The organism is Candidatus Accumulibacter necessarius, from assembly GCF_036625085.1.
The window spans coordinates 1-115,343 of the sequence record NZ_JAZKUM010000012.1 but is presented as its reverse complement, the minus strand read 5'-3'; the positions used below and the strand labels follow the sequence as shown (position 1 = coordinate 115,343).

At 62.6% G+C, this 115,343-nt stretch carries 97 protein-coding genes and 11 pseudogenes (1 of these 108 running past the window's edge); 54 read left to right on the top strand and 54 right to left on the bottom strand.

The annotated features are described in order from the left end of the window. A protein-coding gene (locus V5B44_RS23950; protein WP_291911272.1) for a mannose-1-phosphate guanylyltransferase/mannose-6-phosphate isomerase crosses the window boundary here: on the bottom strand, positions 1 to 972 show its 5' portion. The gene continues 450 nt to the left of window position 1, outside the view; only the first 972 of its 1,422 coding nucleotides appear in the window; the start codon lies at positions 970 to 972; its stop codon lies off the left edge, out of view. Between the two features lie 118 nt (positions 973 to 1,090). Here V5B44_RS23950 and waaC point away from each other — a divergent pair, with 118 nt between their 5' ends. Both waaC and waaA read left to right on the top strand, forming a co-directional pair. Continuing rightward, positions 1,091 to 2,044: a lipopolysaccharide heptosyltransferase I gene (gene waaC / locus V5B44_RS23945; protein WP_332361560.1), complete on the top strand. Its 954-nt coding sequence runs from the start codon at positions 1,091 to 1,093 to the stop codon at positions 2,042 to 2,044. Further along, positions 2,044 to 3,318 carry a lipid IV(A) 3-deoxy-D-manno-octulosonic acid transferase gene (gene waaA / locus V5B44_RS23940; RefSeq protein WP_332361558.1) on the top strand — a complete coding sequence of 425 codons (1,275 nt, stop codon included), beginning with the start codon at positions 2,044 to 2,046 and terminating at the stop codon, positions 3,316 to 3,318. Before waaC ends, waaA begins: the two co-directional genes overlap by 1 nt. On the opposite strand, the gene V5B44_RS23935 is transcribed toward waaA, so the two are convergent. The 15 genes and pseudogenes from V5B44_RS23935 to V5B44_RS23865 form a co-directional block, all read right to left on the bottom strand. Then, entirely contained in the window at positions 3,293 to 4,642 is a 1,350-nt protein-coding gene (locus V5B44_RS23935) for a TolC family outer membrane protein (protein WP_332361555.1), read from the bottom strand. The two genes, waaA and V5B44_RS23935, sit on opposite strands and share 26 nt — an antisense overlap. A 36-nt stretch (positions 4,643 to 4,678) precedes the next feature. Further along, positions 4,679 to 5,329 carry a protein-L-isoaspartate O-methyltransferase family protein gene (locus tag V5B44_RS23930; RefSeq protein ID WP_332361600.1) on the bottom strand — a complete coding sequence of 217 codons (651 nt, stop codon included), beginning with the start codon at positions 5,327 to 5,329 and terminating at the stop codon, positions 4,679 to 4,681. A gap of 262 nt (positions 5,330 to 5,591) precedes the next feature. Beyond that, positions 5,592 to 5,861, bottom strand: coding sequence for a 30S ribosomal protein S20 (gene rpsT / locus V5B44_RS23925; protein WP_332361553.1), 270 nt, complete (start codon positions 5,859 to 5,861; stop codon positions 5,592 to 5,594). 178 nt (positions 5,862 to 6,039) lie between these two features. After that, a complete protein-coding gene (locus V5B44_RS23920) occupies positions 6,040 to 8,475 on the bottom strand; it encodes a tetratricopeptide repeat protein (RefSeq protein WP_332361551.1) in 2,436 nt (811 codons plus the stop codon). Between the two features lie 324 nt (positions 8,476 to 8,799). Further along, positions 8,800 to 9,798: a porin gene (locus tag V5B44_RS23915; RefSeq protein ID WP_332361549.1), complete on the bottom strand. Its 999-nt coding sequence runs from the start codon at positions 9,796 to 9,798 to the stop codon at positions 8,800 to 8,802. A 30-nt stretch (positions 9,799 to 9,828) separates the two neighbouring features. Next, positions 9,829 to 9,969: a hypothetical protein gene (locus V5B44_RS23910; protein ID WP_332361547.1), complete on the bottom strand. Its 141-nt coding sequence runs from the start codon at positions 9,967 to 9,969 to the stop codon at positions 9,829 to 9,831. 432 nt (positions 9,970 to 10,401) lie between these two features. After that, on the bottom strand, positions 10,402 to 10,878 hold the full coding sequence (locus tag V5B44_RS26915) for a porin (RefSeq protein ID WP_434735525.1): 477 nt from the start codon (positions 10,876 to 10,878) through the stop codon (positions 10,402 to 10,404). 248 nt (positions 10,879 to 11,126) lie between these two features. Then, a complete protein-coding gene (locus tag V5B44_RS23900; protein ID WP_332361543.1) occupies positions 11,127 to 11,258 on the bottom strand; it encodes a hypothetical protein in 132 nt (43 codons plus the stop codon). A 135-nt stretch (positions 11,259 to 11,393) separates the two neighbouring features. Then, positions 11,394 to 11,717 carry a porin gene (locus V5B44_RS23895; RefSeq protein ID WP_332361541.1) on the bottom strand — a complete coding sequence of 108 codons (324 nt, stop codon included), beginning with the start codon at positions 11,715 to 11,717 and terminating at the stop codon, positions 11,394 to 11,396. A 366-nt stretch (positions 11,718 to 12,083) separates the two neighbouring features. After that, positions 12,084 to 12,410 carry a type II toxin-antitoxin system PemK/MazF family toxin gene (locus V5B44_RS23890; protein ID WP_332361539.1) on the bottom strand — a complete coding sequence of 109 codons (327 nt, stop codon included), beginning with the start codon at positions 12,408 to 12,410 and terminating at the stop codon, positions 12,084 to 12,086. Then, positions 12,397 to 12,627: an addiction module antitoxin gene (locus tag V5B44_RS23885; protein WP_332361537.1), complete on the bottom strand. Its 231-nt coding sequence runs from the start codon at positions 12,625 to 12,627 to the stop codon at positions 12,397 to 12,399. Before V5B44_RS23885 ends, V5B44_RS23890 begins: the two co-directional genes overlap by 14 nt. A 97-nt stretch (positions 12,628 to 12,724) precedes the next feature. Continuing rightward, positions 12,725 to 13,512: pseudogene (gene trpC, locus V5B44_RS23880) on the bottom strand (indole-3-glycerol phosphate synthase TrpC). Between the two features lie 78 nt (positions 13,513 to 13,590). Further along, positions 13,591 to 14,193, bottom strand: a pseudogene (locus V5B44_RS23875) (Uma2 family endonuclease); the annotation flags it as partial. Then, a pseudogene (trpD, locus tag V5B44_RS23870) lies at positions 14,144 to 15,172 on the bottom strand (anthranilate phosphoribosyltransferase). The pseudogenes trpD and V5B44_RS23875, both read right to left, overlap by 50 nt. Then, positions 15,169 to 15,742: pseudogene (locus V5B44_RS23865) on the bottom strand (aminodeoxychorismate/anthranilate synthase component II). The pseudogenes trpD and V5B44_RS23865 overlap by 4 nt, the downstream one beginning before the upstream one ends. A gap of 471 nt (positions 15,743 to 16,213) precedes the next feature. Between V5B44_RS23865 and V5B44_RS23860 the strand changes: the two are divergent. The 5 genes from V5B44_RS23860 (at position 16,214) to V5B44_RS23840 (ending at position 21,395) form a co-directional block, all read left to right on the top strand. Beyond that, positions 16,214 to 16,618, top strand: coding sequence for an Hsp20/alpha crystallin family protein (locus V5B44_RS23860; RefSeq protein WP_332361535.1), 405 nt, complete (start codon positions 16,214 to 16,216; stop codon positions 16,616 to 16,618). An 11-nt stretch (positions 16,619 to 16,629) separates the two neighbouring features. Further along, positions 16,630 to 18,975, top strand: a complete 2,346-nt coding sequence (lon, locus tag V5B44_RS23855) for an endopeptidase La (protein ID WP_332361533.1) — start codon at positions 16,630 to 16,632, stop codon at positions 18,973 to 18,975. Positions 18,976 to 19,071: 96 nt separating this feature from the next. Beyond that, positions 19,072 to 20,493, top strand: a complete 1,422-nt coding sequence (locus tag V5B44_RS23850; protein ID WP_332361531.1) for a homospermidine synthase — start codon at positions 19,072 to 19,074, stop codon at positions 20,491 to 20,493. Positions 20,494 to 20,657: 164 nt separating this feature from the next. After that, a complete protein-coding gene (locus V5B44_RS23845; RefSeq protein WP_332361529.1) occupies positions 20,658 to 21,161 on the top strand; it encodes a BCAM0308 family protein in 504 nt (167 codons plus the stop codon). Between the two features lie 69 nt (positions 21,162 to 21,230). Further along, the gene (locus tag V5B44_RS23840) at positions 21,231 to 21,395 is read left to right on the top strand and encodes a hypothetical protein (protein ID WP_332361598.1); all 165 of its coding nucleotides are present in this window, start codon (positions 21,231 to 21,233) and stop codon (positions 21,393 to 21,395) included. Positions 21,396 to 21,407: 12 nt separating this feature from the next. On the opposite strand, the gene trpE is transcribed toward V5B44_RS23840, so the two are convergent. From trpE to glk, 7 genes are all read right to left on the bottom strand, one after another. After that, positions 21,408 to 22,880: an anthranilate synthase component I gene (gene trpE, locus V5B44_RS23835; protein ID WP_332361527.1), complete on the bottom strand. Its 1,473-nt coding sequence runs from the start codon at positions 22,878 to 22,880 to the stop codon at positions 21,408 to 21,410. Positions 22,881 to 23,039: 159 nt separating this feature from the next. After that, a complete protein-coding gene (locus tag V5B44_RS23830; protein WP_332361525.1) occupies positions 23,040 to 23,723 on the bottom strand; it encodes a phosphoglycolate phosphatase in 684 nt (227 codons plus the stop codon). Continuing rightward, positions 23,723 to 24,412: a ribulose-phosphate 3-epimerase gene (gene rpe / locus V5B44_RS23825; RefSeq protein ID WP_332361523.1), complete on the bottom strand. Its 690-nt coding sequence runs from the start codon at positions 24,410 to 24,412 to the stop codon at positions 23,723 to 23,725. The genes V5B44_RS23830 and rpe overlap by 1 nt, the downstream gene beginning before the upstream one ends. 112 nt (positions 24,413 to 24,524) lie before the next feature. Beyond that, positions 24,525 to 26,540, bottom strand: a complete 2,016-nt coding sequence (glgX, locus tag V5B44_RS23820) for a glycogen debranching protein GlgX (protein WP_332361521.1) — start codon at positions 26,538 to 26,540, stop codon at positions 24,525 to 24,527. Then, on the bottom strand, positions 26,528 to 28,711 hold the full coding sequence (glgB, locus tag V5B44_RS23815; protein WP_332361519.1) for a 1,4-alpha-glucan branching protein GlgB: 2,184 nt from the start codon (positions 28,709 to 28,711) through the stop codon (positions 26,528 to 26,530). Before glgB ends, glgX begins: the two co-directional genes overlap by 13 nt. An 11-nt stretch (positions 28,712 to 28,722) precedes the next feature. After that, positions 28,723 to 31,176 carry a glycogen/starch/alpha-glucan phosphorylase gene (locus V5B44_RS23810; RefSeq protein ID WP_332361517.1) on the bottom strand — a complete coding sequence of 818 codons (2,454 nt, stop codon included), beginning with the start codon at positions 31,174 to 31,176 and terminating at the stop codon, positions 28,723 to 28,725. A 22-nt stretch (positions 31,177 to 31,198) separates the two neighbouring features. Further along, entirely contained in the window at positions 31,199 to 32,164 is a 966-nt protein-coding gene (gene glk, locus V5B44_RS23805) for a glucokinase (RefSeq protein ID WP_332361515.1), read from the bottom strand. 357 nt (positions 32,165 to 32,521) lie between these two features. On the opposite strand from glk, the gene V5B44_RS23800 reads away from it, so the two are divergent. Further along, entirely contained in the window at positions 32,522 to 33,931 is a 1,410-nt protein-coding gene (locus tag V5B44_RS23800; RefSeq protein ID WP_332361513.1) for an FAD-binding oxidoreductase, read from the top strand. Between the two features lie 37 nt (positions 33,932 to 33,968). On the opposite strand, the gene V5B44_RS23795 is transcribed toward V5B44_RS23800, so the two are convergent. From V5B44_RS23795 to V5B44_RS23785, 3 genes are read right to left on the bottom strand one after another with little or no spacing between them, the layout of a single operon-like run. Continuing rightward, complete coding sequence (locus V5B44_RS23795) at positions 33,969 to 34,838, bottom strand: Hsp33 family molecular chaperone HslO (RefSeq protein ID WP_332361511.1); 870 nt, start codon at positions 34,836 to 34,838, stop codon at positions 33,969 to 33,971. After that, positions 34,835 to 35,932: a quinolinate synthase NadA gene (nadA, locus tag V5B44_RS23790; RefSeq protein WP_332361509.1), complete on the bottom strand. Its 1,098-nt coding sequence runs from the start codon at positions 35,930 to 35,932 to the stop codon at positions 34,835 to 34,837. Before nadA ends, V5B44_RS23795 begins: the two co-directional genes overlap by 4 nt. Positions 35,933 to 35,984: 52 nt before the next feature. Continuing rightward, positions 35,985 to 36,434, bottom strand: a complete 450-nt coding sequence (locus V5B44_RS23785) for a rhodanese-like domain-containing protein (RefSeq protein WP_332361507.1) — start codon at positions 36,432 to 36,434, stop codon at positions 35,985 to 35,987. Positions 36,435 to 36,727: 293 nt separating this feature from the next. Here V5B44_RS23785 and glnA point away from each other — a divergent pair, with 293 nt between their 5' ends. From glnA to V5B44_RS23730, 11 genes are all read left to right on the top strand, one after another. Beyond that, the gene (gene glnA, locus V5B44_RS23780) at positions 36,728 to 38,143 is read left to right on the top strand and encodes a type I glutamate--ammonia ligase (protein ID WP_291911339.1); all 1,416 of its coding nucleotides are present in this window, start codon (positions 36,728 to 36,730) and stop codon (positions 38,141 to 38,143) included. A 175-nt stretch (positions 38,144 to 38,318) separates the two neighbouring features. Beyond that, on the top strand, positions 38,319 to 38,804 hold the full coding sequence (locus tag V5B44_RS23775) for a DUF4124 domain-containing protein (RefSeq protein ID WP_332361504.1): 486 nt from the start codon (positions 38,319 to 38,321) through the stop codon (positions 38,802 to 38,804). A gap of 32 nt (positions 38,805 to 38,836) precedes the next feature. Continuing rightward, positions 38,837 to 39,910, top strand: a complete 1,074-nt coding sequence (gene glnL, locus V5B44_RS23770) for a nitrogen regulation protein NR(II) (protein WP_332361502.1) — start codon at positions 38,837 to 38,839, stop codon at positions 39,908 to 39,910. A 70-nt stretch (positions 39,911 to 39,980) separates the two neighbouring features. After that, complete coding sequence (gene ntrC / locus V5B44_RS23765) at positions 39,981 to 41,411, top strand: nitrogen regulation protein NR(I) (RefSeq protein WP_332361500.1); 1,431 nt, start codon at positions 39,981 to 39,983, stop codon at positions 41,409 to 41,411. Positions 41,412 to 41,449: 38 nt separating this feature from the next. Further along, positions 41,450 to 42,256 (top strand): biotin--[acetyl-CoA-carboxylase] ligase, encoded by an 807-nt coding sequence (locus V5B44_RS23760; RefSeq protein ID WP_332361498.1) that lies wholly within the window; start codon positions 41,450 to 41,452, stop codon positions 42,254 to 42,256. Continuing rightward, complete coding sequence (locus V5B44_RS23755; RefSeq protein WP_291911350.1) at positions 42,253 to 42,972, top strand: type III pantothenate kinase; 720 nt, start codon at positions 42,253 to 42,255, stop codon at positions 42,970 to 42,972. The genes V5B44_RS23760 and V5B44_RS23755 overlap by 4 nt, the downstream gene beginning before the upstream one ends. Positions 42,973 to 43,008: 36 nt before the next feature. Further along, positions 43,009 to 43,413 carry a DUF350 domain-containing protein gene (locus V5B44_RS23750; RefSeq protein ID WP_332361495.1) on the top strand — a complete coding sequence of 135 codons (405 nt, stop codon included), beginning with the start codon at positions 43,009 to 43,011 and terminating at the stop codon, positions 43,411 to 43,413. A 66-nt stretch (positions 43,414 to 43,479) separates the two neighbouring features. Continuing rightward, positions 43,480 to 44,490: an SPFH domain-containing protein gene (locus tag V5B44_RS23745; protein ID WP_291911356.1), complete on the top strand. Its 1,011-nt coding sequence runs from the start codon at positions 43,480 to 43,482 to the stop codon at positions 44,488 to 44,490. Positions 44,491 to 44,528: 38 nt separating this feature from the next. Further along, on the top strand, positions 44,529 to 46,448 hold the full coding sequence (locus V5B44_RS23740) for a DUF4178 domain-containing protein (protein WP_332361492.1): 1,920 nt from the start codon (positions 44,529 to 44,531) through the stop codon (positions 46,446 to 46,448). A gap of 1 nt (position 46,449) precedes the next feature. Then, a complete protein-coding gene (locus V5B44_RS23735; protein ID WP_291911362.1) occupies positions 46,450 to 46,596 on the top strand; it encodes a hypothetical protein in 147 nt (48 codons plus the stop codon). Positions 46,597 to 46,723: 127 nt separating this feature from the next. Continuing rightward, positions 46,724 to 47,152, top strand: a complete 429-nt coding sequence (locus tag V5B44_RS23730; RefSeq protein ID WP_332361490.1) for a hypothetical protein — start codon at positions 46,724 to 46,726, stop codon at positions 47,150 to 47,152. Positions 47,153 to 47,168: 16 nt separating this feature from the next. Here the strand turns inward: V5B44_RS23730 and V5B44_RS23725 are convergent, their stop codons facing one another. Beyond that, a complete protein-coding gene (locus V5B44_RS23725; protein WP_291911366.1) occupies positions 47,169 to 48,296 on the bottom strand; it encodes a beta-ketoacyl-ACP synthase III in 1,128 nt (375 codons plus the stop codon). 19 nt (positions 48,297 to 48,315) lie between these two features. Next, entirely contained in the window at positions 48,316 to 49,848 is a 1,533-nt protein-coding gene (gene ubiB / locus V5B44_RS23720; protein ID WP_291911367.1) for a ubiquinone biosynthesis regulatory protein kinase UbiB, read from the bottom strand. Positions 49,849 to 49,987: 139 nt separating this feature from the next. Between ubiB and argS the strand changes: the two genes are divergently transcribed. From argS to V5B44_RS23700, 4 genes are all read left to right on the top strand, one after another. After that, a complete protein-coding gene (gene argS / locus V5B44_RS23715; protein ID WP_291911370.1) occupies positions 49,988 to 51,760 on the top strand; it encodes an arginine--tRNA ligase in 1,773 nt (590 codons plus the stop codon). 32 nt (positions 51,761 to 51,792) lie between these two features. Then, complete coding sequence (locus tag V5B44_RS23710) at positions 51,793 to 52,515, top strand: SPOR domain-containing protein (RefSeq protein WP_291911373.1); 723 nt, start codon at positions 51,793 to 51,795, stop codon at positions 52,513 to 52,515. 15 nt (positions 52,516 to 52,530) lie between these two features. Then, the gene (locus V5B44_RS23705; RefSeq protein WP_291911376.1) at positions 52,531 to 53,178 is read left to right on the top strand and encodes a thiol:disulfide interchange protein DsbA/DsbL; all 648 of its coding nucleotides are present in this window, start codon (positions 52,531 to 52,533) and stop codon (positions 53,176 to 53,178) included. A gap of 101 nt (positions 53,179 to 53,279) precedes the next feature. Continuing rightward, positions 53,280 to 54,047, top strand: coding sequence for an SDR family oxidoreductase (locus V5B44_RS23700; RefSeq protein WP_332361489.1), 768 nt, complete (start codon positions 53,280 to 53,282; stop codon positions 54,045 to 54,047). 89 nt (positions 54,048 to 54,136) lie between these two features. On the opposite strand, the gene V5B44_RS23695 is transcribed toward V5B44_RS23700, so the two are convergent. Then, positions 54,137 to 54,862 (bottom strand): SDR family NAD(P)-dependent oxidoreductase, encoded by a 726-nt coding sequence (locus V5B44_RS23695; RefSeq protein WP_291911381.1) that lies wholly within the window; start codon positions 54,860 to 54,862, stop codon positions 54,137 to 54,139. Between the two features lie 37 nt (positions 54,863 to 54,899). On the opposite strand from V5B44_RS23695, the gene V5B44_RS23690 reads away from it, so the two are divergent. Beyond that, positions 54,900 to 55,703, top strand: coding sequence for a helical backbone metal receptor (locus tag V5B44_RS23690; protein WP_332361488.1), 804 nt, complete (start codon positions 54,900 to 54,902; stop codon positions 55,701 to 55,703). Positions 55,704 to 55,790: 87 nt separating this feature from the next. On the opposite strand, the gene V5B44_RS23685 is transcribed toward V5B44_RS23690, so the two are convergent. From V5B44_RS23685 to V5B44_RS23675, 3 genes are all read right to left on the bottom strand, one after another. After that, positions 55,791 to 56,441: a LysE family translocator gene (locus V5B44_RS23685; RefSeq protein WP_332361487.1), complete on the bottom strand. Its 651-nt coding sequence runs from the start codon at positions 56,439 to 56,441 to the stop codon at positions 55,791 to 55,793. An 82-nt stretch (positions 56,442 to 56,523) separates the two neighbouring features. After that, positions 56,524 to 57,450: a restriction endonuclease gene (locus V5B44_RS23680; protein WP_291911389.1), complete on the bottom strand. Its 927-nt coding sequence runs from the start codon at positions 57,448 to 57,450 to the stop codon at positions 56,524 to 56,526. 790 nt (positions 57,451 to 58,240) lie between these two features. Beyond that, a complete protein-coding gene (locus V5B44_RS23675; RefSeq protein WP_291911391.1) occupies positions 58,241 to 59,293 on the bottom strand; it encodes an AraC family transcriptional regulator in 1,053 nt (350 codons plus the stop codon). Positions 59,294 to 59,524: 231 nt separating this feature from the next. Between V5B44_RS23675 and V5B44_RS23670 the strand changes: the two genes are divergently transcribed. Further along, entirely contained in the window at positions 59,525 to 61,024 is a 1,500-nt protein-coding gene (locus V5B44_RS23670) for a DUF1254 domain-containing protein (protein ID WP_332361486.1), read from the top strand. A 633-nt stretch (positions 61,025 to 61,657) separates the two neighbouring features. Next, positions 61,658 to 62,551 (top strand): ATP-binding protein, encoded by an 894-nt coding sequence (locus tag V5B44_RS23665; RefSeq protein WP_332361485.1) that lies wholly within the window; start codon positions 61,658 to 61,660, stop codon positions 62,549 to 62,551. Between the two features lie 73 nt (positions 62,552 to 62,624). Here V5B44_RS23665 and V5B44_RS23660 read toward each other — a convergent pair whose 3' ends face one another. The 10 genes from V5B44_RS23660 to V5B44_RS23615 form a co-directional block, all read right to left on the bottom strand. Then, positions 62,625 to 62,852: a hypothetical protein gene (locus V5B44_RS23660; protein WP_332361484.1), complete on the bottom strand. Its 228-nt coding sequence runs from the start codon at positions 62,850 to 62,852 to the stop codon at positions 62,625 to 62,627. 18 nt (positions 62,853 to 62,870) lie between these two features. Then, positions 62,871 to 64,046, bottom strand: a complete 1,176-nt coding sequence (locus V5B44_RS23655; RefSeq protein ID WP_332361483.1) for a hypothetical protein — start codon at positions 64,044 to 64,046, stop codon at positions 62,871 to 62,873. A 39-nt stretch (positions 64,047 to 64,085) separates the two neighbouring features. Then, positions 64,086 to 66,464 carry an arylsulfatase gene (locus tag V5B44_RS23650; protein WP_332361482.1) on the bottom strand — a complete coding sequence of 793 codons (2,379 nt, stop codon included), beginning with the start codon at positions 66,462 to 66,464 and terminating at the stop codon, positions 64,086 to 64,088. 36 nt (positions 66,465 to 66,500) lie between these two features. Next, a complete protein-coding gene (locus tag V5B44_RS23645) occupies positions 66,501 to 66,791 on the bottom strand; it encodes a hypothetical protein (protein ID WP_332361481.1) in 291 nt (96 codons plus the stop codon). 11 nt (positions 66,792 to 66,802) lie between these two features. After that, on the bottom strand, positions 66,803 to 69,121 hold the full coding sequence (locus V5B44_RS23640; RefSeq protein ID WP_332361596.1) for an arylsulfatase: 2,319 nt from the start codon (positions 69,119 to 69,121) through the stop codon (positions 66,803 to 66,805). Positions 69,122 to 69,387: 266 nt separating this feature from the next. Then, positions 69,388 to 70,377, bottom strand: a complete 990-nt coding sequence (locus tag V5B44_RS23635; RefSeq protein WP_332361480.1) for a SphA family protein — start codon at positions 70,375 to 70,377, stop codon at positions 69,388 to 69,390. Between the two features lie 31 nt (positions 70,378 to 70,408). Further along, a complete protein-coding gene (locus V5B44_RS23630; RefSeq protein ID WP_332361479.1) occupies positions 70,409 to 71,920 on the bottom strand; it encodes an arylsulfatase in 1,512 nt (503 codons plus the stop codon). Positions 71,921 to 71,999: 79 nt separating this feature from the next. Next, complete coding sequence (locus tag V5B44_RS23625; RefSeq protein ID WP_332361478.1) at positions 72,000 to 72,827, bottom strand: hypothetical protein; 828 nt, start codon at positions 72,825 to 72,827, stop codon at positions 72,000 to 72,002. 327 nt (positions 72,828 to 73,154) lie between these two features. After that, positions 73,155 to 73,685, bottom strand: a complete 531-nt coding sequence (locus V5B44_RS23620) for a hypothetical protein (RefSeq protein WP_332361477.1) — start codon at positions 73,683 to 73,685, stop codon at positions 73,155 to 73,157. Between the two features lie 12 nt (positions 73,686 to 73,697). Next, on the bottom strand, positions 73,698 to 74,468 hold the full coding sequence (locus V5B44_RS23615) for a DUF2092 domain-containing protein (RefSeq protein WP_332361476.1): 771 nt from the start codon (positions 74,466 to 74,468) through the stop codon (positions 73,698 to 73,700). A 155-nt stretch (positions 74,469 to 74,623) separates the two neighbouring features. On the opposite strand from V5B44_RS23615, the gene V5B44_RS23610 reads away from it, so the two are divergent. Together V5B44_RS23610 and V5B44_RS23605 are read left to right on the top strand one after the other, a co-directional pair. After that, positions 74,624 to 75,619, top strand: a complete 996-nt coding sequence (locus tag V5B44_RS23610; protein WP_332361475.1) for a LysR family transcriptional regulator — start codon at positions 74,624 to 74,626, stop codon at positions 75,617 to 75,619. A 13-nt stretch (positions 75,620 to 75,632) separates the two neighbouring features. Continuing rightward, positions 75,633 to 76,853, top strand: a complete 1,221-nt coding sequence (locus V5B44_RS23605) for an MFS transporter (RefSeq protein ID WP_332361474.1) — start codon at positions 75,633 to 75,635, stop codon at positions 76,851 to 76,853. A gap of 182 nt (positions 76,854 to 77,035) precedes the next feature. On the opposite strand, the gene nifM is transcribed toward V5B44_RS23605, so the two are convergent. From nifM to V5B44_RS23575, 6 genes are all read right to left on the bottom strand, one after another. Further along, positions 77,036 to 77,884, bottom strand: a complete 849-nt coding sequence (gene nifM / locus V5B44_RS23600; protein WP_332361473.1) for a nitrogen fixation protein NifM — start codon at positions 77,882 to 77,884, stop codon at positions 77,036 to 77,038. Continuing rightward, the gene (locus tag V5B44_RS23595; protein ID WP_332361472.1) at positions 77,877 to 78,338 is read right to left on the bottom strand and encodes a nitrogen fixation protein NifZ; all 462 of its coding nucleotides are present in this window, start codon (positions 78,336 to 78,338) and stop codon (positions 77,877 to 77,879) included. Before V5B44_RS23595 ends, nifM begins: the two co-directional genes overlap by 8 nt. A 4-nt stretch (positions 78,339 to 78,342) precedes the next feature. Further along, positions 78,343 to 78,657 carry a nitrogenase-stabilizing/protective protein NifW gene (gene nifW / locus V5B44_RS23590; RefSeq protein ID WP_332361471.1) on the bottom strand — a complete coding sequence of 105 codons (315 nt, stop codon included), beginning with the start codon at positions 78,655 to 78,657 and terminating at the stop codon, positions 78,343 to 78,345. Between the two features lie 14 nt (positions 78,658 to 78,671). Further along, positions 78,672 to 79,199, bottom strand: coding sequence for a hypothetical protein (locus V5B44_RS23585; protein WP_332361470.1), 528 nt, complete (start codon positions 79,197 to 79,199; stop codon positions 78,672 to 78,674). A 23-nt stretch (positions 79,200 to 79,222) separates the two neighbouring features. After that, complete coding sequence (gene nifV / locus V5B44_RS23580) at positions 79,223 to 80,350, bottom strand: homocitrate synthase (RefSeq protein WP_332361469.1); 1,128 nt, start codon at positions 80,348 to 80,350, stop codon at positions 79,223 to 79,225. 189 nt (positions 80,351 to 80,539) lie between these two features. Beyond that, complete coding sequence (locus tag V5B44_RS23575; protein ID WP_332361468.1) at positions 80,540 to 81,082, bottom strand: nitrogen fixation protein NifQ; 543 nt, start codon at positions 81,080 to 81,082, stop codon at positions 80,540 to 80,542. Between the two features lie 253 nt (positions 81,083 to 81,335). Between V5B44_RS23575 and nifE the strand changes: the two are divergent. From nifE to V5B44_RS26910, 4 genes and pseudogenes are all read left to right on the top strand, one after another. Continuing rightward, a pseudogene (nifE, locus tag V5B44_RS23570) lies at positions 81,336 to 82,761 on the top strand (nitrogenase iron-molybdenum cofactor biosynthesis protein NifE). Continuing rightward, on the top strand, positions 82,754 to 84,160 hold the full coding sequence (nifN, locus tag V5B44_RS23565) for a nitrogenase iron-molybdenum cofactor biosynthesis protein NifN (protein WP_332361467.1): 1,407 nt from the start codon (positions 82,754 to 82,756) through the stop codon (positions 84,158 to 84,160). The pseudogene nifE and the gene nifN overlap by 8 nt, the downstream one beginning before the upstream one ends. A 13-nt stretch (positions 84,161 to 84,173) precedes the next feature. Beyond that, positions 84,174 to 84,593 carry a NifB/NifX family molybdenum-iron cluster-binding protein gene (locus V5B44_RS23560; RefSeq protein ID WP_332361466.1) on the top strand — a complete coding sequence of 140 codons (420 nt, stop codon included), beginning with the start codon at positions 84,174 to 84,176 and terminating at the stop codon, positions 84,591 to 84,593. Continuing rightward, positions 84,590 to 84,817, top strand: a pseudogene (locus V5B44_RS26910) (SoxR reducing system RseC family protein); the annotation flags it as partial. The gene V5B44_RS23560 and the pseudogene V5B44_RS26910, both read left to right, overlap by 4 nt. A 47-nt stretch (positions 84,818 to 84,864) precedes the next feature. Here the strand turns inward: V5B44_RS26910 and V5B44_RS23555 are convergent. After that, positions 84,865 to 85,002 carry a hypothetical protein gene (locus tag V5B44_RS23555; RefSeq protein ID WP_332361465.1) on the bottom strand — a complete coding sequence of 46 codons (138 nt, stop codon included), beginning with the start codon at positions 85,000 to 85,002 and terminating at the stop codon, positions 84,865 to 84,867. Positions 85,003 to 85,022: 20 nt separating this feature from the next. Between V5B44_RS23555 and V5B44_RS23550 the strand changes: the two genes are divergently transcribed. The 6 genes from V5B44_RS23550 to nifS all read left to right on the top strand — a co-directional run bounded on the left by V5B44_RS23550 (position 85,023) and on the right by nifS (position 88,681). Next, positions 85,023 to 85,508, top strand: coding sequence for a NifX-associated nitrogen fixation protein (locus V5B44_RS23550; RefSeq protein WP_332361464.1), 486 nt, complete (start codon positions 85,023 to 85,025; stop codon positions 85,506 to 85,508). Positions 85,509 to 85,519: 11 nt separating this feature from the next. Continuing rightward, positions 85,520 to 85,729 carry a CCE_0567 family metalloprotein gene (locus tag V5B44_RS23545; RefSeq protein WP_332361463.1) on the top strand — a complete coding sequence of 70 codons (210 nt, stop codon included), beginning with the start codon at positions 85,520 to 85,522 and terminating at the stop codon, positions 85,727 to 85,729. A gap of 4 nt (positions 85,730 to 85,733) precedes the next feature. After that, complete coding sequence (fdxB, locus tag V5B44_RS23540; protein WP_332361462.1) at positions 85,734 to 86,033, top strand: ferredoxin III, nif-specific; 300 nt, start codon at positions 85,734 to 85,736, stop codon at positions 86,031 to 86,033. Between the two features lie 195 nt (positions 86,034 to 86,228). Then, positions 86,229 to 86,555, top strand: a complete 327-nt coding sequence (locus V5B44_RS23535; protein WP_332361461.1) for a HesB/IscA family protein — start codon at positions 86,229 to 86,231, stop codon at positions 86,553 to 86,555. Between the two features lie 10 nt (positions 86,556 to 86,565). After that, positions 86,566 to 87,450 carry a Fe-S cluster assembly protein NifU gene (nifU, locus tag V5B44_RS23530; protein ID WP_332361460.1) on the top strand — a complete coding sequence of 295 codons (885 nt, stop codon included), beginning with the start codon at positions 86,566 to 86,568 and terminating at the stop codon, positions 87,448 to 87,450. Between the two features lie 22 nt (positions 87,451 to 87,472). After that, positions 87,473 to 88,681 (top strand): cysteine desulfurase NifS, encoded by a 1,209-nt coding sequence (gene nifS / locus V5B44_RS23525; RefSeq protein ID WP_332361459.1) that lies wholly within the window; start codon positions 87,473 to 87,475, stop codon positions 88,679 to 88,681. Between the two features lie 126 nt (positions 88,682 to 88,807). Here the strand turns inward: nifS and V5B44_RS23520 are convergent. The 3 genes and pseudogenes from V5B44_RS23520 to V5B44_RS23510 all read right to left on the bottom strand — a co-directional run. After that, positions 88,808 to 89,302: pseudogene (locus tag V5B44_RS23520) on the bottom strand (ATP-binding protein); the annotation flags it as partial. Between the two features lie 235 nt (positions 89,303 to 89,537). Continuing rightward, complete coding sequence (locus tag V5B44_RS23515) at positions 89,538 to 89,831, bottom strand: HEPN domain-containing protein (protein ID WP_332361458.1); 294 nt, start codon at positions 89,829 to 89,831, stop codon at positions 89,538 to 89,540. Positions 89,832 to 89,847: 16 nt separating this feature from the next. Beyond that, positions 89,848 to 90,195 carry a nucleotidyltransferase domain-containing protein gene (locus V5B44_RS23510; RefSeq protein ID WP_332361457.1) on the bottom strand — a complete coding sequence of 116 codons (348 nt, stop codon included), beginning with the start codon at positions 90,193 to 90,195 and terminating at the stop codon, positions 89,848 to 89,850. A 275-nt stretch (positions 90,196 to 90,470) separates the two neighbouring features. On the opposite strand from V5B44_RS23510, the gene V5B44_RS23505 reads away from it, so the two are divergent. The 6 genes and pseudogenes from V5B44_RS23505 to cphA (V5B44_RS23480) all read left to right on the top strand — a co-directional run bounded on the left by V5B44_RS23505 (position 90,471) and on the right by cphA (V5B44_RS23480) (position 99,749). Next, positions 90,471 to 90,617: a hypothetical protein gene (locus V5B44_RS23505; RefSeq protein ID WP_332361456.1), complete on the top strand. Its 147-nt coding sequence runs from the start codon at positions 90,471 to 90,473 to the stop codon at positions 90,615 to 90,617. A 490-nt stretch (positions 90,618 to 91,107) separates the two neighbouring features. Beyond that, positions 91,108 to 91,863, top strand: a complete 756-nt coding sequence (locus V5B44_RS23500) for a fused MFS/spermidine synthase (protein ID WP_332361593.1) — start codon at positions 91,108 to 91,110, stop codon at positions 91,861 to 91,863. Between the two features lie 109 nt (positions 91,864 to 91,972). After that, positions 91,973 to 94,297, top strand: a complete 2,325-nt coding sequence (locus V5B44_RS23495) for an ABC transporter ATP-binding protein (RefSeq protein ID WP_434735524.1) — start codon at positions 91,973 to 91,975, stop codon at positions 94,295 to 94,297. After that, positions 94,294 to 94,768, top strand: a pseudogene (locus V5B44_RS23490) (DUF1854 domain-containing protein). Before V5B44_RS23495 ends, V5B44_RS23490 begins: the two are co-directional and overlap by 4 nt. A 158-nt stretch (positions 94,769 to 94,926) precedes the next feature. Next, positions 94,927 to 97,097, top strand: a pseudogene (gene cphA, locus V5B44_RS23485) (cyanophycin synthetase). A gap of 71 nt (positions 97,098 to 97,168) precedes the next feature. After that, a pseudogene (cphA, locus tag V5B44_RS23480) lies at positions 97,169 to 99,749 on the top strand (cyanophycin synthetase). 43 nt (positions 99,750 to 99,792) lie between these two features. Here the strand turns inward: cphA (V5B44_RS23480) and V5B44_RS23475 are convergent. Beyond that, positions 99,793 to 101,844 (bottom strand): flagellar assembly protein A, encoded by a 2,052-nt coding sequence (locus tag V5B44_RS23475; protein WP_332361455.1) that lies wholly within the window; start codon positions 101,842 to 101,844, stop codon positions 99,793 to 99,795. Between the two features lie 369 nt (positions 101,845 to 102,213). On the opposite strand from V5B44_RS23475, the gene V5B44_RS23470 reads away from it, so the two are divergent. The 7 genes from V5B44_RS23470 (at position 102,214) to V5B44_RS23440 (ending at position 111,528) form a co-directional block, all read left to right on the top strand. Beyond that, positions 102,214 to 102,777, top strand: a complete 564-nt coding sequence (locus V5B44_RS23470; RefSeq protein WP_332361589.1) for a glycine zipper family protein — start codon at positions 102,214 to 102,216, stop codon at positions 102,775 to 102,777. 306 nt (positions 102,778 to 103,083) lie between these two features. Further along, a complete protein-coding gene (locus V5B44_RS23465; RefSeq protein ID WP_332361454.1) occupies positions 103,084 to 104,061 on the top strand; it encodes a pseudouridine synthase in 978 nt (325 codons plus the stop codon). 140 nt (positions 104,062 to 104,201) lie between these two features. Further along, positions 104,202 to 105,065, top strand: coding sequence for an HDOD domain-containing protein (locus V5B44_RS23460; protein ID WP_332361453.1), 864 nt, complete (start codon positions 104,202 to 104,204; stop codon positions 105,063 to 105,065). A gap of 33 nt (positions 105,066 to 105,098) precedes the next feature. Continuing rightward, positions 105,099 to 106,442, top strand: coding sequence for a fused MFS/spermidine synthase (locus tag V5B44_RS23455; protein ID WP_332361452.1), 1,344 nt, complete (start codon positions 105,099 to 105,101; stop codon positions 106,440 to 106,442). 101 nt (positions 106,443 to 106,543) lie between these two features. After that, positions 106,544 to 107,992 (top strand): tyrosine-type recombinase/integrase, encoded by a 1,449-nt coding sequence (locus tag V5B44_RS23450; RefSeq protein WP_332361451.1) that lies wholly within the window; start codon positions 106,544 to 106,546, stop codon positions 107,990 to 107,992. Between the two features lie 461 nt (positions 107,993 to 108,453). After that, on the top strand, positions 108,454 to 108,762 hold the full coding sequence (locus V5B44_RS23445; protein WP_332361450.1) for an AlpA family phage regulatory protein: 309 nt from the start codon (positions 108,454 to 108,456) through the stop codon (positions 108,760 to 108,762). Positions 108,763 to 109,305: 543 nt separating this feature from the next. Next, entirely contained in the window at positions 109,306 to 111,528 is a 2,223-nt protein-coding gene (locus tag V5B44_RS23440; RefSeq protein ID WP_332361587.1) for a hypothetical protein, read from the top strand. A 109-nt stretch (positions 111,529 to 111,637) separates the two neighbouring features. Here V5B44_RS23440 and V5B44_RS23435 read toward each other — a convergent pair. Continuing rightward, positions 111,638 to 112,459: pseudogene (locus V5B44_RS23435) on the bottom strand (IS1595 family transposase); the annotation flags it as partial. Positions 112,460 to 113,401: 942 nt separating this feature from the next. Between V5B44_RS23435 and V5B44_RS23430 the strand changes: the two are divergent. The 3 genes from V5B44_RS23430 to V5B44_RS23420 form a co-directional block, all read left to right on the top strand. Next, a complete protein-coding gene (locus V5B44_RS23430) occupies positions 113,402 to 114,448 on the top strand; it encodes a DUF475 domain-containing protein (RefSeq protein ID WP_299157555.1) in 1,047 nt (348 codons plus the stop codon). A 15-nt stretch (positions 114,449 to 114,463) separates the two neighbouring features. Beyond that, positions 114,464 to 115,042 carry a TerD family protein gene (locus tag V5B44_RS23425; protein ID WP_287666940.1) on the top strand — a complete coding sequence of 193 codons (579 nt, stop codon included), beginning with the start codon at positions 114,464 to 114,466 and terminating at the stop codon, positions 115,040 to 115,042. Between the two features lie 45 nt (positions 115,043 to 115,087). Beyond that, positions 115,088 to 115,343 (top strand): VWA domain-containing protein (locus V5B44_RS23420; protein ID WP_332361449.1); only part of this gene is annotated, 256 nt, incomplete at its 3' end.

The window sequence follows — 115,343 nt, the reverse complement described above, 5'->3', positions numbered from 1 at the left end:
CAGCTCGCTAATCCCCACCGTGGCGAGCAGTCTACCTTCCGAGACCAGCACGGAATTGCGGCTGTCCACGCTGAGCACATCGCCGCGCTGCGTATTGCCGTTGCCATCGGCCTGCCCGATGCTTGCCAGTGCATCCCAGGCACCGATGTCGTTCCAGCCGGCTGCGAGCGGAATCACGACCCCGCTCTCGGTTTTCTCCATCACCGCGTAGTCGATCGAGTTCGACGGACTCGCAGCAAACGCTACCGGATCGAGGCGTAGGAAATCGAGATCGCGCCGCGCCGTCGCCACGGCCTTGGCAACGCAATCGCGAATGCCTGGCGCGAAACGTTCCAGCGCTTCGAGATAGGTGTCGGCGCGGAACAGGAACATGCCGCTATTCCAGAAGTACTCGCCTGAATCGACGTAGGCGCGCGCGGTCTCCGGATCGGGCTTCTCGACAAAACGGTCGAGCGCATAGCCGCCAGCCAGCGGATCGCCGCGGCGAATATAGCCGTAGCCGGTCTCCGGGCGATCAGGCAGGACGCCGAAGGTGACCAGAGCCCCTGCCAGCGCGTGCGGAACGGCCGCCCTGACCGCGTCCTGGAAAGCCGCCACGTCGGCGATCACGTGATCGGAGGGAAGCACCAGAAGCAGGGGAACGGCTTGCTCACGCTGATCGCCAATCGCCTGCAGCGCTGCCGCGGCCACTGCCGGCGCCGTGTTGCGCGCCGCCGGCTCGAGCAGGATATCGGCCTGCAGGCCGATCTCGAGGAACTGTTCGGCAACCAGGAAGCGGTGGTTTTCGTTCGCCACGGCGATGGTCTTGCCGAGTCCGACCAGCCCATCGAGCCTTTTCAGCGTATTCTGGAGCAGCGAGAAATCATCGACCAGGCGGAGAAACTGCTTCGGGTAATGCGTTCTCGACAGCGGCCACAAACGGGTCCCGGACCCTCCACAGAGGATGACCGGACGAATCACAGGGGAGTCCATTTTGCGCATCTCCAGACAGGGCCCAGGGTCAACTCGCCGCGAGGGGATTTGGGAGGCGGCATTATAATGCGCACTTCCCGGGCGACGACCGCCCGTCTTTCTCGCCCCTGACCCACCGATGCGCATCCTACTGGTAAAAACCTCGTCGCTCGGTGACGTAATTCACAACCTGCCGGTGGTCAGCGATCTGCACCTGAGCCTTCCCGAAGCGCAGATCGACTGGTGTGTCGAAGAAGCGTTTGCCGATATCCCGCGTCTCCATCCGGCCGTTGATCAGGTGCTTCCGGTCGCCATCCGGCGTTGGCGCAAGCAGCTCGGCAGCCCTGCCACCTGGCGCGAACTGGGCGAATTCCGCCGCCGGTTGGGCGCCACAACCTATGACTTCGTTCTCGACACGCAGGGCCTGCTGAAGAGTGCCCTGATCGCCCGCCTGGCGACGGGCAAGCGCCTCGGTTACGCGGCCGAGGCGGCGCGCGAACCGCTTGCGGCTCGTTTCTACGACGCCACCTTTGTCATACCGCACAATGTACACGCGGTTGAGCGCAACCGCTGGCTGGCGGCAGCCGCTTTCGATTACCCGGTGGATTTGCCGCTCGATTACGGGATATCGGCGCCGGCGATCGACAGCCCCTGGCTCTCGGGCGAACGTCTGATCATCCTGCTGACGGCGACCAGTCGCGACGACAAGCTTTGGGATGAAAGGCACTGGTGCACGCTTGCCCAGGCGCTGCGCGAGCGTGGACTGACACCGGTTCTCCCGGCGGGCAATGCGCTCGAACGCGGACGAGTGGAACGGATCGCTGCCGCCGTCGAGGGAGTCATTGTCGCGCCGCCGCTGACTTTGCTCCAGGTGGCTGCCCTGCTTGCCCGGGCCAGCCTGGCGATCGGGGTCGACACGGGGCTGGCGCACCTCGCCGCCGCCCTGCGCGTGCCGGTCATCGCCCTGTACATCGCGACCAATCCGGCGTTGACCGGCGTCTACGGGACCGGCTTCATTCGCAACCTCGGCGCCGCCGGTGCACCGCCGTCGGTGGCGGAGGTCCTGAGAGTCGCCGAACAGGCACTGCGCTGATGGCGCGCCTGATCTACTCGCTGCTCTTCTACCTTGCCATGCCGCTGGTCTGGCTGCGGCTGTTGTGGCGGGCACGCCGACAGCCCGAGTACCTGCAGCAACTGGGCGAGCGGCATGGCTTCTACGCACCGCATCCGGCAATGCCGCTGATCTGGCTGCACGCGGTTTCCGTTGGCGAAACGCGTGCCGCAGAGCCGCTGATCGAATCGCTGCTGCGACAATACCCGACGCACGGCCTGCTGTTGACGCACATGACGCCGACCGGCCGGTCGACCGGTCGCGAGTTGGTGGCCCGGCATCCCGGCCGGCTGACTCAGGCATACCTGCCCTACGACCTGCCCGATGCCACCGGGCGTTTTCTCGATCACTTCCAGCCACAGATCGGGCTGCTGATGGAAACCGAGCTGTGGCCAAACCTGATCGAAGCGGCCCGACGACGTCGTCTGCCCATGGCACTGATCAACGCCCGCCTGTCCGCCCGCTCGCAGCGGGGCTATCGCCGGCTGCAGCCTCTGATCGGGCCAGCGCTGGCGGCGCTGGGCGCCGTTGGAGCGCAGACGGCGGCCGACGGCGAGCGTTTACAGCAGATCGGCGCCCGCCAGGTCAGTGTCTGCGGCAACCTCAAGTTCGACGTCACGCCGCCACCAGAAAAGCTGCAGCTGGGGGCGTCGTGGCGACAACTGCTCGGTAGCCGTCCGGTCTGGCTCGCCGCCAGCACTCGCGAAGGCGAGGAAGCACTGATCCTGGACGCTTTCGCCGGGATGGACATTCCCGGCTTGCTGCTGCTTCTGGTGCCGCGCCACCCACAACGTTTCGGCGAGGTCGCCGAACTGATTGCCGAGCACCGGCTGACGGCCTGCCGAAGAAGCGAAGGGGGCCTGCCAACGAGGGACACACAGGTCTGGCTGGGCGACAGCATGGGCGAAATGGCTGCCTACTATGCGCTGGCCGACCTCTCGCTGATGGGCGGTACCCTGTTGCCGTTTGGTGGCCAGAATCTGATCGAGGCCGCCGCCTGCGGCTGCCCGGTCCTGCTCGGTCCGCACAGCTTCAACTTCGCCCTCGCAAGCGAAGATGCCATCGCCTGCGGTGCCGCGCGCCGCGTTGCCGACGCCCGCGCAGCGGCGGCCGTTGCAGGAACACTCTTCAGGCAGCCGCAGGAGCTGTCGGCCATGCGCGTTGCCGCGAGCGATTTCAGTCTGGCGCACCGCGGCGCGACGGCACGCACCGTGGCGCTGATCGCGTGCCTTATGGCGCCTCGAAAAGCGTATTGATCTGTTCGAGGTCGGGCTCGGCAAGCGAGCCGACCGACGCCTTCAGCTTCAGCTGGGCGAGCAGGGTATTGAAACGCGCCCGGGCCAGATCGCGCCGGGTGACGTAGACCTGGTTCTCGGCGTTGAGCACGTCGATGTTGATCCGCACCCCGACCTCGTAACCCAGCCGGTTTGATTCCAGCGAGCTGAGACTCGATACCAGCCCCGCCTCGAGCGCCCGGATCTCGGCGAGACCATTGACCACGCCAAGGTAGGACTGACGAGCGCCGAGCGCCGAGTTGCGCTTCTCCTTGTCGAGCGTCGCCAGCTCGGCGTCACGCCGGGCAATGGCTTCACGGGTTCTCGAGTTGACCGCGCCGCCCTGAAAGATCGGAATATTGAGCTGCAGGCCGACCTGGCGCGTCGTCGTGTCGATTTCACCGAGTCCGGACTGGCCGGGGCCATTGTTCTGGCCGTAGTTGGCCACCACATCCAGCGTTGGGTAGTGTCCGGCGCGGTTGATCTCGACCGCTTTGCCGGCCGCCTCGGCCGCCGCCTGTTGCGCCTGAACGACGAAACTGTCTCGTTCGGCGGCCTCAACCCATGGCTCCATGCTGGCCGGTTGCGGTGGCTCCATGACCGCTTTCAGCTTGAGGCGACTGAGTTCGCCAGGATCCCTGCCGATCAGTACACGTAGCGCATAACGCCTCACTTCAAGCTCGTTATCGGCAGCAATCTCCTGCGCCGTCGCCAAGTCAAAGCGGGACTGGGACTCGTAAGTATCGGTGATGGTCGCTGTGCCGACCTCGAAGTTCTTCTTCGCCTGCTCCAGCTGCTGCGCGATCGCGGTCTTGTTGGCCTGCACGGCGCGCAGGTTCTCGATCGCGACGAGTACGTCGAAGTAGGCCTGCGCGACACGCAGGATCAGGTCCTGCCCCGCCTGGGCAAAAGTCGCCTCGGTCTGCATCACCAACAGTTTCGACTGGCCGTATTGGGCGAAATTCTGCCAGCGGAACAGTGGTTGGGTCAGGTTGACGTTGTAGGCGTTGCTGTTGAACCGGTTTCGCGTGCTGCTGCTGATGCTCAGCTTATTGATTTGGGTGTCGAAGCTGGAGTCATTGGCAAAGGTGTTACCGGTAGCAGCAATTGTCGGCAGCAAACCGGCAAGCGCCTGCGGCAGCTTTTCGCGGCCGGCTTCTGCGGCCGCACGCGCCGCCGCGTACTGAGCGTCGTAGGACAGCGCCTCGCGATAGACCTGCACCAGGTCGACGGCAAACGAGGGCCCAGCAGAAAGGACTGCCGCCAGCACAAAGCTGAACCGGCCGGCGCTGAATCTCAGAGACATGAGGCTAACTCACTTGCATCGAGAGCGGATCCGGCGTCAGAAGACGAAGCTCTGACGCTTCCTGGTCGTCAGCGCCGCGACCACGGTTTCAAAGAGGTTGATCGTGTTGAACGCCTGCTCATCGGTGCGGATGATAAGCCGTGCGTCCATCACCGGTGGCTCGCCGATGAATGCTGCGAGGCGGCCGCCGATCTTCAACTGCTGCAGAAAGGCTTCGGGTAGTTCGGGCAGAGAGCCTGAGATGACGATCACGTCGTACGGTGAGTGAACAGGCCAGCCCTGTGACGCATCCCCCGTTTCCACGCTGACATTGGCGACGCCGGTCCGCTGCAGAGTGTGTCGGGCATTCTCGGCCAATTGCGGATCGATCTCGACGCTATACACATACTCGGCCTTCGAGGCCAGGAGAGCGGCCATGTAGCCGCTGCCGGTACCGACCTGAAGCACGATATCGGTGTTTCTGATTGCCACTTCCTGGAGAATCCGGGCCTCTATTTTCGGCTGCAGCATCGTCTGGCCGTTGCCGATCGGCAACTCAAGGTCAGCAAACGCCAGCGCCTTCAACGCGTCCGGAACGAAGTCTTCGCGCTTGACCACCGCCAGGATTCCCAGCACTTCGGAATCCAGCACTTCCCAGGGGCGTATCTGTTGCTCGATCATGTTGAAACGGGCCTGTTCCATATCCATCTTCACCGCAGCCATAGCATTCCTCGTCACAATGGTAATATTAGCACAATCTAATATTATTTCTCGATCGCGAGATTATACCTTGTAACGGCAGACGCTCGCTCACCGCAAACCCGATCACGGCGTGCGCTGTCGGCGCGCCAGAACCGCCAGTCGCGGGGGATACGGGGTATGGGCTGGCGGGATGGCGCGAGCGCGCAGGCACCGGCAACTGAAAGCGGCGCCCGCAGGCGCCGCTTTCAGTTGCCGGGCGGAACATGAACTAGGACACAGCCAAGCCCTTGATCTGGGCTGAAAGGCGGCTCTTATGCCGCGCGGCCTTGTTCTTGTGGATGATCTTCTTGTCGGCAATACGGTCGATCACCGACACCGACTGCAGGTAAATACTCTGGGCCGCAGCCTGATCGCCAGCCACAATGGCCTTCTGTACACGCTTGACCGCCGTGCGCAGGCTGGAGCGCAGACTGGCGTTGTGGGCGCGCTGCTTGACGGCTTGGCGGGCCCGCTTGCGGGCTTGTGCGCTATTGGCCATGGATGTGTGTCCCTATGAAAAACAGTTGATTACCTCGGAAGGCGCGGAGTATACCGACTGCTGCTCGCTGACGCAATACTTTCGGACAGTCGTGAGCGGGTCATCGAGCCACCGATCCCACATGGCGGAATCGACGCAGAAGCGGCGGAAACGGATTGCGGCCGCGGTATCCGAGCCCTCAGCGACGCGGTGCGCAAGCTTCAAGCGCCGTCGTCAGGCACTGCTCGAACGACCTGACCACATGGACATCGCCATCGACCGAGGGCGCGGCCGCCAAGACGGCGGCTCGTAGGGCTTCTTTGCGGTCCGGGTAGCGACATTCGGCGGCCAGACGGGCCGCAATCGCCACGTAGTCCTCCACCGACAAAGCGATGGTGTCTGCCAACCCTGCCTTTCGCAACAGGCCGGCAGCAAGCCGCTGCCGCATGTAGCGCCCTTCAAGGGCCACGATCGGCAGACCGCGATGCAGGGCCAGCCAGGCGGTGGTGTATCCGGAAAATCCGGTGCAGTCGAGATAGACGTCGCAGATATCGAGCAAGGCCAGAAATTTTCCCGGCGACAGCCAGGGGATTTCCACCAGATGCCGACCTGGGTCAAGACCGTGACTGCGAAATGTGGATTCAAGGCGAGCCTTGATCAGGTCAGTTGCCCACGGACAGACCGGATCCCGCAGCAGAATGAAGACGCTCGCCCCTGTGGCAACGGCAATCTTCGCGTAGCTGTCATCAGCCACGGGATCAAACTTGATTGCACGCTGCGCGATCACGAAGCGGGTGCCGTCCATCCCGGCCAAGCTTTTCTCGACTTCCGGGATCGGCTCGCCAATCAGTGGTAACGCTGAGGTGCAGCAACCCGTACCCGGCAAGCGAATCAGCCGCTCCCGATAGTGAGCGTCGGCATCCGGAGCTTCCAGCAATTCGCCGGAAAGAAACAGATCGATCGTCGCCAGACCAGTGGTGATCGGGTGTCCCCAGCTCGCCACCTGCAAGGGAGCAAGCCGCTGCGCCGCAAGAAAGTAGGCCATCGACGACATCCCGATCTCCGGGTAGAAAATGACGTCAGGGCAGTCGTTTTCGGCGGCGGCCAGCCAGCCGGCGGCATCGGTAATGGTGTGCCGATCACGCCAGCCGTCCACCTGCGAGCGAGCGAAGGCGGTTTCTCCATCCTCGGCGTTGCCAAGGTGATAAAGCAAGACCTCGAAACGGCTCCGATCCAGATGAAGCAGCAAGCCTCGCAGCACGATATTCCATACGGAATGCCAGCGTACCTGCTGCGAGACAATCACGAGCCGTATTCTCGCTCGATGCGGACGAGACGTGCAGGCCCGCGAATGCAGGCATTCACCCACGAGATCAGCGTAGCGCGAGAGCAGACCGACATGATTTCCGTCCCGGTACGCTAGGAAGAACGGCTGCTGCGCAACCGCCAGGTCGCCAGCGGCAACCTGGCGCTCAGGATCAGAATGCAGCCAACCGGCAAGCTCTTCGAGTGCGCTGGCAAAAAGCCCTGGCACGGCCGCCGCTTCTTCCACGGTCTGCGTGATGACTGGCAGATCCACCGTGGCAAGCGCCAGCCGCGCGCTGACGCGTTCGGGCTGCACTCGAAGCGCTTGCAGATAACAGTTCTTCGCCTCCCCCGAGCGGCCGAGTTCCAGCAGAACGCTGCCGAGTCGCTCATGAATCCCGGCGTTGTCCGGTTCCGTCTTCAGCGCATCGCGGTAGCACGCCTCGGCTTCGCCAAAGCGGTTTTGCTCAACAAAGAGCCGGCCCAGATTGGCGCACGCATTCGCAAGACCGGGGCTCAGCTCCAGGCAGCGACGATAGGACGCCTCGGCCTGGGCGAGGCTTCCCAGCTCCTGCAGCACATTGCCCAGGCTTTCGAGGGCCGGCACCCAGGTTGGATCGGCCTGCAAGGCGGCAAGGAAGCAGTTTTTCGCTTCATCGAGGCGCGCCGACCTGACCATAATATTGCCCAGGCAGAACTGCGCGGCAGCACCTCCCGGCGCGAGCTGCAGGGCCCGACGACAGAGGGCTTCGGCCTCACCGAGCGTACCGAGCTCGCCCAGCGTGAGTGCCAGCGAGACCAGTCCGTCAAGGGAATCGGGGACGCCTGCCAGAAAGCGACGCAGATATGCTTCCGCCTCAGCAAACCGCCCCAACATTCGTAGCGCGTCGCCAAGATTGAACTGCGCACCTGGATCCTGAGGCTGAAGTGCAAGCGCCCGGAGGAAGCTGTCTGCTGCCTCCGCCAGACGCCCACGCTGGCGGAACGCTACCCCAAGGCCGGTCTGGGCGTCGAAGTCCCGAGGTGACAGGAAGGTCGCTCGCTGCAGCGCGAGGAGACCGTCCCGCCCTTGCGCCTGCAGGGTAGCACCGAGCAGCCCCCACAAAAACCCGGACTGCGGCGAGTGCTCAAGCAGAACACGCAAGCACGATTCCAGCTCACCGAAACGCGCTGCCCTGTACATGGCCACCAGTTGCCTCGGGTGGCCCGAGACCGACGAGATCGCCGCAGCACCGCTCGGCAGCAACCTGGCGTTATTGCTGCCCAGACAGCAGTTCTTGTATTTCCTGCCACTACCACACGGACAGGGATCGTTTCTCCCACGCCCCATCGGCCGCATCTCCACGGACAGAACATCCAACGCAATGGTCTGGTGTTGCTGCTCCCCGTCGATCAGGGACAATGCAGGCGGCCGCCTCGACCGCTTGTATCATCTCAACGATAGAGCGTTCGTGGCGGGCAGCGGCCTCTGCTTCACCGAAAGATTACTGCGGCTTCTTGACCGTCATCGATCGCCAACGCGGGACAGCCCTCGCTCTGCACAGCATGTTCCGCGCCCGCCGTCCACGGATCCCGGCAACTACCAGCCAATGACCGGGCGCCAAAGAAACGGGCGCCGAAGCGCCCGTTGATTCTGCCACCGGCCGGGTTAAGGCTAGAAGCTGTGGGTTATGCCAGCGCCGACGGCGTAGTTGCTTTCGCCCCTCGCCCCGACGTCACCCGGTACAGCGATAACCTGACCAGGAACGAGGACGTGCCTGTTGTTGTTGAAATAGCTGTAGGCGCCGTATAGCGATGTGCGCTTCGACAGCGGATAGGTGTACTGGACCCCTGCGCCCCAGCTCTCACCATCCTGGACAAGGTCGCGGTCAGTCACCAGCCTGCCGTAGCTCACGCCCAAGGTGCCCGGGCCGATCGGTGCGCTCACGCCGACGGTCCATAGATCGCTGTCGTCGACACCTATAGCAACGGCGTCGTTCTTGTTGTCGAGAGCCTGGTAGCTGCCGTAGAGCTTGACCACCTTGAAATCCCAGCTACCGCCCAAATACCACTCGTTAATGTCTTTGCCCGTACCAGGTACTAGCGGAACCTCTGTACGGAAGTTCTGACGGCTTTGATACACTGCATCCAGGTTGATCGGACCATTGGCGTAATTCAAACCAAAGCCCAGTTGACCGTTGTCAGAGGTGGATATCTCTTTGTCGTTGTAGGTAACGATGGGGTCACCATTCCTGTCCTGCAGCGGTTGACCATTCGTTCTCCTCGACTCGCCGAAGCCATAAATCGCGCTGACCGTGAAGCCCGACAGGTTGTTGCTGGTATAGGTGATTGAATTATTGAAACGGGCCGGGCTGTTGGGAGTGATCGAGTAGCCGTTGAGCGCGCTCAGGCTCGACTGAATGGCCATGTCACTTGCGTCGAGTGCGTCATTCCTCGCCGTTGCGTTGAAACCCGGCGCGTACTGACGGCCAAGCGCGACGGTACCAAAGTTGCCGGCCAGCCCGACGAACTGCTGACGTGCGTTCAGCCCGCCGGTTCCGATACCCTGGTTGATGTCGGGATCAAGGCCGTACTCAAGCGTGAAAACAGCCTTCAGGCCATTGCCGAGCGCTTCTTCGCCCTTGAAACCGAGGCGATTTCCCTGCACCGACACCGGTAAGCCCGCTGAACGTGTTCCTACCGCCTAACCAGTCAAGCCGTCGGCGTTGCCTGAACTGTAAACGTAGGCCAGGTCAAGCACCCCGTACATGGTCACATTGGTCTGGGCGAGGGTAGCACCCGAAGCAAGGCCGGCAACGGCGATTGCGATCAGTTTCTTTTTCATACAGGTCAACTCCTGAAAGTTTAAGAACGCCAAAAAGGTTCTCTCCCCCAAGCTCATCCGCTAATCTAGCGAAACCGTCGGGATGATTTGAGGCAAGTTTGGCAGCTAGCGAAAGCTTAAGCAAGCCTGCTCCGCTTTGCCGGAGATGGGAGGGCGGTTTTTGTTGCACTTGTGCCACAGCGACGGCACAGCCCCTGCATACACCCGATGCGGACATTCGCTCTGTAGCTGGCAGCCGCTGAGTAGTTCCACGCCGCGGGTCTCTGGGTGGAGGAGGTCGCCAATCCCGCTTTGGAAGGAAAAATCGGCATTGCCGGCAGCCACTCTGGCGGGACCCCTTCCGTACCACCCGGCATGCCGGAGCCGCAGCGGCGGTTCGCAAAGTTGAGCATAGCCCGATGTTCGCCCACATATGGCTTTCCACCTCCTGGGTCATGCCCATACTCGTACAAAAAAACGGGCGCCGAAGCGCCCGTTTGAGGAATAGAACCGCGGAGTCGTCGCGCTAGTCGTATTAGAACGAGTGACGCACGCCAGCCGTGAAGGTGTTGTTGGTCTCGCCCGGAGCGCCAACCGTTGCTTCCAAGACGCGCCCCCAATCGGGCTGAGGGCCGCGCTGTCGTTGTCGTTCTTGGTCCAGACGTAACCGGCGTAGGCCGTCGTGCGCTTCGACAAGGCGTAGGTGCCAGCAACCATGGCGCCGTTGCTCTTGCCGTCGGTCACACCCGAATCAAAGTCAGTCTGTGCATACGCAAGATGGATACCGAAGTTGCCGACCGGCACGACCGCACCAAGCGACCAAGTGCTGTTGTCGTTGTTGAGTACGTTCTTGTCATTCTGGTCCTGATAGCTGGCCATCAGCTTGACAAACTTGAGATCGAAGCTGCCGCCGACGTACCATTCGTTGATGTCGTCACCGGTAGCACCAGCAGCATTGGCAAAGCTGTGCTAAGCGCTGTCGGATTCGGCAGTGAGGGTTACGTTCTGACGAACTTGGTAAACGGCGTCGAGGTTGAAGGCACCGGCGGCGAAATTGGCACCGACGGCGTATCTACCGTTATCAGCTGGTTGATACGGAGCGTTGTCGTTAAGGTGGTGACGAGCGGTCGCCTGTAGCGCCGGCTGGCGCGATCCTGGGCACGATGGTGACGTCACTGTTATTCTCGCCGAACGAGTAGATCGCCTTGCCTGAAGCCACCCCAGTTCGGGGTGGTGTAGGTGATCGCGTTATCCCAGCGAGCGGCGCTGTTCGGGGTGATGGTGTTGCCGTGCCTGATTGCTAAGGTCATGTAGGACTGCGATTCGAAGGCGCACCGGCCATCGGGTCATTGTTGGCGGTAGCCTGGTAGCCGGGGGAATACTGGCGACCGAGAGCGACGGTACCCCAGCGTGGCGCCAGAGACCGACGAACTGCTGACGGGCGTTCAGAGACCGCCGGAGGCTGCCGACGCCGAGTTGTTGTCGATGTTGAGCGAGTACTCCAGGGTGAAGATCGCCTTCAGGCCATTGCCCAGCGCTTCTTCACCGCGGAAACCGAGGCGCGAACCGCTCAGCAGACCCGACTGGATGCCGCTGAAGGTCGTTGCTGCCCGGGATCCGCAGGTTGCCGTTCGGCCCCCGTTGTAAGCGTCACCCGAGCTATAGACATAGCCGACATCGGCGACGCCGTACATGGTGACGTTGGTCTGGGCAAAAGCAGCGCCCGAGGCCAGGCTGGCAACTGCCAGTGCGATGAGTTTCTTTTGCATTGTGAATCTCCTCTAGGTTTGAGATCGATGAAGCCAATTGCTGCTTCACCAAACTGGACCTCTCGAAAAAGAAACGAGAAGTTGGAGCGATTCTGGCAAACGGCGATGGCCGGAGCAAGTTCCCTGTGCGCTTTCGTGATGGCGCGACGGGCATTTGTTGGTTTTTCGCAACATGCGTCGGAATTTTCACTCAGAGCCAGCGCGGCAGGGGGAGGGGCTGAAGAACGAGCAAGCCAAGCCGTTCAAGTCCCCACCTCTTGAGGGTATCCCGCCTGTCGTTGCCTTGGGAGGCAGCCTTTCTATCCGGCAATAAGTGTCGGCCTGCGGGCTCCCAGAACATCCTGAGGCCACCGCCCGCCTCTGGAATCACTTGGGCATTCCCAGGTGAACCAGAATGGCGCCCTCCAAGGCCAGCATGTCGGGCCTAGACAAAGTGCCCAACTGGCTTTTCAGGCGGGCCTTGTCGGCCGCCATGATCTGGTCGGCCATTGCTTTGCTTGGCTGTCCTCCGACGTGTACCAGCGCCTCCCCGGGATACTGGCGGCTGGCGTTGCTGGTCAACGGCACCACGACGACTCGTGCCAGGTTGCGATTCGCTGCGTCATTGCTGACGATCACGGCCGGACGCGTCTTGCGGATTTCACTGCCGACCGCTGGGTCGAACTCCACCCACCAGACCTCACCGCGCTTCATCTGCCACGTCTCCAGCAAGCGCGTTGCTCCATTCCAGAGCTTCGGCTTCGCGCTTCTTGTCGGCCGCCATTGCCCGGTAGCCTTCATCAAGGGCCGAATCCAGCAAGCATGGCCGCACCAGGTCTTCAATGAAGTGGCTGATATTGCCCCGGCCGACAACCCGGTGCAGCCCCTCATAGACGGCCTCATCAATGGAAAGGGTCAATTTTCTTTGCATTCCTGCCTCCGAACGTATTACGTGCTACGTATATTAGCTCGCATATCGCAATTTTGGCAAGCGTTGAGGCGCCAGACTTTCGTTCGTCTTGGGAAGGTCAGGAAAACAGCTCGGCCAGCGCCTCGCCCGGTTCCGCGGCGCGCATGAAGGCTTCGCCGACGAGGAAGGCATTGACGCCGTGGTCGCGCATCAACTGCACATCAGCGCTGGCGAGAATGCCGCTCTCGGTGACGACGAAGCGCTCGGCCGGGATGTAAGGCAAGAGATCAATGGTCGTCTGCAGGCTGACCTCGAAGCTGCGCAGGTTGCGGTTGTTGATGCCGATCAGCGGGGTGGCGAGCTGCAGGGCAAGATCGAGTTCCTGGCGATTGTGCACTTCGACCAGCACGGCCATGCCATGACTGGCGGCGATCGCCTCGAAATCGCGCATCGCCGGCAGGTCGAGCGCGGCGACGATCAGCAGGATGGCGTCGGCGCCCATCGCCCGGGTTTCATGGACCTGATACGCGTCCACCAGGAAATCCTTGCGCAACGCTGGCAGGCTGCAGGCGGCGCGCGCCGCCTGCAGATACGCCGGCGCGCCCTGGAAAAACTGATGGTCGGTGAGTACCGACAGACAGGCGGCGCCGTGTTGTTCATAGCTGGCGGCAACCGCCGCCGGACGGAAGTCGGAGCGCAGCACACCGCGCGACGGGCTGGCTTTCTTGATTTCGGCGATCACCGCCGGTTGTCCGGCGGCGATGCGCTCACGGATGGCGCCGAGGAAATCGCGCGGCGCCGGCTGACCTTCGGCCTGACGCGCACTTCGGCCAGCGGTCTGATCGACTTGGCGCTGGCGACTTCATCGCGCTTGACGGCGAGAATCCGGTTGAGGATGTCGCTCATGGCTGAGCGGTCGCCGTCGGGGTCTCCGCGGCAAAGTCCCTCGCGGGTGTCTTCGAGCAACGCTTCCACCGGCAGGTGCAGACCGAGCGACGCCAGCTCGACCCGATCTTCCGGGCCGTAGTCGTAAAGGACCCAGCGATTCTCGACGTCGCGGCGAAAGACCTCAATCCGCTGCGCCGCCAGGTCGACCAGAACGTAGTCCTGCAGACTTTCCAGCTTGCGATAGGCGGCGAACTTGCGGCCGCGATCGAAGGCTGCGGTCGACTCGGAGAGGACTTCGGCGACCAGCAGCGGATGGCTGACGTAATCCGGCGTCAGACGGTCACGTGGATCGCAGGTGACGACGACATCGGGATAGAAGAAGCAATCGGCGGCTTCAACGCGCGTCTTGACGGCTTCGACGAAGACGCGGCACGGACTGCCCTTGAGTTCACTGACGCAGCAGCTGGCGAGGTTGAGCGTCGCGAGATTGTGTGACTGTCGTACACGCCAACCATGGCGAAAACCTCGCCGGCGATGATATTCGTGACGTTCTTCCTGCGCCTCCTCCCACGCAAGGTAAGCGGCAGCGTCGAAGGGTCTCTTCAAGCATTGGCAGGGCCATGCCGTATCTCCCAGGCGAGGCAGTAGATCAAGCCGAAATGCGCTGCGTGAAAGCAACGAACTGATCGAGCCTGGCACGTGCCGCGCCCGAGGCGATGACCCTCGAAGGCCTGGTCGACGCCGTCGGCCAGCGTCGCCGCCAGACCGCTGACATAGATGCTGGCGCCGGCGTTGAGTGCGACGATGTCACGCGCCGCGCCACCCCGGTCGGCGAGCGCAGCCAGCAACATCGCTTTTCGACTCCTCGACGTTGGCCACACGCAGAACTCGCGGGTCGTGTACCGGCAGATTGAAGTGCTCCGGGTGGATCGTGTACTCCTCGACGCGGCCGTCCTTCAGCTCGCCGACCAGGGTTTCGCCGGAGATCGAGATCTCGTCGAGACCTTCACGGCCAAAAACCGAGAGCGCATGCGAACTGCCGAGCCGCTGCAGAACACGCACCTGGATGCCGACCAGGTCGGGGTGGAAGACGCCGAGCACCTGATTGGCGGCGTTGGCCGGGTTGGTCAACGGACCGAGGATGTTGAACAGGGTGCGCACACCGAGTTCGCGGCGCACCGGACCGGCGTGCTTCATGGCGCTGTGGTGGTTGGGGGCGAACATGAAACCGACGCCGACTTCGCCGATGCTCTCGGCGACCTGTTCCGGCGTCAGGTTGATGGTTGACGCCGAGCGCCTCGAGAACGTCGGCACTACCCGACTGCGACGAAACCGAGCGTCCACCATGTTTGGCAACGCGTGCGCCGGCAGCGGCGGCCACGAACATCGCGGCGGTCGAGATGTTGAAGGTCTGCGCGCCGTCACCGCCGGTGCCGCAGGTATCGACGAGGTGGGCGCCGTCCTTGACCAGCACCTTGATCGACAGCTCGCGCATGACCTGCGCCGCCGCGGCAATCTCACCGATGGTCTCCTTTTTCACACGCAGGCCGACGATGATCGCCGCAATCATCACCGGCGTGACTTCGCCGCCCATGATCTGACGCATCAGCGACACCATCTCGTCGTGAAAGATTTCGCGGTGCTCGATCACCCGCGCCAGGGCGTCCTGGGGTGTCATTGGCGGTGCTCCTCAAGGAAATTCTTCAGCAGATCGTGACCACGCTCGGTGAGGATCGATTCCGGGTGGAACTGCACGCCCTCGACCGTCAGTGTTTTGTGGCGCAGGCCCATGATCTCGCCATCGTCGGTCCACGCGGTAACCTCCAGGCAGTCCGGCAAGGACGCGCGTTCGACGGCCAGCGAGTGATAGCGGGTGCAGGTCAATGGACTGGGCAGACCGCGGAAGACGCCCTGCTCGGTGTGGTGTACCGGCGATACCTTGCCGTGCATCAGGCGCTGCGCATGGACAACCTGGCCTCCGAAAGCCTCACCGATCGCCTGATGGCCCAGACATACCCCGAGCAACGGAATCCTGCCGGCAAACTCGCGAATCGCCGCCAGAGAGATGCCGGCCTGCGCCGGCGCGCAGGGACCCGGAGAGATCACCAGCAAGTCCGGCTGCAGGCGAGCGATCTCGTGCAATCGAGATGGCATCGTTGCGGAACACCCTGACGTCCTGCCCCAGCTCGCCGAAGTACTGCACGAGGTTGTAAGTGAAGGAGTCATAGTTGTCGATCATCAGCAGCATATGGCGGCTATCCTGTCTTTCTTGTCACACGCTGCCGGCAAACTCGCGGATTCTGTGCGCTTCCTGGTCCTGATTGCCGGCTGGCCGGAGAAGCGCTCAATACCGGGCACCGGCACAATTGGCCATTATCGCGCGTGATACAAGCCGGCTCAAGTTTGGCGATGGTTTTCGCGCTGATATCGACGTCGAGCGGCCCGACGCAAGAGCACAGATCCTGCCGCAGTCTCCACTCCACCGTGCTGCAGGTCGAACTCCCTGCCCCGATGCTGATGGACCAGCTTGTGTGGTCGGACGCCCCTGCCGCCCTACTCTGCCTGCCGAGTGCCCCTGGGATGACCCCGTCCGGATCACCAGCCGAAGTCCAGGATGATCGGTATGTGCAAGTGCTTCGCCTATGGAATCCGCCGCGCAGCGCTATACTGTTGGGGTGACGCCGAAGCCGGCGCCGTTTGGTGGCAAAGGATGCAGCCAATGAGACCTCGTGACCGGAGCTTCTGGATGTGGGCTGAGGCGCTTGAGCTTCTGCAGGGCGCAGAGCAAGTACAGCGTCGTTTTTTTTCCCTCGAAAGCGTGCACTCGGTGCCCTGCTGGGAGCCGGCGGTCGATCTGTATGAGAGTGGCGAGGAACTCAGGCTGCTGGTCGCGCTACCGGGCGTCAGCTCGCGGCAATGCGAAGTCGTTCTCGATGATGCCGGTCTGGTGGTGCGTGGCCAGCGGCCGATGCCGTCGGTACTCCATCGGGCAGCCATCCACCGCCTCGAGATTCCTTACGGGCGGTTCGAGCGCCGGATTCCGCTACCGCCGGGCAACTACCGCTTGCACGAGCAGTTTCTTGAGGACGGCTGCCTGGTGCTCGTCCTGCGCCGCTTCCAGTGAAGGACCGGAGCATGCGCCCTGACAGGACTGACGGTGGCGTCTTCGTGATCCCGGACGACGCAATGATCATCGTGCCGATGCGCAACGTCGTTCTCTTTCCGGGCATGATCCTGCCGCTGACCATCGGCCGCGAGCAATCGATCCTGGCAGCCCAACAGGCCGTGAAGACGGAGCGTCCGGTGGGCATCCTCCTGCAGCGTGATGCCGCGATAGAAGTGCCGACTCCGGATGAACTTTGTCTGGTCGGGACGGTGGCCAACATTCTCCGCTACGTGACCCTGCCGGACAACACGCACGTCATTGTCTGCCAGGGGCTGCAGCGATTCCGGATCGCCGAGTACCTGCCCGGGTATCCTTTTCCAGTGGCACGCGTCGGGCGGATCGAGGAGCCGGAGGTGACTGACAGCCAGATTGAAGCCAGGATGATCCAGCTCCGCGAGCGTGCGCTCGAAGTCCTGCAGTATCTGCCGCAGGTCTCACAGGAGCTGCTCGGCGCCGTGAAGAGCATCGGCCAGCCAGCGGCACTGGCCGACCTGGTGGCCAGTGTCACCGAACTGAAGTTGACCGATCGACAGAGGGTCCTCGAAACAGTGGATCTGACGCGACGGCTCGATGTCGTGCTCGATTGCCTGCTCGGTCGCCTGGAGGTGCTGCGGCTTTCACGCGAGCTCGACGAGCGCACCAAGGCCAGCATCGACCAGCGCCAGCGCGAATACCTCTTGCGCGAACAGTTGAAGTCTATCCAGAAGGAACTGGGCGAGGGCGAAACCGGCAACAGTATAGAGATCGAGGCGCTGCGCAAGTGCGTCGCCGACGCCGGAATGCCCGAGGAGGTGGCGGCACAGGCCAACAAGGAACTGAAGCGCCTGGAGCGCATGTCGGACGGTTCCGGGGAGTACTCGATGGTACGCGCGTATCTCGACTGGCTGGTCGAGTTGCCATGGAGAGCGCCGGAACCGGATCGCATCGAAATCGCTGAAGCGCGACGCATCCTCCAGGCAGATCACTTTGGCCTCGACCAGGTCAAGAAGCGCATCATCGAGTTCCTTGCCGTGCGCAAGCTCAACCCGACCGGTCACGGACCCATTCTGTGCTTTGTCGGACCGCCTGGGGTCGGCAAGACGTCGCTTGGCCAGTCGATCGCCCGGGCGCTCGGGCGCAAGTTCGTTCGCGCCTCGCTGGGCGGCGTGCACGATGAAGCCGAGATTCGCGGCCATCGACGGACCTATATCGGTGCCTTGCCCGGCAACATCATTCAGGCCATTCGCAAGGCTGGATCGAGGGGCTGCGTGATGATGCTTGACGAGATCGACAAGCTGGGCGCAAGCATGCAGGGCGACCCCTCGGCGGCGCTGCTCGAAGTGCTTGATCCGGAGCAGAACGATACCTTCCGCGACAACTATCTCGCCTTGCCTTACGACCTGTCCCGCATGCTGTTCATCACCACGGCCAATGTGCTGGATAACATCCCGGGGCCCCTGCGTGACCGCATGGAGATCATCCAGCTACCCGGCTACACCCAGGAGGAGAAACTGGAGATTGCTCGGCGCTATCTGGTCGGACGCCAGATGACCCAGAACGGCCTCAAGGAAGGGCAGATCGAGTTTTCGCAGGTAGCGCTGCAGGCGATCATTCGCGATTACACGCGCGAAGCCGGTGTGCGCTCGCTCGAGCGGGAGATTGGCGCGGTGTGCCGGCGCGTCGCAGTGGACATTGCCGAGGGCGCGATACAGTCGATGACAGTCGACGAGGGCGATCTGGCCCGGATACTTGGACCGGGCAAGTACGATAACGAAGTCGCGCTGCGCACCGGCCTCGCCGGCGTGGCCACGGGACTGGCGTGGACGCCGGTTGGTGGTGACATCCTGTTCATCGAAGCCAGCCGCACGGCGGGCGACGGCAAGCTGATCCTGACCGGGCAACTCGGCGAGGTGATGAAGGAGTCGGCACAGGCTGCGCTCACGCTGGTGAAAACGCGTGCGGCCCGCCTCGGCATCGATGCCGGCAGCTTCGACAGGAGCAATGTCCATGTGCACGTGCCGGCGGGGGCGATCCCGAAGGATGGTCCGAGTGCCGGGGTGGCGATGTTCATTGCGCTGGCATCGCTTTTCGTCGACCGCCCGGTCCGCAACGACACCGCGATGACCGGCGAGATCAGCCTGCGCGGACTCGTCCTGCCGGTGGGCGGAATCAAGGACAAGGTGCTCGCCGCGATGCGTGCCGGGATTCAGCGGGTGCTGTTGCCGGCGAGAAACCGCCGGGACCTCGAGGAAGTGCCGGCGGAGGCAAAGGAGCGACTCGAGTTCGTTTTCCTGGAGAACGTGGATGACGCGGTGCACAATGCCATGCCGAAATGATGCAGCGGGCTGCGCTGGACTCGGCGCCGCCGCGTGTCTGCAGATCAGGGAAAGCGCAGCTGACAGGCACGCGCCTGGTTTCTCGGGGGATTGAGGATGGCGGCGCATACAACGTATGTCAACTTGCCCGCTCGCCTGATCGTCATTGGCTTCGGCTGCGTCGGGCAGGGACTCCTGCCCCTGCTGCTGCGACATATTGGCATGGCGCCGGCGGCAATCACGATCGTCTCCGCCGACGATGCTGGCCGGCAGGTGGCGGCCGGGTATGGCATCCGCTTCATCAGCAAGGCGTTGCTGCCAGACAACTACCGGCAGGTGCTCGATCCGCTGGTGGGGCGCGGCGACTTCGTGCTGAATGTCTCGGTCGACGTTGGCTCGGTGGCGTTGATCCGCTACGCCCGCGAAAAGGGTGCGCTCTACCTGGATACCAGCATCGAGCCGTGGCCTGGTGGCTACAGCAATCCGGCCGTACCGGCGGCGGCGCGGACCAACTACGCGTTGCGCGAGGAGGCACTGGCGCTGCGCAAGGGCCAGTCCGCTTCGCCAACGGCAGTGCTGACGCATGGCGCCAATCCGGGCCTGGTGTCGCACTTCGTCAAGCGGGCCTTGTTGAATGTTGCCGCCGCTACAGGGCTGGCCGCCAGCCCGCGCGAGACGCGCGAGGGCTGGGCGGCTCTGAGCGGCTCCCTGGGCGTGCGGACGATCCACATTGCGGAGCGCGACACGCAGGTGTCCACGCTCCGCAAGCAGACGAACGAGTTCGTCAATACCTGGTCGGTCGCGGGCTTCATCAGTGAGGCGCAGCAACCCTGCGAACTGGGCTGGGGTTCGCACGAGCGGCATTTCCCGAATGACGGGAAGCGACATCAGACCGGCTCGCAGGCGGCGATCTATCTGACCCGGCCAGGCTGTGCCACGCGCGTGCGTACCTGGACACCGCGTGCCGGGCCTTTCCACGGCTTTGCCATCACGCATGGCGAGTCGATTTCGATTGCCGACTACCTGACTCTTCGCCAGGGTGGTCAGGTAGTCTATCGACCGACGGTGCACTATGCCTATCACCCCTGCGACGACGCGCTGCTGTCGGCGCATGAGTTCTGTGGCCGGAACTACGTCGAGCAGGAAAAGAAACGCATCCTGATGGACGAGATCTCGTCTGGCGGCATCGATGAGCTTGGGGTACTGCTGGCGGGCCACCGCAAGAACGCGTACTGGTATGGCTCGCAACTGAGCGTCGATGACGCCAGGCGGCTGGCGCCGCACAACAGCGCGACCACCCTGCAGGTGACCTCGGCGGCGTTGGCCGGAATGATCTGGGCGATCGAGAATCCCGAGCGCGGGGTGATCGAGCCGGACGAGATGGATTTCGAACGGGTCCTCGAGATCTGCATGCCCTATCTCGGGCCCCTGGTGGGCGTCTACACCGACTGGACGCCACTGGCCGGCCGCGCGCGCCTTTTCCCGGAAGAGACCGACGAATCCGATCCCTGGCAGTTCAGGAACGTCAGAGTTTCTTGATTTTCCCTGCACAAGTGCTTTCGACGACCTATGATGGATCTGTAGTCCGCTCGTTGCCGGCCTCAGCTGGCGCTGCGCCCAGTCCGGGGAAGACAGGCAGCGGGAGGGGATTGCTCGACAGGGCTTGCGTGTCGCCGATGCGACTTCTTTCAAGGGAGTTTGTCATGAGTAGCAGATCAATTCCTCCCGGTTTTCATCCGGCTCGCCGTGATCGCCTGCTGCAGGAAGCAGAGCACGATAGCTACAAGACCCGGGGGAAGCTTCCCGACCCGACCATCTGTACGCATTGCGGGGCCGTCTTTCGCGGTGGGCGTTGGCAATGGGGCGTCATGGCCCCAGCCGACGCGCATCGGGCCAGCTGCCCAGCCTGCTGGCGTGTGCAGGATCATTACCCGGCAGGGTTTGTTTTCCTTGAGGGAGATTTCCTGTTGGCTCACCGCGAGGAGATCGGACATCTGGTCCGCAACGAGGCCGAGCGTCAGCGAGCCGAGCACCCTTTGAAGCGGGTGATGGCGATCGACGAATCGGAGACCGGGCTGCGGGTGAGCACCACCGACATCCACCTCGCACGGGCGATTGGCGAAGCCGTCCACCATGCCTATCAGGGCGAACTTGAATTCCACTACAACCCGGAAGAGGCCTTGTTGCGCGTTCATTGGTCACGGTAGTGCGCAGGCAGCGACGGGGAGCAGACTGGCCACAACCGCAATGCCCGCTGCGACCGCGCGCAGACAGTACTGATCGAGCAACTCAAGCCGGGGGGAACACTTGTGATACCGCTTGGCAGGCAGCACTTCGGACAGGATCTGTTGACGATCCGCAAGGACGCTCAAGGCCGGACTGAAGAACGGCGGATTCTGCCGGCCGCTTTCGTGCCTTCCACCGGATCCGCGGAGGAGTGATCGGCTACAGGCTCAAAAGCGTGTGTCGAGACCGTGTTCGGCCAGTTCGGCCGCACGCAGCACGGCGAGGGCCTTGTTCTGCGTTTCCTGCCACTCGGCAGCCGGGTCGGAATCGGCGACGACACCGGCACCAGCCTGCACATGCAGCTGGCCGTCCTTGACGATGGCCGTACGGATCGCGATCGCCAGATCCATATCCCCATTGAAGCCGAGGTAACCGACCGCACCGGCGTAGATGCCGCGCTTGACCGGTTCAAGTTCGTCGATGATCTCCATCGCCCGCACCTTTGGCGCGCCGGAGACGGTTCCGGCGGGAAAAGTGGCCTTGAGCACATCAAGCGCGTCAAACTCGGGCCGCAGCCTGGCCTCGACATTCGAAACGATGTGCATCACGTGCGAGTAACGCTCGACGATCATGTTTTCGGTCAGTTTGATGGTACCAACGCGGGCGACGCGGCCAGCATCGTTGCGACCAAGGTCGAGAAGCTGGACGTGCTCTGCACGCTCCTTTTCGTCGGCCAGCAACTCGGCGGCGAGTGCCTGGTCTTCGTCGAAAGAGACACCCCGCCGACGGGTGCCGGCGATCGGCCGCACGGTCACGGTGTCGCCTTCAAGGCGGACAAGGATTTCCGGTGAGGCGCCAACGACGTGGAAGTCCTCGAAGTCGAAATAGAACATGTACGGCGACGGATTCAGCGAGCGCAACGAGCGGTACAGCGCCATCGGGCTGGCCACCAGCGGCTTGCTCATGCGCTGTGACAGGACGACCTGCATGATGTCGCCCTCGGTGATGTAGCGCTTGGCCTTGATCACCGCCTGTCGGAACTGTGCCTCGCCAAACATCGAAGTCGCCGGTTGCGAAGAGCGCGGAGTCTCGGGCGGAATGGCGACCGACTCGCGCAGCCTGACCAGCAGTTCCCTCAGCCGGGTCTGAGCCTTCTGGTAGGCGCCGGGAACCCCGGGCTCAGCATAGACCACCAGCGTCAGTTTGCCCGAAAGGTTGTCGACCACCGCAATTTCCTCGGAAAGCAGCAGGACGATGTCGGGAACTCCGAGATCATCCGCTTTCTGCGAGCGCGTCAGCCTGGTTTCGATATAGCGGACGGTGTCATACCCGAAACAGCCGACCAGCCCACCGCAGAACCGCGGTAAGCCGGTGGTTGGAGCGGCGCGAAAGCGCTTCATGTACTTGCCGATGAAGTCGAGCGGGTTGGTATCGTCTTCACGTTCGGCAATGCGATTGCCGTTCAGCACCAGCACCTGATGCGCATTGATGACGATCCGGGTCGGACTGGCAAGACCGATAATCGAGTAACGACCAAAGCGCTCGCCGCCCTGCACTGATTCCAGGAGATAGCTGTAGGGGTTGTTGGCCAGCTTCAGATAGATCGACAGCGGCGTGTCGAGATCAGCGAAGGTTTCGAGTGTCACCGGGATACGATTGTAGCCTTCGGCGGCCAAACGATTGAAATAGGCTTCGGTCATCGGAACTCCACAAGAAAGCACTGCGAGAACGGATGTGCGCCCTGCCAATGACACACCCGGGGCGGGACTGCGACGAGGCAGCCTACGGGCGCAAGCGTCGCCAGTACCAGGCCTCCGCCCGGCAAGCGGGCGTCGAGGGCAGCGCGTAGTGGAGCAGGGTCATGCGTGAATCAGGCGTTGCGCCGCTTCGGCAAGGGTCGGGACTATACCATCACACGCAAGATCACGAACATCACGGCCCTCGTTGTAGCCGTATGGCACCAGAAACACATGGCAGCCGGCAGCACGCCCGGCGTCAAAGTCGTGCACCGAATCACCAATCATCAGCACGTCGACCGGCGAGACGCCAAGGCGGCCACTGGCCCAGAGCAGGGGCATCGGGTCGGGCTTCGGACGCGGCAGCAGGTCGCCGCTGACGATCACGTCGAAATAGGGAAAGAGACCAGTACGTTGCAGCAGCGGGAGGGTGAAAGCCTCCGCTTTGTTGGTGATGACACCGAGGGGCAGATCCAGTGTCTTGAGTGCTTCAAGACCCTCGAGGACACCCGGGAAAAGAGCGGCATTGCGACCGTTCTCCGTGCTGTAATGCCGTTTGAAGCTGGCCAGAGCCTCTGGCGGTGGCGGCGCCGCATCGTCGGCAGCGTCCATCGACCCGGCCAAAACTCGCTTGACCAGATTGGGGATGCCGCGCCCGACATAGCTGCGAATCGATTCGACCGCGACTTCCGCGCGCCCGAGGTCGCGCAGCATGGCGCTCGCGGCGGCGTGCAGATCGAGCACTGTATCCAGCAGCGTGCCGTCGAGATCAATCAGCACGGCGCGGACGGCGAGCGGTGTAGGCATCACGGCACCGCCAGCTGCGCGCGCAGCGCAGCAATGATGCTGTCGTAGCGGTTGGCGTCGGTGTCCCTGCCGGCGCCGTAGACCGCCGAACCGGCGACAAAAGCATCGGCACCGGCGCGGGCGATCTCGGCAATGTTATCGACCTTGACTCCGCCATCAACTTCCAGCCGGATTCGTCGCCCGCTGGCACGCTCGTAGGCGTCTATTCTGGCCCGTGCTGCCTTGAGCTTGGTCAGCGTTGACGGAATGAATTTCTGCCCGCCAAAACCGGGATTGACACTCATCAGCAGGATGATATCCAGCTTGTCCATCACGTAATCAAGGTACTCGAGCGGCGTCGCCGGGTTGAACACGAGACCGGCCTGACAGCCGTTTTCCCGGATCAGCGCGAGCGTGCGGTCGACGTGATCGGACGCTTCCGGGTGAAAGGTGATGATATTTGCGCCGGCCTTCGCGAAATCCGGAACGATGCGATCGACGGGCCGGACCATCAGATGCACGTCAATCGGCGCCCGCGTCAGCGGGCGGATTGCCTCACAGATCAGGGGGCCGATCGTCAGATTGGGCACGTAATGGTTGTCCATCACGTCGAAATGGATCCAGTCGGCACCGGCGGCAATGACATTCACCACCTCTTCGCCAAGCCGGGCAAAGTTGGCAGAAAGGATACTCGGTGCGATCACGTGCATAAGAGAAACCACTTTGACTGAACAAGATTCATTCTAATGTGAAAGCGCCGGCCTGCCGCAGCTCATCGACCGGTCAGGGTCGCGATTGCTATCGGCGGCGCGCTTCGGCAGGTCATTCCCGACTGAGGATTTGCACGCTACGCGCCGCGACCGGAGTCGTCTTCTCGCGTCGACAGCTGGCGAAAGCGGTGTCCGCGCTGCTGTCGCAAACTTGCTCCCAGATACCGGCCGGAAGCAGGAAGGGCACCGGGATTTCGTCGCGGTTGATCAGGCAAAGCAAGGTTCCGCTGTCCCCTGCCTGGCCTGCGGCTGGCGTGTCCGGGGCGAGCTGCATGGCAAATGCACCCAGCTTTTTCGACTGCCAGTCGGCAACGCGCATCGGCCTGCCCGCGGGATGCCACCAGACGACATCAGGCTGCCTGTCGGCAGTCGCCGCGCCGGTCAGCCAATGGCGTCGCCGCAGTTGCGGGAAGCGTCGACGCACGCCAATCAAGCCGGCGACAAAATTGATCAGGCCGGCATTGGTATGGCGCCAGTCGAGCCAGGTCATTGCATTATCCTGGCAATAGGCGTTGTTGTTGCCGGCCTGGGTGCGCCCGAGTTCATCACCACCCTGCAGCATGGGCACGCCCTGGGCGATCATCAAGGTCGCCAGCAACGCGCGCTGCAGGCGACGACGTCTTTCGAGAACGGCTGGATCCGCGCTCTCGCCCTCCTCGCCACAATTCCAGGAGCAGTTGTGAGCGTGCCCGTCACGGTTGTCTTCGCCATTGAGCTCGTTGTGCTTCGTTTGATAGCTGACGAGATCGCGCAAGGTAAAACCGTCATGCGCCGTGACGAAGTTGACACCTGCCTGGGGCGCGCGCCCCGCCGCCTGGAAGATCTCACTCGATCCGGCGAGGCGCTGTGCCAGTTGCCCGACACCGGCCTCGCCGCTCAGCCAGAAGGCACGGACATCGTCGCGGAACCGGTCGTTCCATTCGCTCCAGCCAGGCAGAAAGCCCCCGAGGCGGTAGCCATCGGGTCCGATGTCCCAAGGTTCGGCGATCAGCTTGACGCGCTGCAGCAGCGGATCCTGCCTCAGTGCGGCCAGAAAAGCGCTGTCGCGCGTCAGTGCGGCGGCGAGATCGAAACGGAAACCGTCGACGTGCATCACCTCGACCCAGTAGCGCAGCGCATCCATGACCAGCTGCAGAACGCGCGGGTGGGCGAGATTCAGGGTGTTGCCGCAACCGCTGAAATTCTCATAGCCCGCTAGGTAACCGGCTGGCAGGCGATAGTAACTGCGGTTGTCGATACCCCGAAACGAGACGGTCGGGCCCCATTCGTCTGTTTCGGCGGTGTGGTTGAAGACGACGTCGAGAATGACTTCAAGGCCGGCGGCATGGAGCGAGCGGACCATGGTCTTGAATTCGGAAATCACCGACTGCCCGCCGATCTGCGCTGCATAACGTGGTGCGGGAGCGAAGAAGGCCAGCGAGTTGTAGCCCCAGTAATTCACACGCCCTTCGTTGACCAGACGCTGCTCATCGAGAAAGTAGTGCACCGGCAGCAGGCTGACTGCGGTGACGCCAAGCTGCCGGAAATGCTCGATCATCGCTGGTGCGGCGAGACCGGCATACGTGCCACGCAGAACTTCGGGAACACCGGGATGTTGACGGCTCACACCCTTGACGTGCGCCTCGTAGAGTACCGTATCGGCCCAGTGTATTTCCGGCGGTGCATCGCCACCCCAGTCGAACGCTTCGTCAACGACAGCGGCCGTCAGACAGTGTACCGGGTTATCCGGTGCTGCCCAGGAAAAACGACCTGCCACCTCGCGCGCGTAGGGGTCGAGCAGCAGGCGCTGGCCATCGAAGCGGTGGCCCAATTCCGGCGCATTCGGACCATGCACGCGGTAGGCGTAGCAAAGGCCGGGCACTGCACCGCCGAGGTAGCCGTGCCAGACCTGATCGCTGCACTCGCGCAGGGGCAACACGCGCATCTGCCTGCCTTCGAGAATGCACAAATCGACGGCCTCGGCATGCGCCGAAAAAAGCGCGAAGTTCACTCCCCGGCCATCCCAGTGGGCACCGAGCGGCCAGGGCCGCCCAGCTTCGAGACTAATGGAGTCGATCACGGCATCCATTCGAGGTACAGCGCTGCGAGCGGCGGTAGCGTCAGATCCAGGGACCATTCCCGCCCGTGCGCGGAAACCTGCTCCGCATGGATCGGCTCAAACCCGTTGCCGACGTTGCTGCCCCCGTAATGCTGCGAATCGGTATTGAGCCGCTCTTGGTAGATACCGGGCATTGGTACGCCGATCCGGTAGCCATGGCGAACCACGGGCGTAAAGTTGCCGACGTAGAGGATGGCGCGCGAGCGATCACGCGCCCAGCGTACGAAGGCGACGACCGAACATTCCGCATCATCGGCGGCGATCCACTCGAAGCCGGCCGGCTCGAAATCGACCTGATGCAGCGCCGGATTGCTCCGGTACATACGGTTGAGATCGCGGATCAGGTCGCGCACGCCAGCGTGCAGCGGGAAGTCGAGCAGCCCCCAGTCCAGCGAAGCATCGTGGTTCCACTCGTTCCATTGGCCGATTTCGCCGCCCATGAACAGCAGCTTCTTGCCTGGATGGGCCCACATGTAGCCATACAGCGCACGCAGGTTGGCGAACTTCTGCCAGTAGTCGCCGGCCATCTTGCTGATCAACGAGCCCTTGCCGTGAACCACCTCATCGTGCGACAGCGGCAGAATGAAGTTTTCTGTGTAGGCGTACATCATGCCGAAGCTGAGCTGGTTGTGGTGATACCTGCGATGCACCGGATCCTTGGCCATATAGTCGAGAACGTCGTGCATCCACCCCATGTTCCACTTGTAGTGGAAACCAAGGCCACCCATTTCCGGCGGACGACTGACCATCGGCCAGGCGGTCGACTCCTCGGCATAGGTGGCGGCGCTTGGATGCTCCTGGCCAAGGACCTCGTTCGTCCGGCGCAGGAAAGCGACGGCCTCCAGGTTCTCGCGACCGCCATGCACGTTCGGTAGCCATTGCCCTTCCTCGCGGCTGTAGTCGCGGTAGAGCATCGAGGCAACGGCATCGACCCGCAGGCCGTCGATGCCGTAACGTTCGATCCAGAAGAGGGCATTGCCGATCAGGTAGTTGCTGACTTCGCGACGGCCAAAGTTGTAGATGAGCGTACCCCAGTCCTGGTGCATGCCCTCCCGCGGATCGGCGTGCTCATAGAGCGCTGTGCCGTCGAAGCGGCCGAGGCCGTGTTCGTCCGTCGGGAAATGCGCTGGCACCCAGTCGACCAGCACGCGCAGGCCAGCCGCGTGGCAGGCGGCGACGAATTCGCGAAAACCGGTCGGGTTGCCATGACGCGCGGTGGGCGAGTAAAGGCCGAGCGGCTGATAGCCCCAGGATCCGTCGAAGGGGTGCTCCGAGATCGGCAACAGCTCCAGATGCGTGAAGCCCAGATCGACCACGTAAGGGATCAGCGTGTCGGCGATCCGCTGCCAGTCAGGAAAGCCGCCATCGTCGGCCCGCCGCCATGAGGCCAGATGCACCTCGTAGACCGATAGCGGCGCGCCCAGCTCATCGCCAGCCGGCACAGCCACGGGTTCGACGGGTGGCGGCAAGGCGCAGACGATCGAGGCCGTCGATGGACGCATTTCGGCTTGGAAGCCATAGGGGTCGGCCTTGAGCGGAAGCAGATACCCATCGCGAGCCCGAATCTCAAACTTGTAGCGGGCGCCGGCGGTCACCCCCGGCAGAAAGATCTCCCATACACCGCACTCCCGGCGCAGGCGCATCGGGTGGCGACGACCGTCCCAGGTGTTGAAATCGCCGACGACGCTGACCCGCTGCGCGTCCGGCGCCCACACTGCGAAGGCCGTGCCTGGCACACCATCGATCTCGCACAGGTGCGCTCCGAGACGCTCGAAGGGCCGCAGGTGCGAGCCTTCGGCGAGCAGCCAGACGTCCATTTCGCCGAGCACGGTCGAGAAACGATACGGATCATCGGTCTCCTGTACGCCGTGTTCCCAGGTGATCCGCAGGCGATAGGGAAAACTGTTCCGACGGCGGGGCATGATCCCCTCGAAGAAGCCTTCCACTCCTTTGACCTCGACTTGCGCCAGTTCGGCAATCTGCTTCCCGGTCTTGGCCTCGAGGACGGCGACCGACCGCGCGCCCGGTTGCAGGCTGCGAACCCAAAGTCCTCCGTCGGGGTCGGTGTGCATTCCAAGAACGGCGTAGGGGTCACCGTGCTGTGCCCGGCAAAGGGCAATGATTTCTGAATGGTCAAGCATTTGAGACTTCCTCAGGTAGAGTGTGCACTTAGGTTCCAAGTGTCTTTGGCATAGTCACTTATGGTCCGGTCGGCGGAGAAAGGACCCATCCCGGCGACATTCAAAATGGCCTTGCGCTGCCATTCGTCGGGCGTCAGATAGAGGGCATCAACTCGCGCTTGAGCGGCAACGTAGTCCGCATAGTCGGCCAGCAAGAGGTAGTGGTCGCCGTAATGCAGCAGGCTGTTGAAGATGTCATGGTAACGCGGCCGTTCGCCGGGCGAGAAGAAACCACTGTCAATCCGGTCAAGCGCCTCCTTGAGGGCAGGATCGTTCTGGTACAGAGCCATCGGCTGATGGCCAGCCGCCCTGATCGCATTGACCTGAGCGGTGTTGTTGCCGAAGATGAAAATATTCTCGGCGCCCACGTTATCCCGAATCTCGATGTTGGCACCATCCTCGGTGCCGATGGTCAGTGCGCCGTTGAGCGAGAGCTTCATGTTGCCGGTACCCGAGGCTTCGGTGCCAGCGGTCGAAATCTGCTCTGACAGATTGGCCGCCGGCATGATCAGCTCGGCGACGGAAACGCCATAGTTGGGAATGAAGACGACCTGCAACAGCTCGCGGGTCCGCGGATTGTTGTTCACGACTGCGGCGACGTCGTGAATCAGGCGGATCACCTGCTTGGCCATGTGATACGACGATGCCGCCTTGCCGGCGAAAATCACGCTGCGCGGCGCGTAATTCGTGGCTGAGCCGTCCAGCAGTGCGTTGTAGCGCGTGATGACGTGCAACACGTTGAGCAACTGCCGCTTGTACTCGTGGATCCGTTTGACCTGCACGTCGAACAGGCTGTCCGGGTTCAGGGTGATGCCCACTTCACGGGCAACGTAATTGGCCAGACGCACCTTGTTGCCACGTTTGGCCGCCGCAAACGCGGTGCGGAAACCTGCGTCGTCAGCGCTGGCCCGCAGATCGTGCAAACGGTCCAGATGTAGACGCCAGTCCCTGCCACCGAGGCGCTCGTCGAGTAGACCGGAGAGCGCAGGGTTGGATTGTGCCAGCCAGCGTCGTGGGGTGACGCCATTGGTCTTGTTGTGGAACCGCTCCGGGTAGAGGCTGGCAAAATCGGCAAAGATGGTCTGTACCATCAGGTCCGAATGCAGTTGCGAAACGCCGTTGACGCGGTGACTGCCAACGATGCATAGGTGCGCCATGCGTACGCGCTTGTCCTTGTCGTGGCCGCCGCCGTCGTCGATCAGCGACACTCGCCGCATCAGGTCGATATCTCCAGGGTAGAGCCGGATGACCTCGTCGAGAAACTCCTGGTTGATACGGTAGATGATCAGGATGTGGCGCGGCAGTACCCGCTGGATCAGCGAAACCTTCCAGGTCTCAAGCGCCTCCGGCATCAGTGTGTGATTGGTGTAGGAGAAAATCCGACGGCATTGGTCCCAGGCCGCTGCCCAGGTCATGCCGTGCTCGTCAACCAGCAGGCGCATCAACTCGGCAACGCCAATCGCCGGGTGGGTATCGTTGAGATGGATCGCCACCTGCTCGGCCAGATTGTCGAAGGTTCCGTGCTCCCCGTGGTGACGCTCCAGGATGTCCTGCATCGATGCCGAGACGAAGAAATACTCCTGGCGTAGACGCAGTTCGCGACCAGCAGCGGTGCTGTCGTTGGGGTAGAGGACCCATGAGATATTTTCGAAGCGGTTCTTGAACTCGGCGGCACGCTGGTAGTCGCCGGTATTGAAGGCACCGAGGTCGATCTCCGATGGCGCCGCCGCCTTCCACAGCCGCAGGGTACTGACCCGATCGGTGCCATGACCGGGGATCACGTAGTCGAAAGCCTTGGCTTCCACCGAATCGGCGGCGTGCCATTCGGCCCACTCGCCATGGTGCTCGCAGGTACCACCGAAGCGCACGGTGTGATGCTTGTTGGCGCGCGGGAATTCCCATGGCGAACGATCCTGCAGCCAGGCTTCCGGCTTTTCAACCTGTTGTCCATTGAGGATCGACTGTGCGAACATGCCGTACTCGTAGCGGACGCCATAACCCCAGGAGGGAAGCCCAAGGGTCGCCATAGAATCGAGGAAGCAGGCCGCCAGCCTGCCCAGACCGCCATTGCCGAGCGCCGCATCGGGTTCACATTCCATCACCTCGTCGACTGACGGCCCCGGTGCAGTGAACACAGATGCCGCCTGGTCACGAAGATCGAGTGCGGACAAGGCATTGTTCATTGCGCGACCGATCAGGAATTCCATCGACAGGTAATAGACACGCCGTGCCTTGCTGTCGCGATCCGCATTCTGTGTGTTCACCCAGCGCTGTGCCAGCTGCTCGCGCGCCACCTGCGAAAGCGCCTGATAGAGATCGGCCCTGGTGGCTCTGGAAGGCTCGGCAGCGACCGTGCCGAGAAGTTTGCGCTCAATTTCGGCGCGCAGTTGTTCGCTTTCGGGACAGGGTTGAGCGGCATCGGACATCAGGCTGATACTCCAGTAAAGTTCATGGATAACCCTCGCTCTCGGCCAGGGCATGGGCAGCGCCAAGCAGGGCCGGCGTAGGAGAAAGCATTACATAGGTCGGAATTGCCGCCAAGTAGGATCCGAAACGCCCCTTGGCCTCGAAACGGACACGAAAAGGTGAGTGATCAAACAGTTCCCCCAGCCTTGGAATGATACCACCGCCAACATAGACGCCACCCTGGGCGCCGAGTGTCAGCGCAAGATTTCCTGCCATTGAGCCGAGCATCGCGCAGAATGTTTCGATCACTGCCTGGCACTGAACGTCCTGCCGGGACAGCGCACGGGAGACGATCTCGGCTGTAGACAACGGCTCGTCGCGACGACCGTCGACTGCGGCCACCAGCCGATGCAGCAGCGGCAAGCCGCCGCCGGAGAGGAGGCGCTCGGCCGAGACATGGCCAAGTTCGCGCCAGGCCAGCGAAAGAATCGCCGACTCACGTTCGTCGGCAGGGGCCAGCGAACAGTGACCGCCCTCTCCGCTCAGCGCGAGCCAGCCCCCGCGATGAAACATCACACCGGAAACACCCAAGCCGGTTCCTGGCCCGAGGACCCCTTTCGCAGCCAGTTCGACCGAGGTGCCGGCGCCTACCTGACGCAGATCTGCGGCGTCAAGGTGTGGCAGCGACAGGGCCAGGGCCGTGAAGTCGTTGAGCAGCAGGACGCGGCACAGGCCGAGCCTCGACTTGAGATCGTCGCGCGAGAAAGTCCAGGCAGCATTGGTCAGCCGGATCACCTCACCATGGACTGGTGCCGCGAGGGCGATAGCCGCTGCCTGCAAAGCCGGGGCGCCAACCTCGCCAAGGTAGGCTTGAATCGCCTCCACCGGCCCCGGAAAATCCTTCACGGCAAGAATGCGCACCAAGCCGGGAGAGCCAGTCCGGTCGAGCAAGGCAAAGCGGGCACGAGTGCCGCCGATGTCGGCAACCAGCCTCGCGTCTGGGCTCATGAGAGTTCCCGCTGGCACAGGATGACGATTTGCCAGGTCGAGCGGCCGCCGCAAGGTCGGCAGTGAACGGAGCGGAAGGTGCTTCTCATGACATTCAGCGGATGGGCATGTGTTCTAGTGTTCTGACCGCTGCCAACGGGAATTGCAGGATCAACTGCCGGCAAGCCGGAAAGGCATTAAGATGCCCCGAATCTTCGCACCAAATGCGGCATTTATCAAAGACCCTGCGACCATGAAACGTTCTCTCCCCCGGCAACCGGCCTCAGTGCCACGGCAGTCTCTCCGGTGCACGCTGGTTCTGTCAAGGCGAAAGCACGGCCATTGTGCCACGCACCCGCGCGGCGGGCATAGTCGCCCATGAACAGGGCCGATCTGATCAGCACCCTTGGCCAACACGTTGGCGCGGATAACGTGTTGGCGACCGCCGAAGCCATGTCGTCCTACCTTGTCGACTGGCGCGGTCGCTATCGCGGTGCCGCCATCTGCGTTGTGCGCCCGGCAACCACGGCAGCGGTCTCGGCAGTGGTCCACGCGTGCGCGCAGGCCGGCGTGGCGATGGTCCCGCAGGGCGGCAACACCAGCCTTTGTGGTGCGGCAACGCCAGGTCCCGAGGGACAGTCGGTGGTCATTAGCCTGTCCAGGCTGAAGCGCGTACGGGCAATTGATCCCGCCAATAACGCGATGACTGTCGAGGCCGGTTGCGTGCTGCAGACACTTCGGGATGCGGCCGCCGAGGCGCAGCGACTGTTTCCGTTGTCACTGGCTGCCGAGGGAAGCTGCCAGATCGGCGGCAATCTGTCCACCAACGCGGGCGGTGTGCAGGTTCTGCGTTATGGCAACGCACGTGAACTGACCCTCGGTCTGGAGGTCGTGCTGCCCAGCGGCGAGATCTGGGATGGCCTGCGCGGCTTGCGCAAGGACAACACTGGCTACGACCTGAAGCACCTGTTCATCGGCGCCGAGGGGACTCTTGGCATCATTACCGCTGCCGTACTCAAGCTTTTCCCCCTGCCACGGGCAATGGCGACTGCCTGGCTGGCAATCGCGTCGCCAGCGGCAGCGGTGCATCTGCTGGCTGATCTACAGGCGCATTTCGGTCCGTCATTGACCGCCTGCGAACTGGTTTCCGACAGCGCTCTTGGCCTGGTTTGCAAGCACATTCCGGGGGCACACCCCGCCCTCTCGGCAAGCCCGTGGCATCTGTTGATCGAATTGTCGGGCAGCGGCGACGATCAGGCGTTGCGTGAAGCGCTGACGGCATTTCTCAGCGCCGCGCTGGAAGACCTCGTGATCAGCGACGTGGTCCTGGCGCAAAGTGGCGAGCAGACCAGGCGTCTGTGGGCTCTGCGCGAGAACATCGGCGAGGCACAGAAGATCGAAGGCCTGAGCATCAAGCACGATGTGTCACTGCCGATCTCGCGCATTCCGGAGTTCGTCGAGCGCGCCGACCGGGCGCTCTCGCAGGCTTTCCCGGAGATTCGGATCGTCACCTTCGGCCACGTCGGCGATGGCAATCTCCATTACAACCAATCGAAATCGGCAGCCGGCGAGAACGCGGCTTTCCTGGCCGCACAGCCGGAAGTCAATCGCATCGTGCACGACTTGGTCGATGAAATGGGCGGCAGCATCAGTGCCGAACACGGCATCGGACAGCTGAAGCGCGAGGAACTGCTACGCTACAAGAGCCCGGTGGAGATCGCGCTGATGCGAGCAATCAAGCGGACCCTTGATCCGCTGGGCCTGATGAATCCGGGCAAGGTGCTCTGACAGGATTCAGGTTACCAACGTGGCTTACCTGCAACGGTCAATGAAGCGTCGGTGGATTACCGGACACGAAATCGCGAAAGACTTCGTCTATGGCCTGCGCATCAAAACGGTAGTCACGATTGCACAGGTCATCCTTGATGACCACCTCGTCGTGCTCCCGCAGCGCGGCATAAACCTCGGCGGGGCCCAGCGAGCGCAGCATTGAGCGCACCTTTTCCCAGTCCTCGGGGCAATTGTGAATGACTGTCCTGGCCGGAAAAAGGCGAACGGCCTCCTCGTGAAAAAGCCGCAGCAACAAGTCTGCCGCTGGCAGGCTGAGAAGCTCCGAGGCCTTCACGGTCGCAGCCAGCGCTTCGACGCGAGCCCAGCCATCCGGGTCGCACGGATCGGCGGCGGGAAGCTTCTGCAGAAGGAGGCCGGCAGCTGCCTCGGATGAAGCCGCCAGAAAGAAACGGGTTGGCAACTGATCCGACTGCCGAAGGTAGTGCTCAAAGACTTCGGCAACGTTCTCGCCATCGAGTGGCACGATGCTCTGGTAGGGCTCACGCATCGACCGCATGTCGAGCGAGAGCTGCAGATGGCCGTGGCCAAGCAGTTCCCGCAGCGACTTGCTTTCAGGCTGCGTCTCACACCTGGCCATGCCGCGAATCTGCAGCTGTTCATTGCAGTCGATGACCAGCAGCGATACCGGGCCGTTGCCGCGCAACTGGATCGTCAGTCGCCCAGGCTGTTTCAGGTTGCCGCCGAGGAGGAGCGTCGTCGCACTCATTTCCCCGAGGAGCCGGACAACCGGCTCGGGGTAGGCGCGATTCTCGAGCATTTTGCGCCATACCGCCCCCAAGCTGACGACGGCGCCACAAATGTCGAGGTCGTCGAAGAGGAAGCGGCACACGCTATCCTGACTCATGATACGGCAAGCATTCTTTCCAGCGCCAGCTTGGCGAGCTCCCGCTCGTGCTCGGGAACCCTGATCTGGTTGACGACCGTACCATCAGCCAGATTCTCCAGCGTCCACGCCAGATGCTGCGGGTCGATCCGCTGCATCGTCGAGCACATGCAGACGGTCGGTGCCATGAACTGCACGATCTTGCCCTCGTGCCGGACTTCTTCGGCAAGACGGTTGACCAGGTTGAGCTCGGTACCGACCAGCCAGCGGGTGTTCGGCTTTGCCTCCTTGATCGTCCTCACGATATGTTCGGTCGAGCCAACGAAATCCGATTGCCGGCAGACTTCGAAGCTGCATTCGGGGTGGGCGATCACCAGGCCGTCGGGATGCTGATTGCGAAAACGCAGAATATGCGATGGCTGGAACATCTGATGAACCGAGCAATGACCCTTCCAGAGCAGCAATCTGGCCCGCCGGATTTGCTCGGCTGTGAGGCCGCCCATCTCGAGGTCGGGATCCCAGACCATCATCTCATCGAGCGGGATACCCATCTGGGCCCCGGTCCAGCGCCCCAGATGCTGATCAGGAAAGAAAAGGATCTTCTCGCGACGGGCAAAGGCCCAGGCAGCAATCGTTCCGGCATTCGACGAGGTGCAGACGATGCCGCCCCGGGCACCACAAAAGGCTTTGAGATCGGCTGCCGAGTTGATGTAGGTCACCGGCGTCACCTGCTGGTCCACGTCGATTGCCTCGCCGAGCTCGCGCCAACAGCGCTCAACCTTGGCCAGATTGGCCATGTCGGCCATCGAACAGCCAGCTGCCAAGTCGGGCAAGATCGCCATCTGCTCTGGCTTTGACATGATGTCGGCGACTTCGGCCATGAAATGCACGCCGCAGAAGACGATATACCGCGAATCGGTTTGCGAGGCCAGGCGCGAAAGCTTCAGGGAGTCACCCGTGAGATCGGCATACTGATAGACATCGGCGCGTTGATAGTGGTGGCAGAGCAGCACGGCTTCCTTGCCGAGCCGCTCGCGAGCCGTGCGAATGCGCTGATGACAGGCGTCGTCCTGCAACTGGTTGAACTTGTCGAAGCTGATGGTCGCAGTTTGCATGTGGTGAGACTCGAATCGATGTCAAAGAAGCCCGGGCGGGCAACCAGAAGGTTCAGTTATGCCATGGCAAGCCGGCAAGACGCCAGCCACCAATCTTCCCGCGCTGGCCATTGGCATCCAGGTCACCTTCAAAACCCTCGAGCACGTTGTAGCATTCGCGTTGCGCTGCTTCACCGGCCAGCGCGGCAGCGTGGTGCGAGCGCACGCCGCTGCGGCAGATGAACAGCAGCAGCGCTTCACGATCGACCTGTTGTTTCAGCTCGGTCAGAAAATAGGCATTGGGGACGCCATCCGGGTAACTCATCCACTCGATCTCGATGGCACCGGGGATGCGCCCAACCCAATCCCACTCGGCGTGCGTGCGTACGTCAACCAGCTTCGCGCCGGGCGCCAGCTGCCAGACCTCGTACGCCTCATGCGGCGTCAGGGCTCCCGCATAGGGCAGGCCGAGTTCTTGCCCACGTTCCTGGGCGAGTTGCAGCAGGTCGGTCAATCTTCCCATGGGTTCCGAGGGCCTGTCGAAGGATGTCTTGAGGAACTGAGAGTATAAATCACTTGTTTCGTTCGCAGCGCGTAGCAGCCCGACAGCCAGCAACCGGGACGCACCCCCTTGGTGCACAGCGCCGCCGACCGCACCGCCGTGGTGCGGCGTAAAATGCTGGAGAATGCTCCAGAGCCTTGTGGCACAATGAACAGCCAGCAGGGCATGGATTGGCACGTTTTCTGCTAGTACCCCCCGCGCACCTATTTTCTATTGTCGCCGCTCGTACCGGCACCTGTTCAGGAGACTCTGCAATGGCAAGCCCGCAAGACGTAATCAAGATGGTCAAGGAAAACGAGGCGAAGTTCGTGGACTTCCGCTTCACCGATACCCGCGGCAAGGAACAGCACGTGACGGTGCCGGTCAGCGCTTTCGACGAAGACAAGTTCGAGAACGGCCACGCTTTCGATGGTTCGTCGATCGCCGGCTGGAAAGGGATTCAAGCCTCGGACATGCAGTTGATGCCTGATCCGAGCACGGCCTACATTGACCCCTTCTTCGATGAAACGACGGTCGTCATTACCTGCGACGTCGTCGACCCGGCTGACGGACGCGGCTACGACCGTGACCCGCGGTCGATTGCCAAGCGTGCCGAGGCTTACCTCAAGTCTTGCGGCATTGGCGATACAGCCTACTTTGGACCGGAACCCGAGTTCTTCATTTTCGATTCGGTCTCGTGGAGCGTCGACATGTCGGGCTGCACGCTGAAGATCTATTCGCAGGAAGCCGCCTGGACGAGTGGTGAAAAGTCCGAGGGTGAGGGTGGAACCGGCCACCGTCCGGGAGTCAAGGGCGGCTACTTCCCCGTGCCACCGGTCGATAGCCTGCACGACATCCGTTCAGCGATGGTTCTGACGCTGGAGGCTGCCGGGGTGCCGGTGGAAGTACATCACCACGAAGTGGCGACTGCTGGTCAATGCGAGATCGGAACCCTGTTCAGCACGCTGGTCAAGCGTGCCGACTGGACCCAGATTCTCAAGTACGTGGTACACAACGTTGCGCACCAGTACGGCAAGACGGCGACCTTCATGCCGAAGCCTATCGTCGGCGACAACGGTTCGGGCATGCACGTCCATCAGTCGATCTGGAAGGATGGCAAGAACCTCTTTGCCGGCAACGGCTACGCCGGTCTGTCGGAGATGGCGCTGTTCTACATCGGCGGGATCATCAAGCACGCCAAGGCGCTGAACGCAATTACCAACCCCGGTACTAATTCGTACAAGCGTCTGGTGCCGCACTACGAAGCGCCGGTCAAGCTGGCCTACTCGGCAAAGAACCGTTCGGCCTCGATCCGCGTCCCGCACGTGGCTTCCGACAAGGCGAGGCGCATCGAAACGCGCTTCCCGGATCCGATCGCCAATCCCTATCTGTGCTTCTCGGCGCTGCTGATGGCCGGCCTCGATGGCATCCAGAACCGGATTCACCCGGGTGATCCGGCAGACAAGAACCTCTACGATCTGCCGCCGGAAGAGGATGCCAAGATTCCGACCGTTTGTGCCAGCCTCGAGGAAGCCCTTGCCTCGCTCGACAAGGATCGTGACTTCCTGACCCGTGGCGGCGTTTTTTCCAACGACTGGATCGACGCCTTTCTCGAGTTGAAGATGGACGAGGTCAACAAGGTTCGCATGACCACCCACCCGGTCGAGTTCGAACTGTATTACAGCTGCTGAACCCCCGGCGCAAACAAGAGGACGGGCCTGCCCGTCCTTTTTTTGTCTACCGATCGCCCTCCTCGCGCGTTAGTATTGGCTTCGGTCATCCGTTACAATCCTGGTGGATACCGATCCGGCAGGATTGTAGGCATCTGCAACCACGGACTGCTCGTGACGAGGGAACACAACAGCAATGAAAGCGCAAGACCTGTGTATTTCGATCGCCCTGCCATTGCTTGCTGCAGTGCCAGCACATGCGCAGGACATCTACAAATGCGCCGATGCCGACGGACGGGTCACCTATTCGAACGTGCCGACCAGGAGTTGCCGGAAACTCGTGCTGGATCCGGTCAACCTTGCTCCGGCCGTCAAGGCACCAGCGACCAAGACGGCAACACCAGGCAGTTTTCCCAAGGTGGACGAGCAAACGCAGAAGTCGCGCGATGGCGATCGTCGCCGCATCCTCGAAAACGAGTTGGCGGCCGAAGAGAAGAATGCCGAGCAGGCAAAAAAGGATCTCGGCGAGCAGGAAGCAATCGTCCTGCCAAACGAGCGCATGCAAGGTGGCGCGATCAGTGGCGGCAAGGTTCAAGAGCGTCTGCAGCCCTACAAGGACAAAGTCGCTTTGCACCAACGCAATATCGAGGCAATCCGGAAAGAGATCGCCAATCTGCGCTGATCTTTGGGGCATGAGGCTACCTGCCCAAGCTGATGCCTGAGAATTCGAGGAATCCATTCGGTGGCCTTGACCTGCTGTCGTCGGCGGTTGTTCTCCTCGACGAGAGCCTGGCAATCCGCTACCTGAATCCTGCCGCCGAGAACTTGATGGAGATCAGCAACAAGGTCTTCGCGGGCTGCCCGCTGGAGGGCGTCATGGAGTGCCCGCCGAAGTTGCTCGCGGCCCTGAGCAGCGTTCTGAATCACGGCTGGAGCTATACCGGGCAGAACATCGAACTGCGGCTCGCTGGTGGCGACGTGCTTCAACTGAATTGCACGGTAAACCCGGTGGATGCCCACGGAGCCTCTCTTCTTGTCGAGCTTTGGCCAATAGATCAACAACTTAGGGCCACAAGGGAGGAGCGCCTGGTCGAGCAGCAACACGCCAACCGCGAACTGATACGAAACCTGGTGCACGAAATCAAAAACCCTCTCGGCGGCATCCGGGGTGCGGCGCAGTTGCTCGAACGGGAACTCAACAATCCCGGCCTGCGCGAATATACCCAGGTGATCATCAAGGAGGCCGACCGTCTGCAGGATCTGATGCGACGCCTGCTGTCGCCTCACCGCCCGATGCAACCTGGCCCGGTGAACATCCACGAGATCCTCGAGCGCGTACGCAGCCTGCTCACCGCGGAGTTTCCGACCACGCTCCGGGTCTGCCGTGACTACGACACCAGCCTGCCGGAGCTGGTGGGTGATCGGGAGCAACTGATTCAGGTCTTCCTCAACATCGCGAGAAACGCGGCGCAGGCGATCAGACGGCAACCTGACGGGAGTGTTTCCTCGGCGGGCACGATCACGCTACGCACGCGCGCGGCACGCCAGGTCACCTTGTTCAAGCGGCGCCACCGCTTGGCGCTCGAAGTTCAGGTGATCGACGATGGCCCGGGAATTCCGGAAGACATCCGCGAACGCATGTTCTACCCGCTGGTTTCCGGCCGCGCCGGTGGCAGCGGCCTCGGCCTGACGCTGGCGCAGAGTTTTGTCCAACAGCACCAGGGCACCATTGATTGCCTAAGTCGGCCCGGCCATACCTGTTTCACGATTCGCTTGCCGCTGGCCTGAGAAGCTGGCAGGTTTCTTGCTATTACCTGATGACACTTCGATGACAATAGCCAAGCTTCCTGAGGAATCAATGAAACCGGTCTGGATCGTTGACGACGACAAATCAATCCGTTGGGTACTCGAGAAGACCCTTGCCCGCGAAAAGATTCCCTTCCGCAGCTTTGCGTCGGCCACCGAAGCGCTGGCACAGCTTGACCTGGGCGCGGAAACGCCCCAGGTACTGGTTTCCGACATCCGCATGCCCGGTCAGTCCGGACTGGAATTGCTGCAGGTCTCCAAGGATCGCTTTCCCGCGCTACCGGTGATCATCATGACCGCCTACTCCGATCTGGAGAGCGCCGTGTCGGCGTTTCAGGGCGGCGCTTTCGAGTATCTGCCCAAGCCTTTCGACGTCGATCAGGCTCTGGAACTGATTCGGCGGGCGATTGGCGAAAGCATGCACCGCGATGGTGCGCCAAACGAAGTGGGCTTGACGCCGGAGATTCTCGGTCAGGCGCCGGCGATGCAGGAGGTGTTCCGAGCCATTGGTCGCCTGAGCCAGTCGAGTGCCACTGTCTTGATTACCGGCGAATCAGGATCCGGCAAGGAACTGGTCGCGCGCGCCGTACACCGCCACAGCCCGCGTGCAGACAAACCGTTCATCGCCATCAACACCGCGGCCATCCCTCGCGACCTGCTGGAGTCCGAGTTGTTTGGCCACGAACGTGGCGCCTTTACAGGAGCTGCGACGCAGCGACAGGGACGGTTCGAACAGGCCGAAGGCGGGACACTATTCCTCGATGAAATCGGTGATATGCCGGCAGAGCTGCAGACGAGGCTACTGCGCGTGCTATCGGACGGTCACTATTACCGGGTCGGTGGCCACTCACCCCTGCGGACCAAGGTTCGCATCATTGCTGCAACGCACCAGGATCTTGAGGCGAGGGTCAGCCAGGGGCTCTTTCGCGAGGATCTCTTCCACCGCCTGAACGTGATCCGCGTGCGACTGCCAAGCCTGCGGGAAAGACGCGAGGATATTCCAATCCTCGCACGCCATTTTCTGCAGAAGAGCGCGCAGGAACTCGGGGTCGAGGGCAAGCGCTTCTCCGAAGCAGCCCTCAGGCATCTGTGCTCCCTTGATTTTTCGGGCAACGTCCGCCAGCTCGAAAATCTTTGCCACTGGCTGACCGTCATGGCGCCGGGGCAACTGGTCGAGCTGGGCGACCTCCCGCCGGAACTACGTGAAGCAACTGTCGCGGTGCAGGCCAACGACTGGGAAGGTGCGCTGGCGCAGGAGGTCGACCGACTGTTGCTGGGCGACCCTGGCAAGGTGCATGAGAAGTTGACACACGCCTTTGAGCGGGTGCTGATCAACCGTGCGCTGACTCATACGGGCGGGCGCAGAATCGAGGCAGCACAGGCACTGGGCATCGGTCGCAACACAATCACCCGCAAGATTCAGGAACTCGGGCTCGACAGCAACAGCGCGATCGAAGATCGGCAAGGTTCACTGCCGCGATAATCGGCGATAATGGGAGCGTTGTTTCTGCTGACGAACCCATGAACCAGTCTCTCCGCCCTTGCCAGATCGATCCGCTGCGCATGGATTCCCTGCTCGGCCGCGCGCGCGGCCGCTTCACGCTCGAGGCCTTGGCCGAATGTGGCTCAACCAGCACCCTGCTGGCCGAACGCGCCCGACAGGGTGCTCCAACCGGTTTGTTGCTGGTTGCCGACCGGCAGACAGCCGGACGCGGCCGACGCGGCCGCAGTTGGCTGTCCTCTCCGGAAACCGGTCTCACTTTTTCCGTTCTCTGGCGCTTCGCGGGGAAGGTTTCGCGACTCGCGGGACTATCGCTGGCTGTCGGCATCGCGGTCGCACGCGCTCTGGAGGGCAGCGGCGTGCGCGGCGTTGGCCTGAAGTGGCCGAATGACATCCTGCTCGAAGGCGACAAGCTCGGCGGCATACTGGTTGAACTGGAATCCGAGCCCGGCGTCATGCGGGCAGTGATCGGCATCGGTCTCAACCTGCAACTACCACCGGCGGGCGAGGAAGCGTTCCTGCACCGTCCGGCAGCCTTGGCGCAGGCGCTGTCACCCCTGCCAGATCGTCATCAGATCCTGGCGCAGGTGCTGATTGATCTGACAGAGGTTCTCGACCGCTTTGCCGAGGGCGGCTTCAGAGTGCTGCGCAGCGAATGGCAGGCGCATCATTCCTGGCAGGATCGTCAGGTGCGCCTGGTCGATGGCAACCGCCTTGATCGCGAAGGCATCTGCCTCGGGGCTGATGAGGATGGCGCCCTGCTGCTGCGCACCTCGGCCGGGATCGAACGCTGCCTGTCCGGCGACCTGTCGCTGCGGGTGGCATGATCATCGCCATCGACGCGGGCAACAGCCGCATCAAGTGGGGTGTTCATGACGGCCGCAAATGGCTCGACAGCGGGGTGCTCGCAACTGCCGACGTCGCCTGGCTGGGAGAGGCCGCTGACGAGTGGCCGCTGCCGGCACGCGTCGTGGTCTGCAACGTCGCGGGTAGCGACGTTTCGACGAGCATCTCGACGCTCCTCGCCAGGCGTCAGGTCAAGGTCTCGTTCCTGCACGCAAGTGCCGAAGCCTGTGGCGTTCGAAGTAGCTACGAACTGCCGGGGCAACTTGGTGCCGACCGCTGGGCGGCGCTGATCGGCGCTCGCACCCTCCTCGACAGCGCGTGCCTGGTAGTCTGCGCCGGAACCGCGACCACCGTGGATCTGCTCGATGCGACAGGGTTGTTTCGCGGTGGTCTGATCCTGCCCGGTTTCGACCTGATGCGTGCGGCGCTGGCGCGCAACACCGCACAGTTGCCGCTTGCCGACGGCGTTTTTCGTGCCGAGCCGCGCAACACGATGGATGCCATCGTCAGCGGCTGCCTGCAGGCCCAACTGGGGGCGGTCGACCGGATGTTTTCTTCCATCGCAGCCGAGCCAGGTGCCCGCTGCCTGCTCACCGGTGGAGCGGCCGAGCGACTTGCGGCGCACTTGAACATCCCCTTCCAGTTGGCGGACAATTTGATCCTAAGCGGCTTGGTACGCTATGCGGACTCGCTTTGAACCGCTGTCCAACCGCCGGCAAACAGGAGAATTCTCATGCCCAGCCACCTGTTGACGATGCTACCCGCCTTTCTGGCCTATTTCGCCGTGGCGATCGTCCTGCTCGCGCTTTTCCTCCTGGTCTACCTCAATGTCACCCCCTATCATGAGGTAGCCCTGATACGGGCAGGCAACAGTGCTGCTGCAGTCAGCCTGTCAGGTGCGCTGCTGGGTTTCGCCATGCCGGTTGCCAATGTGATTGCCCATAGCGACACCCTGATCGATCTCGCTGCCTGGGGGGTGATCGCCGGCGTCATCCAGATTCTGGCTTACCTGGTGACCCGCTTCACGTTGCCACAACTGACCCAGGATATCCCGTCGGGCCGGATTGCACCGGCGATCTTTCTGGCCATCGTTTCGCTCACTGTCGGCCTGATCAACGCTGCCTGCATGACTTACTGAGTACCCATCCTCCGGCACCGGTCAGGTCCGGCGCCGGTCGCCAACGCTTGCTTTCAGGAGATCGCCATGGCCCTAATGGACTTCATCAAGAAACAGTTTATCGATGTCATTCAGTGGACTGAAGAAGGCGACGGTATGCTTGCCATGCGCTATCCGATGCGGGACTTCGAGATCCAGTATGGTGCGCAGCTGACGGTGCGGGAATCGCAAATGGCGGTCTTCGTCGATGAAGGTCAGATCGCCGACGTCTTCGGTCCCGGACTGTACACGCTGACGACCCGGACACTGCCCCTGCTGACCAACCTCAAGAACTGGGACAAACTCTTCCAGTCCCCCTTCAAGTCGGACGTCTATTTCTTTTCGACCCGACTGCAGCTCGACTGCAAGTGGGGAACGCCAAATCCCATCACTATTCGCGACAAGGACTTCGGCATGGTCCGCATGCGGGCCTTCGGCATCTACTCGTACAAGCTCACCGATGCCCGCCGGTTCCACAGCGAGATTTCAGGTACGCGCGAGCAATACACGGTTGCCGACCTCGACGGCCAGCTGCGGAACCTGGTCATCAGCTCGATGACCGACCTCTTCGGTGAATCAGGCGTCCCGTTCATCGACATGGCCGCCAACCAGGACGAACTCGGCAAGGCACTCAAGGGCAAGCTCGAACCGGTGTTCGACCGCTATGGCCTGGCGCTCGACAGCTTCGTCGTGCAGAACGTCTCGCTGCCGGAAGAACTGCAGAAGATCCTCGACACCCGCATCGGCATGAACATGATCGGTGACCTTGGGCGCTACACGCAGTACCAGGTGGCCACCAGTATTCCGCTGGCAGCGCAGAATGAAGGCGGGATTGCCGGCATCGGTGCTGGCCTCGGCGCCGGCATGGGCATCGGCCAGGCCATGACCGCGGCGATGGCGCAGACCACGCCGGCGGCGGCGGCACCGATGGCCGCGCCCGCCGCTGCCGATGAGGTCGTGGCGACGCTGGAGAAGCTGCACGCTCTCGTCGCCAAGGGCATCCTGTCGCAGGCCGAATTCGACGCCAAGAAAGCCGACTTGCTGGGCAAGCTGGTTTGATCGCCCGCTAGCCCATCCTTTCAGCAAGCTTCCTCCAGGTGAAGCGAGCCAGTTGCCCATCCTGCGGTGCGCCGGTCACCTTCCGGTCGGTGACCTCGATCTATGTCGTCTGCGAATTCTGTCGGAGCACGCTGCTGCGCAGTGGCGAAGACCTGCAGAACCTCGGTCGCATGGCCGAACTGCTGGAAGACAGATCGCTGATCCAGATCGGTAGCGAGGGCTGCTACCGCAACCGGCACTTCCTGGTCATCGGCCGCATCCAGTTGAGATACGAAGCCGGCATCTGGAACGAGTGGCACATTCTGTTCGACGATGCGCGGACCGCGTGGCTGGCCGAAGCGGGCGGCGAGCTAGTGGTCAGTGCGCAGGTGGCGGTCAGCGACCCGCTGCCAGCATTCGAGACACTGCAACCCGAGATGTCGGTCAGCCTCGACGGCCGCGTTTTCACGGTCACCAATCTCGCAACGGCCCGCTGCATCTCTGGCCAGGGGGAGCTGCCGTTCAGGGTCGCCGCAGGCTACGACGTGAATACCGCCGACCTGCGCGGCAACGATCGCTTCCTGACGCTTGACTACAGTGAAACACCGCCTCTGGTCTTCGTCGGCCAGGCGGTCGCGTTTTCCGATCTGAAGCTGGAAAAGCTGAAGGAACTTGGTGAACCGGCTGCCGGCGGTGCGCCACAGGTCGGCGCGCGCGCCTTCAATTGTCCGCATTGCGCGGCGCCGTTGAAGATTCATTCTGCCGCCATCGAGAGCGTCGCCTGCGATGGTTGCGGCTCGATCATCGGCGTCGAGAATGAGAATGTCAAACTGCTGGCCAGGGCAGCGCAGGCGCTGCGCGAAGTGCCGTGGCTACCCCTCGGCAGCCACGGCACGCTGCATGGCATCGACTGGGAAGTGATCGGCTTCATGCGCCGCAGCACCACTTCGGAGGGCACGCAGTACCCGTGGTCGGAATACCTGTTGTTCAACGTGCAGCAGGGTTTTGCCTGGCTGATTGAATATCAGGGACACTGGAACTTCGCGCGCACACTGTCCAGTCCACCGCCGGTCAGCCGCGGGCAGGCGAAGTTCAAACGCGACGGTCAAGAGTTCAAGCTCTTCAACACGGGCAAGGCGGAAGTGACTTACGTCGTCGGCGAGTTCTACTGGCGCGTGGTCGTCGGTGAGACTTGTGCGGTCGACGACTACGTCTGCCCGCCCCTGATGCTGTCACGCGAAGTAACCGACAAGGAAGCAGGCTGGTCGCAGGCCGAGTACCTTGAACCTGCGGAGCTTTGCGCCGCGTTCAGGATCCAGGCGCCGCCACCGAAGCGAATCGGGGTCTATGCCAACCAGCCCAATCCGCTGGCTGAGAGGCATCGTCGTGTCTGCCGCCTGTTCTGGCAGTTGGCATTGGCGGCGACCGTCGTGCAACTGGCCTTTGCCTTCCTTTTTGCGTCGCAACTGGTGCTCAGGCAGCGGCTCGTTCTCTCGCCACTGAATGATGAGGCCACTCTGACCAGTCAGGAGTTCGTCCTCAACAGCCGCGCGCGGGCGCTGCTGGTTCGCCATGGGACAAGTCTGGTCAATAACTGGGTGTCGCTCAGCACGACACTGGTCGAGAAAACCACCGGTGAGTCCTACCTTGGCGTTCAGGAAGTCAGCCATTATAAAGGCATCGACGAGGGCGAGAGCTGGTCGGAAGGATCGCCCTCTGAAGAGATGGTCTTCAAGGCGGTACCGCCAGGCAACTACTACCTCGTCATCGAGTACGAACTCGGGACGGACAATGCGGAAGCCGTTGTGGACACGCTTGAGGTGGTGCGCAACCCGACGGGCTGGTCAAACTTCCTGCTGCTGTTGATTTTCCTGGCGGTCTTCCCGCTGGTCTCGCGTTGGCGGAGGAATGCCTTCGAAGCACGGCGCTGGAGCGAGAGCGATCTCGGCGGCGGCCAGGACGACGGAGAGGCGGACTGAGATGATCAAGGCGAACTGGATCGCCGGCCTGCTTGCGCTGGCGGTTTTCGTCAACGCCCAGTATCAGGGCTGGAGTCTCTTTGAACACGCGGCCAGCGCCCAGGCCTCCCGCGTTGCCGGAAGTGGCGGTCGCACCTTCCACAAGTAGTGACAAGGCGTTCTCACGGTCCTTGCGCTGAAAACGCAGCCGAAGGTGGTACGATCGTGGACACGCAGGGAGATGAACCCGCCGGTTGCGGCCATGCCGCGGAAACATTGAACAAGGAGAATGACCCATGTCCCTTTTGCTCAAGCGAATGTCAATCCTCGCCGCCATTGGCGGCCTGCTCGCAGTAAGCGGCTGCGACTCCAACTCGTACTACGGTGACAATTCCTACGGCGATCGCTCCTACGATGGCTACCGTTCATCCAGTCGCGATTCGGCTTATGATCGGGGATATCGCGACGGCGAGCGCTCAAGCTTCAGCCAGCACGATAGATCGCGAGACTACGAAAATGGCTATGAGCGTGGCCAGCGTGAAGCCAGGCAAAATGAAGCCAGGCGGGAGGCGAGGGAACGTGAGCGAAACCGCGATCGTGACCGCGACGAGTATCGCCAGTCCCGAGAGCAGCGGCCGCCGAGAGTGTACCCCTCGCCCGGTGATTACCGCCAACCGGGTGAGCCCAAGCCCGCCCCGGGAACATTTGGCATAAACGACGGGTGAGCGCAGCCAGCACCCATCACGACGCCTTCCTGACGACCAGGCTGCCAATCGAATAGCCGGCACCAAAGGAACAGATCACGCCGAGATCACCGGCTGCGAGGTCTGCGCTGTGGCGATGGAAGGCGATGATCGAGCCGGCCGACGCCGTGTTGGCAAACTCATCTAGAATCACCGGCGCTTCATCGGCAGTGGCTTCACGGCCGAGCAGGCGACGACCGATCAGCTGGTTCATCGCCAGGTTGGCCTGATGCAGCCAGAAACGCCGGACCTGCACCGGGGTCAGATCGAGGCTGGCGAGATGTCTGGTGATATGCTCGGCAGCCATCGGACACACTTCCTTGAATACGCGACGGCCTTCCTGGACAAACAACTGATCACGGTCAGTCGGGTCGCGGTCTTCACAGCGGGAGAGAAAGCCGGCGTTGTTGCGGATGTTGTTGGAAAAACTGGTTGCCAGCTTGCTCCCAAGCACTTCCCAGGCATTGTGTGAAAGTGCCGTTTCCAGCCTCTCGACGACGAGCGCTGTGCACACGTCGCCAAAAATGAAGTGGCAGTCGCGATCCTGCCAGGCGAGATGCGCCGAGCAGATTTCCGGGTTGACCACCAGCACCGTGCGCGCCGTATCGCAGCGCACCGCATTGACGGCCAGTTCGAGCGCAAAGGTGGCCGACGAGCAGGCGACATTCATGTCGAAACCATAGCCTTGGCTAATCCCCAGCGCTCGCTGGATCTCGATGGCCATCGCCGGGTAGGGGCGTTGCATGTTGGAAGCGGCACAGATCACCGCATCCACGTCACTCGCCGCCCTGCCGGCAGCAGCCAGCGCCTCGCCGCCTGCAGCAACCGCCATCTCGGCCTGTAGCGACAGTTGCTCATTGGTCCGCGGCGTGAACTTCGGACGCAGGCGTTGCGGATCAATGACCCCGGCCTTGTCCATCACGTATCGGCGGGTGATGCCGGAAGCCTTTTCAATGAACTCGACACTCGATCCCTCGAGCGCGGCGATCTCGCCGGCTGCGATGCTTGTCGCGTTGGCTTCGTTGAACTGGCCGACGAAGGCATTGTAGGAGGCCACCAGTTCTTCGTTGCTGATGATGTGCGGGGCGGTGAAGAGGCCGCTGGCACTGATCACGACGCGATTCATGCAGATTCTCCGGTAGTTTTCATAGATACTGGCTGGCCAGCAGTGCGGCGAGCAGCAGCGCGATGACCCCCAGCAAGCGCCGCTGCTGACGTTGCGTGCGCGCGAGCTCGGCCAGCAACGGCGCGAGATCCGGCGCTTTCGGTTGCGCCAGTGCCTGATAGACTAGTCGCGGCAGCTGCGGCAAGGTGCGCGCCCAGTAGGGCGCTTCCTGCTGCACACCGCGGTGGAAAGCACGGCGACCGAGTTGCTCACTCATCCAGCGCTCGAGGAAAGGTTTTGCCGTCTTCCACAGGTCGAGATTGGGGTCAAGCTGCCGACCAAGACCCTCGATGTTGAGCAGGGTCTTCTGCAGCATCACCAATTGCGGCTGGATCTCGACGTTGAACCGCCGCGACGTCTGGAACAGGCGCAGCAAGACACGGCCGAAGGAGATTTCGTGCAGTGGCCGGTCGAAAATCGGTTCGCAGACGGCGCGGATGGCGGCCTCGAACTCATCGGCACGAGTGTCGGGCGGCGCCCAACCAGCTTCGATGTGAGCCGTCGCCACCCGCTTGTAGTCGCGCTGGAAGAAGGCCAGGAAGTTCTGCGCCAGGTAGTTCTTGTCGTTGTCCGTCAATGTCCCGACGATGCCGAAGTCAAGCGCAATATAGCTGCCGTGATGGGCTGGATCAGTGGCGATGAAGATGTTGCCGGGGTGCATGTCGGCGTGGAAGAAACCATCACGAAAGACCTGCGTGAAAAAGATCTCGACACCTGCCCGCGACAACGCCGGCAGATCGATGCCGGCCGCGACCAGCGCTTCCGTCTGACTGATCGGAATGCCACGCATACGCTCCATGACCATGACCGTCGTCGTGCACTGATCCCAATACACTTCAGGTACCTGAAGCAGCGTCGAACCGCTGAAATTGCGTCGCAACTGCGAGCAGTTGGCGGCTTCGCGCATCAGATCAAGTTCGTCGTAGAGATACTTGGCGAACTCGCCGACCACCTCGCGCGGCTTGAGCCGCTTGCCATCCGACCAGACCTTCTCCAGCAGGCTGGCCAACGTATCAAGGAGGGCCAGATCGTTGGCGATCACGTCGTGCATTTCGGGGCGCAGCACCTTGACCGCCACTTCGTGGCCACCGTCTTCCGGCCGCAGGCGAGCGAAATGGACCTGAGCAATCGAGGCACTGGCAACCGGCGTCGCGTCGAACTCGGCAAACACTTCACTGGCGGGCCTGCCATAGGCCGTCTCGATCTGCCTCAGCGCGAGTTCGGATGAAAACGGCGGCACGCGATCCTGCAGCTTGGCCAACTCGTCCGCGATGTCGGTGCGCAGAAGATCACGCCGGGTGGACAGCACCTGGCCGAACTTGACGAAGATCGGTCCCAGCGATTCCAGTGCCTGGCGCAGGCGAACCGCCGACGGGGTGTCAAAGCGTCGCCAGAAGTGAAAAGCCCGCGACAACGCCGCCAGGCGACCGCTTGGCTCGTGCTCGAGAATCATTTCGTCGAGGCCGTAGCGGCTCGCAATACTCAGGATTTTGGCGAGGCGAAAAAGTCGCACGGCGGATGGCAGGATGATGGTCGGCAAAGAAGCGAGTTTACACAGAAACGCCCTTCATCGCTCCGCATCGTTCGCCCGACCTGTGATCGGGCATCGTATAATCGACCGCTTGACCCCATTCTCCAGCAGAAACATCGCGATGAGTCCAGATCTCAAGCTCCACCTTGCCGAACTGATGCGTGCCGCACTGCTCAGTGTGGCGCCAACCGAGTCCGACAGCGCGATACACATCGAGCGACCGAAGCAGGCCTCGCACGGTGATTTCGCCTGTAACCTGGCCATGCAGCTGGCGCGATCGTTGAAGCGCAACCCGCGGCAACTGGCACAGTTGCTGATCTCGGAGCTGCCGTATTCGTCCCTGATCGACAAGGCAGAAGTCGCCGGCGCCGGATTCATCAACTTTTTCGTCTCACCTGCAGCCAAGCTCGAGGTACTGCACGGCATCCTCGCACAGGGCCGGGCGTTCGGCCGCTCGACGACCGGCGGCAAGCGCAAGGTCCTGGTCGAGTTCGTTTCGGCCAACCCAACTGGACCGCTACATGTCGGCCATGGTCGCGGGGCCGCCTATGGCGACAGTCTGTGCAAGCTGCTCGCCTTCGCCGGCTGGGACGTGACCAGCGAATACTATGTCAACGACGCTGGCCGCCAGATGGATATCCTGGCCGTCTCGACCTGGTTGCGTTATCTGGAACTGCGCGGCCAGGCAGGCGAAGCCCTGACCTTCCCGCCGAACGCCTATCAGGGCGACTATGTACGCGAGATGGCGCGACAGCTGCTGGCAGCCCATGCTGACCGATACCTGCGTCCGCTGGCCGGCGTCCTCGCGAACACCCCCGGCCTGCCCGACCCGGCACGCACGGACGCCGAGGCGGCGCAACAGCGCGAGGCCCACCTCGATGCGCTGATCGCCAACACCAGGCACCTGCTCGGTGAGGACTGGAAGTACGTGCACGATTTCGTGCTCACCGAGCAACTCGCGGACTGCCGCAGCGATCTTGAAGACTCCGGCGTACATTTCGACGTCTGGTTTTCCGAGCAATCGCTGTTTGCCACCGGCTTGGTGGCGCGTTGCGTCGAGCGACTGGAAAAAGCCGGTCACCTCTATGTTCAGGACGGTGCCCGCTGGTTCAGATCAACGGCTTTTGGCGACGAGAAGGATCGTGTCGTGCAGCGTGACAACGGTCTTTACACCTACTTCGCATCGGATATCGCCTATCACCTCAACAAGTACGAACGTGGCTTCCAGCGCATCATCAACGTCTGGGGCGCTGACCATCACGGCTATATTCCACGCGTCAAGGGTGCCATCAGCGCGCTGGGACTCGACCCCGAAGCGCTCGAGGTGGCGCTGGTACAGTTTGCCGTGCTCTATCGCTCCGGCTGGAAGGCCCAGATGTCGACGCGTTCGGGTGACTTCGTCACCCTGCGCACCCTGCGTGAGGATGTCGGCAACGACGCCTGCCGCTTCTTCTATGTCCTGCGCAAGTCCGATCAGCACCTCGATTTCGACCTGGATCTGGCCAAGAGCCAGTCGAACGACAACCCGGTCTACTACATTCAGTACGCGCATGCCCGCATCTGCTCGCTACTAGCCCTATGGGGGGGTGAGCGCGAAATACTCGCCAGCTTGGACCTTGCCCGGCTCGATGGCCCCCACGAATTGGCGTTGGCGGCAAGGCTCGGCGAATTCCCGGAGGTCGTCGAAGCAGCCGCGGCCGAGTTGGCACCGCACCTGATTGCTTTCTATCTGCGGGATCTGGCCGCCGAATTCCATACCTACTACAATGCCGAACGCATTCTGGTTGATGATCCGGCGCTCAAGGAGGCGCGCGTGGCGCTGGCGGCTGCCGTCAACCAGGTAATTCGTAACGGAATGACGATCCTGGGCGTCGCTTGCCCGGAATCGATGTGACCAGAGAACAGAGAACTTCCATGAGTCGTGACATGAAACCCCGCAAGACGCCGCCCGCCAGGAAGTCGGGTGGAGGCACGCTGCTCGGCCTGTTCATTGGCCTGGTGATCGGCGTCATCGCCGTGGCCGGTGTCGTGTGGTACATCAACAAGGCGCCGCTGCCGTTCACCACAACCGGACAACAGCCCAAGCTGTCACCGCCCATTGCCACCAAACCAGTTGCGCCGACCGCACCCGAAGTACCGCCGGTCGCTTCGGCGCCTGTAGCGCTACCCGGCAAGCCGGGTGACCCGGTTCCCGAAAAGCCGCGCTTCGACTTCTACAAGATCTTGCCAGGCAATGCCGAGGCGATTCCCGATCCCAAACCGGAGGAAGCCAAGCCCGTGGTCAGCAAACCCGGCGAGACGAAGGCAATCACAACGGCACCCGGCGAAGCGAAGCCGGCTGACGCCAAACCGGTCGAGAGCAAGGCAGTGGCAAGCAAGCCCACTGAGGGCAAGGTCGACAAGGACAATACCCTCAAGGAACCGATCTATCTGCAGGCGGGCTCGTTCGCGAGTGCAAGTGAGGCTGACAACCAGAAAGCGCGGTTGGCGTTACTCGGCGCAGAGGCACGAATTCAGCAGGTGATGCTGCAAGACAAGGTCTGGTATCGCGTTCGGATCGGGCCCTACCACAAGATGGACGACGTCACTCACCTGCGTGCGGATCTCGCGCGACAGGGCATCGAGGCCAACGTGGTTCGTAAAGACTAAGAAAGGAAGAGACCAATGCATGAACGTCTGACTGGATGGTTGTTCGCCATTGCCCTGGCCCTGCTGGCCACAGCGTTGCCCAGCCGAGCCGAACTCGTGGTTGGTCGCGACTATGTGCCGATCGTGCCGGCCCAGATGACTGACAATCCGGCCAAGATCGAAGTGATCGAATTCTTTTCCTATGGCTGCGGGCACTGCAACGACTTCCACCCGATTGTCAGCAAGTGGTCCGCCGCCCTGCCCGGCGACGTCGCCTTCCAACGCATACCGGTCTCGTTCGGACGGCCCCAGTGGGCGAGTCTGGCCCGGCTTTTCTACGCGCTGGAAGCCACCGGTGACTTGGCCAAGCTGGATGGCGCGGTCTTCGATGCCTTGCACAAGGCGGGAAGCAGGCTTTACGACGATCAGAGCATCCTCGAGTGGGTGAAGGCGCAAGGCGTGGACGGGAAGAAATTCACCGACGCCTACAACTCCTTCGGGGTCATCAGCAAGGTGAAGCGCGCCGACCAGATGGCCCAGGCTTACAAGATCCAGGGCGTTCCAGCCATGGCTGTCGACGGCAAATACCTGGTCACCGGCAAGGAAACCAAGGGCTTTCCCGACTTGCTGCGACTGACGGACCAGGTCATCGACAAGGCACGCCGCGATCGGAGCAAGAAGTGAGAGGACCGCAGCACGCCTGAAGCCCCCGCGCTGGCGTCGCCCAAAGTCGTCCACAGCCCGTCCCGGCTGACGACTGCGCGTTGGGGATAGTTGAGCTTCCCGTGCTCAAGGTCTTCATCACCGGCGCCTCATCCGGCATTGGCTGGGCCCTGGCCGAGTACTATGCAGCACAGGGGGCGCAGCTCGGCCTGTCCGCGCGTCGCGCTGATTTGCTGCAGCGTCTCGCTGCAAGCTGGCCCGGGCAGGTCATCTGCTACCCGCTCGACGTCACCGACGCTGCGGCCTTGCGTGCGGCCGGCGACGACTTCATTGCGCGTCTTGGCGCGCCGGATATCGTGATCGCCAACGCTGGCGTCTCTGTCGGCACGCTGACCGAATGCGCCGACGATCTCGAAGCCATCCGCCGGGTCATGGACGTCAATTTCTTCGGCATGGCAGCGACCTTCTCGCCCTTCATTGCTGCCATGCGTCAGGCGGGTGGTGGCCGGCTGGTCGGTATCGCCTCGCTCGCCGGCATCCGCGGCCTGCCGGGCGCTGAGGCTTACAGCGCCTCAAAAGCAGCGGCGATCAGTTATCTCGAAAGCCTGCGTCTCGAACTGCGTGCTTCGGCCATCAAGGTGGTCACCATCTGCCCTGGCTACATCCGAACGCCAATGACCGAGGGGAACCCTTTCCCGATGCCTTTCCTGATGCCGGCCGATGTGGCCGCGCGGCGCTTTGCGCGGGCCATTGCGCGCGGCAGCAGCTACAGCGTCATCCCCTGGCAAATGGGCGTCGTCGCCAAACTGTTGCGCCTGCTGCCCAACAGCCTCTACGATCGGCTCTTTGCCGCCGCGCCACGCAAGCCGCGGCGTCCATTACCGCCGTAAGGTTCGGGGCAGCCCATGGGCAGGTCGGCATGCCCTTTGGCCGCGGCGGGGACAATCTGACCGGCTTCTGCCAATCGCGCGGCAGACGATCACCAGTCGATTGGCTTGCCGTCGCGAAAGAAACCGCCACTCGGTCCATCATCGGGCAACAGCGCGGCCCAGACGATCCCTTGCGCGCCGTCCGCGGCACTGCGGACAGCATCATGACCGCCCATTTCAGTGCGGCACCAGCCGGGGCAGACCGAGTTGATCTTGATCGGACTGCCTTCCAGTTCCTTGGCCGTCAGGCGCGTCAGCGCGTTGAGTGCGGCTTTGGACATCCGGTATGCGGGCCAGAAGCCGCCCATGTCAGCCAGTTGCCCCATACTCGACGAAACATTGACGATGCGCCCCCAGCCATTTTCACGCATCAGCGGCACCAACGCCTGAATCAGGCGCAGTGGCGCCAAGGCGTTGCAGGTGTAGGTCGTGGTCACCAGTTCCGGATCGACGACGAAAACGCTGGCTCCCTGCGGCGCGGCAAAATCCTTCGGCTCGAGCAGCACCCCGGCATTGTTGATCAAGATGTCCACGCGACGGAACTCGCGCCGCAAGCGGGCGGCCAGAGCGGCAACGGCACTGGCGTCGGTCACGTCGGCAACATGCGGGATAACCTGGTGGCCACTGTCGCACAACTCTCGGGCAGCGTTTTCGATTGCTTCGGCGCCGCGCCCAACCATCACTACCCTGCAGCCGCTAGCGGCAAGATCGCGCGCCACAGCCAGACCGATACCACGCGCCGCACCCGTCACGACGGCAACTTTCTGAGCTAGCATCCATCCCTCCTGTTGTTTTTGGCCTGAGACTTTCATCATGCAATGGTCCGACGCGCTCGGCAAGCCACACGGTCGCTATTCAGGCAGTCCGCGCATCGTCTCGCTGGTGCCCAGCCTGACCGAATTGCTGGTAGCCCTCGACCTCGCCAAGGCGCTGGTTGGCCGTACCGGCTTCTGCATTCATCCGCGACAGGTGGTCCGCCGGATCCCCAAGCTGGGCGGCACCAAAGGCTTCAACGTCGACAAACTGCGCGCGCTAAAGCCAACGCATGTGCTGGTCAACATCGACGAAAACCGTCGCGAGGAAGTCGAGGCACTGGCCGACTTCGTACCGCACCTGATCGTCACCCATCCGCTGACCGTCGGCGACAACCTAGATCTCTACCGCCTGCTCGGCGGCGTCTTCGCGCGCGAGCAGCGGGCCGAGGTCTTGTGCGACGCGTTCGACCGCGAGTGGGCGGCGCTCAACGTGCTCGCCGCGGGCCTGCCACGGCAGCAAGTGCTGTACGTGATCTGGCGCGAGCCATGGCTCAGTGTGGCTCGCGATACTTACATCTCGCGCATGCTGGCCGCTGCCGGCTGGGATACGCTGCCGCACGAAAGCCCGGTCCGCTACCCGGAGATTGATCTGCCTGCGCTGGCTGGTGACGCGGAGATCGTCTTTCTTTCCAGTGAGCCCTACCCCTTTCGTGAACAGCACGTGCGTGAGTTGACAAAGCAACTGCCGGGCACGCGCAGCTCGCTGATCGACGGCGAAATGGTTTCCTGGTACGGTAGCCGGGCAATCCACGGGCTGAAGTATCTGCGCGAGTTGCGGACCCGCCTCGCCGATCCGTCATGAGACTTCCGGACGGTGCCCATGGAGGCCCGCCCTGGCCGATACTCATCGGGATCGCTACCGTCTTCAGCCGGCATGCAAGGCTTGGACCTATCCGGCCCTGCTGCGTGAGCCCGTGAGTGCAGTGAACACCGCCAGACCAATGAACACGCCACCGCCGAGACGCCGACCCAGGCGACGGACGCTGGCGGCACGGGCCAGTGCAGGCGCGACCATACCGGCGGCCAGGGCGTAGCCACTGTCTGTCACCGTAGCGATTGCCACGAACAGCGAGCCCAGCGCCATGCCCTGCAACATGGGTGGCGCCTCGGGACTCAGGAACTGGGGCAGGAACGCGGCGAAGAAAAGCGTCGTCTTGGGATTGAGCAAGGCGACGACGAAACCATCCCGAAGGACGCGGCTCCACGGCGCCGCCAAAGGTGCGGGAGTCGGACTCGCAGCCTGCGGCGAGCGGAACATCTGCACGCCGAGGTAGAAGAGGTACAGCGCGCCCGCGTACTTGACCACCGCAAAGGCCAGCGAGGAGGCGGCAAACAAGGCGGCCAGGCCGACCGACGCTGCCAGCGCGTTCCCCAGGTTGCCGAGCGCGACGCCGACCACCGACACCAGCCCGGAACGACGCCCCTGGACGAGGCTGCGAGTAACGATGTAGAGCACCCCCGGGCCAGGCGTGATCGCAAGAACGAGACTGGCGAACAGGAAAGCCGAGAGGACAGGCCAGGGCGGAAGTAGATCAGTCATGGCAGCAAGCTGGAATAGGCTCAAGGTTTGAAAGCACCGCCCGACGCGGCCTTATCGCGTAGCGTCCGATGGACCCGCAGGGTTAGAGGCCAACTTCGCCCTCCTCAAAGTAGTCGGAATCGATGCGTTTGACGATGTATGAAGCAGAGACTGAAACCCCAACGTCGAAGTCCATCATGAGGTTTGCAAGAAGCTTCCCGTCAATGAGCACGACCGTGGTGGCGATGCGGGACGCGTAGTCAATCGCCTCTGCTGTGTAAGACGAGGTGGTTATGAAAACACCCTTCTTCGCGCGCTGACCCTGTAGCGCGCCGACGAACTTCTGAATTTCCGGGCGACCAACAGAACCTTGCCATCTCTTCGCTTGAATGTAGATAGTGTCCAACCCGAGACGGTCTTCCTTGATGATTCCGTCGATTCCACCGTCGCCACTTTGCCCGATGCGCTCGCCGGCGTCGCGGCGAGAGCCGCCATAGCCCATCTTGACTAAGAGCTCAACGACAAGGCGTTCGAAGAATGTAGGGGAACACGAGAGAATGCGGCCCAGGATGTCCTGGGCAAGACTGAGGCGAAGACTCTGGTGGGCTAGTTCGAGCGCTTCCTCTGGGGTTTGCTCCGGTGCGACAACAACGGAAGCCGTTGTTGTCGCTTCTCTGTTGTTCCGTGAAGCGTCACGGAATTCAATGAATGCTGGAAAGCGCTCAAGATACTTGACGTCAATTCTCGTGGGGTTGTCACCAAGTGTCTGTTTGCCTCTGGCCGTAATACGCAGCGCCCCTCTGCGTGGCGACTCCAAGAGCCCCGCTTTCTTGAGGAAGGAATTTGCCCACCCAACACGGTTGTTAAAAATTGCCTGCTGGCCGCTTGCCAAAAGCTCCTTACGTTCGGCCGGAGTGAGTTGAAACTCCGTGGCGAGACCTTCGACGGCTTCGCGTGTCGTGTGGTCGTTGCCGTCGGCAGCAAAACGAAGCAGCGGCAACATCAGCGTTTGATAGTCAGGAATGGGCATACTCCCCCCATCGGTTATTGGTACCGAACGTTGGGGCTGAGGCGGAACCTGGCGGGCTCCCGTTGCGCCTCGCCTCGAACACGGCGTTGGACGAAGCCGCTGCGCGGAGGAAACGCAGGCCAAGTCAATGGTCTGGCCCTAAAGGTAGCATCTCCCCTGAACGACACCCAAGTGAGAAGGCCATTGCGGCGCGCACTGTCCACTGGGACGCCGCCTGACCATGTGCGCGCTTGCCCCGTCCTCGACGACCGACCAGAGAGTGGTGTTCGCAAGCCAACGGAACGGTTTGCCTCAAACCCAAAAGGGACGCCGAGGGCCGCACGGGCATCGACGACGTCCGCGGCGCGGAAGTTTTCTCCCGCCAAGCTTCTTGCATTCGGGATATCAGAAAACAGACAACTGCGATGGGCTGGCCCATTGCTGCCCCTACCCGGCTCGTGCAACGGCGCCAATAGTCGCCCTACCTCGGCACACGGGATCGCGCGGAAAGACGCCGTCCGGAAGGCTTGGCGTCGTGCGATTGGTCTTTCCATACGGTATCCAACAGTCGTCAAACCAGCGCTTCAGGATGCAGGGCAAGAGCATACACCCAAGAGCACATTACCGCTTCTCGCTTGTCCAGTGACCATGGATAGCTGACGGCAGCTGCTGAGCGCGGGTTCCACGGATTTCGAGGACAGCATACGACATTTCTCGTCCCGACACCAAACTACGGAGAAAGGGCGCCCGGTGGCAATTAAACATGATGCCCTCAGAAGCTGCAGGAGGCATCTGACCACCAGCCTCGCGATCAGACAACCGCCCCATGTTTGCGTCGCCAAACAGCGGGAGATGCCCCGGACCAGCGCCGGAAGGCTCGTGCAAAGGCAGTAACGTCTGCGTAGCCCAGCCGGTTGGCAACGTCCTCCAGCGATACGGCTGAGCCGCGAAGGAGCACCCGTGCCGCATCAAAGCGAACCGCGTCGAGAAGAGCCCTGAAAGTGGTTCCGCTTTCCTGCAAACGCCGGGCGAAAGTTCTCCTGTTCATACCGAAGGCCTGCGCCACCTCGTCCTGGCTGATGCAGCCCGTGGCCAGCAGTGTTCGCATCACCCGCTGAATTCGATCTCTGGCGACGCCCCCTTCCCCGATTCGCTCCTTATCGCGAAGTTGCGACGCGAGGAAATCACGGAGAAGGGGGTTCGCGCCGGCAATCGGATGCTTAAGGAATGCGGCATCAAATACCACGGCGTTACGATCGGCGTCGAAGCGAACCGGGGCGGCAAAGTGCACGACAAATGCCGAAGTATCCGATGGCGCACGATATGCAAAACTCACTTCGCGCAGCGCGAAGCCAGCGCCGCAAATTTCACGCAACAGATTGGCTGCAATGGCGAGCGCGCCAAAAACGATTTGCTCGGCTCCCAGCAGCTCGGGTTCAAGCACATCATAACCCAGAACGGCGAGGCTGCCTTCTTGTTGGAAATAGGGAGCAGCACCCTCGTCGTGCAGGTGCAGATAGGACTGGAGGCAGGCCAATCCCGCCCCCACCGTTGCTGAGTTCGCCACGAGGTAGCCGACGGTGCCGAGCATGACCAGGCCAGTCTGCATGCAGGCCCGCAAACCGAGGTCTGAAAGCCCGGTACGCTCGGCGGCAAGATGTCCCAGTTCCCCCAATTTGGCGAAGGGGATCACGTTATCGGGATGGTCAAAGACCGCTGCCTGAAGACCGACTTCGGCGATCAGTGCATCAGGGTCGATGCCATGCTCGCGAACTATGGAAGGTAGCGCGATGGCGCCGCCCACACGGATGACCTGGTTGCTGATCGGCGGACGGCCGCGCCGGCTTGATGTCGAATTTCCCATGGCTGACCCTGATAAGGATTTCCGAGAAATTTTGGCATGAAATGTCAGAAAATTGAAAAATCTGCCGCGCAGCCGTGCATTCTTGTTATCTATACTGAATACGCTTTGAGTTCAGTTCTTGTGGTTTGTCAAACAGGTTACCAAGGCTCGGTACAAGGACGCCTTTCGGCCCGGATTACACCTTCCGGAAGCGAATTTGCTCCGAGCCCCAGCAATCGATAGGAGAAAGCTATGAAACGAAAGAATCTTTCCCGGGTGGCCATGGTGGTCCTGTGCGCGCTGACCCTGACTGCCTGCGACAAGCCGGCGGAAACCACCCAGGTCGACCGGGTGGCTATGGAGGCCAAGGCGAAGGCGGAAGCAGAAGCAAAGGCGGTTGAGGCAGCGGCGAAGGAAGCCGAGGCACGTGCGATCGCCATCGAGAGCTACGTCTACGCCTATCCGCTGGTCACCATGGAGATGACGCGTCGCATCATGACCAATGTGGAGGCACCGCAAGGATCACGTGCCCCGATGGGACACTTCGTCAGGATGCGCAGTTACCCCGACGCCTCGTACCGGGATGTCACGGCGCCTAACGCCGACACCCTTTATACGACGACGTGGATCGACGTGTCCAAGGAACCCTGGATCCTGAGCCTTCCGGACATGAAGGACCGCTACGCCCTGTTTCCGATGCTCGATGGCTTTACCAATGTATTCCAGGTGCCGGGCAAACGGACGACCGGAACGAAGGCGCAAACCTATGCCATCAGCGGGCCGGGTTGGTCTGGCGAACTGCCTCCCGGCGTGACCGAGTACAAGTCCCCGACAGGGCTGGTCTGGATTCTCGGGCGCATCTACTGCACCGGCACCCCCGAGGACTACAAGGCGGTACACGCTTTGCAGGACAAGATCTCGGTTGTGCCGCTATCCGCCTACGGGAAACCCTACACTCCGGCGCCTGGAACGGTCGATCCGGCCATTGACATGAAGACCGCCGTACGCGAGCAGGTCAATGCGCTCGATGCCGGGGCCTACTTCAAGCTTTTCGCCGAACTGCTCAAGACCAATCCGGCAACCGCCGAGGATGCCCCGATGTTGGCCAAGCTCGCCAAGATCGGTGTCGTTCCCGGGCAGGATTTCGACGTGGCCAGACTCGACCCCGCCGTGGCCAAGGGCCTTGCCGGGGCGCCCAAGCCAGCCCAGGAATTAATCATGGACTGGATGAAGGCTGGCATCGTTGCCGGCGACTTCAAGCTTGAGCACGGCTGGCTGTTCACGACGAAGACGGGCCTGTACGGCACGAGCTACCTGCAGCGTGCGCTCGTCACTGCCATCGGCTTGGGCGCCAACCGGCCGCAGGATGCGGTGTATCCGACCTCGCAAGGGCCGGATGTCGCGGCGAAGTACAGCGGTGAAAAGAAATACGTCATCCGTTTCGAGAAGGGACAACTGCCACCCGTCAATGGCTTCTGGTCGCTGACCATGTACGACGCGGACTACTTCTTCGTCGACAACAAGCTGAACCGTTACAACCTGAGCCAGCGCAACAGGTTCAAGACGAATCCGGACGGCTCGGTCGACCTCTACATCCAGCACGAGTCTCCTGGCAAGGACAAGGAGTCAAACTGGCTGCCGGCGCCGGCGGGAGACTTTGTCCTGATGATGCGTCTGTACTGGCCGAAGGAGGAGGCTCCCTCGATTCTGGATGGCAGCTGGAAGGTGCCGGGCGTCAGAGAGGCCAGCTGAACCCATCACGTAGTCATCGACGATAGCCTGTAGCAAGACCAAATTCCGGGGGGTTTTGGTGTCGACCGCAACACTGTAAAGCGCCCCGGGATCTATAGACACTTGGCGACCACCCCGGCCGCTACACTTCAGATGGCCATAAGGCTGGTTCCGGAGTGTAGCAGCCTCCTCGCCCGGCCAGGAGTTTCGGGGACAGCCGGGAGTTTCGGTAGAGTCGAGATGTGGCGCGGTGGCGATAGGTTCGGCTTGTCTGTTTCCGTCCCTTTCGTCTGACGGTGCCCAAGTAGCCTTGCCATAACCCCGTTTCCACATCCCGCTCATCGAACCGGACAGGCGCTTCTCGCGCATCCGGCTCTCGAAATTTCAGTGGAAATTTCAGTGACAGTATAGGTAACTTAGAACGTCGCTGAGCCACAGCGCTCCATGTGGTCTGGCGCGAGTGCAACAGGGCGAGGAGCGCCTGCACACCGCCGCCTGCGAAGACGACGCTTCGTTAAGGGCGGAATGCCTCGGCGACTTCCAGCTGTGGGCCCTGGCGAATTCGCGTAGCCGAGCACCGAGTCGATGCGGCCATCGACCGAGATTGAGACACTTAACCGTGCATTTGTCCCACGCGAATGGCAAATTGCACTAATGACGCCTCGCATCGCCCAGCAATCCCTCGCTCAACTGCTCGCCCAGTTCCCGGCGGTCGTGCTCCTCGGGCCACACCAGGTTGGCAAGACCACCGTCGCCCTTGCTGAAACCGAGAAACATGCTGGCGTGCTCTATCTTGACCTGGAGTTGCCTTCTGCGCAGCGTCAGATGGACGATCCCGAAGCCTTCCTGCTTGCCCACCGGGGCCGCCTCGTGATCCTGGACGAAGTGCAACGCCTGCCTGAGTTGTTTGCCGTGCTGCGCGGAGTCATCGACATCCGGCGCCGGGAGGGTGAAGCGGCAGGGCAGTTTCTGCTGCTCGGATTGGCGTCCGGCGTGCTGTTGCAGCAGGCCAGCGAAAGCCTCGCTGGCCGGGCGGCCCAGCTCGAACTGGCGCCGTTCCAGGCACGGGAAGTCCTACCTGCCTGGCACGGCAATGTCGGCAAGCGATTGGTACGCGCCCGCAAGGTCTATGTGCGCGACAGCGGTATCGTTCACGCTCTGCTCGGCCTCGCCAGTCTGGAAGCCGTACTTGCCCACCCCGTGGCCGGTGCCAGCTGGGAGGGTCTTGTCATCGAACAGCTGCTCGCCCCTTCTGCCTCCGCCGCAGCCAGCTTTTGCCGTACCGCACATGGCGCCGAGGCCGACCTGGTGCTGCGCTTCGACGATGGCGAGACCTGGGTAGTGGAGATCAAGCGCGCGTCGGCGCCGACGACCTCGAAAGGATGTCACCAGGCCGCCACCAATGTCGGTGCGACGAAAAGGCTGTTGCTTGCCCCGGTAGCGACCTCCTATCCGACGCGCGACGGCGTCGAAGTGATGCCCCCCTTGCCGGGGCCAACCTGCTGGCCGGCCGCGCAAGGCGATAGCGGTACCGCACTGCTGGCGTGAGAGATGACAGCAGTCGAGGTCAAACTGACTGCCAGGGCGGCTTGAAAAGCGGCTCTGGCGGCAGCGTCAGTGCTTACTTGCGATTCGCATCGGGTGACCGCTCCGCCGCCTGTCGGCGCAGCGCCTTGATCCACGCCTTCTGGCAGAGGGCCTGCTCCGCAAAGCGCTGCGGTTCCTTGCGCAGACGGGCCTGAATGGCGTCGATGCGGGCGCGTGCGGCCTGCCGACCGCTGCCATAACGCAAATGAAGGTTTGGCTTGTGTTGATCTTCGGCAACTTCACTCTTCGTGACCCGAATCACCTCTATAACGAACGGAGACTAAACAAGCATTTTCAGGACCGTCTTTAGGACCGTTTTCAGCGGCAAGTCCATTGCCGCTAGTACCACCATCGGCAACACGGCAGCACCAACAAGTGGAATCAGAGAACCCATGCTCAGCGGCAATGGACGGACCTTCGAAATCAACTCGTAAGGCGCTGCTGTATCGGCTATCGGGCCAAGTTCAGGGGCATCGAGAATTGGGGCATCCGCTACCTGCTTGCCGTCGATCCAGCGCTCCCGAACCAGGCGGCCATGCCGGCCGATCAGGTCACCGTAATCTAGCAAACCCTGCTTCTTCGTGCGGAGCATCAATCCGAGGAAGGAAACAAATGGCGAGAGAAAAATCAGCGGCACGACCACGACGAAGGCAATGATCTCGACGCGCAGGGAGCCGATGGTCACGTCGTGATAGACGACCTGATGCGCCCAGCCGGAGGCGAAGACCGAGGAAATACCCAGCACGACCGGTACGAACATCACCGGAATCCGCGCCATAAATCCCAGGCCAGCGCAACGGTCCGGGTGCGTCGGCACCATTGACAACTCCAGTCCGGCAATCCGCTTGAACAGCATGAAGAGGAGCGCCAAGCGCCACAGCCAGGCAAGCAGAAGGGTCAGGAAAATGGTTCGCCCGACATAGAGATACCACCAGACGCCGAGGCCCATTCCGGCGCCATCTGCTTGATCTTTTGCCCAGGAGAGTTCGTGCGGCACTTCACTGGGCCTTGAGAAAAGAAAGAACGAGGCAAGCGCGGCGAAGATGGCGATCCACGGCAGCACTGAATCGCGCAGTTGGGCAATGTCGCTCAGTACCGAACGCAGACGATCAAGTTGCCCAGGTGGCACGACGCCGGAACTGACGAGGCGTGGCAGCAAAGTCGTCAGCGTGCTGTGCATCATGCCTTCGGCGACGATGAACAAAGGGACCGCCAGCAACAGTCGGGCATTGATTCCGAAGTGGGCAAGCAGTGGTTCGCCACCATCGACCGGCAGCAAATATTCTTTTTGCCAAGCCCAGACAGCGATCGGCAGCCACGCCAGAAGCGACCAGAATACTGCCCGCCGACCAATGCCCAGACCGTTCTCCGGGATCAGTCCGATCTTGCGCTGGAGGCGAAACAACAGGTCGCCGCGAACCAGGGATATTGCCCACGGGGTGGGATTTGTCTCCATATTGACCTTTCTGTAAACCTCAGGCGGCAGGCATTTGCGTCACTGCTTCAGATCGACCGTGACCGAGTTGATCTTGCCGCTGAAGGCAAACGGCCGGCGCTCGTCATAGACCAGCGACACCGTCGAGCCAAGATCAACGCCGACATCGAATGACTCGCTGGCCGTAAACGCGGCCGGCACGGTACGACTGACTCGGGTTTTTGCCACTTCCTTGCCGTCGACCGCAACAGTCACGATCGCAGGTGCCATCGGCTTCGCGCTCTCCAGTTGGGTATCGACGATGATCTGGTGCTTGCCGGCCGGAATCACGCCCGATTCGGCCTTGTAGTTCTCGATGATCATCATGTTGTACTCATAGATCAGCTTGCCCTTGTCCATGTAAATCACCAGGCCGCCACCGGCACCGCCTAGCGCATAGAGCACGCCACTGGCGTTATCGCCGAATTCGGCATCGATGACCACACGATTGCTCTGGCGACCGAGGCCCGGTGCGGTGAATTCCGGCATGCGCCGAGTCTGGTCGCTGAAAGTCCAGCTCCTATACGGCGAGGCTAGGCGGTCTTCCGGGTGAATGCGCAGCCAGGTGCCGGCACCGATTGGCCAGGCCTTGTTTTCCCTGGCCTGCTTGTCGAATTCCTTCTTCAGTTCGGCCAGCTTTTTCGGGTTTTTGTCGGCCAGATCACGCGCCTGCGAGAAGTCGTCGTTCAGGTTGTAGAGCTCCCATGGGTCCTTGGCGGCATCCCATTTGGCCATGCCAGCCGCGGAACCGGCGGCATCCCACGGAACAAACGGCCCGAAGGCGCCGGCGAACCAGCTATCCTTGTAGATGCCACGGCTACCGCTGTTCTCGAAATACTGCACCTTCTTCCGGGTCGGTGCCTTCGCATCATTCAGGGTGTAAGCCATGCTGATACCATCGAACTGATCCTGCTTGTAGCCATTGACCACCTTGGGCGGCTTGATGCCGATCAGCTCGTACAGCGTCGGGGCAATGTCATTGACGTGGTGGAACTGCGCACGCGCCACGCTGTCCGGCTTGACCTTCGCCGGCCAGGAAATCGCCATCGGCGAACGCGTGCCGCCAAAGTGCGCGGCGACCAGCTTGGTGGATTTGAGCGGCGTGTTGCCCGCCCAGGCCCAGCCGGCGTGGTACATGTTGTCGGTCTTGTGGGTGCCGATGGCATCCAGCCCGCCGATCTTGTTCAAGGCCGCAATTTGCTGGTCGACCGTATTCGGGATGTTGTTCTGCGCCAGCAATTCGCTGATCGAACCACGCTGGCCCTCGGCGCTCGCGCCGTTGTCGCCGAAGATGTACATGATGATCGTGTTGTCGCGCTTGCCGAGGCGCTCCACTTCGTCGATGACGCGACCGACCTGGGCGTCGGTATGCTCGACGAAACCGGCAAAGGTTTCCATCAGGCGCAACTGGAAGGGACGCTCCGACTCCGGAATGCTGTCCCAGGCCGGCATCGACTCGACGCGTCGGGTCAGCTCCGTGGCCTGTGGGACCCAGCCGATTTCCTTCTGCCGCTTGAGAATGCGCTCGCGCATCGCCTCGTAGCCATCATCGAACTTGCCCTTGTACTTGGCCGTCCAGGCCGGTGCTACATGGTGCGGACCATGCGCGCCGCCGGTGGCGAAGTAGATGAAGAAAGGCTTGTCAGGCGTGTACGACTGGTGCTTCTTCAGCCAGCCGATGGCGTGGTCGGCCAGGTCCTCGGTCAGGTGATAGCCCGGCGTGTTGGGCGGCTCGATGATGTTGGTGTTTTCCACCAGGCGCGGTTCCCACTGGCTAGTTTCGCCCGCCAGGAAGCCGTAGAAATACTCGAAGCCGTAACCGGTCGGCCATTTGTCGAAGGGACCCATCGCCGTCGTCTGGTCGGCCGGCGTGTTGTGCCATTTGCCGAAGGCCGCCGTCTTGTAACCGTAGTCCTTCAACACCTCGGCGATCGTCGCCGAAGATTTCGGGATGACGCCCGTGTAGCCATCCCAATCGACCGCGCGTTCGGCGATGGTCCCGCTGCCGACACGATGATGATTCCGCCCGGTCAGCAGGGCGGCCCGCGTCGGCGAGCAGATCGACGTATTGTGGAAGGCGTTGTAGCTGACGCCGGACTGGGCGATGCGCGTCAGGTTGGGCGTATTGATCTCGCCGCCGTAGGTGCTTGCCTGCCCGTAGCCGACGTCGTCGATCAGGATGATCAGCACATTCGGCGCATCCTTCGCCAAATGGTTCGGCTGGGCACGGCGAATGTGGGTTGAGGTCTGTAGCGTCGGGCCGGCCTTGCTCGCTGAGGGAACGGGCGGAAATGGCAATTCCGCACCGTCGACCGGAGCAGCCGAGACCTGCGGCGCCGCCAGCAAGAAAACCGCTGCGACAGCCGTTGCGATCCAGGTGGAACAAGTCAATTTACGCATTTTTTTCATCCCTCAGAGCAAGCCGGCGCGCCGGATTCAGTCGGCAGCCTTTTTCACAGCACTCTTGGCCGGGCCCGAATCATCCTTGCCCTTCTTCTCCAGCGGTCCCTTGTCTTCGATCCCGGCGGTACGCTTGGCCGAATCCTTGGCGGCCTCGCCAGCGGAACAGCGTCCGCCGACACCCACCGTAGATTTGGCGGCAGCACTCTTGGCCGCTTTTTCCGGCGTGCAATCGGGATCAAGCAGACCGGCCAGCACTGGGAAACTGGCCGTGGCCAGAAAACCAGAGGCGAGAACCGACAGGGAAAGCAGTTTCTTGGCGTTCATTGGTATCTCCTTTATTTTTTCAGGTAGGTGATCTTGGTCTTGCCTATGGTGCCGTTGAAGGCAAACGGTGCCTGGTCGTAGTAATCAAGCGACACCGGCGAGTCGAGGTCGGTACCGATATCGAAGGTGGCATTCGACGTGAAGTGCAGCGACATCGCTGCCGGTACGCGCTCCTGGCCGACAACGTTCCCGTTCACCCGCATAACGATGTCCATCGGGCCGCCGATCTTGTCGACAAGCTTCGATTCAACTTCGATCATGGCCTTGCCCTGCGGCAGCTTTTCTTTGGATCTGATCTTCGTACGTTGGACCTCGAACAGGTTGAACTCATAGTTCAGGAAGCCGTCTTTCATGTAGGTCGTGATGCCACCGGAAAAGCCGGCCAGCGCGTACAACACGCCGTTCGCGTTCGCCGGCACATCCACCTCCATGGTGACCAGGCTGTCCACCTTGCCGAGCTTCGGTGCGGCGGATTCCGGCATGCGCGTGATCGGGAAATCGAAGGTCCACTCGGTCAGGGGCGAAGCCGGAGCGTCTTCCGGATGGAACATGGCGGTGGACCACAGCCCGCCGCCGATGGGCAGGTTCTTGTTCTTCTTCGATTCCTCGATGAACAGCGCCTTCATCTGCTCGAGCTTCTTGGGGTTCTCGCTTGCAAGGTCCTTCGCCTGACTCCAGTCCTGGTCGATGTGGTACAGCTCCCACTTGTCGGTCAGCGGCGACCATTCCTTGATGCCCTTGGGCATGCCGCCGACCCAGGGTTCGCGCGGCCCCGGGGCGCTGGCGAACCAGCCTTCGTGGTAGATGCCGCGACTGGCCATGATGTCGAAAAACTGCGTCTTGCGCGTTCCCGGCGCCTTGGCATCACCCAGCGCGTACACCATGCTGACGCCGGCGATCGGGTCCTGCTTGAATCCGTTAACGATGCGCGGCGGCTTGATTTTGGTCAGCTCATAGATCGTCGGCACGATGTCGATCACGTGGTGGAACTGCGGTCGCGCCGTTGCGTCGGCCTTGATGCGCTTCGGCCAGGCCACGGCCATCGGCTGGCGGGTACCGCCGAAATACGCGCCCTGGAGCTTGGTGCCCTGGTAGGGCGTGCTGCCGGCCCAGGCCCAGGCGGCGTGGTACATGTTGTCGGTCTTCGGGCCACCCAGAGCATCGAGCCCGCCCAGCTCCTCGAGTGCCTTCAAGTGCTGCGCGATGGTGGTCGGGATACCGTTCTGCGCCAGTTGTTCGCTGATGGTGCCGTACAGCCCCTCCGAAGAGGAGCCGTTGTCGCCCCAGATGTAAAAGATCAGCGTGTTGTCGAGCCGGCCCTGGCGCTCGATCTCGGCGATGACCTTGCCCGCGTTGACGTCGGCGTGCTCGGTGAAACCGGCGAAGACTTCCATCAGGCGGCGCTGGAACGGCCTCTCGGCCTCGGGGATCGAGTCCCACGAGGCCATCGACGCCGGGCGCGGCGTGAGCTGTGCGTCCTGCGGGATCCAGCCCTTGGCCTTGGCGCGAACAAAGGTGCGTTCGCGGTACTTGTCCCAGCCGTCGTCGAACTTGCCCTGGTACTTGTTGGCCCATTCCTTCATCACCTGGTGCGGTCCGTGCGATGCACCCGGCGCCCAGTACATGAAGAAGGGCTTGTCGGGCGCATAGGCTTTCTGTTCGCGCAGCCAGTTGATGGCGTCTTCGGCGATGTCTTCGGTCAGGTGGTAGCCTTTCTTCGGATGCTGGATGACGGGGCTGGTATTACGCGTCAGCGTTGGCTCATACTGCGACGCCTCGCCGGCGAGGAAGCCGTAGAAGTATTCGAAGCCATAGCCGGTCGGCCAGTAGTCGAACGGCCCCTTGCTGGTGATCTGCTCTTCGGGCGTGTTGTGCCACTTGCCCCAGGCGCCAGTGTTGTAGCCGTAATTCTTGAGCACCTCGGCCACCGTCGCCGAGGTCTTCGGGATGGTTCCGCTGAAGCCGTCGAAGTCGTTGGCGATCGCCGCGATCTGGCCATTGCCGACGAAGGTGTGGTTGCGCCCGGTGAGCAGCGCCGCCCGCGTCGGCGAGCACATCGCGGTGGAGTGGAAGCGGTTGTAGGAAACGCCCATCTTCGCCACGCGATCAAGCGTCGGGGTGTTGATCTCGCCGCCGTAGGTGGAAGGCGTACCGGGCCCGACATCGTCCATCAGGATGATCAGGATGTTCGGCGCGCCGTCGGCCAGGCGCCTGGGCTCGACGCGCTTCTTGTAAGTCGAGGTTTCCATCGTCAGCCCCGCCTTCGAGCCGGATGGGGTGGGCGGGAACGGCAGGATTTCCTGGGCTGAGGCGCCGATCGCCAACAGCATGCCGAGGATGGCGCTGCAGAAGGTAGAAGTGGCGTTTCGTTGCATGAATTGCTCCCCTTTTCTGAAGCCGACTTCCATCGGCGGGCATTGCTTGTAAGTGGCGCCGCTAATCTCATCCTGAACACTGCTCATACGCCTTATCCTTCAGGCAGCCTTTGGTGTCGTACCAGAAATCGATCCTGCGGACGCTGCGCTTGCCGATACCGCGCAGGTCGATGGCGCGGCTTGCGCCGCCTTGCCTGCGCTGTGAAGCGGACGTACCTATCTCAAAACTGATAAACGATCTTCAGCCACAAATAATCGCCTTCGAGCCGATTCTTCACGTTGGTCTCTCTCAGCCACCGCAACTCGGCGACTAAGGTGTCTGGGCCGCGAGGCACGATGTAGGTCAGGACCGGCCCGATACCCGACGTGCGGCCCTTGAAGTCGCCGAGGCGCCCATTCCCGCGACTGTCTGCGGTCACCTGCTGCAGATAGAACGCTTGGGCGCCGATGCCAAGATAACCGGAGCCTAGCGGCAGCAACTGCTGTACGCTGCCGTCGAAGTGCAACGTCGAGCCGCTGGTGTAGTTGGTGGCGTTGTTTTCGGTGTTGAGCGCGATGCCCGTGAACAGCGCCGCGTTGAAACCATTCTTGTCGTTGTTGTAGGACACCCCAACGGTGGGATCGAAGGTCCAGTAGTTGAGACCCGGATTGGCGAGGCGACCCTCTTTGTATTGGCCCGTCGGGGCGTAGATCGGGAGGAATGCGCTGGTTTGCCAGTGGTCCGCCTTCCAGGCCAGCATGACAGGAATCAACGTCAGGTCGCCGATGCCCGAGGCGCTATCCTTACGCCGAACGGTGCCGAGCGCTGTATTGAGACTCGCCTCAACGTCCATCGAGACGTAAGGCAGATAGGCCCCCACGCTGTAGTGGGCGCCCCCGAGCACCGTTGGTTCAAACGTATACAGTCCGCCGAGCAGAACGGCGTTGCTCTTCGCGCTCACGTTGGCAGCGAGTGTCCCCGCGATCGGGATGCTCCTGGACGCCGGTGCGCTGCCGCTGTAACTGAGAAAAATCGGCTCGACGACCCACCCGGGCTTCGTTGGCGGGAGATCGATCAGCGTTGCCGCGCCGCCCGGGATGTAGCGGCCCGTCCCACCCTCCGAGGCCAGCGCGGCGAGCGGGCATGCGAGTGCCAGCAACGCCAGCGCCGTTCCCCGGACGAAGGGCACGGCGATGGCGGGCGTCAGGGTCGATGACTCGGGGGTCAGCATAGACCCCGAAGGTGCGCGCTTCTTGGCCATGCTAGTTCGCCTGCTGCATCTTCAGGATCTGCGACTGCACGCCTTCGAGCGTCTTGCCCACGTCGGCACTCAGCCCCACTTGCCGCACCGGATACTCCTTGAAGCTCGTCAGGTGCTGCATCGCCAGGCCCAGGATCGGCGTGAGTACCCAGCCCTTGATTTCGGCGTACTTGCGGTTCTCGTTGCCCCACTGACGCTCGAACGGGTCCATCAACAGGTTTGTCACCATCGGCCGCCCCAGGCTCAGCAGCGGGTCATCCCAGTGCCCACCTTCCTTCGCCGAGAAGGTGACCTTGAACTGCTTGTAGCGGATGGCCGTGAGCACGGTTTCGTCGTAGTAGAAGATGTGGCTGCGCGCGGACTCCTCGCTCTTGCCCGTGAACAGCGCTGTCTGGTCGACGCCATCGAGGTGCAGCTTGAAGTTGCGCCCGCCGATCGGGCCGCCCTTCTTCAGCTTGTCGACGATGCCCGGTTCGCCGGCGGCCGCGGCGAGCGTAGGCAACAGATCGGTCATGTCGACGATCTCGCTGCTCACCCGGCCGGCAGGTGCGCCCGGCCAACGCACCACAAAGGGCACGCGCAAGCCGCCTTCCCAAGTCGTCCCCTTGTCGCCACGGAACGGCGAGGTGCCGCCCTCCGGCCACATGTACTGGTAGGCGCCGTTGTCGGAGGTGTAGATGACGATGGTGTTCTTGTCCAGTCCGGTCTGCTCCAGCTTGTCCAGCAGTTGGCCCACATGCGCGTCGTGCTCCTTCAGCGCGTTGCCGTAGACGTCTTCGCGGCCCGCGCGCGACTGGCCTTGCGCAGCAGCCTTAAGGTGCAGGAAGACGTGGTTTCGCGTCGAGTTGTGCCAGAGGAAGAAGGGCTTGCCGTCCTTGGCCCGGCGATCCAGGTAGTCGATCGACTTGGCAGCCACTTCATCGTCGAAGGTCTCCATGCGCTTGACGCTCAGCGGCCCCTCGTCCCGGGTCGGGCCATCAGCGGTACCGGCGACGATGCCGCGCGGGTCGAACTTCTTGCGGAACGCGGCGCCGGTCGGCCGATCGGGATCTTCGAGGTCTTCGTTGGCGTTCAGGTGGTACAGATTGCCCCAGAACTCGTCGAAGCCGTGACGGTGCGGCAGGTGCTCTTCGAGATCGCCCAGATGGTTCTTGCCGAACTGGGCAGTTGAGTAACCGCGCGCCTTGAGGATCTCGGCGAGCGTCACGTCCTCCTTCTTCAGTCCGGCCGGTGAACCCGTAGTGCCCACCGTCGTCAGCCCGGTGCGAATCGGCAACTGGCCGGTGATGAAGGCGGCACGGCCGGCCGTACAACTCGGCTGAGCATAGAAACTCGTCAGCCGGAGACCTTCGCGACCGATGCGGTCGATGTTGGGCGTCTTCACTCCCATGAGGTCGCCGCCGAACGACGATACGTTCATGTAGCCGATGTCGTCGCCGAAGATGACGAGGATGTTTGGCGGCTTGCCTCCCTGGGCGTGCGCGACGGCAGCGGCCAGGGCTGTGATGGCCACACAAGCATGGAGGACCAGTTTCCTCAAGCAGTTGAATCGTGATGAAGACATGACTGTGATTTCCTCAAGTTTCGTTTTTTTATAAAGCCGGCACCAGCAGTGTGATGCCAGCACGGACAAGCCACTGCTGATTACCCACAAGGTCCCTGAAGTCATAGTTGACTTCAAAATTGGGCCGCCACTGCTGCCCTGCGAAGCTGATGACCTGACCATAATTGACGCCGACCAGCAGCGACGCCCAGCGCGATTTCTCGGTGTCGTAAACAAACGCACTGTTACCGAGGGAGAGCGAGCGCCCCCCGCCGAGCTGGTAGCTGAAGATCGGCTGTAGATTCACGAGACCGACGGCGGCCGCGCTGTCCTTTCCCGCGAACGAAAAGAAGGTCTGGGTGAACAGGCCCCAACTGTAGGTCTTGTTAGATGAGTTGACGAAGCCCGCCGCCGGACCGGCAGTCCATTTGTCGGTCGTCAGCCCGTCCTTTCCGGTCGGCAGCGTTCCCGAGACACCGACACCCCAGCGCCCCCAGGACTGGTTGAACACCATCAGATCGAAGACCGTGGTGTCGGCGAGCCCGGTCGCGCCCGAAGGTGAGGACGTCACGTAAGGCTGGGTGATGCGGAAGATATGATTCGTTTCCGCGAACGAGAACGGAATCGCGGCGCGGAACACGAGCTGGTTGGCGGAGTCGTCGAGGCCGTGGAAGCGTGGCGTGTACCAGTCGTTCAGCTGGAACGACATCAGCGATGCAGTCGGGTCGGTGGCCTGGGCCGCCAGCTCGTCGTTGCTGACCCGTTCCTGGGCCAAAGCAGCCGCAGGGAACGCCAAGGCCACAGCAAGTGCAACCTCCAGATAACACCACAGGTCGGTCGAACGGTACTGACAATGTGTTCGGAAATCTTCGGACATCGCTAACCCCTCAGCATGCGGATGTTCGCAAACTTGCTGATGAATTCACCTGCCGGCAAAAACTGGGCAGATGCTGAAGGCGAAACATTCGCGTGGCATTTCAGGCGATTTCCCGAGATAGAGGTGCCGATAAACGACGGCCGTCATGCCCGAGAAAGCGGGGATCCACCGTTTGGGCCGATGTCGGACAGAGTCTGTGACTGGATTCCCGCTTGCGCGGGAATGACGGAACTCCTGGACGGTTTGGGATGGCAATTCCTGGAATTCGCCTCAGGAATCGAAACGGGGCCGCTCCCTGTTACGGTCGACGGCCCTTTCTTGACAATTTCAGTACGGCGGGTTGATCACCACGTACTGCGAGCCCTGTGGCTGATACCAGGTACTGCCGCACTGCTGGTAAATATAGCCACCGTAGTTGACCGGCACGCAGTTGGCGGGAACGGTACGCACCATCGAGCCGACGACGGCGGAGGTGACAACAACGGCGGCCGTGACCGCGGCCGCCGTTGCGACCGGATGGTAGTCATTGTCCCAGCCGCCACCACAGCAACCGCCGCGGTTGCGATCCACATTGACATTGACGTTCTTGTTGGCGTTGATGTTGGTGTTCCGATTGTTGACGTTGTTCACACTGGTGCTGCGCACATTGTTGGCCCGCACGTCGCGATTGGCGTTATTGACCTGTTTGGCGCCACCACCGCCACCTCCCCCGGCACGCGCACCGGCATGGCCACCACCCCCCCCATGACCGCCGCCACCGCCACCACCACGTGCCTCAGCGATCGGCGCCAAGGCAAAGCTGGCCAAGACGAGCACCGCCAGGGGGGTCGCGAACAACTTGCTGAATGATTTTTTCATTTTGGCGCTCCTTTACTTTTTTTCCAGCGAACGAAGTTCGACTGCGGTCGCGCCCTTGGGCGGCGTGAATTTGAAGATGCTGTCCTTGAAGGTCGGCTTGAGGTTCCAGTCGAAATACTGGACCGACTGCGGACGTGCCTCGTCGGATCGATCGGTGATCACGAGCTTGCGTGGCAGCGGCTTGGCCCCGGTGGTGATCCAGATCTGCCAGTCGGTGTTGCCCTGGCGAAAGGCGTAATGGTCACACAGGTCGTTGTCGATGAAGTCCTGGCCGGCATTCATCGCCGAGTCGATCTTGTCGAGCGGCGCGGCCGGGGTGCCCCAGAGGAACATGTCGGACATCGGAATCTCGACGCCGTACCTTTCCTCAAGTTTGCTGACCAGTTCGCCGAGGTTCCCCGTGAATTCGACGGTCGAGTAGGCCTTTTGCGCCGGGATGGAGATGGTCGCCAGCTTGCCGTCGTAGAAAATCTCGCGTTCGGCGCGCGCGCTGAACATGCGGGCGCGCAGCATGTTGGGACGCACGGCCTCGATCTTCGCCGTCGCCGAGTGCTGCAGTTTCTGGCCGTCGGCGAGAACCCGCTCGCCGGTCAATTCGGTCGATACCTGGAAGCGCTTCAGAGTCTGCAGATGCAGGCCCATGTCCCTGAGCGCCTGGATCGAAGCCGGATCGACGGCACGCACAACTGATTTCGCAGGCTCCGGCGCGGCTGTTTGAGCGTGCGCGAATGGGGCCGATAGCGCCAGAGTCAGCAACCCCAGCGCCAGTTTGGTATGAAGCATAGAAATCTCCTTGATCCAGTATGCATCTTCAATGGAAAAACACGCCGCTTGCGGGCAGCCCGCCGCAGTTGCGCAGTCTTTAGTCTGTCGAAGTAGAACAGCATCCTCGACATGCGTCCAATGCATTTTAAGAATTGACGTGATAATCTAGGCGCATGACGATCGATATCCGCCTCCTGCGCCAGGTGCTTGCCCTGAGCAAGCACCGGAACTTTGCCCGTGCTGCAGAAGCGCTGCATATCTCGCAGCCCGCCCTGTCACGCAGCATTGCCGGGTTGGAGCAATCTCTAGGCGTGCAGTTGTTCGATCGAACGTCAGCCGGCGTCGAGCCGACGATATTCGGACAGACTGTCATCGGCCGCGGCCACGACATTCTCAAGAAGGAAAAAGAACTTCGCCGCGAGATTTTTCTGATTCAGGGCATCGAAGTTGGCGAACTTTTCATTGGTGCAGGGCCGTTTCCCTTTGAAATCTCCATTAGCCACGCGGTCGCAAAGCTGATCACCCGGAACACGAAGCTGCAGGTCAGGATCGACATGGATAGCGCGCCAGCGATCGTTAATAGGGTTCTCAGTGGCGATATCGATATTGGCGTGGCAGACATACGTCACTGCGAGGATTTCGCCCGCCTGACCTTCGAACTCCTGCCCGAGCATGCCGTCGCTTGCTGTTGCCGTCGGGAGCACCCGCTTGCAGGCAGACGCGCACTGTCGCTCGACGACCTTCTGCAGTTTCCGATTGTTGGCACCATCATGCCGCCTGCACTGGCCGCTCTCCTTTCCCCGGGCGGTGCAGCAGGGCGTATCGACGAGGACACAAAGAATTTTCGCCCGGCCATCACAGTCGATTCGCTCGCTGCTGCGCGAAGTATTGCCTTGGGCTGTGATGCCCTCCTACCCATAACGCCCGGCTGTATTGCTCCCGAGTTGGAGTCTGGTGATCTCGTGATTCTCGATTTCAGTACTCCCTGGATGCGTAACCAATACGGGTTCATTTCCAGGAAGGATCGGACGCATTCCCCTGCAGCCATCGAGTTCATGGCACGGATGAGAGAAGTCGAAGCGGAGGCAATCGAACTCGAAAACAGGCTGTTCGCGATCTATTCGAGCTACAGCGATTCGCCTGGTGGCCACGCCGGATCGACGAGTTAGCCGAGGAGCGTCGTTGAAGCGTCGCGCCATCGCAGCCTGGATCGCTTACGACATTGCCGTTCACGGTTATGGCCTGATGATTCCGGCAGTCGGCTTTGCCATTTATTTCACCTCCTTTGTCGCCGCCGGCCATCCTTCTGCGGATGGGCTCTGGTCGCTGGCGGTGGCAATTCCGCTGGTTGCCGCCGGGTTATTGGGTCCGTGGCTGGGGGCCGTCGCCGATGCCGGTGGTCACCGGCGCGCAATGCTGGCCGGGGCAACCATGATCTGCGCGGCAGCCAGTGCGCTGTTGGGTACGCTTGGCCAAGGCGACATCCTGGCCGGCATGCTGCTGTTCATCGCTGCCCAACTGGCTTGCTTGCTGGCAACAGCACTCTACAACTCCTACTTGCCCGAGATTTCGACGCCGCAAACCTCGGCCCGCATTTCCGGCATGGCATGGGGGCTGAGTTATCTTGGCGGAATCGCATGCTTCTTCTTGTGCCTGCCATTCATCCGCACCGGCATCGTCGCTGGCAACGAGGCTTATTTCGCCAATGCCTTTCTGGTCACCGCAGGTTTCTTGCTGACGCTTGGCATGATGTCGATGCTGGGATTTCCGGCAGAAAACAAGGTCGACCGCAAGGGCGAAAAGACCAACCCGTATCAACGCCTCTGGAATACCGTGGGCTCCTGGCGCCAAGAGCGCCAAATCCCCAAGTTTCTCCTCGCGTATTACCTGATCAATGACGCCATGGTCACGGTGCTCTATTTCACGGCCATTTTTCTCAAGGCGACATTCGGGCTCAGCATGCAGGAGATCTTGATCCTCTCGCTGACTTTTCAGTTGATCGCCATTCCAGCGACGGTTTTTTTCGGCTGGCTCGGCGACCGCTGGAGCCAGTTTGGCGCAGTCAATGTGACGTTAGTAATCTGGGGGGTGGTGCTTGCTCTGATGGGCCTGGCTGACGGTGAACATGCTCCGCTGGCCATCGCGATGACCTTGGGCCTGGTTCTCGGTTCTACCCAGAGCCTTCTACGCAGCATGTATTCGCGAATGGTCCCGCCGGACCGGGCAGGGGAGTATTTCGGCTTCCATGCACTGGCAGGGCGTGCTTCGTCGGCTCTCGGGCCGTTGCTGTTCGGAGCGGTCAGCTCAATGGCTGGCAGCCAGCGGATTGCCATGATGTCGCTCGGGGTTTTCCTTCTTTCGGGGGCAATCCTTCTGGCCAGAGTCCAAGCAGAAATCCGATGAATGCATCGCAGGAGTTCCGGGGACAGTATATGCAATTCCCACCGCTGCTTGCCCACTCGGAAATCGAGCGTCGATCGCACGAGGGTCCTTGTCCGAGAAGCCGGTATCCAGAGCGGCCAGAAACGGCGGGAAGTTAGCGCCACCAGAGAATCGGGCGCGCAAATTGCCGGCCAGGAGCCGGGTCAAGGGCGGGCGCCAGCCCGGCGCAGTGCCCTGATCCACGCCTTCTGGCAGAGGGCCTGCTGTTGCCCTTCGAGATGTTCGCGGATCGTCTGGCGTGCTTCCGGGAGGCTCAGCAGCCGTTCGTGCTGGATGGTTTCGCAGCGGACCAGGTGGTAGCCGAGTTCGCTCTCGATCACCTCCGAGAGCATCCCCTCGGCGAGGCTGAAGGCGACCGCATCGAGCTGCGGATAGAGGCGGCCGCGCGGCACGGGGCCGAGCAGGCCGCCATGGATTGCCGTCGGGCATTCGGAATGCTTGAGGGCCTGCTCCGCAAAGCGCTGCGGTTCCTTGCGCAGGCGGGCGTGAATGGCGTCGATGCGGGCGCGTGCGGCCTGCCGACCGCTCCCCGCCAGACCCTCGTTGATGGTCACCAGCAGGTGTCGAAGCACGCGCGTTTCGCCATGGCGGAAGCGTTGCTGGTTCATGTACCAGAAGATCTCGATGTCGGTATCGCTGACCGCCGCCGACCTTGCGGCGACCCTTTCCAGCACCGCCTCGACGACCAGGTCGCGCGCCACCGCCTGGCGCAGCGACGCCCCATCCAGGCCAAGGCGCTCGAGTTCCGCGTGATACTCGTCGTCGTCGCCGTAACGCCCGCGTATTTCCGTCAGGCTGGCGTCGATCGAGGCCGCCGGCAGCATCACGCTGGCCGCTTCCGGTGTCTCCAGGATCAGGGTCTCGATCTCCTGCTGCCGGGCGGCGACCCTGGTCACCCGGTGCAGTTCTTCCGGTGCGAGAGACTCCAGCGGCTTGCCGAACAACTGCGCGGCGAGCTTGATCGAGCGGTAGATGCTGCCCGGTTCAGGCATCGTCTGGCCGCCGCCATTCGCCCAGCGCGGCCTCGGGTACCCGCAGGGGGATGCCTGCGAGGCAGTCGAAGTGCGTCTGATAGACGACACCCTCGGTCGCCGATTTCTCGAGATTGAGGATTTCGCCATGACTGCCGGCCGGCACCCGGACCTCCCCGCCCACGGCCAGCGGACGCAGTACGCGCACCCGCTGGCGGACCTCGAAGCGGCTTTCGATCCAGGGCTCGTCGACGCCGACCAGCTCTTCTTCACGACAGCCGACCAGCCGACCCTCGTCGAGGAAGTGGACGGAATAGATGATCTGATCCTGAAGAAAGGTACCGACATCGCGGACATGCCCGATGCGCCCGCGTCGCACCAGCAGGTCGCCGGTCGGTACGCCGGGGAAGGTGCCATCGTTGCGCACATTGCGCGTCACGCGCACCGCATCGCCGTAGTCCCAGCGCGGCAACACGGCCTCAGTCCGTCAGCGAGGAGAGGGGTAGGAAAGACGATCCCTCGGCCTTCCGGAAGACGGCAAAGACCTTTTCGGCCTGAGCGCTGGAGCCGACGAAATCGGCGTAGGCGTGCGCCAGCCAGTGGCGGTAGGCGACGTAATCCGGCGCCTTGCCGGCTTCCTGCTTGGCCAGGTAATCGTGAAATCGTTGCAGGATGTGCAGGCGATTGACCTGCACCACGCGACCGTCGAAGTCGATGCCGAAGTACTCGAGGAACTCTTCCGCCGAGGTCAACTCGGCGAGGTCGTCCTCAAAGGTGTCGTTGGCACAGGCCATGGCTTTCTCCTCTTTCAGTCCAGGGGTTCGGGGGCAGCGGCGGACTGGCGATCGACCACCTCGAGCAGCGGCAGGGCACCGAGAGCATCGCGGAGGTCGACTTGGGCAATCGTCCGCAGGCGGGTGCACGCCTCGCTGACTCGCCCGAGACGCAGCAGAATCACGGCTGATCCCTTGAGCGCCAGCAGATGGAAGCGCAGCATGCCCATCGAGCGCATGGCCGCCTCGCCCAGCGTGTGCGGCCCGAGGCTGCGCCAACCGCCGACCAGTTGCAGGCGGCGGGCACTGACTTCCAGCGCCCGTTCGGCGACGACCAGGGCATCCTCGAGGCGATGCTGATAGAAATAGTAGCGGTAGAGTGCGACCAGCACCGAGAGCTGCTCGGGCGCCAGAAAGTAGGCGTAGAGCAGCCGCTGCTCGGCCACCGGCTGGCCGTAGTCATGCGCCGCGGCGTCGATCTGGGCCGCCACCCGGGGCGGGCAGGGCTCGTCGAAATAAAGCACGTCATCGCCCAGTTCGAGCAGTTCGAGTCGGTCAGCCATTGCCATTTTCCTTGATCATCGGCTCAGGAGCGCAGCAGGGCCAGGAGATCGGCCGTCGAGGGCGCTTGCTTCTTCTCGACGACAAAGCTTCGCAGTCGCTGCAGGAAGGCGCGCGCGGAAGTGTCCGACAGGTCATGGCCGAGGCCCGCCATCACCTGCTGCACGGCGCGCGCTCCGGAATGCTTGCCGAGAACCACGCGATGCCGACGGCCGACCAGACGCGGATCAAAGCCTTGATAGTTGGCCGGATCCTTGAGCAGACCGTCGACGTGAATCCCTGCCTCGTGGGTGAAGGCGCCTTCGCCGACAATGCTCTTCTGCCAGGCCAGAGGGCGTCCCGAAGCGACGGCCACGCGCTGCGAGATATCGGGGAAGCCGGCGAGATCAATCCCGGTTCCGATTCCCTGGCACAGATGCAGACCGAGCACGACCTCTTCCAGCGGCGCGTTGCCACAGCGCTCGCCAAGGCCGTTGACGGTCGTGTTGAGGTGCGTCGCGCCAGCACGTGCGGCCGCCAACGTATTCGCCGTAGCCATCCCCAGGTCGTCGTGGGCGTGCATCTCGATTTCGAGATCGCATCGCGAGCGCAGGTGACGAATGCGCTCGAAGGTCGCGAAGGGGTCGAGAACGCCCAGGGTATCGGCAAAACGAATGCGCTGCGCGCCGGCCACCTGCGCCGCTTCGGCAATTGCCGCCAGCAGGTCCGGGTCGCCGCGCGAGGCATCCTCGGCGCCGATGCCGACGCGGAAACCGAGGTCGCGCGCCAGTTGTACATGCTCGCCGATCTGCGTCAGCAGCCACTTTCGATCACGTCGCAGTTTCGCCTGGAGATGTTGATCCGAGGCGGGTACGGAGATGTCGATCAACTGCGCACCGAGATTCGCCGCCAGAGAAATGTCGGCACGGTTCATTCGCGTCCACACCATCAGGCGCGCCTTCAGTCCCAGCGCCGCGACCGCCCGGATGCTCTCGCGTTCAGCCTCGCCCATGGCGGGAATCCCGATCTCCAGCTCGGGCACGCCCAAAGCGTCGAGGCCGCGCGCGATGCCGGTCTTTTCGCCAAGACTGAAGGCGACACCCGCCGACTGCTCGCCGTCGCGCAGGGTGGTGTCGTTGATGACGATGTCGGTCGGAGCTTTATGGTTCATCATGGGTGTGGACTAGCAATTAGAGTGCCAGCATTCAATCCATTACAAATCAGTACGTTGCCGGAGTGCGTTGAAGGAGTGCGTTGGAGAATTGTCGGGTTTGCGACCGCCTTGTGCGCTGGCGGCACGGCGGCACGGCGGCAGGGACAGGGTATCTGACGCGACCGCGGGTGCCGGTGGCCGCGGTCAGCGCTACCCTTCCTCCGGTCCGAAGCAGAGCGCGCGATCGCAGCACTCGGCACAGTGCGGTGACTTGCAGATCGGCACGCCGGCGCGCTCGCAGAGCTGCCGGTAGAAAAACTTCTTCCACTTCATATTGCCGATGTTCTTCGCCGCCAGCTCAGGGAAGTTCTCGCGCAGCAACGCCGACAGGGCCTCGCGGTCGGGCAGGCCCATGTCCTGCCACAGATGATTCTCGCCCATGGCCGCGCTGGCGATCGCATAACACAGACAGGCGCCGAACTCGTCCGGCTGCGCCAGGTTTTCGCGCAGCAGCTCGAGCAGATCGGCAAATTCGTCGCCGCCTGCGTCAGCGTCCGGCGCGCTGGCCGCCGGCACCAACGTTCCGTCGAGGCCCGGGGCAGCGAGTAGTGCCTGCAGGCGTTCGTCAGCAACCCCGCGGATCAACGGCCGGCGGCCCGCCGCCAGGGACTTGCCGACGACGCCGGCAATGGCCAATGCACGGAGGTCGGCCCCATGCGGCACGGTGGGCAGCCTGTCGGTCAGGTGAAGCATGCGCGGCTCCGGAGGATGGCGGATGGGCAGGTTACGCAAGACTCATGCCAAAGCTCCGGAGGTGGCGCGATTCCCGGGTGAAGCCGCTGGCGCTGGCCGGCCGTGGCGGTGTCTTGCCCCGCCCGCCAGCGCAGCGATCGATGTCGCAATGTCGCAAAGCCGACAAGCCCTGGAGGAAGGTCAAGGACTAGGAATCAGGTGCTTAGCGCTGGCACGGCAATTGCGACACGACAGGAAACAGAGGACTGATGCGATGAAGACAGCCGAAATCACCGAACTGCTGAACGAGCCCGCCTGTACCCACAACCGGACCGAGAAATCCGGTTGTGCGCGCACCCGCCCGGGGGCGACGGCGGGTGGCTGTTCCTTTGACGGTGCGCAGATTGCCCTGCTGCCGATTGCCGACGTCGCGCATATCGTCCATGGGCCAATCGCCTGCGCCGGCGCGTCGTGGGACAACCGTGGCGCACGTTCGTCGGGGCCGACGCTTTACCGGATCGGCATGACCACCGATCTCACCGAGCAGGACGTGATCATGGGCCGTGGCGAAAAACGGCTTTTCCTGGCGATCAAGCAGGCGATCGACGACTACGCACCGAAGGCTGTGTTTGTCTACGCCACCTGCGTGCCGGCGCTGATTGGCGACGACCTTGAGGCGGTGGCCAGGGCAGCCAGCGAACGCTGGGGCGTACCGGTGGTGCCGGTCGATTGCGCCGGCTTCTACGGCACCAAGAACCTCGGCAACCGCATCGCCGGTGAAGCCATGTTCAAGTACGTGATCGGTCGCCGCGAACCGGAGCCGCTGCCCGCCGCCGCACTACGGCCAGGCATCAGGGTGCATGACGTGAACCTGATCGGCGAATACAACATTGCCGGCGAATTCTGGTACGTGGCGCCGCTGTTCGACGAACTCGGCTTGCGCATCCTGTGCACGCTCTCGGGCGACGCGCGCTTCCATGAGGTGCAGACCATGCACCGGGCGCAGGCATCGATGGTGGTCTGCGCCAAGGCGCTGCTCAATGTCGCGCGAAAGCTCGAGGCCGACTTTGGCGTGCCCTTCTTCGAGGGCAGCTTCTACGGCGTCAGCGACACCTCGCAGGCCTTCCGCGACTTCGCCCGGCTGCTCGGCGACGCCGATCTTGCGGCGCGCACCGAGGCGATGATCACCCGCGAGGAGGCGCGGATTCGCGCCGCACTCGAACCCTGGCGGGCACGGCTGGCCGGCAAGCGGGTGCTGCTCTACACCGGTGGCGTGAAGAGCTGGTCGGTGGTTTCCGCCCTGCAGGATCTCGGCATGACGGTGGTCGCCACCGGCACCAACAAATCCACCGAGGAAGACAAGGCGCGCATCCGCGAGCTCATGGGCGACGCCACGAGGATGATCACCGACGGCAGCCCCAAGGCGCTGCTGCAGGCCTGCAAGGACTACCGGGCGGACATCCTGATCGCCGGTGGGACGCAACCTGTACACGGCGTTGAAGGCGCGGATTCCCTTTCTCGACATCAACCAGGAACGCGAATTCGGCTACGCCGGCTACGACGGGATGCTCGAACTGGTACGGCAGCTCGCGCTGACCCTGGAGTCGCCGGTGTGGCGCAAGGTGCGGGCGCCGGCACCGTGGGCAGCACAGCAGGCAGCGGACGAAACACCGCCCGTCCGGGGAGGAAGCGATGGCTGAAGTCCTCAAGCGCGCCAAGCCGCTGACGGTCAATCCTCTCAAGGCCAGCCAGCCGATCGGCGCGGCGCTTGCCTTCCTCGGCATGCGCCGGGCGATTCCGATGCTGCACGGCTCGCAGGGCTGCACGGCTTTCGGCAAGGTCTTCCTGGTGCGTCATTTCCGCGAACCGATTCCGCTGCAGACGACGGCAATGGATCAGGTGTCGAGCATCATGAGCGCCGACGAAAACGTCATCGAGGGTTTGCGCGTGCTTTGCGAGAAGAACTCGCCGGAGCTGATCGGGCTGCCCACGACGGGGCTCTCGGAGACCCAGGGCTGCGATGTTCAACGGCTGGTACGCGAGTTCCGCGCCCGCCATCCGGAGTTCTCGGCAACCGCCGTCGTGCCGGTGAACACCCCGGATTATTCCGGTTGCCTCGAATCCGGCTTTGCGCTGGCCGTGGAAGCGATCATCGACACGCTGGTCCCCGACAGTGCAGGCAGGTGTCTGGCCGGACGACGCCCGCGCCAGGTCAACGTGCTCGCTTCGTCGATGCTGACACCCGGCGACATCGAGGCGATCAAGGCGTGGATCGAGGCCTTCGGCCTGCAGCCGCTGGTGCTGCCCGATATCGGCGACTCGCTCGACGGCCATCTGGTCGATCAGGACACATCGCCGCTGACGCTCGGCGGAACGTCGACGGGCGATCTCGCAACGCTCGGTGAAGCAGCGGCGACGCTGGTCATCGGCCGCTCGCTGCAACGGGCAGCCGATCTGTTGAAGACGCGCAGTGGCGTGCCGGACTATCGCTTTGACCATCTGCTGGGCCTCGATGCCGGCGACGCCTTCACCCTTGCGCTGGCGGAGATCTCCGGGCAGCCGGTACCGGCGTCGGTCGATCGTCAGCGGGCGCAGCTGCAGGATGCGATGGTCGATACCCATTTCATGACCGGGTTCCTGCGCGTCGCGATTGCCGGCGACCCCGACCTCCTGCTGGCACTCGGCCAGTTTCTCCACGGGGTCGGTGCTGAAATCGTTGCCGCCGTGGCCGCGGCACGGTCCGAGGTGCTGGCCGAACTGCCGGCTGCGTCGGTGCGCATCGGCGATCTCGAGGACCTCGAGCGCGAGGCACGGGCGCACCGCGCCCAGCTCATGGTTGCCAATTCGCACGCCGTGCCGAGCGCCGAACGCCTGCAGTTGCCCTTGCTGCGCGCCGGCTTCCCGCAGTACGACTGGGTCGGTGGCTATGCGCGCACCTGGGTCGGCTATCGCGGCGCACGTCAGGCCTTGTTCGATGTCGCCAATCTCTTTCTCGGGAACCACCATGACACGCCTGTCCATCGATCCATTTACCGGGTCGGCAGCGAAAGCGGTCCGCCACACCAGGCGCCGCCTGGCGCTGGCCTGGTCGGCCAGTAGCGAGGTGCCGAGCATGCTAAGGGTCGCCTTTGCCAGCAACGATCGCAACACGGTGAATCAGCACTTCGGCGCGGCGGCGGGCTTCGCCATCTATGCGCTGGACGGCGAGCGGGCGCAACTGGTCGAACTCGCCGAGTTCCCCCCGGAAGCGATGGACGGCAACGAAAACCGCTTGCCGGCAAAGATTGCGACGCTGGCTGGCTGTGCCGCCGTCTATTGCCTTGCTGCCGGTGCGTCGGCGGTCAGGCAACTGCTGGCCGCCGGCGTCCAGCCCATCCGGCTCGACGACGAGGTGGCGATCGATTGCCTGCTGCGAGAGATCAGCCTGGCGATTCGGGAAGGCGGCATGGCCTGGGTCGACAAAGCAATCCGCCCGCATCCGGATGATGGCGCCCGCTTCGACCGCATGCTGGCCGAAGGCTGGGACGAATGATGCCGGGCATGCTCGAAGCCCGCGGGCGGGTGGTCGAAGTGCGCGACGGCACGGCCGAGGTCCGGCTTGCGGTGGCGTCGAGCTGCCATGGCTGCCGGGCGCAGGGCGTCTGCGGCAGCGGCCGCGAGCAGTCGGTTCGTATCGCCGCAGCGGACGGTCTGGCGGTTGGCGACGTCGTCTCCCTCGCGCTTGGCGAAGCGCAGTTCTCGCTCGGCGTCGCGATCGGCTATCTGCTGCCGGCGCTGACCCTGCTGCTCGGCGCCGCCTGCTGTCATTCGCTGGCGACACCGCCGCGGCACTCGGTGCCGCGGTTGGCCTGGCCGTCGGCATCCTCCTCGTCCGCCTGCTTTCCCGCCGGCTGCTCGCCGACCGGCTGCGGCCGGCGGCGACCATCACCTGCCAGCCCCAATCACTTCCCGGAGAACACCCATGACCTTGACGCTTGCCCCCGAATCGGCCATCGAGCCCGCCGACGATCCCGTCTTTGCCACCGACTTCATCCGGGAGATGCTGCGCCAGACGCGCGCGCTCGACACTTACGGCGAGTGGGATGGCAAGCCGGTGCCGGCAATACTCTCTGGCTACGTGCTGAGCAAGGAACAGAAGCGCGCGATCCCGACCATCGGCGATCCCGACGAAGTGACACTGGCCCGCGTCAAGGCCTTCCACAACGCGATTGCGGTATTGATCGAGAAGGAATGTGGCCAGATGGCGGTGCCTTTCGTGCACATCAGCCACGAGGGCTTCGGCCGCGCGCTGATCACGGTCGGCAAGCTGGTGGTGATGGATCGGACGCTGCGCGACGTGCACCGCTTCGGCTTCGAGTCCCTGTCGAAAATGAAGACCGAAGCCGACAAGCACCTCGCCGTGGCGCTCGGCATCATCGGCAGATTCCCTGAAGTGGCCGGCATGTGAGGGCACCGAAGATGAGCGAAGACGAAGTCAGGGAACTCGACCGGGAAGTGAAGAAGCTCAAACGCATTGCCAGCGAGCAGGCCGCGAGACTCCACGATCTGGTCGAGGACAGGCTGCCTGCCGGTTGGCAGGAACTCCCGGAAATTTCACAGGCAACCCTCACGGCCTGCCAGGCCTGGGCGGCCGCCAACGCCCGCCTGCAGGCGGCGCAGAAAGGCTAGGACCATGACCACGATTACCGGTCGCACGCGCGGTGGGGACGAATGGGTCCCGCAGTTTGTCAGCTTTCTCGATCCGAAGAAGTGCATCGGCTGCGGCCGCTGCTACAAGGTCTGTCCGCGCACGGTGCTCGATCTGGTCGAGCGCAGCGAGCAGCTGCTGGCCGACGCGGACGACGACGATGCCGATGATGACGACGAGATGATGGTGATGACCATTGCCAATGGCGCCGACTGCATCGGCTGCGGCGCCTGCGGTCGCGTCTGTCCGAAGGACTGCTACACCTATGCTCCTGCCGAGGGGTGAGGATTGGCGTCATCGCGCCTGCCAGCGACCCTGGCGGCAGCCGGCGTGTCGTGTCTGCGACAACCTCCCCATTCACTGGAAAAGCCGGACATGCGCTTTAAATCAAGTGCTTGGGCTCACAATGACGGGCTGGTACGAAGCTTGCGTAGGTAGACCCGGAACCCCAAACCTACCCTGTCTGAAGGAGAGTACACAATGATCAATCTGACCCCCGCTGCATCCAGGGCGATCAACCGCTTCATCAAGGCGACCGAGACGCCGGTCGCCGGTCTGCGCATCTTCGTTTCCGGCGGCGGCTGTGCCGGCCTGCAGTACGGGCTGCGGCTGGAACAGGACAAGAGCGAGGACGATCTGGAATTCGATGTCGGTACCGGTGCCAAACTGCTGGTCGACCCGATGAGCAGTTCGATGCTCGAAGGCCTGACCGTCGATTTCGTCGACAGCCTCACCCAGACCGGCTTCAAGTTCAACAATCCGAACGTCTCCGGGGCCTGCTCCTGCGGTCAGTCGTTCAAGGCTTGAGGGGAACGGCATGTGGGACTATTCAGAGAAGGTACGCGAACACTTCTTCAATCCGCGCAATTCCGGCCCGTTGGAAAGCGCCAACGCCATCGGTGACTTCGGCTCGATCAAGTGCGGCGACGCGCTGCGCCTGATGCTGAAGGTCAACCCGGCGACCGAGGTCATCGACGAGGCCCGCTTCCAGACCTTCGGCTGCGGCTCGGCGATCGCATCGTCGTCGGCTCTGACCGAGATCATCAAGGGCAAGACGCTCGACGAGGCGCTGCGGGTCAGCAACCAGGACATCGCCGATTACCTCGACGGCCTGCCGCCGGAAAAGATGCACTGCTCGGTGATGGGACGCGAGGCGCTGCAGGCCGCGGTGGCCAACTATCGCGGCGAGACCTGGAAGGATGATCACGAGGAAGGCGATCTGGTCTGCAAATGCTTTGCCATCGACGCCGTGATGATCGAGCACACCGTCCGCGCCAACACCCTGCGAACGATCGAGGAGGTGGCCAACTACACCAAGGCCGGCGGTGGCTGTTCGGCGTGTCACGAGAAGATCGAGGACATCCTGATCGCTGTCAACGGCCGCCTCTACGCCAGTGAAGCGAAACCCGCCAAGGTTCGCCCGGCGGCCAGCGAAATGGCGGGCAAGCCGAAACTGACCAACTACCAGCGGATCCGCAAGATCGAGGAGACGCTGGAGGCGATCCGCCCCTCGCTGCAGCGTGACCACGGTGATGTCACCCTGGTCGAGGTCGATGGCAAGAAGATCTACGTCGAGCTCACCGGCGCCTGCCGTGGATGCTCGATGGAAGCCGCCACCCTCGGCGGCGTGCAACAGAAACTCATCGAAGCCCTGGGCGAACTGGTGCAGGTGCTCCCGGTTGCCGCGCTGGCCCGCGCTTGACCGTCATTCCCCAGGAGAAGCCATGAAACCGATCTACATGGACAATAACGCCACGACGGCCTGCGATGCCGCTGTCGTGGCAGCCATGCTGCCCTATTTTACCGAGCAGTTCGGCAATGCTTCCTCGATCCACAGCTTCGGCTCCGAGGTCGGCAAGGCAATCAAGCAGGCTCGGATGCAGGTTCAGTCGCTGCTTGGCGCCGCTCACGACAGCGAAATTGTCTTCAACTCCTGCGGTACCGAGTCCGACTCGACGGCCATTCTCTCGGCACTCAAGGCCAACCCGGATCGGCGAACGGTCATCACCACCGTGGTCGAGCATCCGGCGATCCTCAGCCTGTGCGCCTACCTCGAGAAGGAAGACTACGTCGTCCATCGCCTGCGCGTCGACCGCAAGGGGCGCGTCGACCTCGACGAATACCGGTCGCTGCTCAACGACCGCGTGGCGATCGTTTCGGCGATGTGGGCGAACAATGAAACCGGCACCCTCTTTCCGGTCGAGGAGATGGCCGAGATGGCGCACGAGAAGGGCATCCTGTTCCACACCGACGCGGTGCAGGCCGTCGGCAAGGTCGCCATTGACCTGAAGAGCACGAAGATTGACATGCTCTCGCTGTCCGGTCACAAGCTGCACGCGCCGAAAGGCATCGGGGTGCTCTATGTGCGCCGCAATACCCGCTTCCGCCCACTCCTGCGCGGCGGCCACCAGGAGCGTGGCCGCCGCGCAGGTACCGAGAACTCGGCCTCGATCGTTGGCCTCGGCGTTGCCTGTGAGCTCGCCCGGCAATGCATTGCGGCGGAGAACACGACGGTCAAGCGCCTGCGTGACCGCCTGGAGCGCGGGATTCTCGCCAGGGTAGCGAACGCCTTCGTCAACGGCGACACGCTCTACCGTCTGCCGAATACGTCGAGCATTGCCTTCGAGTATGTCGAAGGCGAAGGGATTCTGCTGCTCCTGAACCAGCAGGGGATTGCTGCCTCCTCCGGCTCGGCCTGCACCTCGGGGTCTCTGGAACCGTCGCATGTCATGCGTGCGATGGGTATCCCCTACACCGCGGCCCACGGCACGATCCGCTTCTCGCTGTCGCGCTACAACACCGAGGAGGAAGTGGACCGCGTCATCGCCGCCGTCCCGCCGGTGATCGCCAAGCTCAGGAAGCTCTCGCCATACTGGCGCGGTGACGGACCGGTGACCAATCCGGAGCAGGCCTTCCAGCCGGAATACGCCTGACCGGATAGGGTCAAGCGAACGCGAGATCCATGGCGCGGCCGATGGCGCGCCAGCCAGGGCGGCAAAACGTTCCAGCGGGGCGAACCAGTCTCCCGCGACGGTGCACCCGGACTTGCATTCAATGGAAAACCCGCCATGGGGCGGGATGGCGCGGTCGTGCAGCGGCGGATAGAAGCCGCGCCAGAGCCAATCCTCCAGGCCGCCGCCGGGCTGCGCTTCGGCGATCTCGTCGAAAGCGCAGGGCAGCAGGTGCAGCAGGCCAACGCGCCCGGCGAGCGATTGAGTAATCCGTTCCATCAGACCGAACTGCTGCGAGCCGGTGAGCACGAACAGCCCGGTGCGCCGGTCCCCGTCGACGCGGGTTTGCAGGTAGGAGAACAAGTCGGGGACGCGCTGAGCTTCATCGATAACGGCGCCGTCGGGATACTGGGCGAGAAAACCGCGCGGGTCGGTGGCGGCGAGTGCGCGCACGTCGGGGTCTTCGAGGCTGGCGTAAGGTTGGTCCGGAAATGTCGCGCGAGCAAGCGTGGTCTTGCCGGACTGACGCGGCCCGGTAATGGCGACGATAGGATAGTAGCTGGCCAGTTCTACGAGGCGCGGCGCCGCAAGACGAGGAATCATGCGGTCAGCTCGGATGGGGTAATGCAGATTGTCAAAGAAATTGACAATCTGCATTACCCCCGGTTTCCCTCAGACCAAGCCGCGACGCTCGCTCGTACAAACATACGAATGGTTGATGCCGACTTCAAGATTCGGCCCGGTGTCGAGCGTGTTATTTGGGGACACGGTTTTTAGGGTGACGCCGACCAATCGAGCGTGCGTGACAACACGTCCACTGCCCACTCCCGCTGAACTATCAGTTCATCTTCGCCGGCGGTATCGTCATAGCGCAGCGCAGCGCCACACCAAACGGCGTCAGGCGAGCGAGGCCATCGGCGTCTGGTGGCAGGGTGATTGCGTGACGCCGCAGTAATTCGATCAGCATCGAGAGGTTGTGCGTTCTCGGAAATTCGATCTCATGTCTGGTCAATACCGACTTGACCGATTTCTCGACCGCCTGTTGGGCATGAAAGCCGATGACCCAATTCGGTGCGCCGGCATCGGCCGACAGGCTACGAACGACATAGCCGTCGTCGCGGGCTTTGCTCAATAAGGCGGCTGCGTAGTCAGTGGACGAGTGCATACTCGATGCCTTGCCGCGCTACCCGCCAGGCCAGCGTATTGGGAATTTCGCACTGCCGGCCGAACATTTCGCTGCTCATCACCACGACATCTGCCGGAATGAGTTGTCGGCCCAGCAGCGCAGAAAGGCGGATCATTTCCGCAGCGCGGTCCTTGACCTCGGGTTCGATGATCAGAATGTCGATATCGCTGTCGGCACGGGCGTTTCCCGCGGCATGGGAGCCGAAAACGATTACCCGGGCGCCACGTGGCAGAGCTGAGGCCAAGTGATCAAGCGCCAAGCGTATGAGTTGCGGGGCAGCGGGTTCGCAAGGTTCAAGCACGGTGGGCATGGCAAGTTTCCGAAGTCATGACAGACGCAATGATAGTCTCGCTGCTCGGCGACCGGCAACAGCGATTTGATCCGCAACCGATACAAAGGGGCCGCGCAATTCAGTAGCGTCCGGATAGATCGAAACCCACCAGCCGTGAAGCCTGTAGTGGTGATGGTAGCGAGAGATTGACATTGACGCGAGTAGTGGAGGACAGACTTCGATTTTTGGCGTGAGGCCGCCCTGTTTCAGCGCCGTCCCCAAGTATCGACCCCAGCATCCCGCGCAGGATCTGGTTGCCGATCCCACCGCCGACGCTGCTGGCCTTGCCACGTGCGGCGCTGCTGGCGACCGCTTCGATCCCCCCTTCGCTGCGGCCCGCGCCGGCCGGTGCTGCCGGTGAGGATTTCGCCGGGGCCGCCGGACTCCTGATGCGGCGCTAGGGCGCTCTCGCGCAGTTTCGGGGCGGGTCGCCGCTGCGTCTGCCCGCCGCCGTGGTTGCCCCAGTCGTTGGCGGCGCCGGGGGCGGGCTGGGTGCTGGCCGGCTTGCCGCGTAGCAATTCGCAGGCCCATACGCGGTCGACCGGAGCACCGTAGGTGGTCAGCAACGGCGAGGCCCTGATCATCGCCTTGCGCTCGGTGGCGGTCAGCGGCGGTCAGCGGGCCCGAGAGAGAAGAACTCTCGTTCCCGCCTGGCCGTAGTCTCTCCCGTCAGCAGCGGACAGGCGCGCGGGGAAACGCAGCCGGCACCGGGGCGATCCGGCCATGCGCTAGAATGCGAGGCGAAAACCTTGACTCGCCTCCTTGAAAAACCGCAACTTGACCGAAGACACCGATGGCAGGAAAGACGCAGTCGTCTTCTGCAGCCCTGACGGGGTCATCGCCTCCCGCTGGCGGCTGCCCCTGTGCCTCCACCGGCTGCGGCAACGCCTGATGGCGCGCAGCTCGATAGAGATCAGCGAGCGAGCCGGCGTCCGTTACCTGCATTTTTCGTCGGACTGGGTGCAGGGTGCGATGCGCGTGCAGCGTCCCAATGCCCTGGAATTGCCCTACACGCGCGAGATGATGGCCGGATTGCTGCTGCGCGACCCGCCATGGCCGCGCCAGGCCTTGCTGATCGGTCTCGGTGCGGGATCGCTGGCCAAGTTCATCTACCACCGACTGCCGGCAACCAGGATCACCGTCGTCGAGATCGATCCGCAGGTGGAGATCGTCGCCCGGCTGCACTTCAAACTGCCGGACGACCCGCTGCGGCTGCGCGTGCTGATTGCTGACGGAGCCGAGTACATGCTCAAGGGCGACAGCCTGCATGATTACATCCTGATCGACGGCTTCGACCGGCACGCGCGCGCCGGCGTGCTCGATACCCTGCCCTTTTACCAGGCCTGTCGTGCCCGCCTGAGCCAGAGTGGATTGCTGGCAGTCAACCTGCTCGGTCGCGAGCGTGGCTTCGAGGCCAGTGCCGAACGCATCAGCCAGGCCTTCGACGGCCGCGCGCTGGTCTTTCCGTCCTGCGACAGCGGCAATACGATCGCCTTCGCCAGCGCCGGTGATCCGGTCGACCTCCGCTTCGACGAGCTGATCAAGCGCGCGAATCAGTGCCGGCAGGAGACCGGTCTGAATCTGTTGCCGACCATCGCTCGCCTGCAGCAGGAACGTCATTTGCCCAACGATTGGCTCAGGGTCTGATGCGACGGATCGTCGATCCGCTGGCGTGCCCCTCGGCAGCACCGTCAAGACGGGTATACTCGCCGGTTACGGTTGCCTGCGGCAGCCTTGTTCGAAAAGCGGCCAAGCCATGACCCAACCCGTTCTCGCATCGACAGCCCACGGCCCGGCGCTTGCCGGGTTGTCGCCAACGACCCCACCGGCCGCCTGGTCGGCGCAGCTGGCCAGCCAGATGTCTGATGACGAAGCAATCGTCGCCTGGCTCGAGATCGATCTCGACGCCAGCCTGCGCTTCGCCAGCGGCATCCTGGTGGTCAGCAGCGAACGCCTGCTGGTCCTGTCGGCTGACGACCGCCACTGGCAAAGCTGGACTTACCGGCCCGGACTGACCCTCAGCCGTCGCGACCATTCCGGCGTCGGAACGCTGGAACTCTGCGACACCGATGCCTTGTTGGCGAGCTGGCGTTACACACTGGGCGGCGACATTGCCGCCGGACGTCTGGTCGACCATTTCATGCGGCAGCTCACCTTCCGGGTCACCGGCGAAGTGCCGCCACCGTCTGCTCTGGCGCTCTGCCCGAAGTGCGAAACGCCTCTGCTCGCCGGGCAGGAGGAGTGCCCGGCCTGCAGCAAGGAGATCCACGAACCGCCTTCGACCTGGACGCTGCTGCGCCTGGGTCGCTTCGCCAGGCCCTACAAGGGGCAACTGATCCTAGGTTTCGTGCTCTCCCTGCTGACCACTGCCGCAACGCTGGTCGCACCGTACCTGACCATGCCGATGATGGACAAGGTGCTGATCCCCTACCAGAATGGCCAGCCGATCGACCCCGCCCTGGTGGCCCTCTATCTCTCCGGCCTGCTCGGCGCGTCGCTGGTCGCCTGGGTGCTTGGCTGGGGACGGACCTATATTCTGGCGCTGGTTTCGGAACGTATTGGCGCCGACCTGCGCACCACCACCTACGAGCATCTGTTGAAGCTCTCGCAGGAGTACTTCGGCGGCAAGCGGACCGGCGACCTGATGGCGCGGATCGGTTCCGAGACCGACCGGATCAACATCTTCATTTCGCTGCACCTGCTCGATTTCGCGACCGATGTGCTGATGATCGTCATGACGACGGCGATCCTGGTGTCGATCGATCCCTGGCTGGCGGCGGTGACCTTGTTGCCGCTGCCGATCATCGGCTGGCTGATCCACGTCGTGCGGGAGAAACTGCGTACCGGCTTCGAGCGCGTCGACCGCATCTGGGCAGAAGTGACCAACGTGCTTGCCGATACGATTCCCGGCATCCGCGTGGTCAAGGCCTTTGCCCAGGAGAGCCGCGAGGCCGCGCGTTTCCGCGCCGCCAATGTGCACAACCTGGAAGTGAACGACCGGGTCAACAAGGTCTGGTCGCTGTTCTCGCCGACCGTCACGCTGCTGACCGAAATCGGCCTGCTGATCGTCTGGGCTTTCGGTATCTGGCAGATCGCCGGCGATCAGATCACGGTCGGCGTGCTGACCGCTTTCCTGGCCTACATCAGCCGCTTCTACCTGCGCCTCGACTCGATGAGCCGCATCGTCTCGGTGACGCAGAAGGCGGCCGCGGGCGCCAAGCGTATTTTCGACATTCTCGACCATGTTTCGAGCGTTCCCGAGCCGATCAACCCGGTGCACCTGCCGAAGGTTTCCGGCCGCATCGAGTTGCGCAGCGTCGGCTTCCGCTACGGCACGCGCAGCGTCACCCGCGACATCAATCTGGTCATCGAACCCGGCGAGATGGTCGGCCTGGTCGGGCACAGCGGTTCCGGCAAGAGCACGATGGTCAACCTGATCTGCCGATTTTACGATGTCACCGAAGGCGCCATCCTGATCGATGGCGTGGACATCCGTTCGCTGCCGGTTGCCGAATACCGCAAACACATTGGCCTGGTGCTGCAGGAGCCCTTCCTGTTCTTCGGCACGATTGCCGAGAACATCGCCTACGGCAAACCCGAGGCCTCACGCGCCGAGATTGTCGCGGCGGCGCGCGCCGCGCACGCGCACGAGTTCATCCTGCGCCTGCCGCATGGTTATGACTCGCTGGTCGGCGAACGCGGCCAGGCGCTGTCGGGCGGCGAAAGGCAGCGGATTTCGATCGCCCGCGCGCTGCTGATCGACCCGCGCATCCTGATCCTCGACGAGGCCACTTCGTCGGTCGACACGACGACCGAGAAGGAAATCCAGAAGGCGCTCGACAACCTGGTGCGCGGACGGACGACGATTGCCATTGCCCACCGCCTGTCCACCCTGCGTGACGCCAATCGCCTGGTCGTTCTCGACCGCGGCAGCGTCGTCGAGGTCGGCAGCCACGACGAGCTGATGGCTTGCGAGGGCCATTACTACCGCCTCTACCAGGCGCAGGCCCGCAACGTCGACACCGAAGACGAGCTGCGCCGAATGGAAATCGATCCCAAGGACGAGGGAGACCGCGAATGAGCGACGCAGCCGACTATCAATTGCGCCGCAATGCCTTTGGCCGGCTCGAGTTGACCGGCAGCGACGGCGAGGTCCACGTCGGCGTGGTGCCGGTGCGCGCCTTCCCGATCAGCGCGGCCGACGATGGCGTCGCGCCTGGTCGACCCCTATGGCCACGAACTGGCCTGGATCGACCAGCTTGGCGACCTGCCGGACGAGCTGCGCACCCTGGTCGAAGCCGAACTGGCGCAGCGCGAGTTCATGCCGAAATCACGCGCATCGTCAGCGTCGCAGCTTCGCCACGCCGAGCACCTGGCAGGTCGAAACCGATCGCGGCCCGGCAACCCGTTTCGTCCTCAAGGGCGAAGAGGACATCCGCCGCCTGACGCCACCGGCATTGCTGATCGCCGACAGTCATGGCATCCACTTCCTGATTCGCGACCGCTCGCGCTCGACCAGCACAGCCGGCGAATTCTGGACCGCTTCCTGTGAGCCGGCGACGGCCATTTCGGCATCGTTTCGCTGGTCGGTCAGCCGATTGATGAATGCCGCGTTATACCGACGATAATCCGGGCCTGGCCTGTTGTCCGCTTGCCTTCCGCCTGTGCCGCGCTGCTCTGCGCCAACCTTCCCGTGCCTGGACTGACGCCATGAAAACGAAAGACATCAAGTTCCTTGAAATCCGCTACCTGCGGGGTCCGAACATCTGGACCTACCGTCCGGTCATCGAAGCGGTCGTCGATATCGGCGAACTCGAAGACTTTCCTTCGAACACCATCCCCGGTTTCTACGAGCGCCTGACGGCTCTGCTGCCATCGCTGAGCGAGCACCGCTGCAGCTATGGCGAGCCCGGCGGGTTCCTGCGGCGGGTGCAGGAGGGCACCTGGCCGGCCCACATGCTCGAACACATCACGCTCGAACTGCAGAACCTGGCCGGCATGCCCGGTGGCTTCGGCAAGGCGCGGGAAACCTCGACGCGCGGTGTCTACAAGGTGGTTGTCCGTGCCTGGCACGAGGACGTCACCCGCGCCTGCCTGCATGCCGGCCGCGACCTGCTGCTGGCCGCCATCCAGGACCGGCCTTTCGATGTCCCGCCACCGTCGAGCGCCTGGCCGACATGGCCGAGCGCAAGCTGCTCGGGCCGAGTACCGGTTGCATCGTCGAAGCGGCGACCGCCAAGGATCGTCGCATACCGGCAATCCGCCTGCTGGCCACCGGCAACCTCGTGCAATTGGGTTACGGCGCGCGCAGCCGACGCATCTGGACCGCCGAAACCGACCGCACCAGCGCCATCGCCGAGGGCATCTCGCGCGACAAGGATCTGACCAAGATGCTGTTGAAATCGTGTGGCGTGCCGGTCCCCGAGGGGCGCCTGGTCGATAGTGCCGAAGATGCCTGGGAAGCGGCCGAGGAGATCGGGCTGCCGGTGGTCGTCAAGCCATCCGACGGCAACCACGCCCGCGGCGTGTTCACCAATCTGATCGCGCGCGAAGAGGTCGAGTCGGCCTATGCCGCCGCGGTCGTCGAAGGCAGCGGCGTCATCGTCGAACGCTATGTGCGTGGCTCGGAGCATCGCCTGCTGGTCATTGGCGGCAAGCTGGTCGCCGCCGCACGCGGCGAGACCGCCCGGGTCATCGGTGATGGCCGTTCGACGATCGACGAACTGATCGACAGCCAGATCAACTCCGACCCGCGACGCGGTGCCGCTGAGGAATTCCCGCTCGACATCATCGCCCTGGCCGACAACCCGGTTGCCCGGCTCGAGGTTTCACGGCAGGGGTTTGCGCCGGATTCGATCCCGCCGGCGGGTCGCGAGGTCCTGATCGTGCGCAGCGGCAACCACACCGATGATGTCACCGACCTCGTGCACCCGGAGACGGCGGCCACCGCCTCGCTCGCCGCGCGTATCGTCGGACTCGACATCGCCGGCGTCGACCTGGTCTGTGAAGACATTTCGCAGCCGCTCGATGGCCAACGCGGCGCGATTGTCGAGGTCAATGCCGGTCCTGGCCTGCTGATGCACCTCAAGCCAGAAAGCGGCCAGCCACGCCCGGTCGGTCGCGCCATTGTCGATGAATTGTTCCCCAACGGGGACGACGGCCGCATCCCGGTGGTCGGCGTCAGCGGCAGCCTGGGCAAGACCACCGTCGCCCGACTGATCGCCCGCCTGCTTGCGCTATCCGGAAAGCATACGGGTCTGGCCTGTAGCGCCGGCCTGTTCGTTGACCGGCGCTGCATCGACAAGGGCGACTGCGCGAACTGGGGATCGGCAAACCGGATCCTGATGAATCGCTCCGTCGAAGCCGCCGTTCTCGAAAACGGCAGCGATACCATCCTTGGCGAAGGCCTGGCCTATGACCGCTGCCAGGTCGGCGTGGTCACCAATGTCGACGCGCCGCGGCACTTTGGTCGCTACGATGTCAACACGCCCGAACAGGTATTCACCGTCCTGCGTACCCAGGTCGATCTGGTGCTCCCGGCGGGTGCTGCCGTACTCAATGCGAATCAGCCCATGCTGGTCGAGATGGCTGCCCTGTGCGACGGCGAAGTGATCTTCTTTGCTGCCGATCCCGAGTTGCCGACGATCGTCGAACACCGGGCGCAGGGCAAGCGCGCAGTCTTCGTACGCAACGGCCGGGTGGTACTGGCCAGCGGCGAGTACGAGACGCCGATCGTCAGCCTGAAGGGCATTCCGCTGACCGACGGCGGGCAGCTCGGCTTCCAGGTCGAAAATGTCCTCGCGGCCACGGCTGCGGCCTGGGCCCTGGGCGTCGGTCCGGAACTGATACGCACCGGGCTGGAAACCTTCACCGTCGTCTGAACCGAAACCACCAGCAGGGATCCGGGCACGGCCGCCGGCATCCGCACTGAACCAGAAAGAGGAAACTGTTCATGGAAGTCTCGCGTATCCGCGCTCTGCGCGGTCCCAATCTCTGGAGCCGGCATACGGCGATTGAAGCAATCGTCTGCTGCACCGAAGTCGAGTGCAACATCGACCACCTGCCGGGCTTCGAGAACCGCCTGCGTGAGCGCTTCCCCGAGTTGGCCATGCTGCGACCGCTCGGTCATGAGGAAGCGGTATCGATGGCCCAGGCACTGGAGTTTGCCGCACTGGGGCTGCAGGCACAGGCGGGATGCCCGGTGACTTTCAGCCGAACGGCGCAGACCACTGAAGCGGGTACCTACCAGGTGGTCGTCGAATACAGCGAAGAGGCGGTTGGCCGATTGGCCTTCGAACTTGCCCAGAACCTTTGCTCAGCGGCTGTCGACGACAAGCCTTTCGAACTCGACGAGGCGCTCGACCGTTTGCGCGAACTCGACGAGGATGTGCGTCTGGGACCAAGTACGGGGGCAATCGTCTATGCGGCAGCGGCGCGCAACATCCCCTACCGTCGGCTGACCGAGGGGAGCATGGTGCAGTTCGGCTGGGGCAGCCGCCAGCGGCGGATTCAGGCAGCGGAAACCGATCGTACCAGCGCGGTCGCCGAATCGATCGCCCAGGACAAGGAGCTGAGCAAGGTTCTGCTGCACGCTGCCGGGGTCCCGGTACCCACTGGTCGGCCGGTGCTCAGCGCCGAGGACGCCTGGGCAGCCGCCTGCGAGATCGACGGACCGGTCGTCGTCAAGCCACAGGATGGCAACCAGGGCAAGGGGGTCGCGGTCAATCTGAGTACGCGTGAGCAGATTGAAGCGGCCTACGCGATCGCTTTTGAAGTCAGTGACGAAGTCCTCGTCGAGCGCTACATTCCCGGCCACGACTACCGACTGCTGGTGGTTGGCGACAAGCTGATCGCTGCCGCCCGACGGGATCCACCGCTGGTCATCGGCGATGGCGTGCGCAACATTCGCCAGTTGGTCGAGCGTGTGAACCAGGATCCACGACGTAGCGAAGGCCACGCCACGTCGCTGACCAGAATCCGACTCGACGAGGTGGCGCTGGCGCGCCTGACCAGCGCTGGCCTCACGCCGGAATCGATCCCGGCGAGAGGCCAGCGCGTGGTCCTGCGCAACAACGCCAATCTGTCGACCGGCGGCACGGCAACCGACGTCACCGATGACGTGCATCCCGATTTCGCGGCTCAGGCGGTCGCGGCGGCGCAGACGATCGGCCTCGATATTGCCGGCGTCGATGTCGTCTGCGACGGCGTCCTGCGGCCGCTTGAAGACCAGGGCGGCGGCATCGTCGAAATCAACGCGGCGCCGGGACTGCGCATGCACCTGCAGCCGTCGTTCGGCAAGGGGCGGCCGGTGGGCGAGGCGATCATTGCCAACATGTTTGCCGCCGGCGATGATGGACGGATTCCTATTGTTGCCGTCGCCGGAACGAACGGCAAGACGACAACCGTGCGCCTGATCGCCCACATCCTTGGCCAGCAAGGTCTGCGCGTCGGCATGACGACGACCGACGGCGTCTATATCGAGGGTCGGCGCATCGATACCGGTGACTGCAGCGGCCCGAAGAGCGCCAGAAACGTCCTGCTGCACCCTGGCGTCGACGCCGCCGTGCTCGAGACGGCGCGCGGTGGTGTCCTGCGTGAGGGGCTCGGCTTCGACCGCTGTGATGTCGCCGTCGTTACGAACATCGGCCTCGGTGACCATCTGGGACTATCCTACATCAGCACGGTCGAGGATCTCTCGGTCGTCAAGCGCGTGATCGTCAACAACGTTCGGCCGGGGAGCGGTGTTGCGGTGCTCAACGCCGCCGATCCGATGGTCGTGAGGATGGCCGATTCGTGCCCCGGCAGCGTGACCTACTTCGCCTGTGACCGGAACCATCCGGTCATGGCGATGCACCGCGCCCAGCGCAAACGGGTCGTCTATCGCGATGGCGATTCGATCGTCGCCTCCGGAGGCGGTATTGAGTACCGCATCGCGCTGGCGGAGATTCCGTGACACAAGCCGGCGCCATTGGCTTCCAGGTCGAGAATGCCATGGCGGCGATCGCCGCCGTTTGGGCCCTGGGGCTGGACTGGGCGATCATCGAGCGGGGACTGGCCAGTTTCGTCAACGACGCCGCGACCGCACCCGGACGTTTCAACGTCTTCAGCTATCGCGGGGCGACCTTGATTGCCGATTACGGGCATAACCCGGACGCCATTCAGGCGCTGGTTGACGCCATCGACAACCTGCCGTCGGCGGCGGGTGCCAAGCGCTCGGTGGTCATCAGCGGTGCCGGCGACCGGCGCGACGAGGACATCCGCCAGCAAACGCAGATCCTGGGTGGCGCTTTCGATCGGGTTGTGCTCTATCAGGACCAGTGCCAACGGGGTCGTGCCGATGGCGAAGTGCTTGCGTTGTTGCAGGAGGGTCTGAAGGACGCTGAACGAACCTCGGAGATCCGGGAGATCCATGGCGAGTTTCTGGCCATCGACAGCGCTCTGGCCGAACTGCAGGCGGGGATCTCTGCCTGATCCTCATCGATCAGATCGAGGAAGCGCTTGAACACATCGCCCGGCGGGTAGCGGAGGCGTAGTACCAGCCGTCGAGTTCGCGCCCGCCCTCGACCGCACCGGCACTCAGGCCGACGGCGGGCGGTAACTCCAGGCAAAGTGGCCGGCGGTCCCAGAAAACAGCAGCCGGGTGGCCGGATCGGTTCTGCGCAGTCTCGCCTTCAGGTCCTTGCCGGGCAGAGCGCTCAGCGGGGTATCGGCCAAGCGCAGCAACAAGGTACTGACCCGCGTTTCCCCTTCGACGCGCTCGACCGTACAGGCGATACCGCTGCAGGCCTGTTCCCTGGCCGCGGTTACTTCGTTGTGCTGGCTGCGCAGGGCATTCAAATTGCCATCCAGCTCCCTGGCCACTTCCGCCAACTGAGACATCGTCCGCAAAACGGGTGCGACCAGGGCCGAGAGCCTGCGCCAGCCAACTTGCTGCTCCGCACTCAGGGTGACTTCCTGGCGGCGCAGCTTCCCCGCCAGTAGCAGGTAACTGGCGACCTCCTTCTCGCTGCGCAAGGCATCGATCCGGGAACGATGCTCGGCAATTTCCTTGTCCAGCGCCGCACATTTCTTCTCCAGGGCAGCGATCTGTGCCGCGTACGTGGACAGGTCAGGCAGGAGGAGCAGCAAAACGGTGTCAAGCTCGCGCCGCGAACGAGCAGTTTGCACGATTATCGCCCTGGCGGCCACACCACAGGCCTCCGAAACATCGAGCGTCACCTCATCGGCGACGATGGCGCAGTTCGTCGCTTGCCCGACAACTACCTGGCGACCCAGAAGCACGCAGTTGTCCGCTTGCCGGACAGTGATGCATCCGTGGTGTGCGGTCAGCGTCGCGCCGGAAGCCATGCCCTCGACGACAATGTCGCCTTCATCATTGCTGGCACTGCCGCCGACCAGATTGTGCTTCAGGCAGACCACCCCGCCGCTCGAAACGATGTTGCCAAAAACGTCAGCGTAAGCCGTGATGCTGCGACACTGGACGACCCGCTTCTCCTGGATCTCGCCGTGCTGCTCGTACACTTCGCCGGTCAGCAGGAGGTCGCCGGTGGTGCGCACACTGACGCCCTCGTGACTGACGATCTTGTCGGCAACCGAGAACTGGTTGCTGCGCCGGTCGATATTGAGAAAGCCACAGACCGAGGCCAGCAGGTATTCGCCATCCGCCTCCCGGTTGATGCGGGTCCCGGGGCCGGCCAGGCTCTCCAGGTCGCAGTCCTTGGGCAACGGTGCCGGCAGCGGCTCGCCACTGATGTCCCAGCCGTCGAGGCCCGGCGTGCGCGGCGTCTTTTTGACCAGGCGTATTCCGGCGGCGACTTGCGGGTAGCGAGTTTCGAACTGGCGAAGGTCGACTCGATCCCCGAGCAGCCGACGGGGTGCGTTGTTGCGGCGAAGTCCAGGTGCCTGTTCGACAATCTCGGCATCCTTGCCGGGAACACATGGCCGGCTGCGGGCAACCACCCGGCGCGCGGGTTTGTCGAGTTCGATCCCTTCGCGCACCACCACGACGTCGATACCGAAGCGCACGCCTTTTGTCCAGGCACTGGCGATGAATTCGTCGACGTCGAGGTAAACCCGTGTCTCGGCTGGTTGGTGGCCGCGGTCCGAGACTGGCTGAGCGAGGTCTTCACCCTGCTCGACAAACGCCTGATCACTTTCTTCTTCGCGATAACGCGGCTCGAAGAGATAGGCTGCTTCGCCGTTTTCGATCAGCGGCGCCTGGTACAGCGCCTGGCGCTCCGGCCGGAGCGATGTGATGTCGGCCGCCAGGAATACCTCCTCGCCGGCATTCATGCCAACGCCGATGGGATCGTCGTAGAGCAGGGAAAGGAAGCGGGGGTAATCAAGCCCCCGGAAGTAAAGGCCCGACGCGAAGACGCGATTGACGAAGTCGGAAAAGTCGGTGGCCGACTCCAGCCGCGAAAGACTGACATACAGGCCAGCGTCGCGCTGTACGATGAATCGCGACAGCGCGATCTGTCCCTCCTGAAGGTCGGCCAGGTTGCCGATGGCGCTTTCCGGATGTTGTGGCATGACGGCAGTCAGATCAAGGTCGATTCCCAGCGCGGAAGGCCCGCCGCGTCTGGTGCGTGTCAAGGGCTGCTCGGCAGCCCCGTCGTTCAGCTTCATGCGAGAATCACGGTGTGCCCACAATCACGGGCCGTCGGCCGACTGCATCACAGCAGTGCAGCCGACGGTTCGTTGCCCGGTCATCACGCCCACAGCTCTGTCGCCAGCAGCGTACCAGAAACCGCAAGCGCCAACACCCTCTGTTTTCCGGTTCAGTGCCCGCGCCAATGCGCGACTGGCAGCGGGAGAACTGCGCCCGGATCAGACGGCCAATGCTGGTCGCGGGTGAACAGGCTTTCGAAACGCGTCAGCCTTTGGGCGCCGCCTGCGTTATTAAGTGTTTCAAGCAGGTGTTGACCGCGCACTGGTACGTACCCCGGGCGATGATCCGCGCCGACCAGATGTCTTGCCACCAGGAACCGCCCCGTGATGCCCAGCCTCCGCCATAGCCCACCGCTGTTGATCCTCATCTTAACCGCCTGTGTCAGTCTGCCACCGGAGGGTCCGAGCGTGATGACCCTGCCGGGAACGGGCCAGAGCTTCGCGCAGTTCCGCGCCGACGACGCCATGTGCAAGGACTATGCGCGCCAGATGATCAGTCCGAGAACCCCTGAAACGGCGGCCGTCGATGCCGGCGTGGCGAGCGCCGTGCTGGGAACGGCAGTTGGCGCTGCGGTTGGTGCCGCTGTCGATGGGTCGAGTGGTGCCGCCGTTGGCGCCGGTGTTGGCCTGCTCGTTGGCAGTACCAGCGGAGTCGCGGCCAGCAATGCATCGAGCTATGCCCTGCAGCAGCGGTACGACCAGAGCTACGTGCAGTGCATGTACTCGCGCGGTCACAAGGTGCCGCTGATTGGTGGCTATTCACTACAGAATGCGAACGCTGGCCGGCCCTTTGCTGCCACCGCTCTTCCACCACCCCCCCCACCGCCACGTGGCAGCCCACCACCACCGCCACCGCCGCGTGGCGCACCCCCACCACCCCCGCCGCGTTAGCACAGGAGGGATGGCGGCAGGCAATTCCGAGCGCGGCCGCGGTAAGTTCTGGCGTAAACTACGCGCCCCGACCCGACGAAAAGCCATGCCATGTCCCGCGCGACCCTGAAGCTACCGAAAAGACCCGCCAGCTCTGCTGCTCCCGGCGAAGCGAGGGCGCCTGCGCGCCGGCCGATTCGCGGCGGTTCTCCGACATCGAAGCATGCCACGCAGCAGCCGGCTGACGGCAAGCCGACAGCACCGACTCCGCCAGCCACGAAAGCTGCGAAAAACCATCCACAACGTGGAATAGCGCGCAGCACCGGCGTGCGCGCCTTCCCTCCGGCGCCGCAACGCACCGAGCGTGAGGCGCTTCCGCCAACCCCGGTCGCGGATGTCTCGCCGGCAGCACCGATTCTGCCGGCCACGAAAGCTGCCAAAAAACATCCGCAACGTGGAATAGCACGCAGCACCGGCGCGCGTGCCTTCCCTCCGGCACCGCAGGGGTCGCGACCGACGCCGCCGGCTGAAGCGCCAGCCGCCGCGGCCAGTAGTCAACGTGGTCTGGCGAAGGAGTCACCGCGGCTGTCGAAGCTGGTGAGCGCACAGGCCCAGTGTTCGCGGCGCGAAGCTGACGAGTGGATCGAAAATGGCTGGGTGACGGTGGACGGCGTCGTCATCACGACGCTTGGTGCGCGGGTGAACCCGAAGGCCAGGATCCAGGTCAAGGAGGCGGCGAGCAAGCATCAGACGGAAAGCGTCACCATCCTGTTCAACAAGATTCCGTGCGGCGATCTCGATGCGCCGGCAGGGAACGGGCGCGAGAACCCGGTCGAATCGATCCGTGCCGAGAACCGTTGGCCGGAAGACGGCTGCCCGCTCCGTTTCAAGGTCGGCCACCTGCGCGGGTTGGCTCTGGCCGGCAGACTTGAGCCCGAGGAGGGTGGCATGCTGGTGTTTACCCAAGAGGGTAGCGTCGCCCGCCGACTGACTGGTGGCGATTCCAGGCTGGAGAAGGAATACCATGTCCGCGTCGAGGGTGAGTTGCTGCCGGGTGGCTTGGAGCTGCTCCGGTATGGCCTGTCGCTCGACAAGGTCAAACTGCTGCGCGCGGAGGTGTCCTGGCTGAGTGAGCAGCAATTGCGCTTGGTCCTGCACGAAAACAGGAAGCGACAGATCCAGGGCATGTGCGAGCAGGTGGGCTTGCGGGCGACCGACATCAAACGCGTCCGGATTGGCAGCGTATCGCTTGGCAAGCTGGCTCCCGGGCAATGGCGCTACCTGCGGACGGGGGAGCGCTTTTGACCTTTCAGGCAAACCGCCACCGGCAGCTTGCAGGCTGACGAGGCTGGGACTACCATCTGCCTGATCGCGCTGGACAGCGGCAAGGGAAGCTGTTCCGCTGTCAACGCATTCTTCGGACGCCCTTGTTGAAGGCGACACCCATGTTCGACAAGCACCCGCCCCGCGACCTGGCTGGCTGGCTGGCCTTCGTCAGCGGCAGAGAAATGCCCGTTCTACGCCAGACGGCGCGCCGCCTCGACGAGGCGCGTCAGAATATCGACCGGGTCAACGGCCGCGACATCACTGACATCGTGCTACAGGACCCGTTGTTGGCCATCCGCGTCCTGGCCTACATTCAGGCTGGCAGCCGTCGCCGCCTGCAAAGCGACATCACGAATATCGCCAGCGCGGTGATGATGCTCGGCGTCGACCCTTTTTTCCGGCAGTTCGACCGGCCGCTGACGCTCGAGGGCATGCTCAGCGGTCAGCCGCAGGCCCTGCTCGGCGTACTGCAGGTGATCCTGCGCACACAACGTGCCTCACGCTACGCCCACGAGTGGGCGTTCGCGCGGCATGACATGAACGTTGAGGAAGTGGCTCTCGCCGCGCTGCTGCATGACCTCGCAGAGATCCTGCTATGGTGCTTTGCGCCGGATCTGGCAATCGAGATTCGCTCGCGGCTGCAGGCCGACAGATCACTGCGAAGCGCCAGCGTGCAGCAGGAGGTGCTCGGGTTTCCGCTGGCCGAACTGCAGTTGGCGCTCTGCCACGCCTGGCATCTACCCGAGCTGCTGACGACGCTGATCGACGACGGCAACGCGCATCTGTCCAGGGTGCAGAACGTGAAACTGGCTGTCAACCTCGCTCGCCACTCGATCGATGGCTGGGCTGACCCGGCCATACCGGATGACCTGAAAGCCGTCCAGGACCTGCTGCACATCAGCCGCGAAACCCTGCTCCACCGGCTGCAGTTGCCGCCCGAACTCCTGCCCCGATTCCTTCGTGAAGGTGCTGCTGGAGTATAGTGCCGGCTTACTCCGCCCGGCGCACACTCCCGCATGCCACGTCTGCTGCTCTTCCTCATTGTCTTCATTGAAGGCTTCTGCTCGCTTGGCGCCGAAGTCATCGCGTTGCGCCAGATCATCCCGCACATGGGCAGCTCGATCGTCGTCACCGCACCCACAATCGGTTTCTTTCTTCTTGCCCTGGCCCTGGGTTACCACGCCGGGGCAAAGATCGACGACGAGTATCTCGATGTCGTGGCGAGGAACTTTCTGCTCGCGGCCTTGCTGATCGGCGTCGGTCTGGCCGGGGTGAGCGTTGATCTGATCTTTGCTGCAATCCGTCCGCCGGAACTCGCCTACCTGGTGCTCGTTGCCGGCGTACTCGGTCCGATCGCCTGGCTGCTCGGGCAGACCGTACCCATCCTGACCAATCTGCTACAGCACGAACGCGTCGGCGAGGCCAGCGGACAGGCACTTTACTACTCCACGCTCGGCTCCTTTCTCGGTTCGCTGTCCTTGTCGCTGCTGGTCATGCAATGGCTAGGCGTGTCGGCAGCCGTGGCGCTCTGCGCACTGTTGCTGGTCGTCGGCTTCGTGCTGTTGCGCGGTCGCGGCTGGGCCACCACCACCGCCGGCTTGACGGTCATCACCCTGGCCGTTCTCGCCAATGCCTGGCTGCGCCCGGAAATCGAAACGGCTTACGCCAGCTACCTGGTGGTGCCGGCCAAATACGACGGCGCGATCAACGGGCAAGCCTTCAAGAACAACAACTCGTTCGCGTCATTGATCGACGAGTCAGAACCGCCACACTACGCGCGCTACATCCGGCATGTTCGTAGTCTCCTGCTCGATGACCTTGGCTTCCGTGACCGCCGGATTCTGGTCCTCGGCGCCGGCGGCTTCACGCTGTCACACCGCGAACCGCGCAACCATTACACCTATGTCGATATCGACCCGGCGGTCCGCGGAATCGCCGAAAAGCATTTTCTCCACACAGCCGCGCGCGGCGACTTCATCGCCGACGATGCACGCCGCTTCGTGATCCGGACCGAGGAGCGCTTCGCTGCCATGCTGGTGGACGTCTACGGCGCCCACTCGTCGATCCCCGGCCACCTGGTCACGCGCGAATTCTGGCAGGCGACGCGCCGGGTACTTGAACCCGATGGACTGCTGATTGCCAACCTGATTCTCGACAGCGCCCTCGCCACGCCCTACTCGCGCAACCTGCTGGCGACCATCGAGAGCATCTACGGCCGCTGTGCCGTCGAAGTGCTGCAGAAGAAGCAGGTGCTGGCCAACGTGGTGGTCACCTGCCGTAACGGTGAGCCCCCAGAACCGGCTCGCCTGTTCATCGACGAACGCAACACCGCCGACTTCGATCTGGCGCGCTCGCGCTGATCAGGGCATCGCATCGCGTCGCTTCGCTTCGCGGCACGCCCAACGACGGTCAGACCTTTCGGTCGCGATGCCGATCGGTACTGCTTTGTCGGGCGGAAGCGGTGTCCGCCATTTGGCATACTCACACCGTATCATGCAATGTCATGAACCCTTTATTTGCAAGGCTTACAGGCATATCGCTTGACTCGCACCGTATCATGACGGAACATACAAGCTCATCTTTTTTGATGGGACTCATGATGGAACGGCAATCTAGCACGGTGGGATCAAGCGAGGCGCATGGCGACATGGCGCCCGAGGTCCGGAAACGTGGTCGGCGAAAAGTCAAAGCGCTATCGCCAATCGAGGTGCAGCGACTCACTACGCCGGGCATGAACTTCGTCGGCGAGGTCGCGGGCCTGGCGCTGCTCGTCAAGGTGACTGGCGCACGGAGTTGGATACTGCGCTGCTCGATAGCCGGCAAGCGGCGCGACATGGGGCTGGGCGGATTTCCTGATGTGACCTTGGCGGATGCACGGCGGCGCGCACGCGACATGCGCGAACGGATCGACAACGGAGAAGACCCCATTGGCCAGCGTCGGGAGTCCCGCGCTGCACTACGAGCGGCGCTCGTCAAGGCCATGACGTTCGACCAATGCGTGGACGCCTATCTGAATGCACACAACGAGTCGTGGAGCAATCCCAAGCACCGGCAGCAATGGCGCAACACCTTGACCAGTTACGCCGGGCCAGTCGTCGGCGCGTTGAACGTAGCGCACATCGAAACCGGACATGTGCTCAAGGTCTTGGAGCCGATCTGGAAAACGAAGACCGAGACGGCTAGCAGGCTACGGGGTCGCATGGAGTCGGTCTTGTCCTGGGCGACCACCCGCGGCTATCGCACCGGCGAGAATCCGGCGCGATGGAAAGGCCACTTGCAAAACCTGCTTGCCATGCCGTCGAAGATTGCCAAGGTCGAACACCATGCGGCGCTTCCCTATCGAGAGCTTGGCGCATTCATGGCTGATCTGTCGCGGCGAGAAGGCATCGGTGCACGTGCTCTCGAATTCGCCATCCTGACGGCGGCGAGGTCGGGCGAGGTCCGCGGCGCGGCCTGGGCAGAGATCGACCTGGAGGCCGCGTTATGGACAGTTCCCGGCGAGCGCATGAAGGCCAAGAACGAGCACGCCGTACCGCTTTCAGACGCGGCGCTGGCCATCCTGCGGGCGCTGCCACGCGAGGGCAGTCTGGTATTCCCCGGCGCACGGGAAGGCCGGCCGCTGTCCGACATGAGTCTGACCGCTGTACTGCGGCGCATGGGCCGCGGCGATTTGACCGCGCACGGATTCCGTTCGACGTTCAGAGACTGGGCCGCAGAGCAAACGGCGTACCCGCCTGACGTTGTGGAAATGTCTCTGGCGCACACCATCACCAACAAGGTCGAGGCGGCTTACCGGCGCGGCGACCTGATCGAGAAGCGGCGCAGGCTCATGGGCGACTGGGCGCAGTTCTGCGCGAAGGCCCCGAGCGATGGCAAGGTGCTACCAATTCGCGGGAGTAAGGCGGGCTGATCGAATCTTTTTGCGGTGCTGGGGCTTGTCGCAAACAGTAATCGCTCCCTGTCACAAAATCACGACACTTCGTTACAAAATAATTACAAAGCGGCTTTTCGCATAGTCTCGATTGTCTCAAGACATATCAAGCCGTAACAGTGCGCAGTCCATTTCAGGCAAGCGGCCGACAGATTTTCCCGGCGTGTGACGGCAGCGGCTTTAGTCCGGAGCAATTTCCGATGCAGCTGCGCATAACGTCGGGGGTCGGACCGTATAATAGCCTCACACCGTGTTCTAGGAACTCATAGAGGCGCGGATTTCACAACTTTAACAAGGAGGTACAGCAACTAATTCACGGGGCAAATGGGGACGCACCAATTGCGTTATGGCATAAAAATCGGAGAGAGGTTTCTTCACCATGCACAGACTTGACCGGACCATACTCGCGCCGCATTGGCGCAATTTATTAAGGATTCATCATGAATTCGTCATCACCCGAACTCGTTTCTCGCAAAAAAATCGCCGAAGGCGTCGAGGCGAGTTTTCCCAATTCTGATTCGGCGCATCTTCGGCGAAAAGAAGTCGGCCTTCCCGACGCTCTCAAAGATTTTGATCTCCTTCCTGATTCGGCCAGCGTTCGACTGCCGGTAGTCCGGGGGCTGAAAGCGTGTTCGTCCGCAACGATCTGGCGCATGGTAAAGCGCGGCGACCTGCCCGCGCCCCGAAAACTCTCCCAACGCATCACAGCTTGGAACGTCGGCGAGCTTCGAAAATCCCTTGCGGGTTAATCGGAGGCTAACCATGACGACCAACGAAAAAGCCGCTCCGGAGGCTAACCGGGCGGCTTCAAGCACTGCATTCTCTAGCCGCAATTCTACCGCAACTGACCCGCTGAAGGGATGGTTCCTCAGTATCTCGACGACGGCTTCCTGCGTCGTCAGTTTGTCCGCACCAATGGCCGCGGCGCTGCTCGCTCTGATCCAAGGAGGGCGGCTATGAACGCTCCCCTTGAATTCACCCCGGCCATAGACGACAACAGCGAAATTGACACTTCTGGTTGTTCGCCAGAAAAAGGCGACAAAGCCGAAGAACCCGATAACGGAGCCTTCATGGCCGCCGTGTTTCATGCGCTGCCGGATGGCGCGGCCGCGACCGTCACATCATTCTTGGGCAACCCCGCTACCTCAAAGCAGTGGGGAAATTGCGCGCCATTCGGGAAGATCGAGACACCGGCGACTGCAAACAATTATTTCTGCGTGTCCAGCCACTATCCCGGCGATGATGGGGTAGTTCGTCGGAAAAAGACCAATTTCGCGGGTCTGCACTGCATAATGCTTGACGACATCGGAAACAAGATTCCGGCTGATCGCGTGAGCATGGCCCCGAGTTGGTCTATCGAAACAAGTCCTGGCAATCATCAAGTAGGTTTCATTCTTGACGGGCCGGTACTCGACGCGGCGGCGGCTGATCGGCTGATGAATGCCATCATCACCGGCGGGCTGTGCGATCCTGGGGCGAATGGTCCCACGGCCAGACTTGCACGGCTGCCGATAGCGATCAACGGCAAGTATGAAGGTCCGTTTCAGTGTCGCCTGGTGGAGTGGCGCCCCGATCTTCGCTACTCAGTGGAAGCGATTGTCGAAGGGTTGGAAATCGAGCTCGCCCCGGCCGGCCGGCCGAAACGCCAGCGCAAAAGCGCAGCGGTCCGTTCAGCCCCGGCAGAAACCGCGGACGATAACGATGATGTGTATCTGGCTGCCCCGGCGGCAAATCCGGTCATTGCAGAACTGAAAAAGCGCGGCATGTACAAAATGCCTCTCGGCGGCGCAAAGCACGACATCACGTGCCCATGGGTTCATGAGCACACCGACGCGCTAGACACCGGCGCGGTGTATTTCGAGCCCGACGACCTGTACCCCCGTGGCGGATACCACTGCTGCCATTCGCACGGGCCAAAGTTCAAGATCGGGGCGCTGCTTGAATTCCTCAGCGTTGACGTCGTCTCGGCGAAAATGAAGCCGACCATCAAGGTGTCCGGCGGCGAGCTGCATCGCATTGTTGATCGAGCCGAGCAAGAGCTTGCAAAGAGCGGCAAGTATTACCAGCGTGGCGGGCTGATCGCCAGCATATCCACAGACCCGGCGACGGGAGAAAGCCAGATCATACCGACCAGCAAACCGGCGATGACGCGCGCCCTTTCCTGCGCGGCCGTGTGGCTGAGATTCGATAAGCGGTCTGATGAGTGGGTAGCGTGCGACCCGCCAGAGCGGCACTGCATTGTGCTGTTCTATGCCCAGACCTATGCGCACATGCCCCCATTGTCCGGCATCGCCCGACAGCCCTACATGCGGTCCAGCGGGCATATCGTATCGACCGCAGGCTACGACACAGATAGCGCAATGTTTGGCGTCTTCGATGCGCGGCAGTTCAGCATCCCCGACAGTCCCGGCAAAGAAGATGCCGCGGCGGCGCTGGGCCGTTTGTCCGATCTGCTCAATGAATTTTCCTTTGCCGCAGAGTGTGACAAGGCAGCGGCGCTCGCCATGCTGCTGACGGCGGCGATACGGCCATCGCTGCCGCACGCGCCCATGTTCCACGTCCGGGCGCCAGTGCAGGCCAGCGGCAAGTCGTTTCTGTGCAAGCTTGCTACGGCGCTGGCAACGCCCGCCCCGCCATCGCCTGTATCATTTCCGGATTCGGAAGAGGAGTGCGGCAAGCTGCTGCTCGCGCTCCTGCTCAAATCCCCGGCCGTGATCGAGTTTGACGACCTGAACACGGACCTGCTGCCGTTCGACAAGCTGAAAACGGCCATCACTGAGGAGAGCATCGGCGGCCGAATCCTATGCGCGTCCAAGGATGCGACGGTCAGCACCCGGACGCTGTTCCTGTCCAGCGGTAACAACGTCGGGCCGATCAAGGATATGTGTCGGCGCGTGCTGACGATCAACATTGACCCGCTGTGCGCAACCCCGGCGGAGCGCCGTTTCAAGCGCCCCAACTTGCTGCGGGAGGTTCGCGCCAATCGCGGCAGGCACGTGTCCGACGTGCTGACGATCGTCAAAGCATGGGCTCTGGCCGGCCGGCCGGAATCCGACATCTCCCCTATCGCCAGTTTCAGCGATTGGTCTGGCTACTGCCGGCATTCGCTCATCTGGCTTGGCTTGCCCGACCCGGCAACGACCTTGTTCGCTCAGATGAGTGACGACCCCGACGCGGAACTACTCGGGCGCCTGATAAAAGAATGGACGGATGCACTCGGGGCGGCCGCGGCTGGCGTGCGTGATCTGGTGGCGCGTGCAGATTTTGACAAGGCCGGCGAGTTATCGAGCGTGATCCGCGAAATCGCGGAAGATCGCGGCGGCGCTATCAATCGGAGTCGTCTCGGCTGGTGGATCAAACGCCATGAAGGCCGTTTTGTCGATAATCGGCGAATCCTCCCCGACAAGTCGGCGGGCGGGAACGCCAAAGTTTGGCGGATCGTATCGGGTTCTTCGGGTTCGGCGGCTTTTTCCAGCCAACAACCAAAAGTGTCAATTCCTCTCTCGCGTTGGTGAGGTCGAGATATGACAACGGCCGAGATCCTCAAAGCACCGGCGGCGGATGGCGTGACTCTCGCGCTGTCGTCGTCCGGGGCGATCCAGGCGGCGGGAGAACGAGCCGCGGTCGGCGGAAGCGGGAGAAATACGATTCCGCCAGGTTGTTGGTCGTGCCATCATCGGCGCGGTACGCCTTGCCGTGGTTCACCCGGCGGACCGCGTACTTGGCAGGGAGCCGGTCGTAGGCGTCCGCTTCGTCGGCACAGATCACGGAACCCTTGGCGAGGTAGACCGGCGCCAGCTTGCCGATGTCGGCCTGGTTCTCGTTGTTCAGGATGAAGGTCAGCGTCTTCCTGGCCCCGGCGTTGCCGGCCTCGACCTCCGCCTCGGTGTAGGCCTCGCGCATCACCAGGATGCAGCGCTTGTCCGGGTCTTGATTCTCCGCCAAGCGCCGGTCTACCCGGTCTTCCTTCTTGTTCGCCGGCCGGACCGTCCCGCCAACGTACGCCCCGTCTACGTGAATCTCGCCCTGCAGGGCGGATTCGTCCCGGCTCACCAACAGGCTCTCCCGTAGCTTGTGCAGGAGGACGTAGGCGGTCTTGTGGGACACGCCCAGGTCGCGGCCCACCTGCAGGGCAGAAATGCCCTTCACGGCGTTGGCAAACAGGATCGCCGCCGCAAGGTACAGGCGCAGGGGCAGCTTGTGGAAGGCGAAGATCGTTCCGGACGTGACGGAGAAATCTTCCTGGCAGCCCGCGCAGCGCCAAATCTTGCGGGTCGGGCGGAAATAGTGCCGGTGCGCCATGCCGCAGTGCGGGCAGACCACTTCCTTCCCTTCGCCCCAGCGCAGGTGGCGGAACAGGGCAAAAGCGTCATCGTCACTCATGGCCAGGACCTGAACCACGGACAGGGTACGGGCTTCGGCTTTCAGCAGGAAATGTAAACTCATCGCGCCGGCTCATGGGGGTGGGTCATGAGGATCAGTGTAGGACTCTACGGGCTCACAGAGTGAGCCCGCCAGAAAAAAGTTCGGCGCCGCCGTGGGGCTCCTTAGAGATTAGGGGTGGTTGCTCCATAATGCCGGAAATTTCTGGTTGGTGATGGGCAAATGGCCATGAGCAATTGCCAAGACGCGGCCGTCTTGGAAGCGTCTAGCGATCTGCACTACTTACGTGTTCCACGCGGGTTGTGAATACCGCAGTGGCTCCTTGATTCATCGTCGCACCAATCGTGCCTGTTCCGCGCTACAATGCCCGTGAGGGCGAGGTGGCTACGCAACTAGTTTGGGCATTTCCAGATCTCGGCCGATTGCCACGTCAGCGACAGGTGTGTGGTAACTGTAGTGCAGATGAGGTCCGTGGTGATTTCGCCCGACGGTCGGTGGGAATCGTCACCAAGAGCTCGCGGGCCCGTTGCGACGTGTGCCTGCGCTGCGGCACAGCCAGGTCTAGGTAGCCGACACGTATGGGCGACTTGATCGGTTTTTCTATGACGTGTCAAGGCAAGCAGAAGATGGCCGTGATCGTCAGGCACTTGCAGGAGGGCGGTTTCGAATACAGCGCAACCCTGTCGGCGTCCGCTCGCAGTCTCGCAGCCATGACCTATCGCCTTTCCGAACCAAACTTCGCCAGACCCGAGGAGGACACCTTATAACATGGTAGTCGTGTTCTTGATGAACAAACGTGGCACTCGGCATTTCCCGAAGGGGGAAGCGCCGCTTTTTCAGTTCTCGCGCCTCACCGGCTTCACTTCAGCCGCGTAGCCCGGCATCCTAGTCACGTTGGATCAGACCGAACCATTGTCCTTTCGCCAGCGAGTGGATTCTTGTCCTCTCTTTGAGCCGATTCCTCTGGTTTGAGGAGATCGTAAACTTCATCAACGGGAGGTCCCAATGAAAGATTTTCGAGTTTCTCTTGCTGTGACCATCGTCTGCCTTTGCGTGGCCGCCTTTTGGGGCGCCAAGAACGGAATGGGGATGGTGCAGGCTGTGGTTCTTGCAGCGATGCTTGGAGTTATGGAGGTGAGTCTGTCGTTTGACAATGCCGTGGTGAACGCATCTGTGCTGAAGGACATGGAGGAGAAGTGGCAGCAGGTGTTCCTGACCATCGGGGTACTGATAGCAGTGTTCGGCATGCGCCTTTTTTTCCCGATTGCGATCGTGTCTGTAGCCACTGGCTTAGGGATGGGGGATGTGGCGACCATGGCGCTGGAGCGACCCGAGGAGTATTCCAGACACCTTACAGATAGCCACCATGGCATCGCAGCATTCGGTGGCTTGTTCCTCTTACTCGTCTTCCTGACGTTTCTATTCGACGAAGGGAGGGACCTTCATTGGCTTGGAGTGATAGAAGAAAGACTCGCGAGTCTGGGAAAATTGGACTCCATTGCAGTGATGACGGCCTTGATCATTCTCTTTTGCATGCAAATGTGGTTACCGCTAGACCAGCCGACTCGGTTGAAAGTGCTGGTGGCGGGGCTGGGAGGAGTAATCCTGTTCGTGGCCGTTAGCAGTCTTGACACTTTTTTTGAAAGCGAGCAAGTGGGAGAAGAGGCTGTCTCGACAGCCAAGCGCAACGGTGTTGCGGGCTTTCTCTACCTTGAGGTCTTGGATGCTTCGTTCTCCTTCGACGGAGTGATCGGCGCTTTTGCGGTCACGCGCGACGTCGTGATAATTATGTTGGGGCTGGCCATCGGTGCGATGTTTGTCCGTTCGCTGACTGTCCACCTTGTCAGGAAAGGTACGCTCGACGAATACGTGTTTCTTGAGCACGGAGCACACTACGCGATTGGCGCGTTAGCTGTCATCATGCTTTCAGGCATAGTTGTCCATGTTCCAGAGATGGTGACCGCTTCGATCGGTGTCGCGTTCATTGCGCTGGCGCTGGTGTCCTCGATCCGTTACAAGCGGCGCGAGCCGGAAGGCTTATCAGTAAAGTAGCTTAAGGAGATTGAAATGGCTGTTTCACTCAGTAAGGGCGGCAACGTCTCGCTGTCAAGAACGGTGCCGAGTCTCAAACACATCCTGGTTGGTCTTGGCTGGGACGCACGTTGCACCGACGGCGCCAACTTCGACCTCGATGCAAGCGCTTTCTTGCTCGCGGAAAGTGGGAAAGTGCGACGTGATGAGGACTTTGTCTTTTACAACCAACTTGTTTCATCATGCGGCTCGGTTAAGCATACGGGCGATAACACCACTGGAGCGGGCGACGGCGATGACGAGGCGCTAGAGATTGACCTCGATAGGGTACCAGACCATGTCAAGCGCTTGGCCGTCTGTGTGACTATCCACGATGCGGAGGACCGCAGGCAGAATTTTGGGCAGGTGTCGGACGCGTACATGCGCATTGTGAATATGGACAACGACGTAGAGATCGTGCGATTTGACCTTTCCGAGGACTACAGTACCGAGACAGCGATGATTTTTGGTGAGGTCTACCGTTACGGCGCCGAGTGGAAATTCAAAGCTGTCGGTCAGGGCTTCAGCGGCGGACTTGGTGCCATGTGCGGACAGTTCGGTGTCACAGTAACCTAGCTGACTTCCCAACAAGAATCACTGAAACGAAAAAAAGGAAAAACGATGAGAAGGCTGCCCGTATACCTGTTGCTCGACACTTCAGGTTCCATGAGTGGAGAACCGATTGAAGCCGTCAAGAACGGCGTTCAGATTCTTGTTTCGACCCTGCGCCAAGATCCCTATGCGTTGGAGACTGCGTTCCTATCCATCATCACATTTGACAGCGCCGCGAAACAGGTTGTTCCGCTGACCGAACTGGCAACATTTCAGACCCCCCCCATCTCCGCCAGCGGCAGCACGGAACTCGGCGCAGCTCTGA

What these genes read in the sequence shown, in the direction of transcription:
- waaC (WP_332361560.1), top strand. Translation starts at nt 1,091, where the DNA reads ATGCGCATCCTACTGGTAAAAACCTCGTCGCTCGGTGACGTAATTCAC.
- waaA (WP_332361558.1), top strand. Translation starts at nt 2,044, where the DNA reads ATGGCGCGCCTGATCTACTCGCTGCTCTTCTACCTTGCCATGCCGCTG.
- V5B44_RS23935 (WP_332361555.1), bottom strand. Translation starts at nt 4,642, where the DNA reads ATGTCTCTGAGATTCAGCGCCGGCCGGTTCAGCTTTGTGCTGGCGGCA.
- V5B44_RS23930 (WP_332361600.1), bottom strand. Translation starts at nt 5,329, where the DNA reads ATGGATATGGAACAGGCCCGTTTCAACATGATCGAGCAACAGATACGC.
- rpsT (WP_332361553.1), bottom strand. Translation starts at nt 5,861, where the DNA reads ATGGCCAATAGCGCACAAGCCCGCAAGCGGGCCCGCCAAGCCGTCAAG.
- V5B44_RS23920 (WP_332361551.1), bottom strand. Translation starts at nt 8,475, where the DNA reads ATGGGGCGTGGGAGAAACGATCCCTGTCCGTGTGGTAGTGGCAGGAAA.
- V5B44_RS23910 (WP_332361547.1), bottom strand. Translation starts at nt 9,969, where the DNA reads ATGAAAAAGAAACTGATCGCAATCGCCGTTGCCGGCCTTGCTTCGGGT.
- V5B44_RS23900 (WP_332361543.1), bottom strand. Translation starts at nt 11,258, where the DNA reads ATGACCTTAGCAATCAGGCACGGCAACACCATCACCCCGAACAGCGCC.
- V5B44_RS23895 (WP_332361541.1), bottom strand. Translation starts at nt 11,717, where the DNA reads ATGCAAAAGAAACTCATCGCACTGGCAGTTGCCAGCCTGGCCTCGGGC.
- V5B44_RS23890 (WP_332361539.1), bottom strand. Translation starts at nt 12,410, where the DNA reads ATGAAGCGCGGTGAGGTCTGGTGGGTGGAGTTCGACCCAGCGGTCGGC.
- V5B44_RS23885 (WP_332361537.1), bottom strand. Translation starts at nt 12,627, where the DNA reads ATGCAAAGAAAATTGACCCTTTCCATTGATGAGGCCGTCTATGAGGGG.
- V5B44_RS23860 (WP_332361535.1), top strand. Translation starts at nt 16,214, where the DNA reads ATGAGACCTCGTGACCGGAGCTTCTGGATGTGGGCTGAGGCGCTTGAG.
- lon (WP_332361533.1), top strand. Translation starts at nt 16,630, where the DNA reads ATGCGCCCTGACAGGACTGACGGTGGCGTCTTCGTGATCCCGGACGAC.
- V5B44_RS23850 (WP_332361531.1), top strand. Translation starts at nt 19,072, where the DNA reads ATGGCGGCGCATACAACGTATGTCAACTTGCCCGCTCGCCTGATCGTC.
- V5B44_RS23845 (WP_332361529.1), top strand. Translation starts at nt 20,658, where the DNA reads ATGAGTAGCAGATCAATTCCTCCCGGTTTTCATCCGGCTCGCCGTGAT.
- trpE (WP_332361527.1), bottom strand. Translation starts at nt 22,880, where the DNA reads ATGACCGAAGCCTATTTCAATCGTTTGGCCGCCGAAGGCTACAATCGT.
- V5B44_RS23830 (WP_332361525.1), bottom strand. Translation starts at nt 23,723, where the DNA reads ATGCCTACACCGCTCGCCGTCCGCGCCGTGCTGATTGATCTCGACGGC.
- rpe (WP_332361523.1), bottom strand. Translation starts at nt 24,412, where the DNA reads ATGCACGTGATCGCACCGAGTATCCTTTCTGCCAACTTTGCCCGGCTT.
- glgX (WP_332361521.1), bottom strand. Translation starts at nt 26,540, where the DNA reads ATGGATGCCGTGATCGACTCCATTAGTCTCGAAGCTGGGCGGCCCTGG.
- glgB (WP_332361519.1), bottom strand. Translation starts at nt 28,711, where the DNA reads ATGCTTGACCATTCAGAAATCATTGCCCTTTGCCGGGCACAGCACGGT.
- V5B44_RS23810 (WP_332361517.1), bottom strand. Translation starts at nt 31,176, where the DNA reads ATGTCCGATGCCGCTCAACCCTGTCCCGAAAGCGAACAACTGCGCGCC.
- glk (WP_332361515.1), bottom strand. Translation starts at nt 32,164, where the DNA reads ATGAGCCCAGACGCGAGGCTGGTTGCCGACATCGGCGGCACTCGTGCC.
- V5B44_RS23800 (WP_332361513.1), top strand. Translation starts at nt 32,522, where the DNA reads ATGAACAGGGCCGATCTGATCAGCACCCTTGGCCAACACGTTGGCGCG.
- V5B44_RS23795 (WP_332361511.1), bottom strand. Translation starts at nt 34,838, where the DNA reads ATGAGTCAGGATAGCGTGTGCCGCTTCCTCTTCGACGACCTCGACATT.
- nadA (WP_332361509.1), bottom strand. Translation starts at nt 35,932, where the DNA reads ATGCAAACTGCGACCATCAGCTTCGACAAGTTCAACCAGTTGCAGGAC.
- V5B44_RS23785 (WP_332361507.1), bottom strand. Translation starts at nt 36,434, where the DNA reads ATGGGAAGATTGACCGACCTGCTGCAACTCGCCCAGGAACGTGGGCAA.
- glnA (WP_291911339.1), top strand. Translation starts at nt 36,728, where the DNA reads ATGGCAAGCCCGCAAGACGTAATCAAGATGGTCAAGGAAAACGAGGCG.
- V5B44_RS23775 (WP_332361504.1), top strand. Translation starts at nt 38,319, where the DNA reads ATGAAAGCGCAAGACCTGTGTATTTCGATCGCCCTGCCATTGCTTGCT.
- glnL (WP_332361502.1), top strand. Translation starts at nt 38,837, where the DNA reads ATGCCTGAGAATTCGAGGAATCCATTCGGTGGCCTTGACCTGCTGTCG.
- ntrC (WP_332361500.1), top strand. Translation starts at nt 39,981, where the DNA reads ATGAAACCGGTCTGGATCGTTGACGACGACAAATCAATCCGTTGGGTA.
- V5B44_RS23760 (WP_332361498.1), top strand. Translation starts at nt 41,450, where the DNA reads ATGAACCAGTCTCTCCGCCCTTGCCAGATCGATCCGCTGCGCATGGAT.
- V5B44_RS23755 (WP_291911350.1), top strand. Translation starts at nt 42,253, where the DNA reads ATGATCATCGCCATCGACGCGGGCAACAGCCGCATCAAGTGGGGTGTT.
- V5B44_RS23750 (WP_332361495.1), top strand. Translation starts at nt 43,009, where the DNA reads ATGCCCAGCCACCTGTTGACGATGCTACCCGCCTTTCTGGCCTATTTC.
- V5B44_RS23745 (WP_291911356.1), top strand. Translation starts at nt 43,480, where the DNA reads ATGGCCCTAATGGACTTCATCAAGAAACAGTTTATCGATGTCATTCAG.
- V5B44_RS23735 (WP_291911362.1), top strand. Translation starts at nt 46,450, where the DNA reads ATGATCAAGGCGAACTGGATCGCCGGCCTGCTTGCGCTGGCGGTTTTC.
- V5B44_RS23730 (WP_332361490.1), top strand. Translation starts at nt 46,724, where the DNA reads ATGTCCCTTTTGCTCAAGCGAATGTCAATCCTCGCCGCCATTGGCGGC.
- V5B44_RS23725 (WP_291911366.1), bottom strand. Translation starts at nt 48,296, where the DNA reads ATGAATCGCGTCGTGATCAGTGCCAGCGGCCTCTTCACCGCCCCGCAC.
- argS (WP_291911370.1), top strand. Translation starts at nt 49,988, where the DNA reads ATGAGTCCAGATCTCAAGCTCCACCTTGCCGAACTGATGCGTGCCGCA.
- V5B44_RS23710 (WP_291911373.1), top strand. Translation starts at nt 51,793, where the DNA reads ATGAAACCCCGCAAGACGCCGCCCGCCAGGAAGTCGGGTGGAGGCACG.
- V5B44_RS23705 (WP_291911376.1), top strand. Translation starts at nt 52,531, where the DNA reads ATGCATGAACGTCTGACTGGATGGTTGTTCGCCATTGCCCTGGCCCTG.
- V5B44_RS23695 (WP_291911381.1), bottom strand. Translation starts at nt 54,862, where the DNA reads ATGCTAGCTCAGAAAGTTGCCGTCGTGACGGGTGCGGCGCGTGGTATC.
- V5B44_RS23690 (WP_332361488.1), top strand. Translation starts at nt 54,900, where the DNA reads ATGCAATGGTCCGACGCGCTCGGCAAGCCACACGGTCGCTATTCAGGC.
- V5B44_RS23685 (WP_332361487.1), bottom strand. Translation starts at nt 56,441, where the DNA reads ATGACTGATCTACTTCCGCCCTGGCCTGTCCTCTCGGCTTTCCTGTTC.
- V5B44_RS23680 (WP_291911389.1), bottom strand. Translation starts at nt 57,450, where the DNA reads ATGCCCATTCCTGACTATCAAACGCTGATGTTGCCGCTGCTTCGTTTT.
- V5B44_RS23675 (WP_291911391.1), bottom strand. Translation starts at nt 59,293, where the DNA reads ATGGGAAATTCGACATCAAGCCGGCGCGGCCGTCCGCCGATCAGCAAC.
- V5B44_RS23670 (WP_332361486.1), top strand. Translation starts at nt 59,525, where the DNA reads ATGAAACGAAAGAATCTTTCCCGGGTGGCCATGGTGGTCCTGTGCGCG.
- V5B44_RS23665 (WP_332361485.1), top strand. Translation starts at nt 61,658, where the DNA reads ATGACGCCTCGCATCGCCCAGCAATCCCTCGCTCAACTGCTCGCCCAG.
- V5B44_RS23655 (WP_332361483.1), bottom strand. Translation starts at nt 64,046, where the DNA reads ATGGAGACAAATCCCACCCCGTGGGCAATATCCCTGGTTCGCGGCGAC.
- V5B44_RS23650 (WP_332361482.1), bottom strand. Translation starts at nt 66,464, where the DNA reads ATGCGTAAATTGACTTGTTCCACCTGGATCGCAACGGCTGTCGCAGCG.
- V5B44_RS23645 (WP_332361481.1), bottom strand. Translation starts at nt 66,791, where the DNA reads ATGAACGCCAAGAAACTGCTTTCCCTGTCGGTTCTCGCCTCTGGTTTT.
- V5B44_RS23640 (WP_332361596.1), bottom strand. Translation starts at nt 69,121, where the DNA reads ATGCTGTTGGCGATCGGCGCCTCAGCCCAGGAAATCCTGCCGTTCCCG.
- V5B44_RS23635 (WP_332361480.1), bottom strand. Translation starts at nt 70,377, where the DNA reads ATGCTGACCCCCGAGTCATCGACCCTGACGCCCGCCATCGCCGTGCCC.
- V5B44_RS23625 (WP_332361478.1), bottom strand. Translation starts at nt 72,827, where the DNA reads ATGTCCGAAGATTTCCGAACACATTGTCAGTACCGTTCGACCGACCTG.
- V5B44_RS23620 (WP_332361477.1), bottom strand. Translation starts at nt 73,685, where the DNA reads ATGAAAAAATCATTCAGCAAGTTGTTCGCGACCCCCCTGGCGGTGCTC.
- V5B44_RS23615 (WP_332361476.1), bottom strand. Translation starts at nt 74,468, where the DNA reads ATGCTTCATACCAAACTGGCGCTGGGGTTGCTGACTCTGGCGCTATCG.
- V5B44_RS23610 (WP_332361475.1), top strand. Translation starts at nt 74,624, where the DNA reads ATGACGATCGATATCCGCCTCCTGCGCCAGGTGCTTGCCCTGAGCAAG.
- nifM (WP_332361473.1), bottom strand. Translation starts at nt 77,884, where the DNA reads ATGCCTGAACCGGGCAGCATCTACCGCTCGATCAAGCTCGCCGCGCAG.
- nifW (WP_332361471.1), bottom strand. Translation starts at nt 78,657, where the DNA reads ATGGCCTGTGCCAACGACACCTTTGAGGACGACCTCGCCGAGTTGACC.
- V5B44_RS23585 (WP_332361470.1), bottom strand. Translation starts at nt 79,199, where the DNA reads ATGGCTGACCGACTCGAACTGCTCGAACTGGGCGATGACGTGCTTTAT.
- nifV (WP_332361469.1), bottom strand. Translation starts at nt 80,350, where the DNA reads ATGATGAACCATAAAGCTCCGACCGACATCGTCATCAACGACACCACC.
- V5B44_RS23575 (WP_332361468.1), bottom strand. Translation starts at nt 81,082, where the DNA reads ATGCTTCACCTGACCGACAGGCTGCCCACCGTGCCGCATGGGGCCGAC.
- nifN (WP_332361467.1), top strand. Translation starts at nt 82,754, where the DNA reads ATGGCTGAAGTCCTCAAGCGCGCCAAGCCGCTGACGGTCAATCCTCTC.
- V5B44_RS23560 (WP_332361466.1), top strand. Translation starts at nt 84,174, where the DNA reads ATGCTAAGGGTCGCCTTTGCCAGCAACGATCGCAACACGGTGAATCAG.
- V5B44_RS23550 (WP_332361464.1), top strand. Translation starts at nt 85,023, where the DNA reads ATGACCTTGACGCTTGCCCCCGAATCGGCCATCGAGCCCGCCGACGAT.
- V5B44_RS23545 (WP_332361463.1), top strand. Translation starts at nt 85,520, where the DNA reads ATGAGCGAAGACGAAGTCAGGGAACTCGACCGGGAAGTGAAGAAGCTC.
- fdxB (WP_332361462.1), top strand. Translation starts at nt 85,734, where the DNA reads ATGACCACGATTACCGGTCGCACGCGCGGTGGGGACGAATGGGTCCCG.
- V5B44_RS23535 (WP_332361461.1), top strand. Translation starts at nt 86,229, where the DNA reads ATGATCAATCTGACCCCCGCTGCATCCAGGGCGATCAACCGCTTCATC.
- nifU (WP_332361460.1), top strand. Translation starts at nt 86,566, where the DNA reads ATGTGGGACTATTCAGAGAAGGTACGCGAACACTTCTTCAATCCGCGC.
- nifS (WP_332361459.1), top strand. Translation starts at nt 87,473, where the DNA reads ATGAAACCGATCTACATGGACAATAACGCCACGACGGCCTGCGATGCC.
- V5B44_RS23510 (WP_332361457.1), bottom strand. Translation starts at nt 90,195, where the DNA reads ATGCCCACCGTGCTTGAACCTTGCGAACCCGCTGCCCCGCAACTCATA.
- V5B44_RS23500 (WP_332361593.1), top strand. Translation starts at nt 91,108, where the DNA reads ATGGCGCGCAGCTCGATAGAGATCAGCGAGCGAGCCGGCGTCCGTTAC.
- V5B44_RS23495 (WP_434735524.1), top strand. Translation starts at nt 91,973, where the DNA reads ATGACCCAACCCGTTCTCGCATCGACAGCCCACGGCCCGGCGCTTGCC.
- V5B44_RS23475 (WP_332361455.1), bottom strand. Translation starts at nt 101,844, where the DNA reads ATGAAGCTGAACGACGGGGCTGCCGAGCAGCCCTTGACACGCACCAGA.
- V5B44_RS23470 (WP_332361589.1), top strand. Translation starts at nt 102,214, where the DNA reads ATGCCCAGCCTCCGCCATAGCCCACCGCTGTTGATCCTCATCTTAACC.
- V5B44_RS23460 (WP_332361453.1), top strand. Translation starts at nt 104,202, where the DNA reads ATGTTCGACAAGCACCCGCCCCGCGACCTGGCTGGCTGGCTGGCCTTC.
- V5B44_RS23455 (WP_332361452.1), top strand. Translation starts at nt 105,099, where the DNA reads ATGCCACGTCTGCTGCTCTTCCTCATTGTCTTCATTGAAGGCTTCTGC.
- V5B44_RS23445 (WP_332361450.1), top strand. Translation starts at nt 108,454, where the DNA reads ATGAATTCGTCATCACCCGAACTCGTTTCTCGCAAAAAAATCGCCGAA.
- V5B44_RS23440 (WP_332361587.1), top strand. Translation starts at nt 109,306, where the DNA reads ATGCTTGACGACATCGGAAACAAGATTCCGGCTGATCGCGTGAGCATG.
- V5B44_RS23430 (WP_299157555.1), top strand. Translation starts at nt 113,402, where the DNA reads ATGAAAGATTTTCGAGTTTCTCTTGCTGTGACCATCGTCTGCCTTTGC.
- V5B44_RS23425 (WP_287666940.1), top strand. Translation starts at nt 114,464, where the DNA reads ATGGCTGTTTCACTCAGTAAGGGCGGCAACGTCTCGCTGTCAAGAACG.